The following is a 114,550-nucleotide window of genomic DNA, read 5'->3' on the forward strand; positions in this document are numbered from 1 at the left end:
TTTGTTTATAATACCCAGTTTATATTGTCCGGCCCGGATTGGTCGGCCGTGTGGGGCTGGTTCATCCCCCTGTCCGTTTGGCCGCTCCACAAATGCGCCGGCGGCCCGCCCAACCCGGGGCCCCCCTGCTCCTGACAACCAGGCGCCGATCAATAGGCGCTGATCCCGGTGCCCTTGTAGACCTTGTCGAACTCGGCCTTGACCTTCTCGTTCTGGTAGGACGCGACCAGCGTCTTTACCCAGCCCTCGTTCTCGTTGCCGGATTTGACGGCGATGAAGTTGCGGTAGGGGTTGTCGGCCACCGGCTCCTGGGCGATGCGGTTATCCGGGCCGAGACCGCTCTTCAGCGCCCAGTCGGTGTTGACGACGGCCGCATCGAGATCCTCGACCGAACGCCCGACAATGCCGGCGTCCAGTTCCTTGATGACGACCTTCTTAGGGTTCTCGGCAATGTCGGCGGTGGTCGCCAGGATGCCGGTGCCGTCCTTCAGCTTGATCACGCCTTCGTTCTGCAGAACGCGCAACGCGCGACCCTCATTCGAGGGGTCGTTGGGCAGGCCGATGACGGCGCCTTCGGGCAGGTCGGCAACCTTGGTGTATTTCTTGGAGTAGAGGCCGATCGGCCAGACGCCGGTGTAGCCGACGCGCACGATGTGGTACCCTTGGGTCTTGATCTGGTTGTCGAGATAGGGCTGGTGCTGGAAGGCGTTGGCGTCGATCTCGCCGCGCTCGAGCGCCTCGTTGGGCTGGGTGTAGTCGTTGAACACCACGGTCTCGACGGTCAGGCCTTTTTCGGCGGCCTGGGCGACGACGACGCGCCAGACATCCTCATCCTCGCCGCTGATGATGCCGACCTTGATAGACTTCTTGTCCTCGGCGAAGGACGGCGTCGGCTGAGCCAGACCGACAAGCGTGACGGCCGAGGTAAAAAGTGCCGCAAGGGCAGCTCGCCGGCTGATGGCTGAAAAAAGAAGAGAGCTGGAAACGTTTCCACGTTCGGACATTGTCGATCCCTCGTAACCCTGAAGTCATTGCGGCGAGGTGGAATACCAAGCCTTGACGACATCATCGGCAATGCTGCTTGCCGGATCAAAGAACCGCATTTCTTCTCGAACACGAAGCCGGGAATATTCTCTCAAAGATTTCGCGATTGCGAGAACGCTCACGCCGGACCGGTCAGAATGTCTCGACAAAGGGCCGCAGCTCGACCTCGAAGCTCCAGGCGCTGCGATGCTGGCGATGGGTCGCGAGATAGGTCTGCGCGATCGCATCGGGCGACAGCTGGCTGTCCGGTCGCTCGGGCTTCGTCCCGACCGGCTCGATCTGGCCGTCGATAATGAAATGGGCGACATGGATGTTCTTCGGGAAGAGTTCGCGCGCCATCGACTGAGCCAGACCGCGCAGGCCGAATTTCGGCATGGCAAAGCCGGCGGAGTTGGGAAAGCCCTTGATGCTGGCGGAGGCGCCGGTGAAAAGAATCGAACCGGAGCCGCGCGCAAGCAGCCGCCGCGCCGCTTGCTGGCCGACCAGGAAGCCGCCATAGGCGCCGACAAGCAAGGCTTGTTTGACCGCATCGGGATCGACCTCGGCGATCGGGCCGCGCGTGCGGCCGCTGGCATTGAAGACGGCAAGGGCCAGCGGGCCTTGCTTGTCGGCGGCGTCAAACAGGCCGGCGACGGAGGCCGGATCGGCGACGTCGGTTTCGACGGCCAGCGCGCCGGTTTCCCCGACCAGCGCCGCGAGCTTGGCCGTGTTGCGGGCGGCCAGCACCACGCGGAAGCCTTCCTTGGTGAGAAGACGGGCCAGCGAGCCGCTCAGGCCTGCGCCCGCGCCCGCGATCACTGCGACTTCGGATGCCATGCCGTTTGTCCCTGGCGATTGATGTGCTTGTTCCATAGCTGGCGTCTTGAACGGCAAGAGGCAAGAACGGCGTTGCTCGATTTTCGCTGTTCGGTGAAAAACTCTGCCGGCAGGTTCGGAGCAATCGACCGCGGCCAGGGTCTTGCCTGGCGAGACAATTCGTCCGACAGGTGATTGCGTTGGAATCGCAAACGGTGTCGCAAGGGAGTCGACCGTGGAACCAATCTGGGCCGTCGGCCTGATGACCGGCACCGTGCTTGACGGCAATATCGACGTGGCGCTGATCAAGACCGATGGCGAGCGGATCGCCGATTTCGGCACCTATACGCTGGCCCCCTACCCCGCAGCGATCCGTGCCTTGCTGGAGGAGACGCTGCGTCAGGCCCGGGTGTGGAATTTCGACGGGCCGGAGCCGGCGATCTTTGCCGAAGCCGAGGAGGCGCTGACGCGGGCGCAGTCGGCGGCGGTGAAGGACCTTGTCGAAAGCTACGGCCTGACCATGGCCGATATCGGCGTGGTCGGTTTCCACGGCCAGACCGTACTGCATCGCGCCCCGCAACCCGGACGCCTCGGCGCCACGCGCCAGCTTGGCGACGGCGCGCTGATGCATTCGATCCTGGGCGCCAAGGTCGCCTATGATTTCCGCTCGGACGATGTGCGCGCCGGCGGCCAGGGCGCACCACTGGCGGCTGCCTACCACGCGGCGCTTTTGAGGGAAGCCGACGCCAGCGGGGACACCGCTGTGCTCAATCTCGGCGGTGTCGGCAACGTCACTTGGTGGGACGGCAAGGACAACATCGTCGCCTTCGACACTGGCCCGGCCAACGCGCCGCTCAACGATTTCATCAAGGCAAACGGCCTCGGCGAGATGGACCGCGACGGCGCACTGGGCGCGGCCGGCACCGTCGATGAAGTGCGGCTGGCCAAATTGCTCCAGCATCCGTATCTGACCAAGCCCTATCCGAAATCGCTCGACCGTTTCGACTTCGGCGCCGCCATGGCCGACGGCCTCGGCGCAGAGGATGGGGCGGCGACGCTGACGGCCTTCACCGTCTCGGCCGTCGGCAAGGCGCTCGATTTGTTGCCGCGCCGGCCGAAGCGGCTGGCGGTCAGTGGCGGCGGCCGCCGCAACCCGACGATGATGGCGATGCTGGCGAGGCGCGCCAACGTCGAGGTGGTGCAGGCCGAGACACTGGGCTGGAAAGGCGATGCGGTGGAGGCCGAATGCTTTGCCTTCCTTGCCGTGCGCGTGCTGCGCGGCCTGCCGATCAGCTTTCCCAGCACCACCGGCGTGCCGCGGCCGATGCAAGGCGGGCGGCTGGCAGGTTAGAGCTTCTTCTGCAGGAAGATGCGGCTGCGGCCGATGGGAAAATCCAGCAGTGTGCCGAAGCGCCGGTATCCCTGACGCTCGTAGACCTTTGCTGCAACGGGATTGAACGTGTCGATCCAGGCGTTTTGGCAGCCGCGCTTGACCGCTTCCTCCTCGGCAGCGTCCAGCATGTCGCCGGCCATATGCCGGCCGCGCAGGCGTTCGTCGACCCACAGCCATTGCACATAGAGCCAGCCCCAGGCGGTGTATCCCGAAATGCCGGCGACGACAGCGCCGTGCTCGTCACGAACGAAGACCGCGATCGGCTTGCGGCCGGAGGGGCCGACATCGCCGTCATTGAACGCCGTCAGCCGCTCGGCCAGGAAGGCGAGGTCGTCTGACGAGGGGTCGGCAGTGGTTTCAAGCGTCGTCTTCATCCGGGCGGGGCTCGCATGGCAAGCCAAGCTCTAGCGAAGGACGGGATGAGGACGCAAGCTTTACGGCTTGATGGGCGGAGGCGACCGCCATGACCCCGCTGCTGCCGCAACCAGCATCAGCACGGCGGCGACGATCGCGCAGATGGCAAAGCCGAACGATGAATAAAGCGGCCCGAAGCTGGTGGTGCCGATGAAGACGGCGAGGTAGGTGACCGAACTGTTCAGGCCCATGATGGTGCCACGGCGCGACGGATCGAGCGCGGTAAGGCGCATCACCAGCACGTTCAGGCCGAAATGATTGGCAAGGCCCCAGATGGCGATCATAGCCAGGATCAGCACGAAATTGCTGCTTGCGAGCGCGATCGCGACATAGACGACGGCGACCAGCAGATAGGCGAAAGGCATGACGCGCCGTGCGCCGATGCGGTCGATGACGCCGTCGAGGAAGGCCGCGGCGCCGAAGCCGGCGCCGTAGGCGAGTGCGGCCAGCGCATTGGCGCTGACGGGCTCGCCCAGATCCTGGTGCAGATGATCGCCGAGATAGCCGTAGACGCCGTAAAAAGCGGTCATGAAGGCGGTGCAGGCGATGAGCAGCGGCACGATGCCCGGAATGGCCAGCGCAACGAACGGCGACGGCGCCGGGCCGCTCTTCCTGACGTCGCTGAGCGAGGTCATCGACAAGGCAGCAAGCGCAATGGCGGAAAGCACCGCGACGGCGGCGAAGACGGCGCGCCAGTGCACGAGATCGGCAAGCACGGCCGACAGCGACACGCCGGCCACCATGGAGACCGTCCAGCCGGTCAGCACGACGCCGATCGTGCCGCTTTCGCGGCCGGGCGGCGCAATTGCCGCTGCACTGGCATAGATGGCCGGCATGGCGACGCCGGCGGCGATGCCGGCGACGGCCTGGGCCGCGACCAGCATGATCACCGTCGGCGCCAGCGCGCTGGCGAGAAGCCCGACCGCCAGCAACAGCAGAGCGCCCTGCAGCATGCGGCGGGCGCCGACGCCGTCGATATAGCGGGCGAGGAACAAAGCGCTGGCGGAAGTGCCGAGACCGAAGGCAGCCGACGCGGCCATCACCGCCGGCACGCTGGTGCCGAAGGATGCGGCGACTGCCGGAGCAATTGGACCCAGGACCAGCGAGTTCGAGCCGATGACGGCGATGCAGCCGGTCAGGAGGTAGGCCAGCGCCGGGATCGGCTGATGGAGCGTTGCAGCTTGATGCGCGTTCGTCATCGGGTCATAATGGCCGAACTGGATTCCGCGACAACAAGGAATTTCGATATGGACGAAGAAACAGATGGGGTTCTGCAGAACAAGGTAGCTCCCCGCGAGCTCGACGCAATCGACCGAAAAATATTAGGCGTGCTGGTCGAGGATGCGACGATCAGCTACGCCGAACTTGGCGAACGCGTCTGCCTTTCGCCGCCGGCGGCGCATGAGCGGGTCAAGCGCCTGCGGCGCAGCGGCGCCATCCGCGGCACGGCTGTGATCATCGACCCGAAGGCGGTGAAGAAGCCGCTGCTCACCTTCGTGCATATCGATACCAAGGGCTGGGGCAAGACGCCGGAGCTGATGGCCGTTTCGCAATATCCTGAGGTCGAGGAAATCCATTCGGTGGCCGGCGACACCTGCCTGCTGCTCAAGGTCCGCACCGAGGACACCAGGGCGCTCGAAGGCCTGCTGGCGCGTCTCTACGAAACGCCCGGCGTCACCTCGACGCGAAGCTATGTCGTGCTGTCGACCTATCTCGAGCGCCCGGTGCAGCCCGAGATCACGGCGCAATGGCCGACGCCCCGGCATATGGCCACGCCGTTGTACTGATCTGCGCTATCTTCGTCTTGCCGGGGCCACAACAATCCTTCACAAACGTCACCCTATATTGATGCCAGGCATTGATTTGGGGTGACGAGAGGCGCGGCTTGGAATTCGAACTGAAAACCATCGAGGCGCTGGCCCCCGATCAGGCGTCGCTAAGCGCCGCCTCGAAGCTCACCAAGCGCTCGAACTGGCCGCGGCTGGAGAAGAACGAGCAGCAGGCGCTGATCTGGGGCGAATGCCAGGGCTCGGGATCCAACCCGTATCGCACCGTCGTCGACACCGGCGACCACGGCTACAAATGCACCTGCCCGTCGCGAAAATTTCCCTGCAAGCACACGCTGGCGCTGATGTGGATCGCCGCCACGGCGCCGGCCAGCTTCACATCAGCCGAAACAACGCCGGAATGGGTCAATGACTGGCTTGGCCGGCGCAGGAAGAGTGCGCCCCCGCCGGTCGACGCAAAGTCTGGCAGGGGCGCGTCTGGCAAGAGCATTGGCGAGGCCTCGCAGGCAGAGGAAAGCACCGTCGATGACGCCGCCGCGACGGAGCGCCGCGAGACGGCGCAGCGCAAGCGGGCGGAAGATACGCGCACCGCGGTGGCAGGCGCGCTGGACGAACTCGACCAGTGGATTGCCGACCAGCTGCGGCTCGGCCTTTCCGCCTTTGCCGACGCCAGCAGCGAGCGCTGCCGCCGCATTGCCGCCAGGCTGGTCGACATGAAAGCAACGGCGCTTGCGGGACGCATCGACGAAATCCCGGCCCGGCTAATGGCGCTGCGCAGCGAGGAACGGCCGGACGCGGCGATCCGCGAACTCGGCAAGCTGGTTTTGCTGGCCAAGGCCTGGCGCTCGGCGCCAGACGATCCCGAATTGAAGCGGCTGGTGTCGGCATCCGAAACCCGCGACCAGGTGCTGGCCAATCCCGATGCAAGACAGGTCGACAGCCAGTGGGAAGTCATCGGCGAGAAGATCGAGACCCGCCGCGACGGCCTTGTCAGCCATTCTACCTGGCTGCTCGACCTGAAAAGCCCGACGCCGCAATTTGCGCTGCTACTCGATTTCTTTCCGGCCTCGGCCGGCCGCCGCTCTGCCGCGTTCACGCCCGGTGACCGGTTCCACGCCCGCCTGGTATTCTACCCGTCGCGCCAGCCACTGCGGGCCTTGGTGGCGGAGCGCAAGGGCGATGTCGTGTCGGGCGCCTGGCCGGATTTCGGCCTCGGCATTGTCAAGGATCCGCTGGCGGCGCATGCGGCGCACCAGGAAGCAGCACCCTGGTCGACCGATAGCCCGCTGATGCTGCCTGCCGGCGCGATCCTGCTCGATGAGCGCGGCACCGCCTGGTGGCAAGCGGCGCACGACCCGCAAGGGATCGCCCTGCCTGTCGCCGGAACCGTCGATCAAACCGTGCTCGGTCTCGACCTTTCGGCAACGGCAGCCCTGTGGAACGGCGCGCGGCTCGATCTGCTCGCCGCGCAAAGCGGCTTCGGGAGGCTCGATCTGTCATGAACGAGCTCGAGCAAACCGGCCTGGCGACGATGCGCGACTGCTGGATCACCGGCGGAACTGCGTTCGATCTGGCGCCAGCCGCGTGGAAGGAAATCGCCGGCGGCGCAAGCCCGGACGAACGGGAGCGGCTGTTGCTGGCCATCGCCGCGCAGGCGCTCGATGTGGGCTTAAGGCCAGCCGCGCCGAAGTCGCTGAAGCGGCGCCCGCCGCTGCCGAGGCTTGGCCTGCCGCTGCTGCCGGAGCGGTTGCGGCCGCTGTTGCGGGCTGCCTTGAAGAACACCGTCGATGCGCGGCGCAAAGCGCGCGTGGCGACGCTCGTCGCCAGCCGCGGCTACGTGCTGCATCCGATGGACTGGATGCCGTCGGCATCAGACCAGAACAGCCCTGACATCTATGCGCCGTGGATCGACTGGCAGGCCAGCGTCGAGGGGCTGAAGATTGCCCCGCAGGAGCAGCTGACGGCGCAGAACTGGGATGACTTTTACCCCGCCGCGCGCCGTATCGCGTTGGCCGAGATGCGCCGTCGCGATCCGGCCACGGCCCGCAGCCTGATGGAAGCCAAGGCGACGGGCGAGCCGGCTGAAGTCCGGCTGGCGCTCATCGAACTCATGCATTTCAACCTGACGCCCACGGACGCGCCATTCCTGAAAAGCCTGGCCACCGACCGCTCCGGCAAGGTGCGGGAGCTGGCGGGCCGGCTGCTGGCAAGGCTGGGCGAGCATGGCCGGCCGGGCAACGACGGAGCCGACGACCCCGTTGCCGAACTCGCCGCCTTCATCACAGAAGGCAAATCCGGCTTCATCCGCCGCCGCACCACCTACACGCCGGCAAAGCTCAAATCGCCGGCGCAGGAAAAGCGCCGCGCCGAATTGTTCGAGACCTGCAACCTGGTCGACCTCGCTTCCCGATTTGGGGTCAGCGAACCCGATTTCATTGCAGCCTGGCAATTCGGTGCCGACAAAAATGCGGACATCCAGATCTCACGAATGGTCGCAGCGTCGGGCAGCGACGCTGCCGTAACGCAGATGGCCGACACACTAGTCGCCGGGGGAGGCAAGCCGGCACTATTCGTGCTGCACCTGACACCGCGCCTGGATAGCCGCAGGAAGCGTGTCCTGGTCAGACTGATCCTGAAAGATACGCCGCAGTATATTGGCGCGCCCACCCTTGCCGAGGGCTTCGAAGCCAACTGGCTGGAATGGCCCGACCTGACGAACGGCCAGGGCTTGGCGGCATTGCGTTCGGCTGTCGCCCGCGATGATGACGCTATGAAGCGAACCGCCGACGACCTGCTGGAAACGATGGGCTTTCTGGCCACTGCGGCGACAGCGGAAAAATTGATCGAGCATGTCGTTGCGGCTGGCATGCCGCCGGCGGCAGCCTCGCTCGCTTTCCTGCGCCTCAACGCGGCCCTGACGGGAACCAACACATGACAATCCGGAGAACAGCACCATGAACGCAGCCATCCGCCTCCCTGTCGAGCAGGCCTATGCCGCTGAACTGCAGGCGCTGGCGCGCAATGACGAACGCCAGAAGCCGGCCGGATGGAGCCTGTCGCCGAAGGCCGTGCTGACCTATCTGCTCGGCGGCAAGGCAAGCGACGGCACCGTGATATCGCCGAAATATGTTGGCCGCCGCCGGCTGATGGAAACCGCGGTGGCGACACTCGCTACCGACCGCGCGCTGCTGTTGCTCGGCGTTCCCGGCACCGCCAAGTCCTGGGTGTCGGAACATCTCGCCGCCGCCATCATGGGCAACTCGACGCTGATCGTGCAGTGCACGGCCGGCACCGACGAGAACCAGATCCGCTACGGCTGGAACTATGCGCAGCTTTTGGCCAAAGGGCCGAGCCAGGAGGCGCTGGTGCCGACGCCGCTCTACCGCGCCATGGAGAGCGGCAAGCTATGCCGCCTGGAAGAGTTGACGCGCATGGGCTCCGATGTTCAGGATACGCTGATCACCGTGCTGTCGGAAAAGATGATGCCGATCCCGGAACTCAACACGTCGCTCTATGCCCAGCGCGGCTTCAACATCATCGCCACCGCAAACAACCGCGACAAGGGCGTCAACGAGCTGTCCTCGGCGCTGAAACGCCGCTTCAATGTGGTGGTGCTGCCGCTGCCGGAGGACATGGCGGAAGAGGTGGCGATCGTCTCCAAGCGGGTCGACGAGATGGCCGGCGGGCTCGACCTGCCGGTGCCGAAAAATGTCGGCGAGGAGATCGCTCGCGTGTTGACCATTTTCCGCGAGCTGCGCTCGGGCGCAACCGCCGACGGCAAGGTGACGCTGAAGACGCCTTCGGGTTCGCTCTCGACCGCCGAGGCGATCGCCACCATGGTCGGCGGCCTCAGCCAGGCGGCGTGGTTCGACAGCGGCAAGCTCGGCGCCGAAGGCCTCGCCGCCAGCCTTGTCGGCGCCATCGTCAAGGACCCGGTGCAGGACAAGGTGGTGCTGGAGGAATATCTCGAAACGGTGCTCAAGAAGCGGCCGGACTATGCCGGCTATTACGCGGCGCTGAACGCAGCGATCTGAGGTCATGAGCGACGTCGCCTATTTCGGCATCCGCCATCACGGGCCGGGCTCCGCCGACAGCCTGGTGCAGGCGCTGCGGGACTTGCAGCCGGTCGCGGTGCTGATCGAAGGGCCGAGCGACGCGTCCGCCCTGCTGCCATTGCTGGCGCGCCCGCAGATGCAGCCGCCGGTGGCGCTGCTCTGCTACCCCGAGGACGATCCGGCCGCGACAAGTTTCTGGCCGTTCGCCGAGTTCTCGCCGGAATACCAGGCGGCGGTGTGGGCGGTGGAGAACAAGGCGGCATTGCGGTTCATCGACCTGCCGTCATCGGCACGGTTCGCGGCACCGGCAACCGACGACACCGACAAAACGGCTGACGCCGACAAGCCCGAACCCAAGGACGAAACCGGTGAGGATGGCGAGCCCGCATCGCATCGCGACCCGATCGGCACGCTGGCTGCGGCCGCCGGCTATGAAGATGGCGAAAGCTGGTGGGCCGACATTATCGAGCAGAATCCGCAGCCGGGTCCAATCTTCGCTGCCATCACCGATGCGATGACGACGCTGCGCGACGGCGAAGGTGCGATCGCGCCGTTCGAGGCCAAGCGTGAAGCGCATATGCGATTGGAAATCGCCGCCGCGCGCAAGGAATTCGCCGGACCGATCGCCGTCGTCTGCGGCGCATGGCATGTGCCGGCCCTGCAGGCCGCGCACACGCAGAAGAACGACCAGGCGCTGATCAAGGGAATTGCCCGGCGCAAAAGCATCATGACATGGGCGCCATGGACCGGGCCGCGTCTTGCGCTGGGCTATGGTTATGGCGCTGGCGTCGTCGCGCCCGGCTGGTGCAAGCATCTGTGGCGCACACGAGGGCGGCGCGACGCCGCGACGCTGTGGCTGGCGACGATCGCGGCGGTGCTGCGGGCGAAGGGCCATCTGGTGTCGACCGGGTCGCTGATCGAGGCCGAGCGGCTTGTGCGCACACTGGCTGCCATTCGCGAGCGGCCGAAGCCCGGCTTCGAGGAATTGCGCGATGCCGCGATCGCGGCGCTGTTCAACGGCGAAGCGGTGCTGTGGGCGCTGGTCGAGGCCGAGCTGCTTTTGGGCGCGGATGTCGGCGAGATTCCGCCCGACACGCCGCTGGCGCCGCTGATCGAGGACCTGCAGCGCAACCAGAAGGCGGCGCGGCTGAAGCCGGAGGCGCTGGAACGCGAGCTGTCGGTCGATCTGCGCAGCGAAAGCGGACTGTTTCGTTCGACATTGCTGCACCGGCTGAACGTGCTTGGCGTGCAATGGGGCAGGCTGGCCGACGCCGGCCGCAGCCGCGGCACCTTTCGCGAAAAATGGACGCTGGCCTGGGAGCCGGAATATGCCGTGCGCCTGGTCGAGAACCTGATCTACGGCCCGACTATCGAAAAGGCCGCCAATGGCCGCCTGATCCAGATGCTCGGTGCGGCCGCGAGCCTCGACACGCTTGCCGCCCTTGTCCAGAGCGCCATTACGGCGGATCTGTCGGAGGCCGCGAGCGCCGGCCTTGTAGCGTTGGAGGCGCGCGCAGCGCACAGCAGCGAATGCCTGGAGATGCTGGCCTCGGTGCCGCCGCTTGCCGACATCATCCGTTACGGCGAGGCGCGCAAGACCGAAACCAACCGGCTGTCCGGTTTGTTGGAACGGTTGATCGTCGAAGGCGCGATCGCGCTGCCCTATGCGGTGCGCGACCTGGACGAGCAGGCCGCCACCACGCTGGTCGGTGCTGTGCGCAAGGCCGACGCGGCGATCCGGCTGGTCGAGCCCGGCGAAGACGTGCTCGATGCATGGCGCAACGGCCTAACCGGCGTGCTGCAAGGTCCGCGCTCGACGGCGCTGCTCGCCGGCTGCGCCGCGCATCTGCTCTATGAAGCCGGCCAACTCTCGGCCGAGGACGCCGCCGGGCTGCTCGGACGCAGGCTGTCGCCGGGGACGCCGGTCGCCCAGGCAGCAGGGTTCTTCGAAGGTTTTTTCAGCACTGCCGGCCAGAGGCTGATCTATGACGAGGGTCTGCGCGGCGCCGTCGATGCGTGGCTGAAATCCCTCGACGAAGACGCCTTCATCGCGCATCTGCCGTTGCTGCGCCGTGTCTTCTCCAATCTGGACTCGATGGAGCGGCGGCGGTTGATCGAGGCCGTGCTCGGCCGCACCGCAAGGTTGCCGGCCGGCCTGACGCCGGCGCCTGATGGCGGCGAGGGCTGGCGCAGGCACCTGGAGCGAGTTGGGCCATTGCTGGCGGGCGGAGTGTGACAATGGATGACGAAGCCGAAGTGCCCGAACCCGGCCCAGCATCCTCCGATAGCGGGCGCGAGCGCCGCTGGCGGCTGGCGATCGGCGCCGATGACGAGGCTTCCTCCGCCCTTTCCAGTGATGACAAAAAACTGTCTTCGGCGCTCGATGCGCTTTACGGCGACGGCGCCAATGCCGATGCCGACCCGCGCAAGCGGCGCGGCGGGCTCGGCCGCTCGGCGCCACGCGTGGCGCAATGGATGGGCGATATCCGCTCCTTCTTTCCCGCCCAGGTGGTCCAGATCGTCCAGAAGGATGCCTTTGAGCGGCTGAACCTGAAGCAGATGCTGATGGAGCCGGAATTCCTCAAGGCGATCGAGGCCGACGTCAACCTCGTTGCCGACCTGATCTCGCTGCGTTCGGTGATGCCGGCCAAGACCAAGGACATCGCCCGCACCATCATCGCCGACATCGTTGCCAAGCTGATGCAGCGGCTGGAGCAGAAGACCGCCGAGGCGATCCGTGGCGCGCTCGACAAGTCGCGACGCACCAACCGGCCGCGCCAACGCGACATCGACTGGCCGCGCACCATCTCGGCCAATCTTCGCCACTACCAGCCTGAGCACAAAACCGTCGTGCCGGAAAAACTGGTCGGCTTCATGCGCAAGCAACGCCGGCTGGTCGATCTCGACGAAGTGGTGCTGTGCGTCGACCAGTCCGGCTCGATGGCGAGCTCGGTGATCTACGCCTCGATTTTCGCGGCGGTGATGGCGTCGCTGCCGGTCGTGCGCACCAAGCTGGTCTGTTTCGACACGGCCATCGTCGACCTGACCGAAGAGCTCAGCGACCCGGTCGAGGTGCTGTTTGGCGTGCAGCTCGGCGGCGGCACCGACATCAACCAGGCGGTCGCCTATTGCGCCGACCGCATCGAGCGGCCGACCAAATCCCACTTCGTGCTGATCACCGACCTCTATGAGGGCGGCAACGGCCAGGACTTGCTGCGGCGGTTTGCGGCGCTGGTCCGGTCCGGCGTCAATGTCATCGTGCTGCTGGCGCTGACCGATCAGGGCCGGCCGGGCTATGATCCGGCGATGTCGGCTTCGGTCGCGGCACTTGGCATACCGGTCTTCGCCTGCACGCCGGACCTGTTTCCCGACATGATGGCGGCGGCGTTGCGGCGCGAGGATATCGGCGCCTGGGCAGCCGGCGCCGACATCAAGCTGATCCGCGCCGAGACGGAGCCGAGCAGTCAGGCCTGACTATTCGAACGAATAGGCAAACCCGTCAGTGGAAGCGCTGACGGTCACCTTGGTCATCTTCTCGCCGTCGAGCGACCGGTTCAGCACGCCGCGGCTGAGTTCCGGCAACAGCGTGTTGGTGAGGATGGCGTCGATCATGCGGCCACCGGACTCGATTTCGGTGCAGCGCGCCTTGACCAGCGCCATGACGCCGTCGCCGATCACCAGTTCGGCGTCGTGGCTGGCGCGCAGCCGCCGCGCGATCTTGCCGAACTGATGGCGGGTGATGGCCTCGATCATCGAATCCGAGAGCGGATAGTAAGGGATGGTCACGACGCGGCCGAGGAAGGCCGCTGGAAACACCTTCAGCAGTGGGGCGCGCAGGGCAGCATCGAGGCCGTCGAGCCCTGCCCTCACCGTGCCGTTTTGCGTCCGCTCCATGATGACTTCGGAGCCGACATTGGACGTCAGCAGGATCAGCGTGTTCTTGAAGTCGATGCGCCTTCCCTCGCTGTCATCCATCATGCCCTTGTCGAAGACCTGGAAAAAGATCTCGTGGACATCGGGATGCGCCTTCTCGACCTCGTCGAGCAGGATCACCGAATAGGGTTTTCTGCGCACGGCCTCGGTGAGAATGCCGCCCTTGCCGTAGCCGACATAGCCGGGCGGTGCGCCCTTGAGCGTCGAGACGGTGTGCGCCTCCTGGAATTCGGACATGTTGATCGAGATCAGATTCTGCTCGCCGCCATAGAGCGTCTCGGCCAGCGCCAGGGCCGTCTCGGTCTTGCCGACACCGGAGGGGCCGCAGAGCAGGAACACGCCGACCGGCTTTTCCGGCGCTCCGAGCCCGGCGCGGCTGGTCTGCACGCGCTTGGCAATCATCTCCATGGCGTGATCCTGGCCGACGACACGTTCGGACAGCGTGGTGGCCAGCTTGAGCGCCTTTTCGGTCTGGCTGGACAGCATCCTGCCCGTCGGGATGCCGGTCCAGTCCTGGACCACGGCAGCTATCGCATTGCGGTCGACCGACGGCAGGATCAGCGGCGTCTCGCCTTGCGCGGTGGCAAGCTCGGCCATGAGTTCACGCAGCCGCGCCAGATCGGCGACAGGATCTGACGGCGCAGCTTCGGCCGCCGGCGCTTCGGTCTCGGACGTTTCGGCCTTGGGCGTCTCGGCCTTGGGCACCTTGGTCTTTTCTTCGTCCGGCGCTGCCGGTTCGGCATCGGCCTCAGCTGTCGCCACCGCATCGAGCGGGACGCCGTCGCCGCGCAGCCGCGCGCGCAGTTCGAGGATCTCGGCAACCAGCGCCTTTTCGCGCTCCCAGCGCTCCTCGGCGGCGGCGAGCATGGCCCCGGTCTCAGTGAGCCCGGCCTCGACCCGCGCCTGCCGGTCGGTTACTTCGATGCCGATCGCTGCCTCGCGGCCGATGATGCCGCTTTCGACCTCGAGCGCCTGGCGGCGCCGCAAAATGTCCTCGACCTCGGCCGGCGTCGCATGCTGCGAGATCGCGACCCTGGCGCAAGCGGTGTCGAGCAGGCTGACCGCCTTGTCGGGCAATTGCCGCGCCGGGATGTAGCGATGCGACAGGCCGACCGCCGCCTCGATCGCCTCGTCGAGGATCTGCACCTCGTGATGCTGTTCGAGCACGCCGGCGACACCGCGCAGCATGAGCACGGCGACCGCTTCCGACGGCTCGTCGATCTTGACCACCTGGAAACGGCGGGTCAGCGCCGGGTCCTTTTCGATGTGCTGCTTGTATTCGGCCCAGGTGGTTGCGGCGATGGTGCGCAATTCGCCGCGCGCCAGCGCCGGCTTCAAGAGATTGGCGGCGTCGCCGGTTCCCGCGGCACCACCGGCGCCGATCAGCGTGTGCGCCTCGTCGATGAACAGGATAACCGGCGTCTCGGAGGATTGGACCTCGTCGATGACCGCCTTCAGGCGCTTCTCGAACTCGCCCTTGACGCTGGCGCCGGCCTGCATCAGGCCGACGTCGAGCATGCGCACGCTGATGCCTTGCAGCGGCGGCGGCACGTCGCCCTGGGCGATGCGCAGGGCAAAGCCCTCGACCACCGCGGTCTTGCCGACACCGGCCTCGCCGGTCAGGATCGGGTTGTTCTGCCGGCGGCGCATCAGGATATCGATGATCTGCCGGATCTCCGGGTCGCGGCCGACGACCGGGTCGATCTTGCCGTCATGGGCGCGCTGGGTGAGGTCGGTGGCGTATTTGGCCAGCGCGGAGTCCCCGCCCGGAGCGCGCCGCGGCGCCTCGGCGGTGGGAGCCACTGCTGCCGTGACGCCGGCTTCGAGCGAACCGTCCACCACCTCGGCAAAGCGGGCGATGACCCCGTCGGCGTCGATCTTGTCGAATTCGCCGCTGATCTTCGCCACCAGGCCTTCCAGCACCGGCGTCTTCAGGCAGGCGAGCACGATATGGGCGCTGCGGACCTCCTCCATGCCGAATTCCAGCGTCGCCAGATTCCAGGCTTCCTGGATGGCGTGGAAAATGTGGTCGGAAAATTCCTCGATCGAGGTGGCGCCGTAGGGCAGCTTGTCGACGGCGCGGGTCATGTCGCTGGTAAGCCGGCTGGCATCGACGCCGGCATCGGCAATGATCATCTGCACATCCGAACGCTCGGACAGCACCAGTTGTTCTATGAAATGGACGAGTTCGACGTAAGGATTGCCGCGCAGCTTGGCGCTGTCGGCGGCGGCCTTGAAGGCGCGCAGGCAGACCGGATTGAGCTTGCCAACTAGTTCCTTGCGTTTGAACCCCTGCGACGACCGGCGCTGTTCCATCGAACGTGCTCCTGCAATCTGCCCGTCGACAGCCTGCCACATAAGCAGCCGCTTGACAAAGCGCTTGATGCAGCCGGCCTTTTCCCTTTGTGGAGAGTCCCGCGCCGCCAAATGCAGACAACCACGATTTTTTCTAATCCTATGCGATGCGCTTCACATACGAGGTTGGGCAGGCACGCCATGAATTGCGCCATTCGAGACGCAGTTGCACCGACATTCATTAGCGCTCGTTAACTTTTGAGCGGATGGCGAATTGTGGGAATATGCAACCGTGTGCTAACGTTGGGTCACGTACGGTTTTAGAGCCGGTCGCCGGGGGTATCTGTGATCGATCTCGCACTCTGGCTTGCTCCGCTGGACGGTGAAAATCCGTCAGGCGAAGACTTGCGCAACGATCCGGCTTTTCATGAGCTGGAGCGGCTCACGGAGCCGCAGGTCAAGGTCGTCCATGACGGGCGCAACAAGCCAGCCGCGCAATCGACCATTCCGGTCGACTGGCCTGCCGTGCTCGGCAAGGCCGAGGAGTTGCGTTCGCATGGCCGCGACCTGCGCCTGCTTGTCATTGTCGCACGGGCGCTGGCCAATGAAGAGGGGCTGGCCGGACTGGCACAGGGCCTGACCCTGATTTCAAGGACCTTCGAGACGCATTGGGAGACGATGCATCCGGCGCTGCGGGCCAGCCCCCAACCACGCGAGGCCGCCTTGCGCCGCCTCAACGCGCTGGCCGACCTGCAGAACGGCCAGGAAGGCCTGCTGGCGAACCTCAGGCAGATGGTCTTCTTCGCTCCTCGTCCCATCGGGCCGATCAGCGGACGCGATCTCGAACAGGGTGCGCTCGACGATCGCGTCATGCTTCAGGAAGCGGCGTCGGGATTGAATGCCACGGAGAAGGCAGCGCTGGTCAGCGCGCACGGACAGCTCCTGAACCGGGTGGGCAGCGGTTGTGCCGCCCATCAGGACCAGGCCGGTGAACAGATGACAGCGCTCATCGCCGGGGCGCACGCAGCGATCGAGGCGCTCGACGCGGTCGATACGGCCCTGAATGCCCGTCTTGACAGCAACGGGGCTGCCGTCCCGGACCTGAAACGATTTTTGCAGCGCGTGCTGACGACGCTGGAACGCAACACGGCGGTCGAGACCACGGAAGAGGCAGCGACGAAGGGAGCCGCCAGCCCGGCTGCTGCCGCGGCAAGCCCGGCCGCGCCGGTCAGAAACGGTCATGGAGCCGAGACGATGGCAAGCTACGCGGAGACCGGTGCGGGGCTCCCGGACAGGATTTCCTCGCGCGACGATGTGGTGAAGTGCCTCGACCTTGTGGTCGCGTTCTACGACCGCACTGAGCCGTCGAGTCCGATCCCGCATCTCGCCCGCCGGGTGCGCAGGATGGTGCACATGGATTTCGTTGAACTGATGGAAGACCTCGCCCCGTCGGGGCTCAAGGAATTCCGGCTGCTCGCCGGCGTTCCCGACGCCAAGAAGACTGCCCAGAAGGATGAAAGGTAGCAACACATGCCAGCCGAAAGCAAAGCGAAGGTCATCGAGCGAAATCGCGCCCCGCGCGTGCAGATCGCCTACGATGTCGAAACCTACGGCAGCCCGACGACGATCGAACTGCCGTTCGTCATGGGCGTGATGGCCGACCTGTCGGGCGCATCGCAGACCAGGGAAGCGTCCAAGACGGTGCTCGACCGTTCCTTTGTCGAGACCGATGCCAACCGCTTCCCCAAATTCATGGAAGCGCTGGGACCCAGGGTCAAGGCGCGGGTGAAGAACACGCTGCCGCAGGCCGAGGGACAGGAGCGCGACGAAGAACTGGCGCTCGACCTGACCTTCACCAAGATGGGCGATTTCGCCCCCGACAAGATCGCCGAACAGGTCCCGCAACTGGCCGAAATCCTCAAGATGCGGCGCCAGCTCGAGGAGCTGCTCGGCTTCATGGACGGCCGCGTCGATGCCGAAAAGCGCATCGCCCAATTGCTGAACAACCAGCCGCTGCTTGGCCAGATCGCCGCCCAGGCGCTGTCCGACGACAAGGGTGAGGAATAGATCATGGCCGAACAGCAAAAGACCGCAGCATCCGTCGCCGAGGCCGAGGCCGTCGATCTCGGTGAATTCAGCCAGCTCTTGGAGAAGGACTTCAAGGTCAAGAAGGACGACAGCGAGAAGCTGCAGCAGCTGGTGCGCAACTTGGCTCTGGCGGCGCAGTCGCGCTCCGAGACGACGACGATCTCGTCCAACTCGATCAAGTCGATCAAGTCGTTGATCGCCGGCATCGACAAGATGCTGACGACCCAGGTCAACGAAATCCTGCACGCGCCGGAAGTGCGGCAGATGGAAGGCACCTGGCGCGGCCTCTGGTATCTCATCAATAACACCGAGACGGATCAGAAGCTGAAGATCCGGGTGATGAACATTTCCAAGGAGCAGCTGGCCGATACGCTCGAAGACTATGAAGGCCAGATGTGGGACCAGAGCCCGATCTTCAAGAAGGTCTACACCGACGAGTATTCGATGCTCGGCGGCGAACCGATCGGCTGCGTCATCGGCGCCTACGAGTTCTCCAACCACCCGCGCGACGTCGGCCTGTTGCGCAACATCTCCGGCATCTGCGCCTCGGCGCACACGCCGTTCATCGCCGCCGCCTCGCCACGGCTGTTCCGCATGGACAGCTGGCAGGAACTGCCCAACCCGCAGGACCTGCAGCAGATCGTCTCCAACCCGGCCTACGCCTCGTGGCAATCGCTGCGCGAGAGCGAGGATGCGCGCTATATCGGGCTGACCATGCCGCGCGTGCTGGCGCGGCTGCCCTACGGCTCGGAGACAGTCCCGGTCAAGGGCTTCTCCTTCGAGGAGGAAGTGCAGGGCGATCACAACAAATATGTCTGGATGAACGCTGCCTTCCCGATGGGCGTCAACATCAACCGCAGCCACAAGCTCTATGGCTGGGGCACCCAGATCCGCGGCGTCGAAAATGGCGGCACTGTGCTTAACCTGCCGGTGCACTCCTTCCCGACCGATGACGGCTCGATCGCGATGAAATGCCCGACGGAAGTCGCCATCGACGACCGGCGCGAGGCGGAACTGGCCAAGCTCGGGCTGATGCCGATCCTGCACCGCAAGAACACCGATCTCGCGGCCTTCATCGGCGCCCATTCGCTGCAGGACGACGAGACGCGGGCGGGCCGCCTGGTCGACCCCGACGCCCAGTCCAACGAGCGGCTCTCCGCCAACCTGCCCTACCTGTTCCCGGTCTCGCGCTTCGCCCACTACCTCAAGGCGATTGCGCGCGACAAGGTCGGATCGTTCAAGGAACGCACCGACATGCAGATCTGGTTGACCGAATGGATCAACCGGTACGTGCTGGCCAACCCGGCCTTCGCCGACGACAAGGCGCGCGCCAAGCGTCCGCTTGCCGCCGCCGAGGTGCAGGTCGACAGCGTGGAGGGCCGGCCGGGCTACTACAACGCCCGCTTCTATCTGCGCCCGCACTACCAGCTGGAGGGCATCAACGCCTCGCTCAGGCTGGTGTCGGAATTGCCGTCCGTGAAGACCTGATTGCAGCAACCAAACCTTTGTTTGAAAGCGGTGGAGAACGAAAATGCCCACAATGAAGATCGACGGTTTTCTGAAAGTTCCGGATATCAAGGGGCCTAGCACACGCGACGGCCATGACGACGAGATCGAAATCCATGGCGTCGATTACAAGATGGTCGCGCCCTACGACCCCAATTCCCTCTCGCGCCGAGGCCGCGTGTCGATGGGCATGATCAAGTTCACCAAGCACTATGACAAGGCCTCACCCTATCTGGCCAAGGCCCTGTTCGAAAACAAGGCGCTGGACGAGGTCAAATTCTCCGCGCGGCGGACCATCGACGGCGAGAGCAAGGACTATCTGGTCGTTACCCTGACCGACGCCTCGATCATGGAATACGACATGTCGCAGGCCGATGATGAAGCCGACCTGATCCAGGAGGAAGTCTCCTTCGCCTACAAGAAGATCAAGTTCGTCTATGACGACAATGACGAAGCCGAAATGGATGTCTATGTCGGCAAGTGAGGGGCGAGCAAAGCGCCCTGCCGCCGACAAGGTACAGGCGGGCGGTTCACGGGCCAAGCGCGAGGCGGTACAGCCTTCGCTGTGGGACCGCCTCGTCAACGATCTGCCGGGCCTGAGCTCGGAGATAGACGGGCTCAGGCAGGCTCTGCAGGAGGAGCTTGGCGCAGAGCGCCTGGACGAGCTGCTGGCAGACGGACCGAGGCGCATCGACGCCGATGACGCATTGAACCCCGATCAGAAGCGCCGGCTGCACCGGCTGGCGTTTCAGAACCGGCACCGTGGCGAGCTTGAAAGCCGAGGCATCGTGGTGTCGCCCGATGTGCTGCGCGAGGCCGTGCGGCGCGACATCGAGGCGCTGTTCAACACCGAGCGTTTCGAATCCGCGCCGCTGCTATCCGATCTCGAGGCCGAGCAGATGACCGACAGTCCGACATCGCTGGCCGACTTTCCGGAGGTGCGCCGCAGCGTTGTCAATTATGGCGTGCCGTCCTTCTCCGGCCGGTCGTCGCGCGACTTCGATCGCGATGTTCTGGCACGCGAGATCCGCGCCGTGCTCGCCGCATTCGAGCCGCGGCTGAAGGAGAGCGCGACGAAAGTCACGGTCAACCTCGGCGACAAGACCGGCCTGAAGATCGAGATCGACGCCGTGCTGATCATGACGCCGACGCCCGAGCGCATGCGCCTGCGCACGACGATCAATCTCGACAACGGACTGGCGCGCACCGAGTCCAGGGAAGCCTGAGAGATGGACCGGGTCTTCGTAGAATATTACGAGGAGGAACTGTCCCACATACGCGGGCTGGCGGCGGAGTTCGCCGACATGCATCCGGCGGTTGCCCGCAATTTGTCGCTGGATACGGTGCCGTGTCCCGACCCCTATGTCGAGCGGCTGCTCGACGGCGTCGCCTTCCTCGCCGCGCGCACGCGCCTGAAGGTGGATGCCGAGCGCTCGCGGTTTTCGCGCAGCATCCTCGACGTGCTTTATCCCGATCTCGTCACGCCGGTGCCGGCAACCGCCATGGTGGTGCTGAAGCCCGGCCAGCAGGTGCAGACAATGCTTGCCGGCCACGTCGTCAAGCGCGGCACGCGGCTGGTCTCCAGCCTGCAGGCCGGCCTGTCGACACGCTGCACCTTCACCACCGCGCAGGACATGACGCTGTTTCCGATCGCGATCAGTTCGGTCGGCTATTTCCAGGACCGCAGCGCGCTTGCCGCCGCCGGCATCGGCCCGATCGCCGGCAAGGCCGGCGAAGCGGCACTTCGCATCACGCTGGCGCGGACCGGCAAAGGCAAGCTCGACGAACTGGCGCTCGACCGGCTCGACTTCTATTTCGCCAACCGCACCAAGGCGCCGCTAATCTTCGACGCCATCTTCGGAGTCTGCTCTGGTGTCGGCGCTCGACCGGAAGGCAAGACCAATCCATTGTCGCCGCTACCGCCGCCGGAGATGGTCGGCATTGCCGATGCCGAGGCGCTGATGCCGCGCACGCGGCCGACCTTCGAAGGCTACCGCCTGCTGCGCGAATATTTCATGATGCCCGAGCGCTTCCATTATGGGCGCGTCACCGGCTTGCTGCCGGTCGTGCGCAAATGCCAGGCCGGGCTCGAAATCATCTTCCTGTTCCGGCGTCCGGTGCCCGAACTCGCCGATCTGACGCCGGCGGATTTCGATCTCTTCGCCACCCCGATCATCAATCTCTTCGAGCGCGAGTGCAACATCGTCGAGCTCGACCAGCGCAAGACACGCCAGGTGCTGCATGCCGACCGCACGCGGGCGCGCGACTTTGAAATCTACCGCGTCATCCGCGTCGAAGACGCCGATGCCGAGGGACCCGACGCGGAGATACCGGAACTCTTCAGCCTTGGGCAAAATCGCGGCAGCGGCTGGGTCTATTCGACGGAGCGGCGGCCGCGCCGGCCGACCGAGGACGAGCGGCGCCAGGGCGTGACGCGGACCTCCTATGCCGGCGACGACGTCTTCCTGGCGGTGTCGCGCCCAGTCAACAGTCAGGCCAACCGGCCGCTCAAGCGCGTCGACGTCGTGGCACTGTGCACAAACCGCGATCTTGCCATCCTCGACGACACGCCAACGCTGACGCTGGAAGCGGGCGACCCGGTGGAATCGGTCAGGCTGCTCGGCGCGCTGCGTTCGCCGCAGCCGGCCATCCCGGCAGCGCTGCCGACCGGCGCCGACAGCGAGTCGCGCGCCGACGACCTGGCCTGGCGGCTGGTGTCGCAGCTGGCGCTGAACTTCCTCAGCCTGGCCATGGAAGGGCGCGGCGTCGATCCGCTGCATGCGCTGCTCGATCTCTATGCCGAACGCGGCGATCCCGGGCTTGCCCGCAATGTACGCTCGATCGTGCGCATCGATTCGCGCGCGGTGATCGAAAGGCTGGCGATCGAAGGGCCGATGTGCTTCGGCCGCGGCACGGAGGTGACGCTGCATGTCGACCAGTCGGTGCTGGCTGGGCAGAGCACCTTGCTGATGTCGGGGCTGCTGTCGCGGCTGTTTGCCCGTCATGCCGGAATAAACGGGTTCGTGCGCACGCGCACGCGATTGCTCCAGAAACAGGAGGATGTGCCATGGCCGATGACGCCCGGCAATCGCTACCTGATCTAGAGCGAGCCGCAACCCTGTCCGAGAGTTTCGACTTCTTCGAACTGCTGCGCCGGCTCGAGCGGCAAGGCGGCCTGTTCGGCCATTCCGGCCGGCCGGACCGCGAGCCAGCAAGGCTCGGCCAGAATGTGCGGCTGTCCTTCGCGGTGCAGGACGTTGTGGATTTCCGCGAGCCGACCGACAATTCGCCGGCGCGGGTGACGGTCAACAATCTCGGCCTGCTCGGGCCTGAAGGGCCGATGCCGCTGCATCTGACGCGCTGGGTGCTCGATCGGCTTTCGCAGCGCTGGTATGCGGGCGCCGAGGCGCGGCAGACGAGCGACACGACCTTCGTCGATTTCGTCAACATCCTGCAGCACCGGATGATCGCGCTTTATTATCGCGCCTGGGCGGATGCGCATCCGGCCGTGCAGGTCGAACGCGGTGTCGGCGGCCGCGTCCGTTCGATGCTGGAAGCCATGGCCGGCATTGGGCTGCCGGGCACGCAGGACGCCGAACTCGATGCGGTAAAGCTTCGCCAGGCCGCCTCGCTCGCCAGCCAGGTCGACGGTCCCGAACGGCTGACCCTGTTCCTGGCCGAAGCCTTCAAGGTTCCGGTGGTGCTGAAGGAATTCGTCGGCGCCTGGATGACCATTCCCAAGGCGCTGCAGAGCCGGCTGGCCGGCAGCTATGCCACACTCGGCCGCAGCGCCACCATCGGCCCGCGCAGCTTCAGCCGGCAAAGCCGAATCGAACTGCGCATCGGTGCGCTCAGCTATATCGACTACAAGGCGTTCCTGCCCGGCGGCGAGCGGCTGAAGCTGTTGAAGCAGGCGGTGCGCGACCTGATCGGCGAGACCATCGATGTCGATCTCAGGATCGTGCTTGCGGCAAAGGCAGTGCCGCCGGCGAAGCTTGGAACCGTCCAGCTTGCCCGCACCACCTGGCTGGCGCGCAACCCTGCGCGAGGCGATGCCGAAGACATGCGGCTGCGCACCATCGTCGGCTGGCGGGAAGAGGTTGCCTGATGAGCCTGCTGCTGACGCTCGAACAGGGACCCCGCGCGCAAGTCACGCGGCAGGCGCGGCTGGACGAGGGTGAGCTGGTGATCGGCCGCAGCGCCGACGCCGACTGGCAGATCATCGATCCCGACATGTTCGTCTCGCGCGCCCACTGCAAGATCACCAGCAAGCAGGGCGGCTATTTCGTCACCGATACCTCCAGCAGCGGGTTGTTCATCGACGATGCCGCCAGCCCGCTCGGCGCGGGAAATACCGCGCGCCTGCAAAGCGGCATGCGACTGCGACTGGGCGACTATGTGGTGTGGGTCGATTTGCAGACGGCGAAGACCGAGGCGCCGGCCTCCAGGCCTTCAGCGCCTGCCAGTAAGCCGGCGGCGTCGCGGGCGCCGGTCAGCCTCGGCGGCGACGATTTCTTTTCGTCCACCACGGAAGAAGAGCCGGGACGGCCACGCCCTGCCAACCTGCCCGATCCATTCGAAAAGCCGGTGCCCGGCGCATTCGCGCGTGCGCGGTCCGATGAACGCAGCTCGCAGGCGTTCGACGATCCGTTCAGCCTCGACCCTGTGGCAACGCCGGTGGCCGAGCCCACTGACAGAAACGGCGCCAAGCCATCGTTCGACGATCCCTTCGGCCTCGACTCCGCGCCGCTGTCGAGAGAGCCGAGCAGATCCAATCCTGAGAAGCCGCCGGGCTACGATGACGGGTTTGGTTTTGGCCCGGCCGAGTCCACCAGTCTCGACGCAGGCGCGACGGATGGCGGCGCAATCGATGCGGCCTCGCCTGCTCCCTCCGCGGCGCCGTGGGAGCTGCCGGCTCGCGCGGCCGAGCCATCGCCCAAGCCAACCCCGCAACCACCGCCCCGCCCTCCTGTCCGGCAAGCTGCAGCACGGCCTTCGACCGGACAGCCGGACGCGGACCTTCGCGCTGCTTTCCTGCGCGGCATGGGTATGGACGAGGCCGGCTTTCCCGGCCGCAATCCGGTTGCCGACATGGAGAAATTCGGCCGCGAGTACCGGCTGATGATGGATGGGCTGATGCAGCTTTTGCGCAAGCGCGCCGAAGAGAAGGGCAACGCTCGCGTCGCGCAGACCGTGGTTGGCGCGTCCGAGGTCAACCCGCTTAAATTCCTGCCCTCGGTCGACGATGCGCTGGTAACCATTCTGGCCGAGCGCAGCCCCGGTTTCCTCGGCGCCGAAGCGGCGATCAAGGACGCGGTGCGCGATCTGGCGCAGCACCACGTTCGTGCCTGGCGCGGCGTGCAAGGCGCGCTCAAGCGCATGATCGACCGCTTCGATCCGGCGGCGATCGAGCAGGAACTGAAGTCAAGTTCGGCGATCGGCAATCTGCTGACCGGCGGGCGCGGCGCCAAGCTCTGGGAATTGTACCAGAAACGCCACCGTGAAATCGCTCACAGCGCCGACACGCGTTTTCTGGGCGAGATCGGCGCTGATTTTCGTGATGCATATGAGGAGGACTGAGACATGATCGACAGACGCGAATTTATTTTTGCCATCGGAGCGACGGGACTGCTGACGGCTTGCCAGAGCGGCCCGCCGAAACCATCCGTCATCACCGTAAACCTCGCCGGCGGCGCCGGCATGAACCCCGGACCGGGCGGCGGCGACAGACCGGTGACTGTAATGATCCTGCGCCTGAAGAGCACCGGCGCTTTCAATTCGGCCGACTACTTCGCCCTGCAGGGCGGCGCCGGCGCGGCACTTGGCGGCGATCTCATCGGCTCCGATACGATTTCCGTCGGACCCGGCAAGACCGCATCGAAGACCATCACGGTCGAGCCGGAAGTGGCAGCACTCGGCTTCGTCGCGCTGATCAGGGAACCCACCGGACGCAACTGGCGTACCACCAAATCGGTTTCGTCGGGATCGAAATTCACCGTCAATGTGAAGCTCGGCAGCGGCGGCATTTCCGCCTAGCGGCGGCGGGTCCGCAAAGCCGCGCCAAGGTGATGAGCAGGAAGCAGAGAGTGCCGGCATGAGCGATGCAAACAGGGTGCTGTGGTCGGAGGGGCTTTTCCTTCGCACCCAGCATTTCCAGCAACAGGACCGCTTCTTCGAAGCGACGGTGCGCGGCGCCTTGCAGGCCGGGCATCTGCATACGTTCGGCTTTCGAACGTTGACGCTCGATCAGGCACAGCTCGATGCCGGCCAGATCTCGGTGCTTTCGGCGCGCGGCATCTTTCCCGACGGGACGCCGTTCGCGATCCCTGAGACGATGGATGCGCCGCGGCCGCTGGCGGTGACGCCGGAGATGGGCGCGGGGCCAGTGCTGATCGCACTGCCGCTCGAACCGCCCGGCGGCGTCGGCTTCGACCCGGCTCACGCCGAGCCGTCAGGCGCACGCTATCGCGGGCGGATCGTCTCGGTGCGCGACGCCGTGCATGGCGGCTCCGACCCCGAGGAAATCGAGATTGCGCGGCCGCAGGCGCTGTTGCTGGCGCCGGGCACGGCCGTCGGCGGTTACACCGCGCTGCCGGTGGCCGAGCTCAAGGGCGTGCGCGCCGATGGCGGCGTGGCGCTCGACGACACCTTCCTGCCGCCGACCTTGGTCATCGGCGCGGCCTCCTGGTACAGCCGCCTGCTGCAGGAAGTGGTCACCGGCCTCGACCAGATCGCCGAGGCGCATGGCAAGATGGTGCTGGGCGGCCCCGGGCGCAGCGTCGAAGACCTTCTGATCCTGAACCTGGTCAACGCCGCGCGGCCGCGGCTGGCGCACATGCTGGCGCAGGACGTTTTCCATCCGGCTGAGGTCTACATGGAACTTGCCGGCCTTGCCGGCTCGATGGCGACCTACGGTTCGAGCGCAAGGCGGCTCGGCGAACTGCCTGTCTACGACCACATGGCGCCAGGCCCGGCCTATTCGGCGCTGGCCGACGCGCTGCGTTCGCTGATCCTCAGCCTGCGCTACATTGAGCCGAAATCGCGCGCCCTGCCGGTCATGCGCCATGCCACCAATGTGTGGAAGATCCGCATCGACAACCCGAAACTTCTGGTGGCGAGCCGCATCGTGGTGCGGATCGGCTCCGAACTGTCGGAGGATGCCTTGCGCAAGATTTTCGTCAACCAGGCGACGGTCGGCTCGGCCAGCGAATTCGAAGGGCTGTGGAAATCACGCCTGCCCGGCATTCCGCTGAAGCCCCTTCATTCGCAGCCGCGCGAAATTCCCTATGACGGCGACCGGCTGTGTCTCGAACTGGACCAGAAAAGCGAGCACTGGGCCTCGCTGCTCGAAGCGCCGGGTTTTGTGATCGGTGTTTCGGGCGTGCTGCCCAGCGAACCGCAGGTCGACTGCTACTCGGTCAACAGGTGAGATGATGAGCAGGGACGATCCGTTCGGACTGTCCGAGGATCGGGAGCGGACGCGCATCCGCCTGAGCGGAGCGCCGACGCCGCGCGCCATGCCGCTGCCGGCGTCGGGCGTCACCGCGAAGCGCTCCGCGCGCGCGCATTCGAACGTGCTCGTCAACGCGTTCTCGCCGCTGCTGGAATTTGCACCAGAACTCGAAAACGCGCAGCCGCCGGAGAACCCGGAAGCCCTGCGCACCAGGCTGCTCGACGAACTTGTGCGCTGCCGCGACACCACCATGGCGCAGGGCTCCTCGCTCGAGCGCGCCGACCAGGCCGCGTGGCTGGTGGCGGCCCTGCTCGACGATCTGGCGCTGAACACGCCGTGGGGCGGCGCCAGCGCATGGCCGCGCCAGCCGCTGGTGGTGATGCTGCGCGGCGACGTCGACGCCGGCGCGCAGTTCTTCGCCCGGCTCGAAGAGCTTGAACGCCATCCCAATCGCGACCGCGAAATGCTGGAGTTGCAATATCATTGCATGGCGCTCGGCTTCCGCGGCAAATATCGCGTTCCGGGCCGCTCCGGCGACCGTTCGCTCAATGCGGTGCGTGTGGCCGCGGCGCGTTTCCTGCGCGACAGCGACGCCGAAGGCGCACAGCTTTCGCCCAACTGGAAGGGCGTGATCGCCTCCGACGAGCCGCAGCGCTTCATCGTGCCGATCTGGGTGATGGTTGCGGCAGCGGCGGTGATCGCCACCGCCATTCATATCGGGCTGTCGATGAGCCTGAGCAGCCAGGCGGTCGAGCTTTCGGCGCTGGTTCGCGCCTTGCCGCCGCCGACGCGTACGGATGTCACCCGCGCTTCGCCGAAGGTCGACGCGCCGCCGCCGGTGGCGGTGGATTTCGCGCTGCTGCCGGAATTCCAGGCCGCGGCGCCGGACGAGCTCAAGAGAGCGCTGAGCGGCACGGAGAGCGTGTCGCTGGCGCGGCTGGTCATCCAGGCCTCCAATCCCGAACTCTTCCAGTCGTCGCGCGCGCAGCTGACAGACGGCTTCGATCCGCTCATCGCCTCGGTCGCCAAGGTGATCCTCGAGAACCAGGATCTGATCGGCGATATCACCGTGGTCGGCCACACCGACGGCGTTCCCTTGCAAAAGACCAACCCACTGTCCACCAACCAGCGGCTGTCGGAAGCCCGCGCCGCGGAAATTGCCGATATCCTGATTCAGAACGGCGTGCCGAAGGAGCGCGTGCGCTCCGAAGGCCGGGCCGCCACCGATCCGGTGGCCGACGACGGCACACGCGAAGGCCGGGCCTTGAACCGCCGCGTCGAAGTGCTGGTCGAAAAGAGGCTGTGACATGTTCATCCTGCGCTTCCTCTGGGCGGTCCTGACTTCGAGTTTCCTGTGGACGCTGATCGGCCTGGCGCTGCTGTCGCTGATCATCTGGGTATTCGGCCCGATCGTACGGGTCGGCGACTATGTGCCGATGGCGTCGGAGACGGTGCGCATCGTCATCATCGCGCTTTTGGTGATCTTCTGGCTGATCTGGCTGATCGTCGCGCAGCGCCGCGCGATCCGCGCCAACCGCATGTTCGTCGCCGAGATTTCCGCCCCGGTCGAGGAAAAGCGGCTCAGCCCGGGCGAGGAAAACGTCGCCGCGGTCGGCGCCAAGTTCCAGGACGTCATGGTCGAGTTGAAGCGCCGCAAGCTCGGCGGCCGCAAGTTCCTGCGCGAGATGCCGTGGTATGTGATCGTCGGCCCCCCGGCGACCGGCAAGACGACGGCCTTGCGCCAATCCGGCCTCAACTTTCCGATCGACCTCACCGACGATCTGCAGGGCATCGGCGGTACCCGCAACTGCGACTGGTTCTTCTCCGAAAACGCAGTGATGATCGACACCGCCGGGCGCTATGTCCAGCAGGAAAGCCAGCCCGATGTCGACGCCGTGGAATGGCTGGGTTTCCTCGATCTGTTGAAGAAGCATCGTGGCCGTCGTGCGCTCAACGGCGTCATCGTTGCGCTTGGGATCGACGCGCTGTCCGAGGGCGACGAAGCCGTCAAGGCGCATGGCCGCAAGATCCGCAGGCGCTTGGCCGAGCTCGAGGAGCGGCTGGAAATCCGCTTGCCGGTCTATCTCATGCTGACCAAGGCCGATCTGATCAGAGGCTTCGAGGCCTTCTTCAGCGGCCTGTCGACACAGGCGCGCGAACAGGTATGGGGGACGACCTTCCCGCTCGATGCACGCGTCGACGCCAAGACGATCGCGGGCGAAATCACGACGCTGTCGAGGGAGCTGGAAAAGCGGTTGGTGCCGCGGCTGGAAGACGAGGACAAGCTGGCCGAACGGGCCGAGATCTTCCGCTTTCCCGCACAGCTGCAAAGCCTGTCCGAGCCGATCCAGGTGCTGGTCGAGGCGATGTTCGGCGAGAGCCGCTACGAGGAGGCGGCCTGGCTGCGCGGCCTCTATCTGACCTCGGCGACCCAGGAAGGCGCGCCGATCGACCGGCTGACCGCGGCGCTCGCCTCCTCCTTCGGCCTGCCGGCACGACGCACGATGCCGGCGCAGCGCTTCGAGAAGCGCAGCTTCTTCCTCAAGAACCTTTTGACCGAGGTGATCTTCAAGGAGGCCGGACTCGGCACTTTCGATCCGCTGGCGCAGCGCCGCCGCAGCTGGATCTGGCGCGGTGCCGCCGCTGCCAGCGCGGCTGCGGCCATACTCGCCGGCGGCCTGTTCACCTGGTCCTACTACGACAATCGCAACGCCATCGCCGCGCAAGCCGGCCAGTTCGAAGCGCTGCAGGCGCCGCTGACGTCGACCGCGGCGACGCCCGCCTCGGTGCTGCAGCCGGCGATGGACGTTGCCCTGACCGCCATGGACGAAGTCGTCAATGCCAGGACTGCGCCTCCGAACAAGGCACAGGACCTGCTCGGACCATCGGCTTCGGCCGAGATGATGCGGGCGCAGACCGACACCTATGACCACGCTCTGCGCAACGTGCTGGAGCCGCGGATGGTGGCGCTGCTCGAAGCGACCATGTGGCGGCAGATCCGCGATCCGGACTTCATGCTGGGCGCACTCAAGACCTACCGCATGATGACCGGCCTGTCTCAGATGGACTCCGACTTCGTCGAGAATTGGTGGGTGAACGACCTGCCCGAATTCGCGCCGGCCGCGCCCTTCCCGACCGCCGATGCGGAAGAACACCAGTTGGCCGCGATCCGGCGCATGGCGGTTGACGACAGCTACATCGCGCCCGACCAGGCGCTGGTCGCCGAAGCGCTGAAAACGGTCTGCACGATCTCGCTGCCGGCGCGGGCCTACAAGCAATTGCTGGCCGATCCGGCGGTGGCCGGATTGAAGGAATGGATCCCCGCCAATTTCGCCGGGCCGAACGGCGCCAAGGTGTTTTCGCGACGCTCCGACAAGACGCTGCGCGTCGGCATATCAGGCGCCTTCACCTATGACGGCTTCCACGACGCGATCCTCGACCGGGTCGAGGATGTGGCCGCCCAGGCGGCACTCGACCGCGCGGTGTTTGCCGGCGGTTGCTCGGAAAATTCCGAGACCTCGGTGTCGGCGCTATCGGAAGATATCCTGAAGCTCTACTATGACGATTACATCGCGCAGTGGGACAGTTTTTTGCGCGACATGCGGCTGGCTCCGCTCAGCGACCTCAACATTGCCAGCGAGAATCTGAAAGACCTTTCCAGCGCCGATTCCGCGCTGAAGCGGCTGCTGACGGCGGTGGTCCAGGAGGTCGACCTCACCCGCTCGGACGAGGCGCCGACCGACGACAAGGCGGCGGCGAAGGGCGGCTCGAAACTGCTGGGCAAACTCGGCAAACTGGGCAAGATCGTCAAGACTGGCGCCAAGCTGCTGCCGCGCGCAGGATCGGCCAGCGAAGTCGACCTGACCGGCACGCTGGTGGCCGAACACTTCAAGCCGCTCAAGAGCACGATTGCCGAGGTCGACGGCCAGCCGCCGGCGCTCGATGCCGCGGTCGTTGCGCTGACGGCGCTGTCCAACGTGCTGCAGACGGTGACCGCCAATCCCGACCCGCAGGACGCGATCAAGAAACAGGGCGGGCTTGCCGAACTGACCGGCGCCGTCGCCCGCCAGGCGCAAATCCTGCCCGACCCGGTCAACACCTGGCTGAGCGGCATTGCCGGCGACACCAGCGGGTTGACGCAGAAGGCCGTGGCCTCCGAGCTCAACGCCATCTGGCGCGCCGACATCCTGCCCTTCTGCCAGGCCGCGCTCAACGACCGCTATCCGTTCAGCCCCGACAGTGCCGTCGACGTCAACGTGCGCGACTTCGCCCGCCTGTTCGGACCGGCAGGGATGATCGACGGCTTCATCAACGACCATCTGATCGGCTATGTCGACACCTCGGCGCAGCCTTGGAAATGGCGTGCCGATTTCGGCCTCGACCCATCGGCGCTCGCCGCCTTCGAGCAGGCGCGGCGCATCCGCGACGATCTCTTTCCCGGCGGTCAGGGCCCGGTGATGGCCTTCACGCTCGAGCCGACCGACCTGTCGCCCAACGTGACCCGCGTCACCCTCAACCTCGATGGCCAGAACCTGGTCTATTTCAACAATGCGACGCGGCCTCAGCCGATGACGTGGCCCGGCAAGGACGGCACCGGCGTCATCTCGCTCGCTTTCCAGCCGATCGACGGCTCGCCCGAAATCATGCTCAACGAGACCGGCAGCTGGGCATGGCTGAGGATGCTGCGAGGCGGCCGCTTCACCGGGACGTCGCTGTCCGATGTCTACAGCCTGCGGCTGGGGACGAAAGGCATGTACGCCGATTTCAAGCTCAAGGCGGCGAGTGTCGAAAATCCCTACAACCTCCAGATGTTCAAGAAATTCTCATGTCCGCCGCAGATCTGAACACCGGCTTCTTCGGCAAGATTCCGGCGACCGGAGATTTCGTTGCCGTAAACCTGCCGCGGACCTTCATCGACCGCTGGGACCGCTGGATGTCGATGGAGTTGCGCGAGAGGCCAGACGAGGGGGAATTGGATTCGCGTGTTTGGCGCTTCATCGTCAAGAGCGGCATTTTCGGCGACCGGCCCTGTGCCGGCGCATGGCGCATGAGCGAGGACCGCGTGGGACGCCGCTATCCGTTCGCGATCATCGGGATTGGGGCTACACCGGCACCTGACGATGCATGGTTCGACGGCGTTGCGTCAATCGTTGATGAAGCGGTCGAATTGCAGAGGACGCAGTCCTGGATAGCCGAAGGCTTGGCCAACCTTGCCGCGCCCAGCAACAGCCATGGCGATCCGAACCGGATTGGCTTCTGGCTCGACGACTGGTCGGTGCATGAGTTCGCGTTCTCGGATATTCACGACCTGGCGGCCAACGCCCTGCCGAAAATGCGCGCCCCGCGCCCTGAGACGGAATAGCTCTGATGGGCAGCACAGTCTTTGCTGAAGGCATGGGCTTCTTCCACAAAGGAAGCGGCGGCAAGGGCGTGGCGCCGGGAGATGTGTGCTTGAGCCCGCCTTCCCCGCCGGCAGGCCCGGTTCCGGTTCCATACGTCAACATGCTGTCTTCCAGCGATCTCACCAAAGGCAGTAAGAGCGTCAAGATCGAAGGCAATCCGACCGCGCTCGAAAGCTCGTCGGAGGTTGCGACCAGCACCGGCAACGAGCCGGCCACCCAAGGCCTCGGCGCGGGGGTCATAACGCACAAGATCAAGGGCAAGGGAGTGTTCAAGCTCTGGTCGTTCGTCGTCAAGGTGGAGGGTAAGGGTGTCTGCCGCCATGGCGACACCATGGAGCAGAACACGGCAAGTCCACTCCCGAACACCATCGATACCGCCGCCTTGGTCAACTTCCGCAATGCTCTTCTGGTGAAAGAGAAGAAGAAATGCACGACCGATTATTGCTACGACGATCATTACACCCAGCCAACAGGCCCGCAGAAAGCCAAGGTTCAGAACCGGCCATGCTGGGAATGCAAACGTAACCTTGACAGGTTGAAGAAACGCACGACCGGCAAGAACAAGACCGCGATCAAGCGACTGGAGGCCAAGGTCAACCGGCAAATTTCGGGGAAGGAAGCCCCGCTGATCGCCGATCACCAGCCGACGCAGAAGGCAGCGTGGTACGCGGGTGGATGCAATATAGAGATCGTCCCACAAGGCTTCAAGGATGCGATGAAAGCGCTTTACGTCAGGCCGCATTGCTCCAGCCACAGCAACAGCCAGCCGGGCCGGCAGTCGAAGGTGGACAACAAGGCGATTAGGAAGTTCATGAACGCTCGGGGGATCTAGGCGATGAGTGCAACGGGTTTTGCCGATCTCGACGCTGACTATACGGCGATAATCGATGCGTGGACCGCAGAGCTCCACGCCGTCATGCCGGCGATCGAGGAATGGTGGGGCGCACTGCAGCAGCGCCTGAACGCCTCCGGTGAGAACATAGCCAATCTGCATTGGCCCGCCGGGCTGGTGGCCCATCCACGGATTCTGGCGATCTACCGCAAGCACTACTTCAAGGTTCACGGCCTGAACCTTGAACGGTACGCCCGACAGACCGATGATGACGACGAGGACGATGAATCGAACTGGGGTGAGGATGGCGACGAAGCGGACGCCAGCGGTCCCGTGCCGCCCAATCTGCTGCTGGTCGAAATGATGTCCGAATACGACACGGAACTATTCAAGTACTTCAAGTACTTCGTCTATGTCCCGATCGGCGAGGATCCATCTCTCGAAATGTGCTGAGGCTAGAAGAAGATGGCAATGCGGATTGATCATAGTGTCGAACTCGGCCTGAACCGGCTTCTCAACGCACCCCAGGACGTTGTCGGTCCCGATCATGGAATCCGCCTTTCGCGCCGCGAGGCCTCTGCTGCCTATAGGTCCCTGTTCAAGGCCTACCTCGCTGACTTGCAGGAGACGTTCGAGGTGGCTTCCGAGATCTGGGAAGCTGGCCTCGACGAACTGGTCGATGGCGGCCTGACCGTCAATCAAGCGATCACGGCCCAGCTGGATGATGCAGCGGCCGGCCCGGCGAATCATCCGGCGGTGGTGTGGCTCGTGCGGGAATACTGGCTGCGATGCGTTGCGGTGGGGGAAACGCTGCCCGCGGCCGACCGCCTCGCGCCTGAGGTGTTCCTGCTGCAATGGGTCGTCGATGAAGGCAACAAGGAATATGTAGAACTGCTGACGGCCATGCCCTATTGGCCGATCGGGCTTGATGAAAACGGCCGGTGGTGCTGAACGATGGCCTTCGATGTCTGGCTGGAAAACAGGACACCCTTCGCCGCCGCGACGCACGTCCAATTGAATGCTGACGGCCAAGAAACTCTGATTGTCATGCTATCGGCAAGTTTCACGGCGACGGATGAAGGAAAGGAATTCCAGCCAGCGGCCGAACAGGTGCCGGTGATCTTTGGCGATGAGCCTTTTGGCGATCCGGCCCTTTCATCGACCCGCTACGAAGCGGACATCGCGCCCGTCAAGCCTGGCGCCGAGGTGATCGTGAATGGCGTCGCGCACGCGCCGGATGGAAGGCCGGTACGCGAGATGCAGGTTGGCCTGCGTGTCGGTAACTCGATCCGCAAGGTATTGCAGGTCGTCGGGGACCGGATCTACGACTCCGGCGGCTACAGCGCACCGGCGCCTTTCCGGACCATGCCGATCGTCTATGAACGCACCTATGGCGGCACTTTGGAAGACTTGCGCACGGACCAGCGCAATCCAGTCGGCGTGGGGTACCATAACGCCCGGTCTGCAGATCCTGCGGTCAGAACCGAGGCGCCCAACGTCATGTATCCGGGCGAAGCGCAAGCCCGACCTGGGGAATCCCTGAGGCCGGCGGGATTCGGGACGATTGGCCGGGGCTGGCAACCGCGCCTGGCTTTCGCCGGAACCTACGACAAGGCTTGGCTCGAATCCCAATGGCCGCTCGCTCCCAAAGACTTCGACACGCGGCATTATATGTGCGCCCCAGCCGATCAGCAGATGGCCGGCATCGGCAACGGCGAGGATATCACGGTGATCGGCATGACGGCTTCGGGCAGATGGGATTTCCGCCTGCCGCGCATCACGGCCCCGCTTCGGCTCATTTATGACGATCGTGTAGAAGAAAACGCGTTCAAGCCTGACACCGTGCTCATCGAGCCTGACTTGAAGCGCGTGACCCTTAAGGCTCGTTTGGCAGTGGTAATCCGGCGCAACGTGCCGGCGCTGCGGGAAATCGCCTTCGGCCACATTTCTCCTGTTTGGATCAATGCGCGCCGCAAGCGAAAACTCTATCTCAATCTTCTCGGCGGCGACGGGGCCCTGCGCGATCGCTCGGCGTGGCAGCCGTGAAGCGGCCGCTCTACATCTCGGTTGGTGGCGCCGTCACGCCTGCTGGATTGAACGCGCGCCAGACCATCTCAGCCATTCGCGCCAACCTGTCAGCATTTCAGGAGGTGCCTCTTTCAGAGCCGTTTCCCACCACACAGATCGTGGCACGCATTCCAGCCAAGGCGGGCCTGCGACGCAATGACGGGGTATGGCTCGCCAGCATGGGCGCCCGCGCTCTCAAGGAGGCGATGCTCGACAACAAGGCAACGCCGGACCACACCGCTGTTCTGCTCGCGCTGCCGGAGAGTTTCCGCGACCATCCGGCGTATGAAGAGGTCGAGCGGGGGCGCCTTTTGAATGCCATTTTCGAGCGATGCGGCCTGCGCTTCAATGCCGGCTCGCGCGTATTTGACGGCGGTGCCGCAGCCAGCGCCGGACTGCTCGACTATGCCGGCGACATGCTAGAATCCGGGACCGTCGCGCAGGTGCTGCTGGGTGGTGTGGACAGCCTCGTCAACGGGACCGACATTGCGCGCTTGATGCGAGCCAATCGTCTGAAATCCGAAAACAATGCTCAAGGGGCAGTCCCTGGCGAGGGCGCTGTCTTCGTGCGCTTGACGCGAGCGCCGGGGAGCGGGCCGGCTGCAATGATTTGCGGGGCGGGCCTGGCTCAAGAGATCGACAGCGTTCTTTCCGAACGCCAGAGTCAAGGCCGTGCGATGGTGGCTTCGCTGCTTGCTGCCTTCAGCGGGTCCGGACCCAAGGAACCCGATATCGAGTTCCTTGTCAGCAATGGAAACGGGGAACGGTACAGCGGGCTCGAACAACTGGTCGGTCGCTCGCGATTCTACCGCACGCACCGCGAGATATTCCCGACAGCCTACCCTGCGATGACGGTCGGTGACATTGGAGCCGCTAGTGCGGCACTTGTTCTGATGCTGGCGGCCGACAGTTTTATAAGCGGTTACGCGCCGGGCCGCGTCGCAGCCTGCGAGCTTGCATCCGAGGGTGGCAACCGGTCGGCGATCGCGCTTACCGACCTCCGCCAACGCTGAACGGAGGGACAAGCCTTCCCTCGGCGAAAGCGATCACATCCACGCCGGGAACTTGCGTGTCCTGCGCCAGTCTGCCAGCGGCGCCTCGGGCGTGGCGATTGCCGCGCGCAACGCATCCACCCTGAGCCTGCGCATCGAACGGAACAGACGATGGTTGCGCCCGCCGCGCCCTTCGTCCCACCATGCTTCGACGCGATCGGCGGCCGGCAGCGAGCTGTCGTCGAGTTGGGCAAAGCCCTCGCCAAGAACAGCTGGATCGGCAACGAAAAGGTCGGTGTCGCCGAAGTCCACCTCGAACAGATCGCGAAGTGCTGCACCCGCTGCGGATGCCAGTTCCGGCTCGCGCATCTTCTCGATCAGCCACGGCACCACCGCTTGGTCGCCGAGCAGCCCGATCGATGCCGTGGCCGCGATGCGCAAGACAGGCTGTCCGAGACGTGATTGCAGCCAGGCCTTGCCGGCCTTCGGCGGCGTCGTCAGCAGGCGCAACTCGATCGCCGCCTGCGCATGGTCCGTCTCCGTCAGCACGATCTTGTCGATCACCGAGTGCGCGGACCGAGCCTCGCCAAGCAGGCAAGCAGCGAAGGCGGCCGCAAGACGTTCTTTCGTTGTCTCGCCGTCAAGCCCAGCCAGGACTTCCGGAAGCAGGTCGCGCCGCCTGAGCACGCCGGCGAGCCGGACGGCGCGCCAACGCACGTTCGCATTGGAATGGCTGGCCAGATCATGCAGGCGCTGTCCCGGATCGACGCGATGATGCCAGAGCGCAGATAGCCCAAGACAGCGCAGCCGCGCGTCGCGCGTGTCCAGCCACTGCGCCACGAACGGGCGCAGGTTTTCGCCCGGCGTGCGCGCGATCGCGGCAGACAGGCTCGATATGCCGGCGTCACCTAGGCTTGCGCCCGCGTCGATTGCAGAGGTCACCAATTTGGCATCGCTCCAACGCATTGCCAGAGTGCCAAGCACGAAAATCTCGCCCGGTTCGGCGTAGTCGGCGAAGCGCGCTTGAGCAGCTTCCCAACCGGCCTTGCCGGCTGCCATGAGCCCTTCGAGATTGGCTTCGAGACGCTGGTCGATGCGGCCGATATCGGTCTCGTCGAGGATTGGACCGTCGATCTCCAGACGACGTCGAAGCCACAGGAACGCCGCGTCCTCGGCGTGTTGGTCCACGATCGCCGCAATGGTCGCGATGCTGTGCATCGGCAATGCCTCAGTTAAGATGCACGGCCCCGCCGCGGATGCGGTTGGTGCCACTGGCCTGGCTGGTCAACTGGGTGCCACGAATGGTCACGCGTCCATTCTTCTCCAGAATGATCGATGCCAGGCCGCAGCGCAGTTCAATGCGCTCATCGCCGTTGATGACGACACGTTCGCCGTCGCGGACGACTTCGAGGCTCCTGCCGCGGGGCGCAGGATCGACGATGCGCCCGACCACCAGCGGCCGCGCCGGGTCGCCGCCCTCGAAGAGCAAAGCCAGTTCGGATCCGACGGCCGAAACGTCCAGCTCCGTCAGGCTGCGCGCCGCTATCGCGGTCTCGCGCGGATTGCCGACGAAGACAACCAGCGGCGCCCCGCCTTGGAAGCCGATCAGCAGGCCGATCACGACGCCGTCGATACGCTCCAGCACTTCCATGATGATGCCCTCAATTGTTGTTGATCGTGCTGCCCTTGACGATCACCTCGCCGTCGGCCTTGACGGTGATCTTGCCGCTGCCCTTGAGGGTAATATCCTTCCCATCAGCGACAATGGTGCCATCCTTTTTCATCGTGATCGAGGCCGAACCGCATTTGAGCGTGATCGAGTCGGCCGCCTCGATCATCAGATTCTTGCCGACCTTGATCACACTGTCTTCGGCTATCTGGATTCCGCTGCCTTTGCCGACCTTGAGCGCGTGCCCGCCGCCGACATCGGTTGCGTCGTCCGCAGCGATTTTTGCCGACCTGCCCTTGCCGATCTGCGACGACTGTGCCCCGCCGATGGTGAAACTCTGATCGGCGCCAACATTGACGCTTTGCGCCGCCGCGATGTTCCAGCTATCAGCCGCGCCGATATCGTGGCTCTGCGCAGCACCTACGGTGACCGACCGCGTCGCACCGATCGTGTTCGTCTGCGGACCGCCCACAGTTCGGGTCTCGGATGCTCCGACCGAATCGACCCGGGCCGCGCCAACGGTCACTGTCTGGACGATTGCAACCGTCTGGGTGTGGTTGGCACCTATGGTCTCCGTGGAGTTCGAGCCGATGTTGATCGTCTCATCGACCCCCACCGTCAGTGAGCGGTTCTTGCCCACCGTCTCGGTGTCGTTCGACCCGATATTGGTGGTCTGGTCGACACCGACCTTGACCGTCTTGTTGTTGCCGACGTCCTCGTCGAGGTTGTGGCCGACGGAGTGCTTGGCGTCGTGGTCGATGCGGTCGGACTGGTCGTGCTGCACCGTCTTGTTGCGGTCGTGCTTGATCAGAAGGTGGTGGTCCTTCTGCGCCTGGAAGTTGACCAGTTCGGAGCCGGCCTTGTCCTCGAACATCAGCTCGTTGTAGCCGCCACCGCCCTTGGACGAGTTCGACTTCCAGCCCGACTGCGTGGCGTTGCCGGGCAGTCCGTAGGGCGGCATCTGCGAGGCGTTGTAGACCCTGCCGGTGATGATCGGCAGGTCCGGGTTGCCTTCGATGAAATCGACGATCACTTCCTGGCCGATGCGCGGGATCTGGATGAAGCCCCAGCCGCTGCCGGCCCAGGTCTGCGACACCCGCACGAAGCAGGAGCTCTTCTGGTCCTTCTTGCCGAGGCGGTCCCAGTGGAACTGCACCTTCACCCTGGCATATTTGTCGGTGAAGATCTCCTCGCCGGACGGACCGACCACGGTCGCCGTCTGCGGGCCGCGCATGATCGGCCTTGGTGTGATGCGCGGCGGCCGATAAGCAACTGAGGTCGGCGCCACACCGAGCACCACCTTGAAATTCTCGCCATCGGTGTCGACGCCGGCGCGATAGCCCGGATCGAACAGCCGGTACTCGGCGCTGAGCACCAGATAGTCCTTGTTCTGGTCGTCGCGCGGAAAGCCGTCGAGCTTGAAGGTGCAGCCGGAAAACAGGCCGCGCACCGTGCCGACGGCGGCAATGCGCATATGCGGCGCCTGGATTTCTTCGCGCCTGATCGCCGCCAGGCTGTCGCCGCGCCCGACTTCCAGATGCGCGCCGGGGTGGCGATAGTTCTCGCCCGCGGCCTGCTTGTGGCCGAAGGGCTGCGCCGACTTCGCCATCAAATCGGCGGCGGGTTTTTCGAAGTCATAATCGGTGTGGGCATAGGCGCCGGGGCGCACCGCGCTGCCTGGAATCCAGTCGGTGATGTATTCGACGTCGCGGCGCGAGCCCTGCCCTTCGAACTGATATAGCACCGTCTCATAGCCCGGCGCCGGCTTGAGCTTGCTCATGGCGTCGGCCAGGATCAGTGTGTGCTCACCCTCGGCATGCTCGAAGAAGTACATTATGCCTTCATGCTCGAGCAGCCGCTGCACGAAATCGAGGTCGCTCTCGTCGTACTGCACGCAATATTCGCGCGGCGGATAGGAGCCTTGCAAGCGCTTCTCGAACTTGGCGATGCCGCCATATTTGGAGAAGATCTCCTCCACGATCTCGACGGCAGTCTTGTCCTGGAAAATGCGGCAGTCGGTGGTATTGCCGAGGAACCACAGCCACGGCCTGACAACCGCCTCGTAGTGAGCCAGCCGATCTTCGATGCGGGTAAGGCGAAACTCGGCGATGAGGCCGCTGAACCAGCGCTTGGGGTCGGCCTCGCCTTCGATCGAAACGGCGCCGCCCAGCATCTTCAGCGGGTCGATATCGGCATTGGTCGAAACAAATCCAACGGTGTAGGCAAGGCAGCGGCTGATCTCGTCGCGGCCGACGAGATGCGTAAAGGTCAACAGCTCGGCGCCGACCGGCGTCTGCACAAGCGCGGCGCGTTGTTCACTCGGCATGGGTCGTGCCCCTCCTGAGCGCTAGTGTGGCAGGTTCGAAGCCCTTCTTGTGTTAACGACCTCACGTTCAGGGATATTTCGCAACTTGCCACCCAAGCCATGTTGAGCCTACCACATGTTCTATGGCAGACCAAAGAGGACAAGCGGCAGGCCGTTGCTGTTTGCGCCGCTTTCGCCAGTGTGAAACGCCGCTCTCCCGCTGTGCCCGCAAGCTGCTAGACTGTGGCACATCGGATCAATGGAAACGGCAGCGGTCGACGGTCCATAGCGCATGTTCATCAGTCTGCAGATCAGCAATGTCGATGTCCTGCCTGCCGGGCTGCCGCCCGGCTACGCATCGCGCGACCGCGGCTTCGAGATCGGGCGGGAGAACTGCGCCTGGACCTTGCCCGATCCGGACAAGTTCATCTCCGGCCGACATTGCGAAATCCGCTACGAAGGCGGCGCCTTTTTTCTCCACGACGTCTCGCGCAACGGCACATTCGTCAACGGGTCGAGCCAGCGCCTGACCGGCCCGCATCGGTTGGCGCAAGGTGACCGGCTCCGGATCGGCCGCTATATCGTCTCGGTGTCGATCGATGACGGGAACCCAGCCTTCGGTGGCCATGGTTCGACGCAACGGCAGATGCCCGTTGCCGGATCCTTTCCAGACCATGTCGCATCGCCACGGTCACCGACCGCGCCACCCGCTTCGGTCTCCAGCCGGCCGCAGCAAGCCGACGAGATCCTGCGCGCGATTGCCGCCGGCGCCGGCATTCCGCCAGAGGTGCTTTTGCTGCGCCAACCGCAGGAGGTGGCCGGCGAGATCGGCGCGGTGCTGCGCATCGTCGTCGACGAGCTGGTGTTGCTGTTGAAGGCGCGCGCCGCTGCAAAAGTCCTGGCCAAGACCAGCGACCGGACCATGATCAATTCCGCCGACAACAATCCGCTAAAGTTCGTGCCCGGGACAGACGAAATCCTCGACATCATGTTCGCGCGGCGCAGGGCCGGCTATCTCGATGCCAGGCACAGCATCGAGGACGCCTTTCACGACCTCAAGACGCATGAATTCGCCACCTTCGCCGCCATGCAGGCGGCGCTGTCGCGGCTACTCGACGACCTGTCGCCCGAGGCGATCGCGAAAAAACTGCCGCCATCCTCCTTTGCCTCGAAGAAGACGCGCGCCTGGGACGCGCTGGTCGCGACCTGGCGGGCCAAGGAGGAAGCGCACGAGAACGGCATGCTGGACATATTCCTCACCTATTTCAGCGAAGCCTATGCCAAGGCCGCCAAACAGAAGACCGGCAAGGGCTGAGCCCGCTTGTCGTACCGGCGCGCGCTTCTGAAGACGCCGTGAAGGCCGATCCGGGCCTCGGCTGGCGACCAAAATTGCGCCGGGTTTCCATCGCAACCTTCTGAGACTACGATCACATACGACAATTGAGCACGCGGGTACGGTTGGTCGACCTCGGGGTCTGCGGCACATGTCATGTCACGGCGAGATAGCGTCCTGCGGTCCACGTTCGCGCGGACATGGCGCTGTGCGTCGCGCGGTCGCGCGCGCGTTGGGGCACGATCGACGATGAGCTCCGACGACGACGATCCGACCGGCAAAACCGTCATCCGCCCCAGCCGCCCCAATCCCGGCCGCCCTAATCCCGGCCGCAAGCAAAAGACGGTTCTCGCCCGCGATGCGCCGGCGCCCGACAGTACGGTGATCGCCCCTGCCGCTCTCCGGGAGGCGACCATTTTCGATCCCAACGCCGGCCGCCAGCCGCCACCCGACGTCACGGGGACGGTGATCTACCAGGGTACGCCTTTCACTGAGGCGCCGGCCGATCCGTCAGTTCACGGTTCAGCCGGGACGGCAGGGAAAACGCCGCTGGACGCGCTGCTCGGCGCCAGCGACGGCGTCGACTATGGCGCGGCCAACCCGATCGTTGCTGCCGCGGCGCCCTTGCTGATGCTGCTTGGGCATCTGCGGCTGGTGGCTGTCGAAAGACAGGCCGAGCCGCTGGCGCGGCATGTCGCCGGCCTGATCGAGGATTTCGACCGCAAGATCGCCAGGACCGATACCTCGGAAGAGGATGCGCGCATCGCCAGCTATGTGCTTTGCGAAACCGCGGACGATATCATCGCCAATTTGCCCGGCTCCGGCCGGGATGTGTGGGCGCAGCACGCCATGCTGCAGCGCTTCTTCCAGGTCAAACCCACCGGCGCCGGTTTCTTCCAGGCGCTGAACACGGTGCTGGCGACGCCCGAGCCGCACCGCAATCTCATCGAGCTGATGCATGTCTGCCTGTCGCTTGGCTTCGAAGGCCAGTATCGCGGCCAGCCGCGCGAGGGTCTCGAGCGTGTCCGCCGCGACGTCTACGAGACATCAGCCTATTTCCGCGTCCCCGGTGACGACGACATCTCGCCGCGCTGGCAAGGCCTGTCGCTGACATCAGCGCAAGGCTCCAGGCGGGTTCCGCTCTGGGCCATCGCTTCAGCGATGGCGGCGGTTTTGACCGCGGCCTTTTTCACGTTGCGCGTGCTCATCACCAATGATGGCGAGGCTGTTGCCGGCGAGTTGCTGGCGCTCAATCCGGCGACGCCGGTCACCATCGAGCGCACCGGTTTCGTGCCGCTGACCGAGGAGGTGAAAGTCGTCGCAGCGCCAACGACGATTGCGCAGGTCGATCGCATCCGCACTGCCTTGGCCAAGGAGATCGAAGCCGGCGGCGTCAGCGTCGGCACCAAGGGTGATTTCATCATCGTGGAAATCAGCAACGCCCTGCTGTTCCAGTCGGGACGAGCCGAGGTCAAACCGGAGTTCGAGCCGGTGGCCGCCAGCATCGCGGCGGCTCTCGATGCGGAGCGCGGGCCGATCCGGATCGTCGGCCACACCGACAACGTCAAACCGAAGAAGACCAGCGCCTTCAAATCGAATTTCGACCTCTCCGTCGCACGTGCCCAGTCGGTGGAAAAGATGATCGCAGCGCATTTCAGCGATCCGTCGCGGACAAAGGTCGAGGGCAAGGGCGAGGACGAGCCCATCGCCGACAATGCAACGCCGGAGGGCCGCGCCAAAAACCGCCGTGTCGATGTAATGATCCCGCGGGAGGAGATGCTGTGACCGGCTGGCTGCTGCGCATCTTCAGCGCGCTCGCGCTCGCCGGCTTTGCAGCCGCGGTCTGGTACGCCGGCCCGTTAATCCGCTTTGCCGGCGCCCGGCCGTTGGATCCCATCTTGCTGCGGGCAGCGATCATCGGCATCGTCGTCGGAACGGTGGCGATCATCTATGCAATCCGGTTCTGGCGCAGGCGCAAGGCGCAGAAGGCGCTGGAGGCCGCCATGGCCAGCGCCGAGGATGACGGCAGCGATGCAAAGGTGCTGGAAGCTCGCATGAACGAAGCGGTCGCGACGCTCAGGCAATCGAGCGGCAAGCGCAACTTCCTCTACGACGTGCCCTGGTACATCGTCATCGGCCCGCCGGGCGCCGGCAAGACCACCGCGCTGGTCAATTCCGGCCTAAACTTTCCGCTTGCCGGGTCGGGCCAGGCGCAGCCGGTGGCAGGCGTCGGCGGCACGCGCAATTGCGACTGGTGGTTCACCGACGAGGCGGTGCTGATCGACACGGCCGGGCGCTACACGACGCAGGATTCCCATGCAGGGACCGACAGCAAAAGCTGGCTGGCGTTCCTGTCGCTGCTCAAGCGGCACCGGACGCGCCAGCCGATCAATGGCGTCATCCTGGCGATCAGCCTTGCCGATCTGATGGCGGACAGCGAGCAGGCGGCCCGTGTCGCCGAGATCCGCAGCCGCCTGCAGGAAATCCACGAGGTCCTGAAGGTCCGCTTTCCCGTCTACGTGCTGTTCACCAAGGCCGACCTGGTCTCCGGATTCATGGAATATTTCGGCGGTTTCGACGAAGCACGCCGGCGCAAGGTGTGGGGCGCGACCTTCCAGACCGCCGAGCGCGGCCTGAACATGGTCGCGGAAGCGCCAGCCGAATTCGACGCGCTGGTGAAGCGCCTGACCGAAGAGATGAGCGAGCGGCTGCAGGCGGAGGCCGATCCGGTCGCGCGCATCGCCATTTTCGGCTTCGCCGCGCAGCTCGGTGCGCTGAAAGGCCGGATCGTGAATTTCCTCGAGGGCGTTTTCGAGCCGACGCGCAAGCAGCTGAACGCCCCCCTGCGCGGCCTGTATTTTTCTTCCGGCACGCAGGAAGGCACGCCGATCGACCAGTTGCTGGGCAGCATAGGCCGCAGTTTCGGCAGGAATGCCCAGGCGCATCTTTCCGGCACCGGCAAAAGCTTCTTCCTGCACGATCTGTTGAGCCGCGTCATTTTCGCCGAGTCCGGCTGGGTGTCCTATGACAGGGCGGCCGACAGGCGCGTTGCGATCGCCCGCTACGCCGGCCTGACAGCGATCGCGGCCATAGCGATCGCCGCGCTTGGCGTTCTCGGCCTGAGCTTTACGACCAACAAATCGCTGGTCGCCGCGACCGGCCAGGCGGCAGGCCAATACCGCGCGACAGCCGCGCCGCTGCTGGCCAGCACGACGGTGTCGGATGCCGACCTCGAAACCGTCATCGGTGCGCTAGATGCGCTGCGCGGCCTGCCGGCCGGCTACGATACGAGAGACCAGCCCACCCCGGCCACGGCGACGTTCGGCCTCAGCCAGCGTGAGCGTATCCTTTCGGCCTCCGAGACCGCCTACCGGCAGGGGCTGGAGCGGATGTTCCGCTCGCGCCTGCTGTTCCAGCTCGAACGCACGATCGAGGCCAGGATGGCCGATCCGATGGCGCTGTACGAGCCGTTGAAGATTTACCTGATGCTGGGCGGCAAGGCGCCGAAAGTGGATGACGAGCTGGTCGTCACCTGGCTGAAGCGGGACTGGGAACAGAACCGCTATCCCGGCGCCCACAATCGCGACGGCCGGGCGCAACTGGAGAAGCATTTGCGCGCCATGCTGGCGCTCGACGATGACCAGGATCCCTCGTTCGAACTCAACCGCGCGCTGGTCGAATCCGCCCAGCGCTCGCTCGGCCGCATGAGCCTTGCCGATCGCGCCACCGCTCTCATCCAGTCGGCCACCTATGCGGCGGCGCTGGACGATTTTTCGGTGGCCTCGCAAGCCGGCCCGGAAGCGCCGATGCTGTTCGAGCGCAATGACGGAAACGATCTCGCCGGCCTTCGCGTCCCCGGTCTCTACACCCATGCCGGCTTCGACTTCTATCTGGCGCAACTTGCCAGGAGCGCGCAGGCGCTGGTCGACGATCAATGGGTGATCGGCTCGAGCGGCGAGCAAGGCGGTTTCGACCAGGAATTGCTCAAGCTCGGCCCGGAGCTGCTCGATCGCTATGGCAAGGGCTTTGCGGCGGCGTGGAACGAGGTGCTCGACAGGTTGAAGTTCAAGGCAATGGCCGCCGACAAACCGCAATATCTGGCGCTGTCCGCAGCGGGATCACCGAGTTCGCCGCTGATGCAGCTGTTCGAGGCGATCGCGCGCGAAACAGCTTTGACGCAAGAGCGCAATCCGGCTGCGCCGTCTCAAGACAGCGGCCAGGAAACCGCCGCGCGCGCCAAGGGCCTCGCCCGCATCGGCATCGAGATTGCGGCGCGCAAATCGCAGAGCAGGGCCGGGACCGCCTTTGTCAGCACCCAGAACCAGGATCCCGGCGCCAACATCGAAGCCCAGTTCCGGTCTTTCCAGGCTTTGGTGGCCGGGGCGCCGGGGCAGCGGCCGCTCGACGCCCTGACCCAGAATTTCCGCGAAATCTATCAGAGCGTGCGGCTGGCCGCCGATGTCCCCGCCCAGACGGACCAGGCCAACGCCAATCTGCAGCTGCAGATATCGACTCTACGCGCCAACGCCTCGCGGCTGCCGAAGGCGCTGGCCAGGATGGTGAGCGCGGCGGCGGACGATTTCGAGGGCACCGTCGCCGAAACATCGACCACGCATCTCAACGAGATGCTGGAGGAGACCGTCGGCCGTCCGTGCGAAGAGGTGATTGCCGGGCGCTTTCCATTCGCCCCCGCCGGTACCGACGATGTCGCCATGGCGGATTTTGCCAGATTGTTTTCTCCAGGCGGGGTTCTCGACCGGTTCTTCGCGCAGAACCTGGCGTCGCTGGTCGACATGAGCGGCCAGGACTGGGACTGGAAGCAGGACACCAGGTTCGGCCGCAATCTGGCGAAGTCGACGCTGAAGAACTTTCAGCTCGCGGCACAAATCCGCGCGGCTTTCTTTCCGCTCGGCGGGCCGGTGCCGTCGATCAACATCACCTTCACGCCGCTGTCGCTGCATGGCGATGCCGACATGGCGCTGCTCAATATCGACGGCCAGGTGCTGCAGGCCACCCAAGCCGGCAACACGCCGGGCCTGATTCCGTGGCCGGGCAAGACCGGTTCGGCCAGTCTCAGCCTGACGCCGGAGCTGCCCGGCCGCGAGTCCGCAATCAAGTTCGACGGTCCCTGGGCGTTGAAACGATTGCTGGACAAGGGGCAGGTCACCGCCAATGGCGACAGTCTCGAAGCGCATTTCCTCATCGGCGGGCGCGATGTCGCCTACACGATCAAGACCGGGGAGGACGGTAATCCGTTCACGCTGCCGGCGCTCTCCGCGTTCAGCTGTCCGAAGGCTTTCTGATGGGGAATTGCATGGCAGGACCAGCGATTGCAGGACGCAGAGACAGCGGCGGCACCACACCGTCCGTCATCAGCGGCTTAGATTTCGATACTCTAATGAATGGGGCTGTGGCAGACTGGCCAGGCACGTCAGCCAAGGCGTTGCGGAGCGTAGGCAAGTGAACGATGCCGCCTTTGAGAGCTACGGCGTGAGCCACAAGGGCTGCGTGCGCGACCACAATGAGGACAGCTTTCTGGTCGAGCCGCGGATCGGCCTCTGGGTGGTGGCCGACGGCATGGGCGGGCACGAGGCCGGAGAAGTCGCTTCGGCAAGCATTGTCGAGCATCTGGCGACGATCGGCATCGCCAGTTCGGCGCCGGATCTGCGCGCCCGCTTTGAGGATCGGCTGAACCGGGCGCATGCCGAGATCCGCCGGATTTCGCGCTCACGCGGCGTGACCATCGGCTCCACCGTTGCCGCACTGCTGGCCATGGACGGCAGGTTCGCCTGCCTGTGGTCGGGCGACAGCCGCGTCTATCTCGTGCGCAACGCCGCGATCTCGCAGATTTCGCGCGACCACACCGAGGTCCAGGAACTGCTCGACAGCGGCGCGATCAGCGCGGCCGAAGCGGAGAACTGGCCGCGCCGCAACGTCATCACCCGCGCCATCGGCGTCAACGACGAAATCGCCATCGACTTCCAGCAGGGAGAGACCCTTGCCGGCGACATTTTCATCCTCAGCACGGACGGCCTGACGGCGCATGTCAGTGACGCGGAGATTGCGGCTGCAGTGCTCTCGGCAGCGCCGCAGGCTGCCTGCGAAAAGCTGCTTTCCATGGTGCTTGAGCGCGGCGGCACGGACAACGTCACCATCGTTCTGGTCAAGATCAGAGACAAAGGCAATGGCCTGTCCCGAGCAGAAGGCCGTGACCGATGAGCTCCGACGACAAGACCCGGCTATTGCCCAACATGGCGGATACCAGCGTCGGCACGCAGCTCAGCGGCATCTACGAGCTCGACGAACGCATCGCGTCGGGCGGCATGGGCGAAGTCTATCGCGGCCACAACATCCAGACCGGCGATCATGTCGCGATCAAGATCGTGCTGCCGGAATTCGCCCGCGATCAGACGATCCTGTCGCTGTTTCGCAAGGAAGCCTCGATCCTCAACCATCTGTCGCATGACGCGGTCGTGCGCTACCACGTCTTCACCATAGATCCCGGCATCGGGCGGCCCTATCTGGCGATGGAATTCGTCGACGGCCAGTCGCTGTACGACGTCATGCGCGGCGGGGCGATGGCGACTCCGGATGTGCGCAAACTGTGCCACCGGCTGGCCTCGGGCCTGAGCGCCGTGCACCAGGCCGGCGCCATCCACCGCGATCTGTCGCCCGACAACATCATCCTGCCGGGCGGCCGGGTCGAGCGGGCAAAGATCATCGATTTCGGCATTGCGCGATCGGCCGCGGTCGGTGGCGAGACGCTGATCGGCGGCAAGTTTGCCGGAAAATACAATTACGTCTCCCCCGAGCAGCTCGGGCTCTATGGCGGCGAGGTCAGCGAACAGTCCGACATCTACAGCCTGGGGCTGGTGCTGGCGGCGGCGCTGCGCGGCAAGCCGATCGATATGGGCGGCTCGCAATACGAGATCGTCGAAAAACGGCGGACCGTCCCTGATCTCTCCGGCATCGATGCCGATTTCAGGGACATTGTCGAAGCGATGCTGCAGCCTGACCCGGATGATCGACCGGCCAGCATGGCCGAAATCGCCCGGTTGACGCGCGACGACAGCGACGCAACCTTGCCGCCGGCATCGCTCGCGCCCCGGCCCGGTCTGCCGCGAACCGGGCAGACCGCAGGGCCTGTCTCGAAGGTCGGGGACTCGCCGGCCCAAGGCTTCGGTTCGGCCCCGCCAAGCGGCACGGCGGAGCCGTCTTTCGTGCCGCACGTGCGCCCGGCGCACCTGTCGCAGCCGAAACCGGCTGCTGAAACTCCCAGACGAGCAAGCACACCGCCGAAGCGTGCTACTACAGGCAGAAATCTGACGATCGCGGTGCTGTCGGCGGTGGCCGTGGTATCGCTTGGAGGGCTCTATGCATCGGGTATCGTGGGATTCGGAGACCGGCCTCGCGTCACCGACACCGGCAAGCCGCTCCAACCCGAACTGACAAAGCCGATCGTCGCTGACAAGCCCGTTCCGGACACTGCGCCGGTCGAGAAGACGGTGCCAAAGCCGCAACCAGCGGAGACTGCGGCTGAAGATCAGGCCAAAGCGCCGGTCGAGCCGCAGCCGACGCCACCAGTCGCGTCGAGCGCTACGGCCCCGCTGCCGGCCGCACCAATCGACAAGACCGTCGCGCTGCAACCGCCATCCGGCCCGTCACAGTCCGATGCCGCGAAGAACCCCGAGCCTGTCAGTCCGCCGGTAGAGCCCAAGGCGACAGCGCCGGCCACGCAAACACCTGAACCAACGGCCGAGGCACCCACGCCCACAGCACCGGCGCCGCAACCCACCGCTCAACCGCCCGAGCCCAAGGCGCAGGCGCCTGAACCGACCGCGCAGGCGCCCAAGCCGGACACGCTGGCCCCCAAGCCGGACACGCAGGCGCCTGAAACGACCGCAGAGCCCAACCCAAGCCGGCCCAACATCGCCAGCGGCGAGCAGGCCGACAAGTCCGCAGAGCCCGACATTGCCATGAACGTGCCCAAGCCGGAGGTGCCGCCACCGGCCGATGCGGCCGCGGAGCGGGTCACCTGGGTACGCGCCTTCAATGGTGGTGATTGTTTTTTTGCGACGGTGACGTCGGCCGCCGACAAGGGCGTCGCGATCGAGGGCTTCGGCACGTCGGTGCCACCCTTCGAACAGTTGCTTGGGGAATTCCAGGCGAAGTTCCATGTCGAGCCGGATATCAGCGTCCGCCTTATCCAGCCCCCGCAATGCGGGATCACCGGCTTCCTGCGTTTCATGGGCGCGAGCACGGCCGACAGGCCGCAGCTTGTCCTCGACCAGACATCGGTGCCGGACGGCTCGCCGATCGACGGCACGCTGATGACGCATGGCGGGCTGGTGTCGAGCGTGTTCCTGATCGACCACAGGGGCATCGCCTTCAACCTCGACGATCATGTTGTCGTACAAGCCGACAAGGCGACCTTCTCGATCCCGATCGGGCTCGGCGCCGCCGACAAGGCGGCAGGCAAGGCGTTGCCGCAGATCATCATGGTGATCACCGGGCCGCAGGACATTAAGGCGGCGGACTTCACAACGCCGACGCCGGCCTCGGTGCTGTTGCCCAGGATACTCGACGAGATCGGCGCCAGGAGTTCGGCATTTTCGGCGACCGCCAAATATTTCCGCCTCGGCGGCTAGCACCGACGCCGATGCAACGTCGTCGCCGAGATCCCGTCCTGCTTGCCCGGAACGTGCGGGTGAAGCTCGCCGCGAGCGCGGTCGCGACGCTGTTGCTGGCGCTTCTTTCCACCGGGCAAGCGCGCGCCGAATTCACCGTCTGCAACCAGACGCTCGATGTCGTCAATCTTGCCGTCGGCCAAAAGGTCGACGATGCCGACCAGACCGATGGCTGGTGGACCATCGGCGCCAATCAATGCGTCAACGTCATCCGCGAGGAGCTGACCAACCGCTACATCTACATCTACGCGACGGATGTGTTCGGCCACGCCATTCTGGCAGGCTCCACCGACATGTGCATCGAGCGGCGGCGGTTCTCGATCCGCGGCATCGATGAATGCTGGCAGCGCGGCCATATCGCGGCGAAGTTTCTCGAAGTCGACACCCAGGAACAGGTGCGCTGGACCTTCTTCCTGACCGGAAGCGCGCCGTGACGCACAGCATCGACACCAGCTTCAAAGCAAAGAAGCAGGCGCGCGCCGCGCTGCGCAGGCGCAGGATCTGGCTCGGGCTGGCGGCTGGCCTGGCGACAATCGTCCTCGCCGCGATTGCCACCGGCTTCTATCTTACCGCCGACTACTGGTCGTTCGGCGACGAGGACGAGGAACTGCATGCCGTCGAAGGCTCGGACGACGTGCCGGCCGACGCATCGGTCTACGTGCCGGCCATCATCGACCTTGCCGGCGACCCGATGTGGATCACACTGGCGCCGGAGGCCGGCGCCGCGAAGAGCAGCGGGATGCCGCGCCCGGCGGAGCTCGACCAGGCCGGTATCTCCCCTCAGATCATGGTTCTCTCCGACGTGATGCTGAGCGCCAGCGAAAAATTCATGACGACGATCCCCTCGACGCAAGAGGATTTCGCTTTCTTTCAGGCGCAGCGGAAGACCGCGGTCGCGCCACCCGCCGAACCCAGCGATCCGCAGAATGACCTGCAGAACGATCTTCAACCATCGCCCGGCGCGGACGGGGCTCCGGCGGCCTCCGGCCCAGCTCCTGACCCGCAAGCCGCTCCGGGTGCATCGGCGGCGGCCGATGACCCCGAGGCCGGCTGGGGCGAGACCATCGATGAGGGCGAAGCAGCACTCCCCGCCTTTCAGAAGACACCGGTCGAAAACAACACCAGCGTTGCCACCGTCAGCTCGGAATACCAGCGCTTCGAGGCGACCCAGGACATTTTCGTGAAAATCCTCAACGACCGCAGCCTGGACAGCGTGGCGCTCGATGCGCATTTTTCCGCCGACGACGCAAAGCTTGCCGGCGAGGCGCTGAAGGCGCTGTTCGACAAGGACGGCCTGCAGCCTGGTTATGTCGTGGCGATGCGCGGCTTCAGGCCGACGCGCGAGACCACGACGATGTCGCTGATGCAGGTCTCGATCTATGCCAGGAACGTCTTTGTCGGCACGCTGACACGCAACGCGGCCGGTGCCTTCGTGTCGGGCGTCGACCCGTGGGTGCGCGAGGACCTGTTCAATTATTCGGGCGCCGAGACCGAAGGCACGCAGAAACGGCAATACCGCCTGCTCGACGCGATCTATTCGACGGCGGCCCGCAACAATGTGCCGAGCGGCATCATCGGCGAAGCCATCATGTATCTGTCGCGGGGACAGGATCTGGATGCTTTCGCCAGCGAGGACCAGCGTCTTGTGCTGATCTATTCGCAGACGCCGCGCGGCAAGAACGAGACCGACGGACGGGTGCTCTATGTCGGTATCCAAGGCACGCAAAAGAGCTTGGATTGTTTCGTTTTCCAGCAGAGCGACGGCCAGTTTTCCTGCGTCTCGGGCGATGACCAGGTGCGCTCGCTGACGGTGGCCAACGGCATGGTGACGCCGGTCAACGGTGTCATGACGTCGACCTTCGGGCCGCGCAAGCATCCGATCCTGGGCGTTGTTCGCATCCACAAGGGCGTCGACTGGGCAGCACCCGTGGGGACCCCGATCGCAGCAGCCTTCGACGGCGAGATCATCTTCCAGGGCGACGGCGGCGGCTACGGCAATGTGGTCAAGATCGCCCATGGCGGCGGCCGCGAGACGCGCTACGCGCATATGTCGAAATTCGCCATTGCCAGCGGTGTCGGCACCAAGGTGAAGGCCGGCGACATTATCGGCTATATCGGCACCACCGGCCTGTCGACCGGGCCACATTTGCATTTCGAACTCTATCAGAGCGGTCAGGCGATCGATCCGCTCGGAACAGTGACCGCTGCAATCGCCGTCACTTCCAGCGATCCCGCCGTCGAAACGCTGACCGACCGTATCGTCCACGTCGAATCGGGCGGTAGCGCGCGGGCCAAGAACCCGCTGTCTTCGGCGACAGGCGCCGGCCAGTTCATATCCAAGACCTGGATCCGGATGATGAACACCTATCGTCCCGAACTGGCGCGCTCGCTGTCGACCGCAGACCTGCTCGCTTTGCGCTACGACGCCACCATCTCGCGTGAGATGGTGCGCAATCTGGCGCGCGAGGGCGAAGCCTATCTCAAGGCGCGTGGCCACCAGATCACCGCCGGCCGGCTCTATCTCTGCCATTTCCTCGGTATGGAAGGCGCCCATCAGGTGCTGGCGTCGCCGGGATCGGCGCAGTTGAGCGCCGTGCTCGGCTCGTCCGTTATCCAGGCCAACCCGTTTCTTGCCGGCAAGACCGCCAGCTACGTCGTCGACTGGGCGGAACGGAAGATGGGCCGCAAATTGCCGACGCCCGCCACCACCGATGCGGGCCAGCAGACGACGACGGAAGTCCGCCAGACATCGCCGGAGTTCGAAAAATACAAGCAGGCGATAACGGCACTGGTCGGCTCGATCCAAAATACTCTTGAGCCGGGCTAGAGCTGGCAGTTCGCCCCGGCTTTCGCCAAGCCGATTGGTTCTGAGGCCGGCGAATGGTATGTTTGCGGATATTTGGGAAGGTTTTTGGGTCCTTGTGAACCAAAACTGTGGCTGGGATCACATACGCCCAACAGCCATTTTGGCAGAAGCGATACAGTCGCTGATGAAATTTAGCATGCACAGCCATCAATAACGCGCCCCATTGGGGCGGAAGGCCGATCCCATGAAAGCGTTTGCCGTCCTTTTGAGCGGATTTTTTCTTTTAATGCTGACCGCGCTTGGCACCGTCCAGGCGGCGGCGCCGGATGCCGGTGGCGTCAAACGCGTCGCGCTGGTCATCGGCAACAGCAAATACGTCCATGCCGTCGAATTGCCCAATCCGGCCAATGACGCGCATCTCATCGCATCGACGCTGCGCAATGCCGGCTTCGAGGTGATCGAGGGCGTCGACCAGGACAATGCCGGCATGCACAGCCTGATCAGCAAATTCACCGAGCAGTCCTACGATGCCGACCTCGCCGTCATCTTCTATGCCGGCCACGGCATGCAAGTCGACGGCAAGAACTTTTTGATCCCGGTCGACGCCGAACTGACGTCACCTGCCTATCTCAAGACCCGCACCGTCCAGGTCGACGACTTCATGGCCGCACTGCCGCCCGACCCGGCGGTCGGCGTCATCATCCTTGATGCCTGCCGCGACAATCCGCTGGCACGGACACTGGCGGCCTCGATGCCGAAGACCCGCTCCACCACGCTGGGCACCGGCCTGGCGCCGATCGACCCTAAATCAGAGGGCGTCGGCACCGGCGGCATCCTGATTGCCTATGCCACCGACCCGGGCGCCATCGCCTTTGACGGCAACGGCGTCGACAGCCCCTACTCGACCGCGCTCGCCAGGCACCTGACCGAACCCGGCGTCGAGATCCAGAGCGCGCTGACGCGGGTGCGCGGCGAAGTGGCCGAGACCACGCAAGGCCGCCAGCGGCCATGGCACAACGCATCGCTGGGCCGCGAGGTCTTCCTTGGCAAACCGGCCGCCGAAGCCGCACCGATGGTAAAACCGGCCGCCGATGACGCGAACGCCGTGGCAGCGCCCGCTCCTGCTCTCGTCACCAGCGAACCGCCTTCGTGGGAAGTCGAGCAGCGGCTTTGGGACGAGGCCTCGAAGCGCAACACCGCGCCATTCTACGAAGCCTATCTCGAACAGTTCCCGAATGGCCGCTTCGCCACGGTGGCGCAGCTCAACATCGATGCGCTGAACGATCCGAAAGCCCAGGAACGGCAGGTGGCAGCGCTCGATGCCGACGAAGCGAACTCGGGTTCTGCCGTGCGCACCTCGGTCGGCATTTCGGACGACATGAAGAAGGTGCTGGGCACCGAGGCGACGGAGAACGCGATCGGTCTCGATCGCCAGGGCCGCATCGACCTGCAATTGCGCGTCGAGGCGCTGGGCAACGAGCTTGGCCGCGTCGACGGCAATATTGGCGCCAAGACCCGGCAAGCGATCGGCGACTGGCAAGAGGGGAACGGGCTGCCTCCGACCACCTTCCTGACGCGCGAGCAACTGGCGTTCCTGGTTATCCAGACGGACCCGATGATGGAGGCCGTTCGTGCCAAGCACGAGGCCGACCAGGCCGGAGTGGACAAGCAGAAGAAACAGGTGGTGCAGAAGGCCCGCACGCTGAAGCCGGTGGCGGAAAAGCCACGCAAGAAGCAGTACGCCCAGAAGCCGCGCCGACAACAGCAGTTCGTGCAGAAAAGGCGCAACCGAGAGGTCGTGCGCGAGGATGAACCGCCACCGCGGGACAACAATGATTTCCTGACCAAGGCGCTGATCTTCGGCACCGGCGTAGCAGTCGGCGGCGTGCTCAAGAACTGATCGATCACATCGAACGACAAAAACGCCGCGTGTCCGTTGGACGCGCGGCGTTGATGGCCGGAAGACGCAGCCGGCGAAGCTACTGCGCCTTAATCCGCATCTCGACCCGGCGATTGACAGGATCGTAGGGGTCGGGGTTGCGTGGATTGGCCTCGCCGAGACCGACCGCCTTGATGCGGTTGGATTCGATGCCGTTGGATTCGAGGAAGGCCGTCACCGACTGCGCCCTGCGCTGCGACAGCCCCTCATTGTAGGTCGCCGAGCCGGATGCGTCGGTATAGCCTTCGACGACGAAGGACAGCTTGCTCAGCCGATCGTCCTTCAGCGCCTTGGCGAATTCGTCGAGTTCGCTGCGCGCCTTGGCGTCGAGCTCGGACGAATCCAGGCTGAAATTGATCAGCATATCGAGGCCGGTCTTCTCCGGAGGCTTTTCTTTCTGGCTGGTCTTGCTCTTGCACTCGTCCTCGGTGCCGACACAAATCCCGCGTGCCGCGCCGTGATCGATAGCGCCGGCAAAGAACTTCACAATGTCTTCCGATTTCTGAAGTGGGTCGGCATAGACGTGCGTCGAGAAAAGCACGGTCGCCAATGCCAAGACTGAAATGTGCCGCTGCATAACGGTTACTCCCGTTTCGAGCATCCGATTTTCACTCAGGCCCGATCCATGGATCCGGGCCAACTCTTCCTGTTCGACAATGATCTGTCGAGATCACGGTCGGCTGTGGAATATACCAAACCGTGAGGCGTTTGTCTGTGAACAACGTCATGGACATGTGGTGGTCGACAGACTTGACCCGCGCCTCGCAGGCGGGTTGAGTGAGGGCTGGGGGAGGATAACAGCAGCGATGGTCAACGGGCTTCGATTCCAGACCGCACGCGATCTCTTCGCCGCGAACACGGCTGTCGCCCGGGACATGACGGCCGTTCCGACCGACCAGCCCTCGCTCGAGTTCTGCCGCCGGCTGATGGCCGGGCGCATCCCCGAGGAAGCGATTACCTTTTGCGCCTATCTCCTGCCTGACCGGGCCGCAATCTGGTGGGGGCATGAGTGCCTTGGGCATCTGACCGAGCTGCTCGAAGAGCAGGATCTCGCAACGCTGGCCCTGATCCAGGACTGGGTCGGCGACCCCAACAATGCAAGCCGCCGGGAGGCTGTCGCCGGGGCGGCGATGACGCAGCAGCACACGCCTGCCGGCTGGATCGCGCTAGCGGCGCAACGGCACATCAATGGCCTGACGCCGCAGACCAACGGGTCGAGGCTGCGGCCGCTGCCGGCTGCGCATGCCGTCAATGCCGGCATACTGGCCGGACTGGCGCGGGTTGCGGTGGCGGACCGTTTCTCCGTGCTCACCGCCTTTGTCGAGATGGGCATCCAGCTGGCCGAAACCGAGGCGCTGCGCCGAGCCTGATTGCTCTGGATCGTGATGAGATTTCATTGAAATCTGATCCAACCCATTGTTGGCGGTCTCATTTGCAGCCGTTTTGCGCCCATTTGCCGAGTGCCACCTTGAAGCGCGTGCCCAGCGGGTGTTGCAGGCGCAACACGGAGACATCATTGGTGACGTAGGTCTTGGCCTGGTCGCACAGCCGCTCCTCGGTCCATTGATGACAGTTGCTGCACTGGTTGTCCCAGACGGACTTTTCCAGGCCCTCGACCGGACTGAAGTGCGGCTTGCCCTGGATGAGTTGGGCGATGCTCTTGCCGTCGATCGCCGGGTCGCCGAAATTGACCGGAACGTCGAAAAGGACTGGCGCGTCCGAGCCCAGCTTCGGAATTTCCTCACGCAGCTGTTCCAGCGCCTGCTCGCCGGCGTCCGTACCCGGCGGATTGGCGGCCGCGCCGGTGCGCGCCTGCGTATCGCCTTCGGGCGCAGCCGCGCCGGAATCGCCGACGATCAGCGGCGCCTTGAGATCGACCTTGTGAAGCACGACATCGGTGGTCAGCGAAACGTTGATCCAGGGCCGCTGGCGTCCGGCTGTGGCCTTGAACACATCCGACGTAACCCGGTTCATCGCTTCGGTGATCGAGACGTTGACCTCGCCGATATGGGCAAGCAGCGCCGCCGAAAATGGCGAGTGCTCGCCCGGTCCGTCATAGGCGAGCTGGTTGGGACTGGCAGCGAAGGCGACCAGCGTGCCGGCGCCGCCATTCTCGATCGGTATTTCGGCAAGGCCGCTGCTTGCCGTGCTGTCGCCGCCAGTCTCCTTGGCAAGCACATCGGCGAGCGGGTTGTCGCGGCAGGCGTCGAGGAACACCAGCCTGATGCTGGTCTCGCGCGACATCTGCCGCAGGATGAAGTCCACCTGCACGGCTTCGAAGTCGAGCGAGGTCTCGTCCTCCAGCGCCGCATCGACAGGCAGCAGGTAATTCCTGCCCGAGACCTGCAGGCCATGACCGGCATAGAAGAACAGCGCGATATCGGCGCCACGCACCTGCCGCGCGAATTGCGCGATCTTTTCCTGCGTCTGCGCCTTGGTGAGATCGAGGCCGGAGACGATTTCGAAGCCCAGCCCCTTCAGGCGATCGGACATTGCCTGCGCATCGTTCACCGGATTGGGCAGCACCGGCGCGTTCCGGTAATGGGAATTGCCGAGCACCAGGGCGATGCGGCGTTCGGCACTGGCCGCGGTCATGGTAATGGTCATGGTCAACGCAAGCGCCAGCACGGCGAGGCCGACGCCGCGCATGAAGTTGCCGCAACTTGCAATCATGTCCAAACGCACCGGATTCCTTTTCGGTTGACGGGCCTTCTCAGTTAAGGACCGGCTCAGTTGGCGAGCGGCGTGGCGGAGAACTCGATCCGCCGGTTCAGCGCCTTGTTCTTCGGCGTATCGTTCGGCGCCACCGGCTTTTCCTCGCCATAGCCGGAAGCCGTGATCTGCGCCGATGGAATGCCCGCAGCGATGATCGCGTCGGCGACCGCCTTGGCGCGCCGTTCCGACAGGTTCTTGTTGGCCGTCGGCGAGCCGTCGGAATCGGTATGGCCCGAAACCTCGACCTTCAGTTTCGGACATTTGCCGACGACGCCGACCACCTCGGCCAGCAGCGGGCGGCTCTTTTCATCGAGCCGAGCGCTGGCTGGGCGAAAATAGACGGCGCCGGTGCGCGACAGCACCTCGAACCTGTTCAGGCATTCATCGTCGCTGAAGGACGTCTTGCCTGCATCTGTGGCGACCGGCCCGGCATCGGCTGGGGCTGCGGCCGCGACGGCAGGCGTGGCCGCAGGCTTGGCGCCATCAGCGGCGAAGACGAAGTCGAACGACACCGAAGCCGTCGGGACGATGCTGCTGACATTGGCCGCCTGCTGGAGTTTTTCGATGTTGGGCAACAGGCCGAAATCCTCGACATGCACGGCGACCGGCGCCTCCGAGGCGATCGACACCATGCTGTCGGTGATCATGGTGACCACGACATTGGCCTCAAGGTCCTTGTCGACGCCGTGCAGGCTCAGGCGAAACGGGATATGCGCGCTCATGCGCCGTTTGGTGGCGAGATCGGCAAAAGCGGCGGGATCGACTTTCGCCGTCACTTCCGCCGTCGGGAATTTGAAGGTTTCGAAGAACAGGAAGCGCATGCGGACATTGCGAAGGTCGATACCGGTGTCGACCGAGTTGAGGTCGAACGTGACCTTGGCGGCGCCATCCGATGTCAGCGTGCCCGAGAGGTTCCTGATCTTGTTGGTTTCGACAATGGTGTTCTTCTTCACCGATTGATAGGTGAGTGTCGAATTCGCCGGATCGAGCGTCCAGTTCAGCTGCGCGTTGGCCGCCTGCGGCGCAAGCAGCAACAGACCGAACACCACGACCACCAGAGCGGGCGGACGCCAGCGCTGCGACGACTTTCCATGCCTTACTAATCCGACGACCCCGAACATGCATGTCCCCCGTGACAACACATTTCAGTTGCGATGACGGCGGTCGAACGCCGTGACCTCAGCCAGCATAGAGCGTTAGCCGCGGCTTAGCGAGTAGCGGAGGCGTGATATCGCCGTTGCTTGCTCGGACAGGCCCCGGTTACCGGCTGGCCCACAGCACCCCACGCTCGAAGATGGTGCGCATTTGCGGGACGGAAAACTCATCCGCGGTGTGGCCGAGCGCGCTGAAGAAGACGCGGCCCTTGCCGTAGCGGCGCTTCCAGACCACGGGCATGACGACGCCGTCGATGAAGTCGAGATGCTCACCGCTGAACGTCGTCGTCGCCAGCACCTCGTTGCTCGGGTCGACATGCATGTAATACTGCTCGGAATGGTAGGCGAAACCCTCGATACCCCTGACGATCGGATCGTCGCTGATGATGTCGACACGGTAGTCGATGATGTCGCCGGGGTGCGCGACCCATTGGCCGCCGGTCATGAACTGATAGGCCGGCTCGTTGCGAAAACTGTCGCCCATTGTGCCGTGGAAGCCGGCAAGGCCGGTTCCGCCGCTGACGGCGGCGGTGAGGTTTTGCAGCTCCGGTTTCTCGATCGTCGACATGGTGATCACCGGCACGACCAGATCGATGACCGGGAGCTGCGGATCGGCGAGCGCGGATGTGCCCTCTTCTATCCGCACCTCGAAGCCATGCCCGGTCAATATCTCGCTGACGACAGCGGCGCTGCGGGCCGGCGTGTGACCCTCCCATCCGCCCCAGAAAATCAGTGCCGTCTTGCTCATGCTCGTCTCTCCTTTGGTCGGCAATATTGATAGGCAAGCGGAACGCTTTTGTCTTCCCTTCCATGATGGGCATTCTGGGACGGGCATTTCTGGTCGGAAATCACGACCCGGCGATGAATTCCGTGGATGAGGACCGATTGGCCGCGCTGGCGTCTTGTTTCAATGCCGGGCTGCACTCAAATCAGCTGTCTTCGCGTTTGCGCAGACATCGGTCCGATCCGCCGCAACCAGCCGGAGCCTTCCGGGGAGACCGCTCTATGAGTTTCGACCAGACGACTGTCGCCGCCTATCTGGAAGTCATCACCATCAACCTTGTGCTGTCTGGCGACAATGTCGTGGTGATCGGCATGGCGGCCGCAGGCCTCGCCAAGGCGTTGCGGCAGAAGGCGATCATCGCCGGCATTGCCGCGGCGGCGGTGATCCGCATCGTCTTTGCGGTGATCGCGGTGCAGCTGCTGGAAATTCCTGGGATCATGCTGGTCGGCGGCATGCTTTTGTTCTGGGTGTGCTGGAACATGTTCCAGGAGTTGCGCTCGGCCGGCGACGGCGAGGACGTCGACACTGAAGCCGCAGCACTTGCGACGGCGCGGCCGGCCAAGGCGCTGCGCACCGCGATCCTGCAGATCGTCGTCGCCGATGTCTCGATGTCGCTGGACAATGTGCTGGCCGTGGCGGGCGCCGCCGCCCACGACATGAATGCGCTGGTGTTCGGTCTCATCCTGTCGGTGGTTCTGATGGCGGTCGCCTCGACGCTGGTGGCGGCGCTGCTTGCCAGGTATCGCTGGATCGGCTGGCTCGGTCTGGCGATCATCGTCTATGTCGCGGGAAATATGACTCTGGACGGCGTCGAGCAGATGAGAACGGTCGACTTCCACGCGCTGCTCTCGCCAGTTGCAAGCTAGATCCTCCTGGCGATCAAATGATATCGAAAATCCGCCCTGGGTTGAGAATGTTGTGCGGATCGAACGCCACCTTCAGCCGGCGCATGGCTGATAGTTCGGCGTCGCTGCGCACGAGGTTCAGCCATTTCTTCTTGTCGAGGCCGATGCCGTGCTCGGCCGAGACGGCGCCACCGCATGCCGCCACGCCGCGATAGATGATCTCATAGGCGGCCGCCGGTTCCGTGGTGTCGACCTGATAGTGCAGATTGCCGTCGCCGAGATGGCCGAAGACGTAGATCTCGGCGCTGCTGTCGACGGCGTGGATCGCGGCTTCGGCGTTGCGCAGGAAATCCGCCATGGCCGCCAACGGGATGCTAATGTCGACGCCGAGCATTCCCTCGATCGCAAACAGGAATCGGTTGGCCTCTTCGCGCACATCCCATAGCGCACGGAATTCGCGTGGCGACTGCGAGACGACCACGTCGTCGACGATGCCGTCCTCGACCGCCTGCATCAGCACCGAAGCGAAACGCTCGCCGTCCAGCTCGGCCTGGTTGCCCTGGATCTCGGCCAAAACATAAACCGGCGCGCCGGCAGGCAGCGGCGCCGGCGCCGCCATGCCGGCAATCATGGCGCCGTAGAGCGGCGAGAAGTTTACCTCATAGGCCGAAAGCAAGGGCCCGAGCCGCTGCTTGAGCAACCCCAGCAACGCAATCGCCGCCTCCAGCGAGCCAAGGGCGCAAAAGGCGGCAACCTCAGTGGCGGGCTTGGGATGCAGCCGCAGGCAGGCGCGAGTAACCACGCCTAGCGTGCCTTCGCTGCCAATGAAAAGCTGGTTGAGATCGTATCCCGAATTGTCCTTGGCCAGGCCACGCAACGAAGTCAGGATCGAGCCGTCGGCAAGCACGGCCTCCAGCCCCAGCACCTGGGCGCGATACATGCCGTAGCGCAGCACGCGAAGGCCGCCAGCATTGGTGGCGATGTTGCCGCCGACCGTCGCCGTGCCGCGCGCGCCGATATCGACGCCGAACATCAGGCCGGACGCATCGGCCGCTTCCTGCACCATTTGCAGCGGCGCGCCGGCTTCCGCGATGATGGTTGCCGCGGCGCGGTCGGGCGCTTCGACCGCGGTCATGCGCTCCAGCGACAGCACCGCTTCGCCCGGCTGCACGCGCGCGCCGCCGGCCAGCCCGGTGCGGCCGCCATGGACGACCAGCTTCTGGCCGATACCACTGCATAGGCGCAGGATTTCGGCGACGTCGGCGGCGTTGCGCGGACGCAAGACCAGTTCGGGCTGGCCGCCGCCCTTGCCGGAGAGGTCGTCGCCATAGCGCGGATCGATAGCATCGCCGATCACAATCGCGGCGGCATCCAGCCGACGATATAGCTGGGAAAGAAGCCGATCGATCTGTTGTGTCATGGTGCCTGGACTTTTCAGCGCTCTTTGTGACCGAGACTTTGATGCGCGACAATTTTCGCGTCAATTGAACAAATTTACGCACGGTATAATCTGTCATTGCGCGTTGAACCCACTGACGTTTCCTGTAAATTTCGTCTGCCGTTGCGTGGCGGACGCGCCGGCTGCAGGACCGTGGGCAGCGTCAAGGGATGACCGAGGTTCTGGCGCGTGCCAGACGAGGATTGAATGCCAATGACGCACAAGACGATGGAGGATTTCGCCCGCTCCTGCGGCGTCTCCAGGCCGACGCTGTCGAAATATTTCGACGATCCGACCAGCGTCAAGCCGGCAACGCGCAAGCGCATCGAAGAGGCGTTGCGGTCGTCCGACTACCAGCCCAATCTGTTTGCCCGCAACCTCAACCGCAAGCGCACCCGCGCCATCGGCATTGTCGTACCGACGGTCACCGATCCCTTCTATTCCGAAATGGTCAGCCGCATCGAGCTCAGGCTGCGCGACGAGGGCTACTGGCCGATCGTCATCTCCTCGCATGGCTCAACCGAGCTCGAAATGGAGGCGACACGTACCATCCTGTCGCTGAAAGTTTCGGGCGCGCTGATCGCGCCGCTCGGCTTGCGCTCGGACCGGCGCACGCTGGAGAAGCTGACCCAGACAATGCCGGTCGTCTATTTCGATACCTATCTCGAAGGCGGCACGCCCTTTGTCGGCAACAACAATGCCCAGAGTGTCTCGACCATCGTCGACTATCTCTGCCGCTCCGGCGACGCCCCGGTCTATTTCGATATCCCGCATGTCAATCACAATTCGCCGGAGCGCCTGAACAGTTACATCGCCGCGATGCATCAGCTTGGCCAGGACCCGGTGGTTATCGGCAACACCCGAGACTACACATGGGATTTCGAGCGCATCGGCTACGAGCAGATGGAACAGATGCTCGGGGCCAGCGGCCTGCCGGGCAAGACCATACTGTGTGCGAATGACCGCCTGGCTTTCGGCGTGATGGCGGCAGCCTTCGCGAAAGGGCTGAAGATCGGCCGCAAGGCCGATTGCGACCTGCGTATCGCCGCCCATGACGACCATCCGCTGAGCCGCTACACCTGCCCCGCACTGACCACCATCGCGCAGGATTTTGCCGCCATGGCGGGGCGCAGCGTCGAGACATTGCTCGCTTTGCTCAACGAGGATAGGGCGAACGTCGCGCCGAAGGTCAGCCTTGACGCCGCCCTGGTCATGCGTCAGTCCGCTTGAAATTTCCAAAGGCGGGATCGAAGCTGAGCCACGCGGCAATGGCGGCGGCAACCGCCTGTCTCGCTGCCGGGCCGTGACGGCCCATAGAGACGAAGCCGTGGATCTGACCGGGCCAGTGTTCCAGCACGACCGGCACGCCGGCCTCGTGCAGACGCCTGGCATAGGCCTCGCCCTCGTCGGCGAGGATGTCGTGACCGGCGATGGCGATGAAGGCGGGCGGCGCGCCGGCGAGGCTATCCGCCTTCAGCGGTGAGATGCGCCAGTCGACGATGTCGGCGGCGTCGCGGATGTAGTGATCTCGGAACCAGGCCATGGTCGAGGCGGTCAGGCCAAAGCCTGCGGCGAAGCGGCGATAGCTGTCGGCCGTCTGCCCGGCATCGGTGTTGGGATAAAACAGAAGCTGCGCTGCCGGCGGATTTTTGTCCCCCCGCGTGAGCAGGCCGAGCACCGTGGCGAGATTGCCGCCGGCGCTGTCGCCGGCAACCGCGATGCGGGCAGCGTCGATGCCGAGTTCGTCCGCGGCGCTTTGCATGAAGGCAAGTGCCGCTCGGCAATCCTCTATTGCCGCCGGGAATTTGTGTTCCGGCGCCAGCCGGTAGTCGACGGAAACGACGACAGCGCCTGCCTCGTTGGCGAACCAGCGGCAGATCTCGTCATGCGAGTCGAGATTGCCGATCACCCAGCCGCCGCCATGGAGATAGAGCAGCGCCGGAGCGCCTGCCGAAGGCGCGCCCTGCCCGCGATAGATCCTGAGCCTAAGTGGTCCGCCGGGTTCGGCGACGATGCGCTCGCTGAGTGCTGCGACCGGCTCACGCTCGCCTTGCAGGTTTGGGAAGCCCTCATTGTAGGCAAGGCGCGCCTGTTCTGGCGTTCCCGTTTCGAACGGCGGCGCACCGGCTTGGCTGCCGAGCTCGAGCACATGCCGGGCCTCCGGATCGAGTGTCGGCAGGGACGGTGGCGATGTCACGGACGAACCTCCCGTCAGGCAAGCAGGGTTGCCGCTTCCTCTTCGCCAAGCAGCGGCGGCTGGTCGACCGTGCCGTTGATGGCAACCGAGCCACGGCTTTCGCCCGAAGCCAGGATCGCCTCCATGATCTCAAGCACATGCAGCGCCAGCTCACCGGAGGCGCGCGGCTTTCTGCCCGTGGCCAGCGCGCCCGCCAGATCGGCGACGCCGAGCATGCGGTAATTGGCGCGGTCGGGCGCGGAATAGGGCCAGTTGCGGTCGCCATAGAGTTCGCTCTCGCTGGCGAAATCGGCCCAGTCGGCGCCACGCTCCGACAGCGAAACGGTGCCGCCGAACGTGTCGGGGTCGGGCAGCCTGAGCGAGCCTTCGGTGCCGTGCAGTTCGATCGGATGGTTGGAGTGTTTGAACACGTCCCAGGAGGCGCCGAAGGTGACGGTGGCGCCGGAACGGAATTCGAGCAGCGACACTATGTTGGTCGGCGTGCCGACCTTGAATGTCGTGTTCTTGAACGGCCCGTCGGCCGTGATCAGCCTCTCCTCCTGGCCGTGCGTCGCCATCGCCATGACGCGCTCGACCGGTCCGAGCAGGTTGACCAGCATGGTCAGGTAGTAGGGACCCATGTCGAACACCGGACCGCCGCCGGGCTGATAATAGAATTGCGGATTGGGATGCCAGTGCTCCATGCCCCGTCCCATCATGAAGGCGGTGCCGGTCACCGGCTTGCCGATCGCGCCGTCATCCATCAGCCGGCGCGCGCGGCGGCCGGCTGCACCCAGGAATGTGTCCGGCGCCGAGCCGATCAGCAGGCCGCGCTTCGCGGCCTCGGCGACAAGGCGGCGGCCGTCGGCGGCGGAGGTTGCCAGCGGCTTTTCGGTGAAGACATGCTTGCCCGCCGAGAGCGCTGACAACGAAATGTCGAAATGCGCCGCCGGGATGGTCAGGTTCAGCACGAGGTCGATGTCGGGGTCGGCGAGCAGCGTGTCGACGCCAATCGCTCGGATGCCGTATTCGCTGGCGCGCAGCTCGGCCATGTCAGCGGAAATGTCGGCGCAGGCGCGTAGCTCGACACCACCGAAGAGCGCTGCATTGCGCAGATAGGTCATCGAGATGTTGCCGCAGCCGATGACACCGATGCCGAGCTTTGTCTCTGACTTTCCGTGCATTTCCAGCTTTCCTCCGAAGCCAAGGGCATGCTGCACGAACCGTTGCAGTTCCCACGCCCCCCCGCAATCCGCTATACAGGATTATAAATGTTGACGCGCGTAAAATTTTTATAGAGCTTATGAGAATTCTGGCGCGCATTGGGAGGCCGCCAGCGCGAGGAGGAGAACATGACCGGCATGAAAAACGGCCGACGGCCGCTGCGAAGCCCGTGGGTCATGCGCGTCTTCCGTCGCGCATCAGAGACCGGGACGGCTTCAGGCATAGATCACCTTGGCCCCGACCCTATCAAGCTCACCGCGTATTGGACCGGGCAGGCCATCGTCGGTGATCACCACATCGACGGCCGACAGCGAAAATGCCTTGGACGTCCCGCTGACGCCCCATTTGCTCGAATCGGCGAGCAAGACAACGCGCCGGGCCATGCGAACGAGGTTCCGCTTCGTTCGCGCCATGTCTTCGTTCACGTCGACCACATCCAGTGACGAGTCTATCGCATGCGCTCCAACAAATACCTGATGCGCTACCAGGCCGCCGAGAGCCGTATCGGCATCGGTGATCAGCGTGCTCACCGTGTCGGGATAGACCCGGCCGCCGATCATATGAACGTCGAGCCCGGGACGATGCATAAGATGCTGCACGATATTCATGGCCGTGGCCGCGACCACGACATTGCTGAGCGGCGGTAACTGCATGGCAAGCTGCATCAAGGTCGAGCCGCCGTCGAAGATGACCGATTGGTTGTCCTCGAACAGGTCCAGCGCCGCCCGGGCGATGCGCTTCTTTGCGTCGAGGTTCGTTTGCATCCGCCGCGCGAACGCGGCCGTCGTCGAATCGGTGGTCCGGGTCACCGCCCCTCCACGGGTCTTGGTCAGCAGTCCCTTGCGGTCCAGTATTTCGAGGTCGGAGCGCACCGTGACCTCCGACACGCCAAACCCGTCCGACAGGTCCTTGATGCGAACCTGTCCGCTGCGTTGCACCTCGCCCAGGATCGATTGGCGTCTCCGCTCCGACAACATTGCCCGGCCCTTGCCTGCCTGCGCCGAGCAATCGCGCCGGCCTCGGCTCACCTTACCGGAAATATGCAGATTCGAAAGCTTTCGAAAGATTGTTTTTCCTTTTTCTTTCGGAACCACTGGATTGAGCTTTTTTAAATCAACCGATCAGGGAATTTTGGACTCATGAGCCTAGGAACCAAGGTGCGTCTCGCGCGCCTCTTTTCGCATCCATCGGGGAACCTTTTTGGCGGCGCGGTCGACCACTTCGTCGGCTATGGCGACGTGCGCAAAGGCGGCCTTGCCGACCTGCCGGGTGCGCTCGCACGCGTCATGGCGGGCAAACCCGACTACGTCAGCATCCAGCCTGGCACCGCGCGCCATCTGTGGCCGCAATATGCGGGCAAAGCTTCCCTGGTGATTCAGGCGGGCTGCTTCACTGCGGACGATCGCATCAGCGAGTTGATCGCGACGCCCGAGGATGCGGTGCGCGCGGGGGCCGATGCGTTGGCCGTGGCCATTCCGGTGCGCGGCGCGACGGAGGGCAAATACATACGCTGGCTGACCGATTCGGTGAATGCAGCAGCCCGCTACGGCATGCCTGTGGTGGCGCATATCTACCCTCGCGATTTCACCGACGGAGCAAAGATCGTCTTTACCCCCGACGAGATCGCCTATGCGGCGCGCATCGGTTACGAGTCCGGCGTCGACGTGATCAAAATCGGCTACACCGGCGATTTCGAGTCGTTCCGGGAGACCGTCCGGACCTGCCCGGTGCCGGTTGTCATCGCGGGCGGTCCAAAGACCGATACGCTGCTCGGCGCGCTTCAGCAGACGGCGGATGCCATCCGTGCCGGCGCGCGCGGCGCCGTGGTCGGCCGCAATCTCTGGGGGCACGGCGATCCGGAGAAGGCAGCGCTTGCCTTTCGCGGCGTCATCCATGACGGCCTTTCGGCGCAAGACGCCCTGGCGAAGGCGGGTGCCTGAACGATGCCCACCGTCCCCGCCACCCTCGGCTTCGGCGCTATTGCGATAGACGACATCGTCTACGTCGATCAGCCATTGTCGGCGGGCAAGGGTAAGGTTCTGCAAAGTACCCGCGCCTTCGGGGGAAATGTCGCGACGGCGCTTGCCGCCGTCGCGCGGCTCGGCGGAACCGCCGGGTTCGTCGGATGGCTGGCCAGTGCCGCGGACGACGCCGTTCTGCTCGATCTCGTGGCGAGCGGTATCGAAACCGCATTCGCGCCGCGCCATCCCGACGCGCGCCCGGTGCACTCGCGGATCACCGTCGGCTCGGACGGGGAAAGGTTCATCGCGTATGACGACGATGCGATGCTGGGCACCGCTCCGGACTTTCCGGACGATATCCTCAGCCGCGCAACCGTCCTGATCGTCGATAGCTATGCGACCGGGTCGCTGGATGTCGTGGCTCGGGCTCGCGATCTCGGCCTTGCGATCCTCGGCGATATCGAATGGAGCAGCGGCCCCGCCACGGAGCGGCTGATCGCGCTCTGCGACCATCTCATTCTTCCACTTAGCTTTGCACGGACTGCCACGGGGCGCCGATCGCCTGCCGAGATGCTCGATGCCTTGTGGTTGCCATCGCGATCCGCCGTGGTTCTGACCGATGGAGGCAGGGGTGTGTACTATCGCGGCCGTGAAGAGACAGGTCTCTGGCACCTGCCCCCGCACCGGGTTGCGGTCGTCGACTCCACAGGCGCGGGTGACTGCTTTCATGGCGCCTATGCCCATGCGTTGACGCGCGGAGCCGACACTGCGGGCCGGATCGCATTCGCGGCCGCGGCGGCGGCCGTTTCGATAACGGGGCGTGGCGGGCGCGAGGCGCTTCCGACCGAGGACCAGGTCACGCAACTCCTGGCATCGGCGAACGCGCCGTCAGCAGTCGACCTGAAAAATGCGCATGTGGATGCTGGAGCATGACCTGAAGCGATCCGACGAACGTTTCGCAGGCGAACACAGGCCCAGGAGAATCATAAAAATCAGGGCTTATACTTGTGGAGGGAGGAATATGGCAGAAGTCATTCTTGAGAAGATCTGCAAAACCTACGGGAACAGTTTTCGCGCAATCGACCAGTTGAACCTGTCGGTCAAGGACGGCGAGTTCTTGATCCTCGTCGGGCCTTCCGGCTGCGGCAAATCCACGGCGTTGCGAATGATCGCGGGGTTGGAAGACATCACCAGCGGCAGCCTTCGGATCGGCGGGGTCGACGTCGTCGACATGCCGCCCAAGGACCGCGACATCGCGATGGTGTTTCAGAGCTACGCGCTCTACCCGCATATGACGGTATCCGAAAACATCGCCTTTTCGATGCGGCTGGCAGGCAAGCCGAAGGCCGAGCGCAAGAAGCGCGTGGACGAGATCGCCAAAACTCTTCAGCTGACGTCTTTGCTGGACAGCAAACCCGCGAACCTGTCAGGCGGGCAGCGTCAACGGGTTGCCATGGGCCGCGCCATGGTGCGCGAGCCGGCCGCCTTTCTCATGGACGAGCCGCTTTCCAATCTGGATGCGAAACTGCGTGTGCAAATGCGCGCCGAAATCACCAGCCTGCAAAAGCAGCTCGGCGTCACGACCATTTACGTGACCCACGATCAGATCGAAGCGATGACGATGGGCGACAGGGTCGCGGTGCTGAAAGGCGGTGTGCTGCAGCAGGTCGACACCCCCAAGAGGCTCTATGAATCGCCGGTTAACGCCTTCGTTGCCGGCTTCATCGGCTCTCCTTCGATGAACCTTTTCGAGGCGACCCTGAAGGGCGGCGAGCTCGCTTTTCGCGACTTCGCCGTCCGGCTGCAGGATGCAGCCCTCGTGCGCAGGCCGGCCTTGAGGTCGTATGCGGGGCGCAAGGTCGTGTTCGGGATCAGACCGGAGGATCTTTATGACAGCAGCCTTGAATCCGGTCGCAAGTATCAGACGATACCGGCCAGGGTGACCTCGATCGAGGAACTCGGCTCCGAACAGATCGTCCACATGAACATCGACGCGGTCCGGGTGGACTCCGGCGATCCGGATGCGGTGGATGATTTCGGCCTGGCGTCGAACGCGGTGGCGAGGTTCGAGCCGATCAGCGCCGTCCGCTCCGGCTCGGAAATCCGGTTGGCCGTGGATGATGCCAAGTTCCATTTCTTCGATCCCGAAACGCATCTGGCGATCTGAAGATCTGCGGAAGACCGCGGGCGGGAGCGAGGTGCCTGCGGAAGATACAAGAAGGCTTCTGAATGAACAGACGATCGTCCGCATTGTGCGGCCGATCTTGAAGAAGGAGGAGAAAATGATGTTTCGGATACGACCCGAGATGCTGAAAATAGCCGCGGCCGCATGGTTGCTTGGTGCAACCGGCGCCATGGCGGACACGACGCTGGAATTCACCCAATGGTGGGAGCCCGAATTGCCGGCGGGATCGCTCAGGGCAATCATGAACGACTTCGAGGCTGCAAACCCCGGCATCAAGGTGACGCTGGTCAGCGGTCCCTATGCGACCACGCGAGACCAGATCTCGGTCGGCGCCGCAACCGGAACGCTCAGCGACGTCGTCGGTCTCGACGGCGCCTGGGTGAACAATCTGAACGCGCAGGGTGCGCTAGCCGACATGAACCCGATGATGGATGCGAGCGGGTTCGACAAGACCCAGGTCGCGGATATCATCAAGGTGGACGGCAAGGCGGTGATGTTTCCCGTGGCTTCGTTCGTCTATCCGGTCTTCGTCAATCTGGACCTCGCCGCCCAGGCAGGCGTCACCAAGCTGCCGTCGACCCGCGCGGAGTTTCTCGAAGCCGCCAAGAAGATGACCCATGCCGACAAGAACCAGTATGGCTGGGTGCTGCCGCTGTCGCTGCAAACGCCGTCCGGTGTCCAGAACGACCTGATGTCGTGGGTCTGGGCCTCGGGTCAATCGATGATGGTTGAAGGCAAGCCGGCTCTCGAGGGCAAGCCGGTCGTCGATATGCTCACCTTCGTCAAATCGCTGAACGACGCCGGCGTCATCTCGCCCGGCATTGCCACCAAGACCGAGCAGGAAAAGGTCGAGGAATTCGTCAACGATCGGGTCGGAATGATGATCGACTCGCTCGCGCATGTGAATCTCATCCGCAAACGCAATCCCAAGCTGAACTTCGACCTCATCCCGGTCCCAGTCGTGGCGGACTACAACGGCAAGCGCGGCCTTCCCTATGCCTCCTGGGGCATCGGCATCTCTGCCGCCTCGAAACATCAGGATGAAGCCTGGAAGCTCGTCCAATATCTGATGAGTGAAAAGGTGAATGCCAAGCTCGTGTCGCTTGCAAACGCCTTCCCGGGGAACGTCAACGCCAAGCCCGATTTCGTGACCTCGGACAAGGCTTTCGCCAAGGCTTTCGAAATCTTCAAGACCGGCTATCTCGCCAACGAGTTCACGGGCCTGCCGGTGGCTGAAGACCTGATGACCCAGTTCGACGTGGAGGCTCAGAAGATGCTTGCCGGCGAGCAGTCTCCGGAACAAGCCGCAACCAACGCTCAAAAGGGCTGGATGGCGAAATTCTGAGCGGCCCATTGCCCGTTTGCTATCTTCCACCGGGTGGCCCGGCCTCGGCCAGGCCACCCGTCAACAACGGATCGCAATTTGAGATGGACCTGTTTTTGAAGCGCACCTTCCTCCTGAAGGCACATCCCAGGGGTCGCACATGACCGGGCAGAAGCGCTCCCACCATCGACTGAAACGAGCGGTCGCACCCTATCTCTATCTGTCACCATCGCTCCTCATAATCGGCCTTCTGATGCTGCTGCCGATGGTGACGGTGATTGGCTATTCGTTCCAGAACAGCGCGGTGCTGCGTCGCGACCCGTCCTTTGCCGGACTGAAACACTACCAGGCGATCTTTGCCGATCCGGTGTTCTGGGCCTCGCTGTGGCACACGCTCTACTTCACCTGCATGAGTGTCGTCTTCCATATGACCATCGGCATGCTCTTCGCACTCATGCTGAACAGCGACCGCATCAATCCGACGCTGCGCAACATTCTGCGCGTGCTGTACATACTGCCCTGGCTGTTCACCGCGGTAATTATCGCGGTGATCTGGCGCCTTCTGCTTGAGCCGAATGGTGTCGTGAACAGTGTTCTCATGCAGATGGGCATCATCGGTTCCAAGGTCGAGTGGTTTTCCTCGCCCGCGACCGCGCTGCACGCCGTCACCTTCGCCAATATCTGGGCGGGCTACCCGCTTTTCATGGTCAGCCTGCTCGCAGGCTTGCAGGGCATTCCCAAGGATTTCTACGAGGCCGCCGATATCGACGGCGCGAAGGCCTACCAGAAGTTGATCTTCATCACCATTCCGCAGCTGATGCCGATCATCATCAGCATCTCGCTGCTCGACTTCATCTGGACCATGCAGGTCTTTCCATTGATCTGGATAACGACGGGTGGCGGTCCGATCTACTCGACCGAGGTCCTCAGCACCTACACATACAAGCTGGCGTTTTCGAGCTACAACCTGTCGCAGGCCTCGGCGAGCGCCGTGGTCATCCTGCTGATCTCTCTCGGCCTGACGCTGTTCTACATCCGCTATCAAAAGGCTCGGTAGTCACATGAGGAAAATGCACACGCCCAAAGACAGGCTGATCACCGCCGCGCTCCATGTCGCGCTTGCCGCAGGGCTCTTTTTCGCGGCCTTCCCGATCTACTGGATGCTGAGCAGCTCGTTCAAGTCGAATACCGAAATCTTCGCCCTGCCACCAACCGTCCTGCCGAAGGCCTTCACGCTGGAAGCGTATGCGGCCATCCTGGGCGACCCGGTAAAGCTGCGCTTCTTCTTCAACAGCTACTTCGTGGCCGGAGCGGTGACCGTGCTGACGGTGCTGATCGCCTTGCTGGCGGCCTATGGGTTCAGCCGTTTCAATTTCCGCGGCAAGGGCAGCCTCAACACTCTCATCATCAGCACGCAGACGATCCCGCCGATCACGCTTTTGATCCCCTTTTTCGGGCTTGTCGTCTCGTATGGCATCTTCGACACCTATGTCGCGCTGATCCTGACCTATCTGGTGTTTACGCTGCCCTATGCGATCCTGCTGATGACGGGATATCTGAACACCTTGCCCCGCGACCTCGATGAAGCGGTGGCTGTCGACGGCGGCACCAGTTGGACCGCGCTGTGGCGGGTGATCGTGCCGATTTCACTGCCCGGTATCGTGGCGACGTCGGTCTACACCTTCCTGTTGTGCTGGAACGAATTTCTCTTTGCGCTGACGCTGACGAAGTCAACGTCCATGCGCACCGTCCCGATCGGCATCCAGCTGTTGATGGGACAACACGCCTTCGAATGGAACCAGATGATGGCGATGAGCGTGCTCGGCTCGCTGCCGCTCCTGGTCATCTACCTCGTTGCCCAGAGGTTCTTCCTCGCCGGCATGACCGCAGGGTCGGTCAAATAGGATGTCCCTCCAACGGAGAGTGGAATCAAGAAACGAAAGGATGACCGTGAAAGACCTGAAAGTCGGTTGCCAGACCTTTACCTGGGAAATGCTCGGCGACCGTTTTGCCGGCAGCCCGGACGATCTGCTCAAGGCGATCGCCGATGGCGGCTATGCCGGCATCGAGATCACCGACACGATGATCGGCCGCTATGCCGGCAAGCCAACGGAGTTCGCCGCCGCGCTGAAGTCATCCGGGCTGACGCTCGTCTCCTTCGCCTTCGGCTCCAAGAGCGGTTTCACGCTTAGGGATGAGATCGGCGCCGATCTGGAGACCGCCAAACGCTGGATCGACTTCGCCGCCGCCTTTCCCGGCGCGCTGGTGTCGATGGGCTCGGCCACGATCGTTTCCGACGGGCCGCGCGACGACAAGTTTGCCATCGCCGCCGAGGTCTACAACAAAGCCGGCGAGCTCGGGCGCGAGGCCGGCGTCCAGGTCGCGGTGCATCCAAGCTCGCATCACAACACGCTGCTGTTCGACCGCGCCGACTATGATCGCATCTTCGGGCTGGTCGACGCCTCGCTGGTCGGCTGGGTGCCGGACACCGGCCACATCTTGCGCGGCGGCCAGGACATGGCGGATACGCTCACCACTTATCGCGACCGCATCCGCTATGTGCATCTGAAGGATGTCGACGCGAATGGAACCTGGGCGATGCTCGGCAAGGGCGTCTGTGACACGGCGAAGGTGATCGAGATCGCTGGTGCTGCACCCAATTTCAACGGCTGGCTGGTGCTGGAGGAAGAGTCCGAAACGGCCGCCGCCGACCCTGCCGGCGCCGTCAAAACCAACCGCCAGACAATGCGCGGCTACGGAGCCTGAGACGATGACGACGAACAAGCCCCTGTCCGGCCCCGCCGCAATTGCCGCCCTGCCGCGCAACCGGCTTATCGGCGAGTTTTCGCTGTGGTCGGCCGACCTCGCCAATATGGAGCGCGATTTGAAGCGCATCGAGACCCATGCCGATGTCCATCATATCGACGTCGCCGATGCCCGCTTCACCCCTGGCTTCCTGTTCTTCCCGGACCTGGTGGCGCACATCGCCAAGCTCACCGCAAAGCCTATCCATGTCCATTTGATGGTCGAAGCCGAGATCGTCGAGGAACAGACGCGCCAGTTCATCGAGGCCGGCGCCGACCTGATCAGTGTGCACGCCGAAAACGGCGAGACCGGTCTGCGCGCCGTGAAACTGGCGCGTGAACTCGGGGCCGAGGCCGGCGTGGTGCTGCGGCTGGAAACACCGGTCGCGGCCGTCACGCCCTTCCTGCCGGAAGTGGCGTTCGTGACGCTGCTCGGCACTTCCATCGGCGTCAAGGGCCAGAGCCTGTCCGATCAAGCGTGTCCGCGCCTGATCGAGGCGCGCGCGCTGATGCGCAAAGCCGGCCGCGAGGCCGACATCGTGCTCGCCGCCGATGGCGGCATCCGCCATGAGACAGTGCCTTTGCTGCGCGCCGCAGGTGCGCAGACCGTGGTGCTGGGCTCGCTGGCCTTCGGCGATCCCGACCTTGCCCGGCGCATGGCCTGGCTGCACGGACTGGAGGTCGCCGCCTGATGAACAAGATTGCGCTCGCCTTCGATCTCGGCGGCACGGCGCTGCGCGGTGCGCTGGTCGAAAGCGATGGCAATATCGTCGCCCATGCTTCAGCGCCGACGCTTGCCGGTGCGGGATCGGAGGCGGTGATCGGCCAGATCGTCGCTCTGGCAGGCACGCTGCTTAGGGAACACCCGCAGGCAAAGGTCGCCGGCATCGGCGTCGGAGCACCGGGACCGCTCGACCCCAAGGCGGGGATCGTGATTGCGCCGCCGACGCTGGCCGGCTGGCACGACGTGCCGCTGATCGACATTCTGGGGCAGCATTTCGGCTTGCCGGTGCGGCTGGAGAATGACGCCAATGCGGCGGCGCTCGGCGAATGGCGTTTTGGCGCCGGACGTGGCAGCGGATCGCTGGTGTTCGTGACCGTATCGACCGGCATTGGCGGCGGCGTCGTCGCCGATGGCCACATCTATCACGGCAGGCGCGGACTGGCGGCCGAGATCGGCCACATGACCATCACCGGTGAAGGCGACCGCTGCTTTTGCGGCGCCATCGGCTGCTTCGAGGCCGTTGCCTCCGGAACCGCGCTCGGCCGCCGCGCCACGCGACTGGCCGCGCCGGGCGACGGCTCGCTCTTACGACGGCTGTCAAATGACGGCGACGTCTCGGCCAGGCATGTCGTAGAGGCTGCCAAGGCCGGCGACGCCAACGCTCTCGACCTGATCGAGGCGGAAGCACAATGGCTGGGCATCGGCTTCACCAACCTGCTTCATCTCTATTCGCCCGATCTGATTGTCATGGGAGGCGGCCTTTCCAACGGGTTCGACCTTCTGGCACCGTCGATCAGAGCGGTCATCCAGCAGCGGGCGATGCCGGCCTATCGCGACGTGCCGATCGTGCAGGCTGAACTCGGCGACCGGGCCGGGCTGATCGGCGCCGCCAGCCTGATCCTGTGGGAAGGCGAACCGGGTGCGCCGCTGGCGATGGCGCAGGACGACAAGGACAGAGGCGCGACAGCCGATGCCACGGAGGCACGCCATGGCTGAACTCGAGCTGCGCGGCGCGCGCGAAGATGGTGAATGGTCCAGTTTGAATGCAGCGCCAAGGTCCCCGAAGAGGACCCCTACCCTTCGCGATTCCAGCTGGCGTATTTTCGGATCGTTTGCCGCTTGTCTTCCGACAAGCCAACAAGGAGATTCTCCTCGAGATAGCCTTGCCGGATGAGATTGGCGAAGACCTGTATTAGCTGTGAATAGCGATAGTCGAACATCTGGTTGATCTTCCGTCGCTGCTGCCGCAGAAAGTCTTCGACATCCCATATTTCGGAAGGCGTTGCCGCAACGTGGGCCCTGCTCTTGAGTTCAGCCAACGTCTTGTCGAGCGCCACCTTCAGCGCTGCGTCATAGGCAGTGCGGGCGACTTTCTTTTCGGACGGAGACCATTTCTCACCAGCGGTCATCGACTGTCTCTATCGTGTTCGCGGCGGCCGTCATCCGGTAACCCTGGGACGCAGGACCCCGCCTTTGGGACCAATCTACTTTCCGCAATGGTGATCGTTGACCTTGTTCAGCGCATTCGCGTCCGGCCCGACCCGGTCGTAAGAGCACGGGCCGGCCGCCGTGGTGATCAGCATTTTGTCATAGTAGCGCGGGCCGCCGAACAGGGCGTAGATGAGGTCGCGATGGGCGGGGACGTAGCGTTCGGGTTCTGGCTGACGATGGCGATGCTTGTCTTTGGCGACAGCCGCTGTGGACAGGCTGCAGCCGACAGCGAGAGCGAGCATGCAGGTCGCAAAGATCTTGGTGGTCATCGGCAGTACCCCTTCTGACGGTTCGGAATCGCAGCATATCCAAAAGCGCCTGCCGAACAAAGGTTCCCTCGCCGGCATTGCCGGCCGGTGCCGAAATCAGCCCGCACTGCGCGCGCGCCGCCGTTCGGCTGCAACCAGGAGGTCGACGAAAGCGCGCACCTTGGCCGGCCTGAAGCGCGCCGGCGGGAAGACGGCATGGATGCCACCGGACGGCAAGGTCCAGTCCGCGAACACCCGCACCAGCCGGCCGCGCGCAATGTCGTCGGCGACACTGTAATCCGGAAAGATGCCGAGGCCGATGCCGGCCAGCACGCAGGACAGCACGCCTGGTGTCTTGTCGCAGCTGACGACGGGGTTGAGTTCGGCCAGCACCGTTTCCGTGCCCCTCGAGAACAGCCATTGGCCGACCCCGCGCAACTGGGCGTTGCCGACCCAGGGCAGCGACTTCGCCTGCCTGGGGCTGGCTTCCCCAGGCAGCCTGGCGGCCAGTTCCGGGCTGGCGACGACGAATTGCTGCAGGCTGCCCAGCCGCCGCGCCAGATTGCTGGAATCGGCAAGCCAGCCGACGCGGATGCCAAGATCGATCTGCTCGTCGACCAGGTTGCTGACCGCATCGTCGAAGATCGTCTCGACCCGCATTTTCGGGTATTTTCTGATGTAGGCGGCGATGGTCGGCGCCACGACCTTCTCGCCATAATCGAGCGGCGCCGTCAGCCGCAGCGTCCCCGTCGGCTGCGCCGCTCGCTGCGAAATGTCGCCATAGGCTGCCTCCGCCTCGCGCAGGATGATCGCGGTCCGGTCATAGAACAGACGACCCTCTTCGGTCGCCGTCACGCGCCGGGTCGTGCGCCGCAACAGCGTGGCGCCAAGCTCTTCTTCGAGCTTGCCGACCTGATGGCTGACCACAGCCTTGGCAACATCGAGACGGTCGGCAGCGGCCGTGAACGAGCCGGTCTCCACCACGGTGGCGAAGTAGACGAGCCGATTGAGATTGAGGAGTTCGGTCACAGGCCACTCATTGTCTGATTTTATCAGACAGTTTGTATGATTGATCGCTATTTTTCGCAAGCGGTCCAGCTGTCATCTATCGGGCAACAGAATGAGGCCGCCATGACCAATGCAACCCTAACCTATCTTTTCGACCCGCTCTGCGGTTGGTGCTATGGCGCCACGCCGATGCTTGATCGACTGGCCGCCGGCGGGACCGCGCTCCAACTGCTGCCGGTGGGGCTTTTCTCCGGTGCCGGCGCGCGGCCGCTGGATACAGGTTTTGCCGCCCACGCCTGGGACAATGACCAGCGCATCGCGCGGCTGAGCGGACAGCGCTTCAGCCAGGCCTATCTCGACAATGTGCTCAATGTCAGCGGCACCTTGCTCGATTCTTCCGCTGCCACCATGGGCATCAACGCCGCCGGGCTGGACGACTGGCGCCAGGAACTTGCGGCACTGAAGGCGATCCAGCATGCGCGCTATGTCGACGGCCGCGATATTGTGACGGTTGACGGCGTCGCCGCGGTACTGACCGACGCCGGCATGAGCGACGCGGCAAAGCTCTTGAAAGCGCCGACGCAGCCGTTTCTGGCGAAGCATCACGACCTGGTCAGCCGCGGGCGGATGTTGTTCCAACGGCTGCATGCCAATGGCGTTCCCGCGCTGGCGGTGATCGGCCAAACGGCGCCGCGCCTGATCGGCGCCAACGCGCTGTTCGGCAGCTACGACAATCTCGTCGCTCACATCGAGGCGGCGTAATCCCAGAAATTCTCCCCAGATGAAATTCTCCCCAGACGAAAGGAAAATCCCCATGAAAATCGCACTTATCGGCGCGTCCGGCCAGGTCGGCTCCCGCCTGCTTAAGGAACTCTCCGATCGCGGGCACAGCATCACCGCCATTGCCCGGCATCCAGACAAGATCGCGGCACTTCCGGGCGTGACTGCCAAGAAGGGCGACGTCTTCGACAAGGATGGCCTTGCCGCCCTGATCAAGGGTCATGACGCGGTGATCTCCTCGGTTCATTTCCTCGACAGCGATCCCGATACGCTCATCGCAGCCGTGCGTGCTTCCGGCGTCAAACGCTACCTCGTCGTCGGCGGCGCCGGCAGCCTTGAGGTTGCGCCCGGCAAGCGCCTGGTCGACACGCCGACCTTCCCTGATATCTACAAGGCCGAGGCGCAGAAGGGCGCCGACTTCCTCGACACGCTGCGGACGGTCGACGATCTCGACTGGACCTTGCTGTCGCCTTCGGCGCTGTTCGTCGCCGGCGAGCGGACCGGCAAATACCGCATCGGCAAGGACACGCTGCTGACGTCCGACAAGGGCAGCAGCATTTCCTTCGAGGACTACGCCATCGTCATGGCCGACGAGATCGAAAAGCCGGCGCATATCAAGCAGCGCTTTACCGTCGGCTACTGAGCGCACTTCATTGACAGGCGGGCCACTCGACGGAGTGGCCGGCGCCGGTTCCTATCGACGATAGTGCCATCGGAGCCTCCGATGGCACTATCGCTTTCTTCCGTTTCCACTCCTGCCGCCGGTCTGCGAACTCTCGCCCGGAGCGGTTCAGGACAGGAACGGAAACATGGCAGACATCGCAAAATCGAAAATCATTATCGTTGGCGGCAGCTCCGGAATGGGGCTGGCGTTGGCAAGGCGGTGCCTGGTCTCAGGCGCCGAAGTCATCATCGTCGGCCGCAGTGAAGCCAGGCTCAAGCGTGCCGGCGAGGCGCTGCAGAACCCTTCCGCTTTGAGCGCCGTCGCGGCCGATATCGCCAGGGAGGAACAGGTCGCTGACCTGTTCAAGCGAATTGGCCGGCTCGACCATATCGTCAGCACCGCCGCCGACATCGAAGGCGCCTATGAGCTATTGCCTTCAGTCGACCTGAAGGCGGCGCAGCGGGTCGTCGAAAGCAAATTCTACGGGCCGCTGCTGCTCGCCAAGCATGGCGCGCCGCAGCTTTCGGCCAACGGCTCCATCACCTTCACCTCAGGCATTGCCGCCTACCGGCCGGCGGCGCGCGGCTCGGTCGTTGCCGCCGTCAACGCTGCGCTGGAAGGGTTGGTGCGGGCGCTGGCGGTCGAGCTGGCGCCGGTCCGTGTCAACGCCGTCTCGCCGGGCTGGGTCGACACGCCGATCTGGAGTTTTGTGGCCGGCGACAAGAAGCACGAGACGCTCGATGCAATGGCCAGGCGCCTGCCGGTCGGCCGCGTCGGACAGCCGGACGACATTGCCGATGCCATCGCCTTTCTGATGGGCAACGGTTTTACGACAGGGACGGTTCTGCATGTCGAGGGCGGTCACCGGCTGATCTGAGCGCAGCGAAATTCCTGGCCGCGGCCGCCAGCAGCAGTTTCAGCGCCGGCGGCTGGACGCGCCGGCGGCGCCAGATCATGACCAGCGACGCCGTGCGGGCCGGACCCGGCCATGGCAATTCGACGATCTCGCCGCGATCGAGCGCGTCGGCAACGGCCAGCCGCGGCACCAGGCTCACGCCGACACCAGTCGCCACCAGGCCCCCAATGGCGCCGATGCTGCCGACTTCGGCGGCAAGTTCTGGCGCTGCAATCTCGGCAAAGGCAGTGTCGAACAGATGCCGGTAGACGCATCCGGTTTCCGTCACCACGAAACTCATCGCGGCGAGCGCGGTTAGGTCGTTCTGTCGCGATGCGGCCGCATGCTCAGCTGATGCGACAAGGACCAGCGGCTCGGCCGATATCGTGCGCCGGGCCAGACGTTCGTCCAGACCGCCCTTGTCGAAACAGAAGGCGACGTCGATCTCGCTCTCTTCGAGCTGCCGCAGCAGGGCATCGCTGCCGGCGATTTTCAGCCGCAGACCGATCTCCGGGTGGTCGCCTCGAAAGGCCGCCAGCCATTGCGGAAGTCTGACGGTCGCAATCGTCTCCAGCGCGCCGACCGTAACCGTTCCGGCGGTCATTCCCGTCGTTGACTCGACGGCAATACGCGCCTCCTCCGCCAGTTGCAGAATCTCTTCCGCATAGGGTTTCAGCGCGTCGCCGGCCGTTGTCAGGTCGAGGCCGTGGCGCGAGCGGATGAAGAGGACGACACCAAGTTCGCTTTCCAGCGACTGGATCTGGTCGCTGACGCTCGACTGCGCCAGATGAACCTCCCGCGCTGCGCGGGTGATGTTGCGGTGCCGCGCCACGGCGAGGAAGGTCTTGAGCAATCGTGGGTGCATGCCGTTTCCGGATCTGTCTCTGTTCGACATTTCGGGCTTGGCTGGTCCATTTGCAACCCCGGTCCATTTGCAACCCCGGTCCATTTGCAACCCATTGACGCCGGCGTCATCTGGTTGCGGCAGACCGAAGGGCCAGAATTTCGCGGCAATGACCCGCAAGTTTTCCCACGGCCGGCGCGGTGGCCCAAGAGATCGCCTCTGGCAGATCGCATCGTACGTATGCTCTATGCCAAGCTGATTTCCAGCACCGATGGAAGGACCGACATGCCCCGCCCGCAAGGAACCATCGCCCCGATCCTGACGCCGTTCGAGAACGATGGCCGCATTGCCCGTGACCTTTGGATCTCACACGCCAAATGGGCGCTGGGCCAGGGCGCGCATTTCCTGTCGCCGTTCGGCACCACGGGCGAGGCGCTGTCGCTCTCGCTCGACGAGCGCATGCAGGCGCTGGAATGGCTGGTTGCATCAGGCATTTCGCCGGGGCGCATGATGCCCGGCACCGGCGTCACCGCACTGCCCGAAACCGTCGAACTGTCGAAGCACGCGGTCGGCCTCGGCTGCGCCGCCGTGATGGTGCTGCCATCGTTCTTCTACACGGCCGCCGGGGACGATGGCCAGGCGCGCTACTACAGCGAGCTGATCGAAAGGGTGGCCAACCCGGCGCTGAAGATGATCCTCTACCACATCCCGCAGAACTCCGGCGTGCCGGTAAGCCCTGCCCTGACCGCCCGGTTGAGCGCGGCGTTTCCAGAGACGGTCGTCGCCTACAAGGATAGCGCCGGCGACTGGAACAACACGGCGGCGGTGATTGCCGCCGCACCCGACGTCGCGGTGTTCCCCAGCTCGGAGGCGCAACTGACCAAGGGGCTCGCCAGTGGTGCTGCGGGCTGTATCTCCGCGACCGTCAATCTCAACGCTGCGGCCATCCGCGCCCTCTACGACGCGACGATCGCTGGCCAAGACGTCACGGAAGCGGACGCCGCGATCAGGGCGTTCCGCAAGGTGATCCAGGATGCAGGCCTGATCCCGGCAATGAAGGCCGTGCTGGCGGTGCGCTCCGGCGACAAACGCTGGCTCAACCTGCGCGCGCCGCATGAGAATGCGACGCTGGAAAGCGGCAAGGCGCTGCTCACTGCGCTCGGTCCCGCAGCCGATCACATTGGCCGAGGTCACGCATGATGGCGGTTGGCGCAACCCACATGCTCGCATCTTTTCAATCGGCCTAAAGTGACGAGCCTGCCGCCTCTAACGCCGACACGGGCTTAAGCGGTCGCGGACGATCAGCCCCTTTCAGGCACAGTGCGATACCGCCATTGGCCCTTGAACGGTCAAAATCGAGGCGTACCATCGCGGTATCTGAAACTGAGTCTGTTTTCATTCGTCTGGGCTAATGTCCGGATCGGATTGGGTATTTTCCTTGGCAATGGATGCAACCCGCGGCGCAGCGATGCGCGGCAAATCGTTTGCCCATGTGGCGGAGGCGTCCTGGGGCAAGGGCCTCAGCACGCTGCTGCGCATCGTGCGCATGACGCTGCGCCATCCTTGGCAAGTTGCGATCACCATCGCCTCGACCTTCATTGCCGCGACGCTGCAGCTGTTCATCCCGCGCCTGCTCGGCCACGCCATCGACCAGGCGCAAGGCGTGATGGCTGGAGGCGGCGGCGCGGCGGCTGAGCAGGCGCTGTGGACGACGGCGATCACCTTGCTCGTCGTCAGCATTCTGCGCGGCCTCTTCACCATGGCGCAGAATTATTATGGCGAGGCCGTTGGCCACCGCACCGGCTATGAGCTGCGCCTGGCCTTCTACGAGAAGATCCAGCGGCTGAGCTTCTCCTTCCATGACCGGGTGCATACCGGCGACCTGATTACGCTTGGCCTGCTCGACCTCGACGGCGTGCGCATGTTCTTTTCCACCGGCATATTGCGCGTGGTGCTGCTCGGCGTGCTGATCGGCGTCGGCTCCTATCTCCTGATCAGCACCGATCTCGAGCTCGGGCTGCTCAGTCTGAGTTTCGTGCCGTTCGTCGCCTGGCGCTCCTCGGTCACACAGCTCAGGCTGCGCAGCACCTGGCTGACGCTGCAGGAGCGGCTGTCAGTGCTGAGCCGGGTGATGGACGAGAACCTCGGCGGAATCCGCGTCGTGCGCGCCTTTGCGGCGCAGCGGCATGAGCTGGAAAAATTCGACCGCGCCAAGAAGTCGGCGCTGGAGCTTGCCGACCAGCGCGTCGACATCCGCGTCTCTAACACCAGCGCCATGAATTTTTCCTTCCTGGCGGCCATGGGCCTGGTGCTGTGGTTCGGTGGCCAGAAGGTGATCGCGGGCCAGATCAGCGTAGGCACGCTGGCGCAGTTCCTCACCTTCATGACCATCCTGCAGATGCCGGTGCGCCAGCTCGGGCTGATGGTCAACTCGTTCGCCCGCGCCTCGACCTGCGGCACAAGGCTGTTCGAACTGCTTGACGCCGAACTTGACATCGAGGATGCGCCTGATGCCAAGGATCTCGTGGTCACCGAAGGCTTGCTGCGCTTCGACAATGTCGGCTTCCGCTACGCGGGCGCCGGCGGCCGGCCGGCGCTGTCGGGCATTTCCTTCGAGGCCAGGTCCGGCGAGACCGTCGGCATTGTCGGCCCGCCTGGCAGCGGCAAGTCGACCATCGCGCATCTGATCCCGCGCTTCTACGATGTGACGTCAGGCGCGATCACCATCGACGGGCAGGATATACGCGAGGTCACGCTGCAATCGTTGCGCAAGGCGGTCGGCGTCGTGCAGCAGGACGCCTTCCTGTTCACCACCTCGATCGAAAACAACATCGCCTATGGAAATCCCTGGGCGCGCGAGACCCGCATCGGGCAGGCGGCTGAATACGCCCAGTTGCACAATTACATCATCGGGCTTCCGGCCGGCTACACCACGGTCGTGGGCGAGCGCGGCTCATCGCTTTCCGGCGGCCAGCGGCAGCGCCTGACCATCGCCCGCACCCTGATGCTGCGGCCTTCGGTGCTGGTCTTCGACGATTCCACCGCGGCTGTCGACGCCGGCACCGAGCAGCGAATCCGCACCGCGATGAAGCGCTTCGCCAAGGACCGCGTGACGCTGATCATCTCGCACCGGCTGAGCTCGCTGATGCATGCCGACCAGATCCTGTTCGTCGAGAATGGCCGCATCTCCGAGCGCGGCACGCACCAGGAATTGTTGGCGCTGGGTGGACGCTACCGCGCGCTTTACGACCTGCAGCTGCGGCCGGACGACGATTTGCCGGTGGCGGTGGGAGCCGCATGATGTCGACACAGAACGACGACCAGAAGGAAGACACCAGCCGGCGGCCCACAAGGGCCGTCGTCGGTTCGCACCGCGACGAGGAAGAGGTCTTCGGCAAGGTCTACGATCCGCGCATCGTGCGCCGCATCTGGAGCTTCGTGAGACCGTATCAGGGCCGGATCTTCATCTCGGTCGCCGCCGTTTTGGTGTTCACTCTGACGCAATTGGCGATCCCGCTGGTCATCCGTTACGCCATCGACCACGGCATGGCGGCGGGCAAGGCCGACAGCTCCGTCATGAACTGGGCGATCGGTGCCTTCGCCCTGATCATCCTGATCAACTATGCCGCCAGCTATATCCAGGAAAGCGTCGTCGGCAAGGTGGCCGAGAATGTGCTGTCGGATTTGCGCCGCGCCATGTTCAGCCATCTGCAGCGCGTCTCGCTGAGCTTCATGGACAAGACCGAGGTGGGCCGGCTGATGTCGCGCCTGCAGGGCGACGTCAATTCGATGCAGGAATTCCTCGAGACATCGGTCATGTCGGTGGGCGACATCGTGCTTCTTTTCGGCATTGTCAGCGTGCTTTTGTGGCTCGATTTTCGTCTCGGCCTGTTGACGCTGTCGACCATGCCGGCGCTGTTCATCGTGCGCCTGTTCTGGCTGCCGCGCGCCAAGGTCGCCTTCATGGCCGCGCACGAAACCAATTCGATTGCCAATGGGGCGCTGGCGGAAGGCATCCATGGCGTGCGCACTGTGCAGAGTCTCGAACGCCAGCACGTCAATTTCGACCTCTATGACGAGAAGGTGCTGGCCAATCTCAGGGCTCACCTGACCTCGGCCAAATATGCGCAGGTGATGGTGCCGATCGTCGACACGCTGACCGGCATTGCGATGGCGACGGTCATCGTCGTCGGCGGTTCGATGGTGCTGTCGCACAGCCTCGACATCGGCGTCATGGTGGCGTTCCTGTTCTACATCCAGCGCTTCTTCGACCCGATCCGCTCGCTCACCATGCAGTACAGTGTCATGCAGCGCGCCATGGCGTCGGGCCAACGCATCTCCGAAGTGCTGGACGTGCCGGTCGACGTTAGCGACAAACAAGGCGCGGTGGCGCTGACGCGCGACATGGACGGTTCGGTCGAGTTCAGGAACGTCACCTTCGGCTACCGGCAGAACCAGCCGGTGCTGAAAAACATCTCCTTCCGCGTCAATCCGGGCGAGACGGTTGCGCTTGTCGGCCCGACCGGTTCGGGCAAGTCGAGCTGCATGGCGCTGGTGCACCGCTTCTATGATGTCTGGTCGGGCGAGGTGCGGGTCGGCGGCCACGACGTGCGCGACGTGACGCAGGATTCGCTCGGCGACCAGGTGGCGATGGTGTTGCAGGAGCCATTCCTGTTTTCCGGCACGGTGCTGGAGAACATCCGCTACCACAAGACATCGGCTACCCGCGAGGAGGTGGTGCGCGCGGCGCAGGCCGTCGGCGCGCACGACTTCATCGAGCATCTGCCCGATGGCTACGACACCGAGCTCGAACAGCGCGGCGGCAATCTCTCGCTCGGCCAGCGTCAGCTGATCAGTTTTGCACGCGCACTGGTCGCCGATGCGAAAATCCTGGTGCTCGACGAGGCCACGGCGAGCATCGATTCCTACACCGAGATGCTGATCCAGAAAGCGCTGGTCACGCTGCTGGAAGGCCGCACCGGGCTGGTCATCGCGCACCGGCTGGCGACCATACGCGGCGCCGATCGCATCATCGTTCTACAGAACGGCGAGATCGTCGAAAGCGGCAACCACGAGCAGCTGATGGCGGCCAAGGGCCTCTATGCCAGGCTCTACAACATGAACTACGCATCGTTCGACGATATTGCCGAGGAAGACATAGGCGCGCCGGCCGGCAAGGCGACGTGAGCTGCTGCCGGTTCGGCTCGACTGGAAATGGTGCGGGGCCAAAACTCGTCGTCGACCAATTCGGCTTTCAGATGCCGACACGTTTCATCTCGCCTTCCAGCGTAAGCCCGGCGTCACGCCTGCCGGCGCGTTCGGGTGGACGAGCCGCCGGTCGCCTTGAGGGCGATCCCGCCTAAATTCTGAATTCTACGCGCCGCCCAGCGCGCGCGATGGCACGCGCAGCTTGCGCCTGAACCTCAGCAAACGCCGTCATGATGGCTTTCGTTCCTTAGCCGTCGGATGAAAATCGCCGGGGAACAGGAAGGCTTGCTGGGAGTTTAGTTCTTCGAGCCGCGCCGTGAACGGCGCGGCAGCGAAGGAGACGGCATATGGGCCTGGGTACCATTCTTATTATCATCCTGATCATCGCGTTGCTCGGCGGCTTCAGCGGCCTCGGCGGCGGCCCGTTCTACGGCACTGGTTACTATGGCGGCGGTGGCCTCGGGCTGGTGCTGATCATCGTGATCATTCTGGTTGTTCTCGGGCGAATATAGCGTCGCCATTGGCGGCCGCCGAGTTTCTACGGCGGCCGCGTTTTCGCCTGACATCGAGGTTTGAAGACATGGCAGCTGAAGACATTGCTGGTCCGGACTGGGCCGGCGTCGGCGCGAGCGAGAGCGAACGCGACGAGCTGGGATATCCTAATGGTGGCACTATCCGAAGGCGGCGGGCGTAAGCTGCAGACCCCGACACCCGCCTGGCGGCCGTGGCGTTCATCGAGGCGGATCGGACGCTTCGAGAAACCCAGGACGGCGACGAGGCGGGTCCGGCCTTTCTCGCTATTGTCGACAAGGGCAGCATCGGCCTGAAGGCCGCAATGGCAGGCACGCCTTACGCCTGAACGCGGTCAACCCGCCGTAACTCCGCCAGCAGAAACACCACCAGCACGCAGCACAGCAGGCCAAGCGACAATGGCAGTCCCTGATGTCCGGTCAGTTGCATCGCCAGCCCGGCCACGGGTGAGCCGACGATGCCGCCTACCCCCCATACGAACGCGAAGGCGGCATTGCCGGCGATCAAGGCTTGACCGGTGAAACGCTCGCCGAGCTGGATCAGCGACAGCGTGTAGATCCCGAACGAGACCCCGCCCCAGACGAAGAAGAGCGGCCAGACAAGCCATGTAGCGAAGAGCAACGGCAACAGCAAACAACCGGCCAGGCAAGCCAGGACACAGAACAGCATCATCGGCTTCGAGCCAAACCGTTCGGCGGCGCGCCCAAGCACGACCTGCAGCACGGCATTGCCGGCGATGAAACAGGTGATGAGCGAAGCGATGCGCTGCTCAGTGCTGCCGAGCGCGGCACCATAGACCGCGAACAGCGAAAGCAGGACTTGCTCGAAGGCGGCAGCCGTGAAGACTGCGAACAAGAGCAGCGGCGCCAGCGCGAAGAAGCCGCCGACCGACACCGCTTCGCCCTCACGCGGCATGTCGGGCAGGCGTGGCGCGACGGCAAGCACGATCAGGCCGCAGACAAGGAAGGCCGCGCTGCCGATGATGAAGGGTGGCCATCCTTGCGTGCCGACCAAGCCTAGCGACAGCGGGCCGAGGCCAAAGCCGGCGGAAACGATGGAGGAGTATAGGCCCATGATGCGGCCTCGGCGTGCGGCGGGTGTGATCGAGACCAGCCAGGTTTCACTGATCACGTAAAGCGGATTGGCAAAGAAGCCGAGCAGGAAGCGCAACGGCATCCAGGCCCATACATCCTGCGTCCAGGCAATCGCGATCAGGACGGTTGCTGCCAGGATCGAACACACAACCGCAAAGCGCGCCGCGCCCACCCGCCGGACCAGCGCCGGCGTGAAGAGCGACGATATAATGAAACCCAGAGGCGTCATCGCGGCCGAGAGGCCGATGAGGCCCGGTGTCGTCCCTTGCCGTTCCAGGATGAAGCTGAGCAGCGGATACGTCAGCCCCTGTGCTATGGCGAACACCGTAACTGTCGCGATGATGCCGGCCATCGCGGCCCATGCGATGTGGTTCTCCGGCGGTGACGTCGCGTCTTCGGCGCTCATGCCGACTTCGAAGCAGGATCGGCACGTTCCGGCAAGTGCAAATGCCGGCAAAACGCCGCGGTACGCCCAAACAGGCGGGCGGGTCTTATCCGCGACATCAGCTCACACTTGCCAGAAGCGTTTGACGATTTCGGCCTCGAGCTGGCGTCTGGTCAGACCGATATCGTCGATCAGGTGCGGATTGGCCTCCGCCATCTGCTTGAGGTCCCAGCGAAAGCGTATCCGCTCGCGCCAGGCCGCGATCATGCCCCGCGGGCCCGTCGGACGCCGGCCCGATGACACCGCCTTTTCCGGCAAGGCTGCACGAGCAGAAGCAAGGGTATCGTTCATGGCAACCTCCATTCGGTTTGAGGAGCGACAGCCCTCGGCTTGCAAGAGGTTGAACTCTGCCGCATGCGGACGGCGCCGTAATTAAGCCCGGCCAAATAGTTCTCAAAAGTTCCAAACCGGCTAGAGCACCTCGCCGTTTCATGGAAACGGCGAGGTGCTCAACTCTTTGTTTTGACGCCATACGTCCGTGAAGCGCTCCGCCGCGCTTTCCCGTGGGAAAACCGCCTTCACACCTTTCCTGGAATTGCTCTATAGATGCGCGTTATGCAGGGATCGCGCTTTGCCTTTGGTCCGTTCGTGCTTGATCCGGGTGCGGGAACGCTCCTTCGGGACCAAGTTCCCGTAGCCGCCGGCCACCGCGGACTGCAGCTGCTGGCGGCGCTCGTCGCCCGGCCCGGCGAGATCGTGGCCAAGGCCGAGTTGATGGATGCGGCATGGCCAGGCACCGCCGTTGAGGAAGGCAACCTCACCGTCCAGATTGCGCAATTGCGCAAGCTGCTGGGTCCGGCCACGAACGGCGGAGAATGGATATCGACCGTTCCGCGCGTCGGCTATCGCTTCACCGGCGCCATCGAACAGCTCGGCGACGAGAAGCGACAGGCTTTGCCGCTGCCTGCCAAACCGTCGATAGCCGTGCTGCCCTTTGCCAATTTCAGCAACGACCCCGAGCAGGAAGCCTTCGCCGACGGGTTGACCGAAGACCTGATCACCGACCTGTCGAGGATCGGCGGCCTGTTCGTCATCGCGCGCAACTCGACCTTTGCCTACAAGGGCAAGGCGGTGGATGTGCGCGAGGTCGCCAGGGAACTTGGCGTGCGCTATCTCTTGGAGGGCAGCGCCAGACGCGCCGCCGGGCGCGTGCGCATCAACGCCCAGCTGGTCGACGCGCTGAGCGGCGAGCATTTATGGGCAGACCGCTTCGATCGCGGCCTGGAAGATATCTTTGCCGTTCAGGACGAGGTGACGGCCAAGATCGTCGAGGCGCTGCTTGGCCGGCTGCGCGCGCCGCTGCCGCGCAATCGGCCCCGAAATCTCGAGGCCTACGATCTGTGCGTGCGGGCCCGCAACCTGATCGACGTCTCGCCGGAGACGGCGCGCGAAGCGCATCTGTTGCTGACGCGCGCGCTTGCGCTCGATCCGGACTATGCCGAAGCCTATCGCTGGCTTGCCATGAACCACTGGATGGGATGGGTGCATTGGGGAGAGCCCATTGAGCCTGCCCGCGGCCTTGCCCTGGAACTGGCGCGCAAGGCTGTGGCGATCGATCCCAACGATGCCGGCTGCCACTGGGTGCTTGCCAACCTGCTTGCCTATGAGCGCAGATTCGACGAAGCGGATGTGGGATTTGCCAAGGCGTTCGAGCTCGACCCGAACGAGGCCGATGCCTGGGCGACATTGTCCGACATCGCGGTCCTGGCCGGGCGCGTCGAGGAGGGCCTCGACTATATCAGCAAGGCGTTCCGGCTGAACCCGTTTCCGGCAAGCTGGTACTATCTGACGCTCGGCCAGGCGCAATATGCGGCGCGCGACTATGAAGCCGCCGTCGAGACGACGCGCCGGGACGAGACGTATCGGACAAGCTCGCGCCGTTTCCTTGCGGCAAGCCTTGCGCAACTCGGCCGGATCGACGAGGCGCGCGCCGAGGTCGACCTGTTCCTCGTCGCGAACCCACATTTCACCACCCGTCACTGGGTCGAGACGGAGCCGTTCCGCGACACTGCCACGCTCGACCATTTCGTCGATGGCTTCCGAAAGGCCGGCCTTCCGGAGTGACGGACCGGCGTGCTCGATCGATGCCAGGCACCGTCGGTTGCGGATCAATCCTGCCAATGTTTGCACGTCGCGAGGCCGCTCGACCGATCTTGCTTCCGCGAGCAGTCATCCAACAGCGATTGCAGCGAAGCGGCGCGCGAAACCTCTGTCACGGTGAAGCCGGCTGGAACGGCCACGATCGATCCGGCCACGGGTGAGCGCTGGGTGGCGGCTGGCGACTGCCTGTTGCGCTCTCGTCTGCAATGCCGGCATCACGGTCGCCGTGGGCAATGATCGGCTTGCCTCATTGAGCTTTTAGCGACGCGCTCCGACAACTCGCGATGATTTTTCTAGATGCCATTTGTCGAAGCACAATCTTTTCCGAAAGCCGGTTTCCACTTTTCGGGACCATGCTCTAGCGGCTGTCTGTTTCTTGTTGCTGGCGCGATCGGAAGTCACCCGCACAACCTGGTTATCTGAGCGCCCTTTAGCTTTCCTTGTTTGAGGTCGGCGGCGGGAGTAATAGTCGCCAAGGAATTGCGAGGAGGAAGAGATGACGCTGAACTTCGACCCGAAGGCGAAGGCCACGGCGTTGTACCATGGCGAATTCCGACCGATGTTCATTGGCGGCAAGTGGGTCGCCGCGCAGTCCGGCCAGGGCATGCAGGCACTCAATCCGGCAACAGGCGAGGTGCTGGCGACAGTGCCGCGCGGCGGGGCTGCCGATATCGACTCGGCGGTGGCCGCCGCGCGCGCGGCCTTCGAAGGCCCATGGTCCAAATTCTCGCCCTACGAGCGGCAGTGCGTGCTGCTCAGGATCGCCGATCTGTTCGAGACGCATTGGGAAGAGCTCAGCGTTTCCGACACGCTCGATATGGGACTGCCGATCACGCGCACGCTCTCCAACCGGCGCCGCGTCATCGGCATGCTGCGCTTCTATGCCGGCATGGCGACGGCGCTGCATGGCGAGGCGATCGACAATTCGATTCCCGGCGAGATCGTCACCTTCACCCGGCGCGAGCCGGTGGGCGTCGTTGGTGCGATCATTCCCTGGAACGCGCCGACCGCCGCCTCGATCTGGAAGATCGCGCCGGCGCTGGCGACAGGCTGCACCATCGTGCTGAAACCGTCCGAGGATGCGTCGCTGACGCCGCTGCTGATCGCGCAACTGATGCAGGAAGCCGGCGTGCCCGACGGCGTCGTCAACGTCGTCACCGGCACCGGGGCCGAAGCCGGTGCGCGGCTCGCCGAACATCCAGACGTCAACAAGATCGTTTTCACCGGATCGACGCTGACCGGCCAGGCCATCGCGCGGGCAGCCGTGGCCAACCTCAAACGCGTTTCACTGGAGCTCGGCGGCAAGTCGCCGATCATCGTCTGCCGCGACGCCGACATCGACAAGGCTGTTCCGATCGCGGCGATGGCGGTGTTCGTGCATTCGGGCCAGATCTGCATTGCCGGCTCGCGGCTGTTCGTGGCGCGCGAAATCCATGACGAGTTCGTCCGCCGGCTCGCCGATTTCGCCGGCAGACTGCGGATCGGCCATGGCATCGAGGCAGAGACGGAAATCGGACCGCTCATCAATGCCAGGCAGGCAGCCAAGGTGGAGGGCTATATCAGGGCCGGCAGCGACGAAGGCGCCGAACTGGTCGCCGGTGGCTCGCGGCTGACCGGCGAGCTCTACGATGGCGGCAACTTCATTGCGCCGACGGTCTTCGGCGCCGTGTCGGACCAGATGACCATCGCGCGCGAGGAGATTTTCGGCCCGGTCATTTCGGCGATGCCCTTCGACACGCTCGACGAAGCGGTGGCGCGTGCCAATGCGACGCCCTATGGCCTGGCCGCCGGCATCTTCACCACGCATCTGGGCACCGCCCACAAGCTTGCGCGCCGCGTCAAGGCCGGCTCTGTCTGGGTCAACATGTACCATGCCATCGACCCGGCGGTGCCGTTCGGCGGCATGAAGATGTCCGGCTATGGCCGCGAGGGCGGCATCGAGCATCTGCACGAGTATCTGGAGACCAAGTCGGTCTGGATCCAGACCGACTGATATTCGCGCGGCGTTCTATGCGAAATCACGATGAAACCAAAACGGCCAGGACGGCCGCGCAGTCACCGGCTTTGACCAGGCCGGGGAAATGCCGCGCAGCCAGCATGCCGGACATTTTTGCCTTGATCTCCTGCGGGGCGATGCCAGTGCGGCCGGTGGAATGGATGCGCGCCAGCACCGCGCCTTCTTTCACAGGCTCGCCGAGATCGACCATGGTCTCGATCATGCCGTCGTCCTCGGCGAAGGAGAAACAATCGCCTGACGGCATGTCGAGCCACTGAGTTCTGCCCTTCTCGACCGCACCATCAAGGATACCGGCATGGCGCAGCACATTGTTGATGCCGCGCCGCGCGATCCGCACGGTCTGGGCACGCGAGGTGCCGCCGCCGCCAAGCTCGGTGCTGACGAAGACCTTGCCCAATTCCTCGGCCGCCGTGTCATACATGCCGACGGAGTCAATCTCGATCATGCGCATCGAGAACGGGGCCGAGAACGCGGCGACCGCGTCGAAGGCTTTCTGCTCCAGCGCCTTGTCGGGCACCGTGTGGGCGGCACAGAAGGGCACGAAATCCAGCGTCATGCCGCCGGAGTGGAAATCGAAGACGAGGTCGGCGCGCGGCAGCAGTTCGCGTTGAAAGTAGTCGGCGATCTTCTCGGTCACCGTGCCGTCGGGACGGCCGGGAAAGCTGCGGTTCATGTTGCCCTTGTCGATCGGCGACGTCCGGGTGCCGGCGCGAAAGGCCGGATAGTTCATCGCCGGCACGATGATCACCGTGCCGCTGACCTGTTTGGGATCGAGCGTGCGGGCGAGATCGTAGAGCGCCAGCGGCCCCTCATACTCGTCGCCATGGTTGCCGCCGGTGAGCAGCGCGGCCGGCCCCTTGCCGTTGCGGATGACGCAGATCGGGATCATCACCGAACCCCAGGCCGAGTCGTCGCGGCTGTAGGGCAGGCGCAGGAAACCATGTTGCACGCCGTCCTTGTCGAAATCGACGGTCGGGGCGATCGGGGAAGGGCGGAGGCTAGGCATCGGGCTCAATTCTTCACCACCAGTTTGCGCGGTACATTGGCGAGGCACTCTACACCGGTTTCGGTGATCAGGATGGATTCGGTGATTTCCAGTCCCATGGTCTCCAGCCAGAGACCGGTCATGAAATGGAAGGTCATGCCAGGCTTGAGTTCGGTGCGGTCGCCGGGGCGCAGGCTCATGGTGCGTTCGCCCCAATCCGGCGGATAGGAGAGACCGATAGAATAGCCGGTGCGGTTGTCCTTGACGATGCCATATTTCTTCAACACGGCGAAAAAGGCGTTGGCGATGTCCTCACAGGCATTGCCGGGCTTTGCCGCCGCCAGCCCCGCCTCCATGCCTTCCAGTGTCGCCTTCTCGGCATCGAGGAATTCCTGTGTCGGCTTGCCGAGAAAGACGGTGCGCGACAGCGGGCAATGGTAGCGGTTGTAGCAGCCGGCGATCTCGAAGAAGGTGCCCTCGCCCGACTTCATCGGCTGGTCGTCCCAGGTGAGATGCGGCGCCGAGGCGTCGGCGCCCGACGGCAGCAGCGGCACGATCGCCGGATAGTCGCCGCCGATGCCGTCGACGCCGCGCGTGCCGGCATCGTAGATCTCGGCGACCAGATCGCATTTGCGCATGCCGACCTGGATCTTGTCGACGATGCGCTGGTGCATGGCTTCGACGATGCGGGCCGCCTTGCGCATATAGTCGATCTCGGTTGAACTCTTCACGGCGCGCTGCCAGTTGACCAGCGCTGTCGCGTCGACGAAGCGAGCGTTGGGCAAATGCTTCTGCAACGCGGCGAAGGCGGCAGCCGAGAACCAGTAATTGTCCATCTCGACGCCGATGGTCAGCTTGCCCCAGCCGCGATCACTGAGCACTCTGGCCAAAAAATCCATCGGGTGGCGCTCGGTCGACTGCACGTAGTGGTCGGCATAGCCGACGATGTTGTCATGCGCGAGATAGGCGGTGCGCTTGGCGCCATTGGCATCCTGGCCGCGACCGTACCAGACCGGCTCGCCCGATGGTGGCACGATCACCGCCTGATGCACATAGAACGACCAGCCATCATAGCCGGTCAGCCAGGCCATGTTGGATGGGTCGCTGACAACAAGCAGATCGACGCCTTTCCCCTCCATGGCTTTTCGCGTCTTGGCGAGGCGATCCGCAAATTCGCCACGCGAGAATTTTAGGTTCGGCTGCATTGTTCTGTGTCCTCGTTTGTTGGGCCTGGAGCCTGTTTCAACTTTGTTGGAAACAGGCTCGTCGTTCTTGTTTGAACGTGATCTCTGGGAAAAACCGGGTTGCACTTCCGGATCACGCTTTGGCCAGCATCAGCTTTCAAAAATGGTTCCGGCATTGGCGGCCCGCGCCCGGTTGCGAGCGAGCGTGGCGATCGCCGTATCCTGCACGCCGGTGCCGGTGAGGTCGGCGATGGTGATGTCGCTGGGTGAGCGCCTTCCGTGCCGTTCGCCGGCGATGATCTGGCCGAGTTCGGTGACCGCGGCATCGGCTCCCATCACGCCCGATGCGATGGCGTGATGCAGTTCTCCCAGACGCCGTGTCTGCTTGGCGCTGTCGGCGACATAGAGATCGGCCATGCGCAGGATCGCCGGCGCGATCTCGTTCTTGTGTTCGGCATCCGAGCCCATGGCGGTGATGTGCTGCCCGGCAACGACAAAGCCGGCCTTGATCAGCGGCTCGGTCGACGGCGTGGTGGTGACGATGATGTCGGCGCCGATGGTTGCTTTGGCTGCATCCGGCTCGGCGCGCACGAGAATGCCGAGCTTTTCGCGCAGCGCGCCTGCGGCCGTCTCCGCCTTGACCGCATCGCGCGCCCAGATACGTGCCTCGGCGATCGGCCGCACCAACATGAGCGCTTCGAGTTGCAGCCCGGCTTGCACGCCGGCGCCGAAGATTGCGGCGACGGACGAATCCGGCCGCGACAGATGCTTCGCCGCGACGGCGCCGGCAGCAGCGGTGCGGACATCTGTGAGATAGCCATTGTCCAGCAGCAGCGCCTCGACCACACCGGTTCTTGCCGAGAGCAACACCATGATGCCGCCCCCGCTGGGCAGACCGAGCTTCGGATTGTCGAAGAAGCCGGAGCTTATCTTAACGGCGAAACCGTCTATTCCAGGCACATAGGCCGACTTCACATCGACCTCGCCGCGCTGCTCGTGAATGTCCAACCGCAGGATCGGCGGCATCGCCACCGGCAATGTGGCGAGCGCGCGGAAAGCGTTTTCGACGCAGGCGACCGCGTCGAGATCGAGCGGCACGATTGTGCGCAGTTCCTTCTCGGTGAGGATCGTCATCCGGCTCATGTGTCGCGCTCCGTACTAGCGCGCACCACGAAGGATAGTGTTCCGTCACACCCCCCTCTGGCCTGCCGGCCATCTCCCCCGCAAGGGGGGAGATTGGACTGCACTCCTGCCTTCGCCAATCTCCAGCGCAGCAAGAACAGCGACCGCATCGAAGCTGCCGATCTCCCCCATTGCGGGGGAGATGTCCGGCAGGACAGAGGGGGGTGGGCGGGAATTCGGCGTGGGAGAGTTTTCATGCCGCGCGCTCCGCGATTGCGTCACCGCAGACGATCTTGCGATGCGTGTTCATGTCGATATTGCGGCCCGAGAGAAGAACGACCACCGGCCCGGTCGCCTTGACCTTCCCGGCAAGCAGCGCGGCGATGCCGACCGCGCCGGCGCCTTCGACGATCTCGCGCTCCTGTTCATAGGCATGCCGGATGCCGGCGGCGATCTCGTCCTGGCTGAGCAGGATGACGTCGTCGAGCAGATCGCGGCACATGGCGAAGGTCAGCCGGTTGCCGAGACCGATGCCGCCGCCGAGCGAATCCGCCAGCGTCGGCAGTTCTTCCACCTCGACCGGGCGACCGGCATCCAGGCTCGCCTTCATCGCAGCACCACGCGCCATCGAAACGCCGATGATTTTTGTCCCGGGGCTGACGCCCTTGACGGCGGCGGCGATGCCCGAGGCGAGTCCACCACCGGAGAGTTGCACCAGGACGAGAGCGGCATCCGGGACCTGCTCGATCATCTCCAGTCCGAGCGTGCCTTGCCCGGCGATGATGGCCGGGTGGTCGAAGGGCGGCAGCATCACCAGTCCCTCCTGCGCCACCAGCCGTTCGACCTCCTGCTGCGCCTCGTCCTGACTGTTGCCGATGATGCGGACATCCGCGCCAAGCCGACGGATTTCGTCGAGCTTGTTGCCCGGCACCAGTCGCGACATGCAGATCACCGCACGCATGCCTTCGAGCTTCGCGGCATGGGCCAGCGCACGGCCATGATTGCCGGTCGACGCCGCGACCACGCCGCGCGCCTTCTCCTCGGCGCTCAGCGAAGCAATGGCATTCGAGGCGCCGCGCAGCTTGAAGCTGCCGGTGGTCTGGCGGTGTTCAAGCTTGAGGTGGACGGGGATGCCCAGTCGTTCGGAAAGGCTGTGAGATAACCCTGTCGGCGTGCGTTCGATTTTGCCGGCAATTCGCTCCCGGGCGGCACGAATATCGTTAAGGGTGACTGTCGTCATGATCGTCAATCGCGCGGCAAAGGCAGCGTCATCAGACGGCCAAATTCGGGATGCGGCGTCCCGTCGCCACACAACCGCAAACAATTCCAGGCGCTGGCCTGATTGCTGGTGACGACCGGGCGGTCGATCGCCTGTTCCATCCCGGGAACCGCGAGCGCTCCGCGCAATGCGGTGCAGGACACGAACAGTGCATCGGCCTGCGCATTCGTCGCCTCACGAGCCAGGTCGGCGATCGCTGCCGGCGCAATGCGCGCCATCTCGCGATCGTCCTCGAAGCCGAGGCAGGTGAAGCTGACGATCTCAAAGCCGCGCTCGGCGAAATACGTCGCCATCGGTCTGGAGGTTTCTACGGTGTAAGGGGTGAGGATGCTGATCTTCTTGGCACCCAGCGCCTTCAGCCCGCGCACGCCTGCCATGGGCGGCGTGACCACAGGAACACCCGGCTTGGCAGACTGGATCGCCGCCTCGATCTCGGCGTCGCCAATCACCACCGAGGCCGAGGTGCAGGAGTAGCAGATCGCGTCGAGCGGCTCGTCTGGCAGGATCAGCGCGGCGCCCGCCGCCAGCTCCGGCTGCATCTTGCGAAGGTTTTCCGGCGTCGTCGGATTCTTGTAGGGAATGCGCGCGACATAGACGCCGATGCGCTCGCTCGCCACCATGCGGCGGAAATCCGGTTCGCTGGTGTGGTCGGTGGCAAGGATGATCAGGCCGACGCGCTTTTCCTGCGGGCGCGCATCGAGCGCCGGCCTTGTCGGCATCAGCCTGATTTCGGGCAGCGGTTTCATCTTGAGAATTACCTTTCGATCTTGCCGTAGCGATGTTCCAGCCAGCGCAGCAGCACGACCGAGAAGAGGTTGATGACGAGGAAGAAAGCGCCGACCAGCGTGATCGGCTCAATGTAGCGATAGTAGGTGTTGGCGACGCTCTTTGCCTGGTTCATCAGCTCCAGCACGGTGATTGCCGATAGCAGCGGTGTCTCCTTGAACATCGCGATGAAATAATTGGCCAGCGCCGGGATCATCGGTGGGATCGCTTGCGGAATGATGATGTTGGTCCAGGTCTGCGTGGCGCTCAGATTGCAGGCCTTGGCCGCCTCCCACTGGCCGCGCGGCACGTTGTCGATGCCGGCGCGATAGACTTCCGCCGTGTAGGTGCCGTAGTGCAGGCCGAGCCCGATAACGCCGGCGACCAGCGGCGGCAACAGGATGCCGAAATCCGGCAGCACGTAGAAGATGAAATAGAGCTGCACCAGAAGCGGCGTGCCGCGGATGAATTCGGCCGCCCAACCAACGGTGCGCGACAGCGCCTTGTTGGGCGAGCGTCGTGCTAGCGCGATGCCCAGACCCACGACAGCGGCCAGCACGGAGCCGAGCAGCGTTGCCAGGATGGTGATCTTCACGCCCTGGATCAGCGTCGGCAGGATCTCCCAGACGAAGTTCCAGTCCCAATCCATCAGACGCGCACCCCGTCGAGGCCGCGCGCCATGCGGCGTTCCAATGAACGCACGCCCCAGGAGATGATCAGCGCCAGGGCGAAATAGATGATCAGGATGGTGGTGAACGGCGCCAGCGTGTTACCGGTCTGCGAGCGCACGACCTGCGCCTGAAAGGTGAGATCGGCGAGCGAGATCAGCGACACCACGGAGGTCGCCTTGAGCAGTTCGATGGCATTGTTGCCGAAGGTCGGCAGCATGATCAGCAGCGCCTGCGGCAGGATGACATGGCGCATGCCTTGCCAGCGGCCGAGGTTGAGCGCGATGCAGGCCTCATATTGTTCGCGGCCGACCGACTGGATGGCGCCGCGTACCACCTCGGCCGCATAGGCGCCGACATTGAGGCCCAGCGCCAGCACACCCGCCTGCAGCGGGGTCAGTTCGAGGCCGATCAACGGCAACACGAAATAGGCAAAGAACAGCTGCACGAAGATCGAGGTGCCGCGGAAGAATTCTATATAGACGGTTGCCAGCCAGCGCAGAGCAAAGAAGCGCGACACGCGGCCCATGCCGGCGAGGAAGGCCATGATCAGGGCGAGCACCGACCCCATCAGCGTCAGCTCGATGGTGACAAGCGCTCCCTGCAATATCAGGCCGAGGTAGCCGGACCACTGGGTCATTCGGGTTCCAACGTTGGCGGTTAGCTTCCTTCTCCCCGTTCACGGAGAGAAGATGCCAGTCCACCCTCCGAAGCTGCAGCGCAGCTGCTGCGGAGGACGGGCAGGCAGATGAGGGGCAGCGCTAAATTCTCAGAACCTGGCGCCGCCCCTCATCCGGCCCTTCGGGCCACCTTCTCCCCGTGAACAGGGAGAAGGCAAAACGGCGCTATTTCGCCGCGCAGAGCTTGTCCCGCGTGGTCGACATCGCGGCTGCGGCCGAGAAGCCGTAGGGCTCGATGATCTTGGCGAACTCGCCGGATTTCTTCAGCTTGGCGAGCTCGACATCGAAGGCGTCGCGCAGGGCCTCATCGCCTTTCTTGAAGGCGGCGCCGTCGCAATAGACCGGCGCGCCGACCACCGGGGCGATGACTTCGAGGTTCGGATCGTTGGCTTTCTTGACGAGGTCGTTGATCGACAGGACGGGCAGCGAATAGGCGTCGATGCGGCCGTCCTGCAGCATCTTCAGGCCGCTCTGGCCGTCCGGCACGACGATGACGCGCTCGCGCGGCACGCCGGCGTTGAGCGCCAGCTTCTCCTCGGTGCCGCCACCGGGCGCGCCGATGGTGGCTGACGTGTCCTTGGCGACGTCCTCGTAGCTCTTGAAGCCCTTCGGATTGCCCTTCTTCACCAGCATCGCCTCGGCGTCGCACAGCACCGGCTCGGAATAGACGACCGCCGCGCAACGCTCCGGCTTCATGAACAGGCCGGCGGTGACGACGTCGAAGCGGCCGGCCTGCAGGCCGGGGATCATCGCGCCATATTCGGAGATCGAAGCGACGATGTCGGCAACACCGAGACGCTTGAAGACCTCGCGCGCCACGTCGGGCGCCGCACCCGAAACTTTGCCGTCGGCGGCGACCGCCGTATAGGGCGGCTCGTTGGCGATCGCGACGCGGGCAAAGCCCTGCGCCTTCAATTGCTCGAGCTTGCTGTCATCGGCCGAACCGGTGCTCGACGCGGCGAGCACCGCCGTCAGTGCGAGACCGGCGACGCCGGCCAGAATGCCAAGTTTCTTCATTGTTCCCAACTCCTTGTTGTCTTCTTGGTTTTGTCTGGGGCGGTCTTCCGCCCCGCAAAGCGGTCAGACACGATGTCCGGCTGCGATGATCTTCTTCAGGAAGCCTTGCGTGCGCTCCTGCTTTGGATGGCGGAAAATCTCGTCTGGTTTGCCCTCTTCGACGATCTTGCCGCGGTCGAAGAACAGCACGCGGTCGGCGAAGTCGTGGGCAAAGCCCATCTCGTGGGTGACCAGCAGCATGGTCATGTCGGTCTCTGCGGCGAGCTTGCGCATGACATTCATCACCTCCTCGACCAGCTCCGGATCGAGGGCCGACGTCACCTCGTCGAACAGCATGATCTTCGGCGACAATGCCAGCGCACGGGCAATCGCCACGCGCTGCTTCTGGCCGCCGGACAGCTGCGCCGGCATCGACTTCGCCTTGTCGGCCATGCCGACCATGTCGAGCAGTTCCATGGCCCGCTTTTCAGCGGCGGCGCGAGGCGTGCCCTTGGTCAGCATCGGCGCCAGCGTGACGTTATCCATGACGCATTTGTGCGGAAACAGATTGAACAGCTGGAAGACCATGCCGATCTTCTGCCGCATCTTGGTCAGGTGCCGCTCGTCGGCGGGCAGCAGCTGGCCGTTGCGCTCCATGTGATAGAGCTGCTCGCCATCGATCTGGATATGGCCGCCGTCGATCTTCTCCAGCGTCATCAGGATGCGCAGGATCGTCGTCTTGCCCGAGCCGGACGGGCCGATCAGCGCCAGCTTCTCGCCGGGCATGACCTGCATCGACAGGCCGTCCAGTACCTTGAACGAGCCGAAGCTCTTCGAAATGGCGTCGACCTTGATGATGGGTGAGGACAAATGAATTTCCCCTGCTGGAGAAGCCTGTGCCCTTAACGATGCGGAACGCGCCAAATCATGTCAATTGGGAAAATAAAATCATGACAATATTTCCGGCACTGCATGATTCCAGAGCAATTCCCGCTTAGATTGCGAGCAGCAGATGCTCCGGATCGCCAAGCAGCAACTTGGTGACAACGCCGAGGCCGGCGCGCAGTTCCCCCTCGGTGGTCGAGCCGAGCGAGATGCGCACCGCCGGATGCCAGGGCGCATCCGAGATGCGGAAGGAGGTGCCGGGCGCGATCGCCACGCCTTGCAGGCGGGCCTGGGCGACGAAGCTTTCCTCGGCACGGTCCGCGGGCAGTTGCAACCAGACATGCAGCCCGTCGCGCCTGGCGCGATAACCAACCCCGCCCAGCACCTCGGCTGCGATGTCCTGGCGGCGGCGCAATGCCGCCCGCTGCCAGCGAACGAGTTCCATCGCCGTGCCGTCGGTCACCCATTTGGTGGCGATCTCGGCCACCAGCGGCGTCGCCATCCAGTTCGACACCAGATGCCGGTTGGCAACGGCGGCGACATAGCGGTCGGGCGCCGCGAGATAGCCGATGCGCAGGCCAGGTACGGTGATCTTGGTGAAGGAAGTGACGTAGAGCGTGCGCTCCGGCGCAAAGGCGGCGACCGGCGGCGGCCGGTCCTCGATCAGCGGACCCAGCACATCGTTCTCGATGATGGCGATGTCGTGCTTGCGCGCGACCGCGGCGATCTCTTCGCGCCGCCGAGCGTCCATCAGCGTCGCCGTCGGGTTGATCACCGACGGTTGCACGAATACCGCGCGAATGTCGGTGAGCCGGCAGACCTCGTCCAACGCCTCCGGGATCAGGCCATTGCCGTCGATCGGCAGGCCTTCCAGGTTGAAGCCGAGATAGCGCGCCAGCGGCACCAGCGTGTGGTGGCCGATGGCCTCGGTGGCGACAGTCGATCCCGGCGGCGCAACGCTCATCAGCGCCACGGTCATCCCGGCGGTCGCGCCATTGGTCAGGCTGATATTCTGTGCGGAGGTGTCGAGCCCACACAGTTTCAGCCATTCGACAGCCACCGCGCGGTGACGCGGGAACACCATGTTGGGCCGGAACGACAACGCCGAACTGGATGGCAGGTTTTCGGCCAGCCAGCCCAGCGCCTGCTTCAGCCGCTCCAAATGCATCGGCTCGCAGACCGGCTTCAGGATTGACAGATCGATGACCTCGCCGAGGCGCTCCGGCAGATAGGGCGGCTCCGGGTCGCGGCGCTGCGTCTGGACAAAGCTGCCACGGCCGATCTCGCCCGAAATCAGGCCGCGCCGGATCAGTTCTTCGTAGGCGCGGCTGACCGTCTGCACCGACAGTTTTAAATCGTCTGCCAGCCTTCGATGCGTTGGAAGCCGCGCGCCCTTGGCCAGCCGCCCGTCATGAATGGCGCGGGCGAACTGGTCGGCCAGCGTTTGATAGGCTGGCCGGCGGATGAGCGCAGGGTCGGGTTGCCATAATGTCATGACTTAATAGAGATCGAAATCAGTGCAATTGACAATCGAAATAATGCGCCGTCATGGTGATGCCGACAAAAAGCGGACGCCGATGACATCAAAACTCGACGCGGTCGACCTCAGGATACTCGACGCCATCCAGCGCGACGGGCGCATCACCAAGCTGGCGCTGGCCGAACAGGTCGGGCTGTCGCCGACGCCGTGCTGGATGCGGCTGCGCAAGCTGGAGAAGGCAGGCATCGTCTCGGGCTACCACGCCAGGATCGCCATGCGCGTGGTGGCGCCGGTCGCCACCGTGTTGATGGAGGTGACGCTGGCCAGCCATCGCCAGGCCGATTTCGACCGCTTCGAACGCGTCATCCGCGACATCCCCGAAATCGTCGCCTGCTGGTCGGTGGGCGGCGGCGTCGACTATGTGGTCAAGGTGATGACGCGCGACATCGACGCCTATCAGCGGCTGGTCGACGGCCTGCTGCAGCGCGAGATCGGCATCGACCGCTACTTCACCTACATCGTCACCAAGACGGTGAAGGACGAAATCGTGCTACCGATAGCCGACCTGTTGCCGGCGTCGGCATAAGCCCGGAGAGAATGTCTGTCGGGGCGGCACAATAGAGAGACTCTCTCTCCTTCAGGGCGTCGAAACAGTCTCTCTGTCTGCATGTGACGGATAGTCTTCCCGCATCGTCCGATCCGGGAGGCCTCGACCATGTCCGCGCATTTTGCCCGCTCGCATCGCCATGAGGCACTCGACCGCCTCTCCGACCGCCGGCTGCTGCGCGAGCTTGCCTATGTCGATGGGCATTGGACCGCGAGCGAAGCGGCCGAAAGCTTTGAAGTCACCGATCCGGCCACAGGCGCGACGGTCGCGTTTGTCGCCGCGCTCGATGCGCAGCAAACGACAAGGGCAATCGGTGCCGCCGCGCGTGCCTTCCCGGCTTGGCGGTCACTGCTGCCGCAGGAGCGGTCGAGAATTCTGCGAAAATGGTTCGAGCTGATCATCGCGGCGAAAGACGACCTTGCCCTGCTGATGACTTTGGAACAGGGCAAGCCGCTGCAGGAATCGCTCGGCGAAATCGACTATGCCGCCTCTTTCGTCGAATGGTATGCCGAAGAGGCAAAGCGCCTCAATGCCGAGAGCGTCACCAGCCATCTGCCGAATGCCGAGATGATGGTGAGGCGCGAGCCGCTCGGTGTCGTCGGCGTCGTCACGCCTTGGAATTTTCCGGCGGCGATGCTGACCCGCAAGGCGGCGGCCGCCCTTGCCGCCGGCTGCACCATCGTCGCGCATCCTTCATCCGAGACGCCGCTGTCGGCGCTGGCGCTGGCGGAACTTGGCGAGCGCGCCGGCATCCCCGCCGGTGTCTTCAACGTCATCACCGGAAGGGCTGCAACCATCGTCGGCCGCATGTGCGAAGACCCGCGCGTCCGCGCCATGAGCTTTACCGGCTCGACGGAGATCGGCCGGTTGATCGCGGCACAGAGCGCGCCGACGATGAAGCGGCTGGTGATGGAGCTTGGCGGCCACGCGCCGCTGATCGTCTTTGCCGATACCGATCTGGACAAGGCGGTGTGCATCGCCATCGATGCCAAATTCGCCACCTCCGGCCAGGACTGCCTCGCCGCCAACCGCATCTACGTCCAGCGCCCCATCTACGATCGCTTCTGCGCCGCCTTCGCCAGGCGTATCGAGGCGCTGCGCACCGGCAACGGCCTTACCAACAAGATCGACATCGGGCCGCTGATGCATGAGCGTGCCGTCGCAAAGGTCGAAGAGCAGGTCGCCGATGCCATCGCTCGTGGCGCGCGCTGTCTCACCGGCGGCAAGCGGCATCAGGCCGGGCCGCTGTTCTACCAGCCGACGCTGCTGGCCGACGTCAGCGACGAAGCGCTGATCATGCGCGAGGAGACCTTTGGGCCGGTCGCCGCCGTCACGCCGTTCGACAGTGAGGACGAAGTGATCGCCCGTGCCAACGCCACAGAATATGGCCTGGTCGCCTATGTCGTTACCGAGAACGGCGCCCGCCAGCAGCGCCTGGGCCGCGCGCTCGACTACGGCATGCTCGCTATCAATCGCGTCAAGATCACCGGCGCGCCGATCCCATTCGGCGGCGTCAAGCAATCCGGCATCGGTCGCGAAGGCTCGCGCCATGGGCTCGAAGCTTTCACCGATCTGAAGTACCTCTGCCTGGACGTCGCATAGTCCGTCCGGCCATCCCTCAAGGAGTCAAAAATGCTCAACCAGTCCAACGAACTCAACGCCTGGGATCGCGACCATTTCTTCCATCCTTCGACCCATATGGGCACGCATGCGCGAGGCGAGAGCCCGACCCGCATCATGGCCGGCGGTGAAGGCGTCACCGTCTGGGACAACAATGGCAAGAAGAGCATCGATGCCTTTGCCGGTCTCTATTGCGTCAATGTCGGCTATGGCCGCCAAAAGATCGCGGATGCCATCGCCACCCAGGCGAAAAACCTCGCCTACTATCATGCCTATGTCGGCCACGGCACCGAGGCCTCGATCACGCTGGCCAAGATGATCATCGACCGCGCGCCGAAGGGCATGAGCAGGGTCTATTTCGGGCTCTCCGGTTCGGACGCCAACGAGACCAACATCAAGCTGATCTGGTACTACAACAATGTGCTGGGACGGCCGGAGAAGAAGAAGATCATCTCGCGCTGGCGCGGCTATCACGGCTCGGGCGTGATGACGGGATCACTGACCGGGCTCGACCTGTTCCACAACGCTTTCGACCTGCCGCGCGCGCCGGTCCTGCACACGGAGGCGCCCTATTATTTCCGCCGCGCCGACCGCTCGATGAGCGAGGAGCAGTTCTCGCAGCATTGCGCCGACAAGCTTGAAGAGATGATCCTGGCCGAAGGTCCCGAAACCGTCGCCGCCTTCATCGGCGAGCCGATCCTCGGTACTGGCGGCATCGTGCCGCCGCCGGCCGGCTACTGGGAGAAGATCCAGGCGGTGCTGAAGAAGTATGACGTGCTGCTGGTCGCCGACGAGGTGGTGACGGGCTTCGGCCGTCTGGGCACCATGTTCGGCTCCGACCATTACGGCATCAAGCCGGACCTCATCACCATCGCAAAGGGGCTGACCTCGGCCTATGCGCCGCTGTCGGGTGTCATCGTTGCCGACAAGATGTGGCAGGTGCTGGTGCAGGGCTCCGACAAGCTCGGTTCGCTCGGCCATGGCTGGACCTATGCCGCGCATCCGATCTGCGTCGCCGCAGGTGTCGCCAATCTCGAACTGATCGACGAACTGGACCTGGTAACGAACGCCGGTGAGACCGGCGCTTATTTCCGCGCCGAACTGACCAAGGCTGTCGGCGGGCACAGACACGTCGGCGACGTGCGCGGCGATGGCATGCTGGCGGCGGTCGAATTTGTCGCCGACAAGGACGACCGGGTGTTCTTCGACGCCTCGCTCAAGATCGGGCCGCAAGTGGCGACAGCACTTGCCGCCAGCGGCGTCATCGGCCGCGCCATGCCGCAGGGCGACATACTAGGCTTCGCGCCGCCGCTCTGCCTGACGCGTGAGGAAGCCGACATCGTCGTTTCGAAAACCGCCGATGCCGTCAACAGCGTGTTTTCCAATCTCTGAGATCGACCATGAATGCCATGACCAAGACCCTCCCCGCCACCATGGCCGCCGTGCTGCTCACCGGGCATGGCGGACCGGAAAAGCTCGTCTATCGCAGCGATGTGAAAGTGCCTGTGCCTGCCGCCGGCGAGGTGCTGGTTAAGGTCAGCGCTTGCGGTATGAACAACACCGATGTCTGGGTACGCCAGGGCGCCTATGGCACGGAGGAGGACGCTGCCGCCGTGTCGACGTGGCGGCGGCAAGGCAACACGCTTACCTTCCCGCGCATCCAGGGCACCGACACGGTCGGCACCATCGCTGCCGTCGGCGAAGGCGTTTCCCCGGGCCGTATCGGCGAACGGGTAATGGTCGATTTTTCGATCTACAACCGCGACGACGATTCCCTCGCCGACATTGACTATATGGGCCACGGTCGCGACGGCGGGTACGCCGAGTACCAGACGGTGCCGGGCGAGAATGCGCATTTCGTCGATACTGACATGAGCGACGTCGAACTCGCCACCTTCTGCTGCGCCTACCTCACCGGCGAACAGATGCTGGAGCGCGCCGGGCTGAAAGCCGGCGAACGCGTGCTGGTCACCGGCGCCTCAGGCGGCGTCGGTTCCGGCATCGTGCAGCTGGCGCGGGCGCGCGGCGCCATTCCCTATGCGGTCGTCGGCAAGGGCAAGGAGCAGGCGGTGCGCGACATCGGCGCCGAAGCGGTCATTACCCGTGGGGTTGCCGATCTTCCCGCCGCCGTGAATGAAGCCACTGGCGACCAGCCGATCGATGTGGTCGCTGATCTCGTCGGCGGCGCGATCTTCAACGACCTGCTGCGCATCCTGCGACCTGAAGGCCGCTACACCACCGCCGGCGCCATCGCCGGCCCGGTCGTGCAGCTCGATCTCAGGACCATGTATCTCAAGCAGCTGCAACTGCACGGATCGAGCCAGGGCACGCGCGCCGACTTCCGCCGCATCATTGGATACATCGAAGCGAAGAAAATCCGGCCGCTGGTCGGCGGCGTCTACAGGCTCTCCGATTTTCACAAGGCGCAGGCAGACTTTGTTGCCAAGGACTTCGTCGGCAAGCTGGTGGTTGTGCCGGACGCCATGTGGAACATCCGCGCATAACGGCTCCCAACGTCAGAGCGCGTCGTAAACGGCATCAATCAACACCTTGCGGCGTGGATCGACGTCGTCGAAACCCAGCATGCGGTTGGTGACGTAGCCGAATCCGACACCGGCGCCGGGATCGGCAAAATCGAGGGCGCCGCCCCCAGCCGCCATGGCCGAGGGATTGCGGCGACGCGCGGCTGGCATAGGCGGCGTCCTCGAGCTGAAAGCCGGCGGCGAATTGCCGGCGCTTGAGACATAGCGCGCATGAGGCGAACCGGAATCATCGCAACGAATGCAAGCCACAGGCGGCAACCAGACCCTGCATCTTGACAGACGAGGCGAAAGCCAAAAGAGTGAAACCGGTTTCACTGGGGACCGCCGGTGCATTTCGATCTGTCCATTCTGCTCCCGCATCTGGGTTTTCTGGCGCGCGGCGCCGAACTTACGGCGGCGGCTTGCGCGCTGTCGCTGGTGGGAAGCGTCGTCATGGGCGCGTTGGTGGCGATCGCACGCACCTCCGCCTCGGCACTGCTTCGACGGATCGCCTTCGTCTACGTCGATCTCTTCCGCAATGTGCCGTTCATCGTCCAGCTGTTCTTCTTCTATTACGGCCTGCCCGAGCTCGGCATTTACATCGACGCCTTCACCACCGGCGTCGTGGCGCTTTCCATTGCCGGCGGCGCCTATGCCTCCGACATCATTCGAGCCGGCATCCTCGCCATCGACCAGGGCATCATCGACGCCGCTGAAGTGAGCGGCCTGTCCAGGCGCAAGGTCTTTACCCGCATCGTGCTGCCGATTGCGCTGCGCACCTCCGTGCGACCGCTCGGATCCGTGCTCATCAACATGATCCTTACGTCCTCGATCCTCTCGACCATCACGCTCAACGAGCTCACCGGCTCAGCCCAGATCGTCGTCTCGCAGACCTATCGGCCCTTCGAGGTCTATGTGGTGCTGCTCTGTGCCTATGCGGCCCTGACCTATCTGGTCTCGCTGGGCGTCACCCTGCTCCACCGCCATCTCAATCGGGACATGATGGAGGCGGTCGGCTGATGCGGTTCAGCGACTTCACCTCCTACGACCTGATCCTGCTGGCGCAAGGTCTCGGCACCAACATCGCGCTGTTTCTCGTCACCTCTCTGATCGGACTGCTGATTGGCCTGAGCTGGGCACTGGTGCGGTTCTACCGTGTGCCGGTTCTGGCCCAGGTCGTCACCTTCCTGTCGGAGCTGTTGAAGAACTCGCCGGTGTTGGTGCAGCTGTTCCTGGTGTTCTTCGGCCTGCCGGCCCTGCTGCATATAAGGGTGACGCCGGTCACCGCAGCGACCATCACTCTGTCGGCGAACACCGCGGCCTTCGTCTATGTCATCGCGGTCTCGGCGATCGAGTCGATCGAACGCGAGCAGGTCGAGGCCGCGCGTGTCTTCGGCCTGACCCGGTGGCAGGTCCTGCGCCATATCGTTTCGCCCCAGGCTGCCGCCTTCGCGGTCGGCCCGCTCGTCGCGCTGCTGGTCAACCAGCTTCAGGTGACGTCGCTGATTTCTGTCATCGGCGTCGTCGACCTGACCAAGATCGGCCACATCCTCAACATGCGCACCTTGAAGCCGTTCGTGGTCTGGACCGTCGTCGGGCTGCTCTACTATGGCGCGGCAAAGCTGGTCGCCCTGCTTGGCGAGCGTCTTGAAAACCGCCTGCGGGCGCACAGCGCCTGGCGGGGGCTTTAACATGCTCAAGATCGAAAACGTGCACAAAGCGTTCGGCGAGGTCACTGTGCTGGACGGCGTCGACCTGACGATCGCGCCCGGCGAAGTGGTCTCGATCCTCGGGTCGTCGGGGTCCGGCAAGTCGACACTGATCCGTTGCCTCAACGGCCTCGAAAAGCTGAAGTCGGGCCGCATCACGGTCGACGATTTCGATGTCAGCAAGCCGAAGGAGCTGGCCGAGGCGCGCAAGCGCTCAGGCACCGTCTTCCAGCTGTTCAACCTCTATCCGCATATGAGCGCGCTTCAGAACATTACGCTCGCCCCGATCGAGGTGCTGAAGATGCCGCGCCCTGAGGCCGAGGCGCTGGCGCGCAAGCTGCTCGAGTCCGTCGGCCTCGCCGATCGGGCCAACGCCTACCCGGCGCAGTTGTCGGGCGGGCAGCGCCAGCGTGTCGGCATCTGCCGGGCGCTCGCCATGCAGCCGCGCTATCTGCTGCTCGATGAAGTCACCAGCGCGCTCGACCCGGAAATGACTTCCGAGGTGCTGGCCATCCTGGCAAAGCTCGCCGCGCAAGGCACGACGATGCTGTTCGTCACCCACGAGATCGAATTCGCGCGCGAGATTTCCAACCGCATCGTCTTCCTCGACAAGGGCAGGCTGGTGGTCGATCTGCCGACGGATCGTTTCTTCGCCGCGGACGGCGGCCGGGCGCAGCCGCGGGTTGCGCAGTTTCTCTCCAGGATGCGCAAGGACTAGGAATGCTGCTGTTAGCCAACAACGAAGCATGGCCGGGATTCGAGACCTCGGTGCAAATGCTGCGCGATGGCGCCGTCAGCCTGGACGCGATGGTTGCCGGCATCGGCATGGTGGAGAAAGAGGTCAAGGTTCGAAGCGTCGGCTATGGCGGCTGGCCGAACATGCTGGGCGAGATGGAGTTCGACGCCGGCGTCATGGATGGCAATACACGAGAGGTCGGTTCAGTCGGCGCCGTGCCAAGGACCTTGGCGGTCGCTGCCCTGGCGCACCAGGTGATGAAGCGCCTGCCGCATGTGATGCTGACCGGCGAAGGGGCGCGGCGCTTTGCCAGCGAAATCGGTTTTGCCGAAGACGAAGTCTTGTTCGAGGACTCTAAGCGCGTCTGGTGGGAGCGGCTGCAACAGGAACTCACACCGCAACAGCTGGCGAAATTCCCCGATATCGATCTGGCGCCGCTCAGCCGTACTATCACCGATCCCGAGCGCGTCCGCGACACCACCGTCTTCCTGTCGGCGGATGCGCGGCGCGGCATCCATGCCGCGAGTTCGACCTCGGGCTGGGCGTGGAAATATCCGGGCCGGCTCGGCGATTCTCCCATTCCCGGCGCAGGCTTTTACGCCGACAGCCGCTATGGCGCGGCGGCGTGCACCCATACCGGCGAGATGACGATGCGCTGCGCCACCGCACGGACCGTCGTGCTGGCCATGAAGCTTGGCCGATCCCTGTCGGATGCGGTCGCGCTGGCGGTCGAGGAACTGGCTGAACTCGACACCGGCTTCCTGGCCGGAGTGGTCATCCACGCCGTCGACGCCGAGCAGAACCACGAGGTGGTGAATTTCAGATGCGAGGGCGAGGTCCGCTACTGGCTCTGGAAGGATTCCATGCCCGCACCCGAATTGCGGGCAGCAAAACGCGTCACTAGAAAATAAGGAGAGGAACCATGAAAACCGTAGTGCGTGCCTTCGCCGCGCTGGCCATCGTGGCCGGTTCGGCATTTCCAGCCCTTGCCGGCATGATTGACGACATCCGCTCACGCGGCACCATTCGCATCGGCGTATCGCTCGGCGGCGAGCCGATCGGCTTTCGGGATGCACAAAACAACCCTGTCGGCTACGATGTCGATGTCGCGACGCTGCTGGCGCAAAAGCTCGGCGTGCCGGTCGAGTTCGTCGACGTCTCGGGCGATGCGCGTATTTCCATGCTGGTGTCGGGACAGATCGATGTCGCGGTCGCAAACACCTCGGCAACGCTCGAGCGGGCCAAGACCGTCAACTTCACCATCCCCTACAACCGGGCCGGGCTGCGCGTCATCGTCCAGAAGGATGCCGGGATAACCGACCTCAAGGGGCTCGCCGGCAAGAAGGTTGTCGTCGGCCGCGGCACCACGGGCGAAACCTTCCTCAAGGCAGCCGTGCCGGACGCAGAGCTCGTTTATGTCGACCAGTTCGCGCCCGACGGGGTTCTGCAGCTGCAACAGAAGCGCGTCGATGCGGCGATCGAGGATTCCTCACTGCTCGATTACCTCGCAACCAAGACACCGAGCCTGGTGACGCTGCCTGGCCTCTATTCCAACGATCCGATCGGCATCGCGGTCGCCAAGGGCGATCCCGAATTCGTCCGCTGGCTCGACATGTTCGTGTCCGACTTCATCCAGTCGGGCACCTATGAGACGACCTACAAGAAGTGGTGGGGGCCGGACTCCAACCCGCCGGCGCTCAACCCGCTGTGGTGACACCCACTACCGGTAACCGATCGGCGCACACTCGAGGCGCCGTCGCAACGATCGCCGATGTCGCGCGGCTGGCAGGCGTGTCGCGTGCCGCGGCCAGCCGTGCGCTGTCGAGCGGACCGCGACCGGTCTCGGCGGACAAACGCGAACGTGTCGTGCAGGCCGCCGCGCAGCTCGGCTACAAACCCAATCTCCTGGCGCAAAGCCTGACCACCAAGACCGTCAATCTGGTTGCCGTCGTGGTCAACCACATTCACGACCTTTCAGATCTCGACCTGTTCGACCGGCTGCTCGACGCGATCCAGTCGATCGGCAAGCAGGTCATCCTCATCCGCATCGGCTCGGCGGAAGGGGTCGAGGATTTTCTGCGCAACGGCGTTGCCTATCATGTCGATGCCGCCGTGGTGTTCTCCGACTTTGCCGATGCAGCGACGGTGCGGCGCATGTTTCGCTCGGACCTGGTCATCATGCTGAACGGACTGCATGACGATCAGTCACCCACCGTCATTCCCGATGAAGGCGTCGGCATCGCCGAGGCCGTGGCGGATGCGGCGGCCAAGCGCGCGCGCACGGCCAGCCTGCTGACCGGCCGTTCGTCCTCGCGAGTCGAACAGCTGCGCATCGGCCACTACCTCGGAGCGTTCCGGCATCATGGAATTGAACTGCTGCAGACGGTCCAGGGAGACTATTCCTACGAGTCGGGCTATGCGGCAGCCGCCGGCCTGACGGGACGCGGCTGTCCAGATGCGGTCTTTTGTACGTCCGACGCGATGGCCATGGGTGTTCTGGATGTCTGCCGGGCGGATTTCCCCGACAACCGGCCCAGCCGCTTCCGCCTCTATGGCTTCGACAATGTGTCCCTGACCAATTTCGACGCCTACCCGATATCGTCAATCGGCTACGACAAATCAGACTATGTGGGTCATATCGTTGGCGCCCTCTCCAATCCGCAGGTCTTCATGCCCGGCCAGCCGCCTGTCGTTATATTGACCCGGCTGATTTCGCGCTTGACCGCGTAACTAGCGCCGATGTTGGACTGCTTGTCCGGCGTCGATCTCCCAGAGATCGAACGGAGATCGCGCCGGACAATGTACCGGCGCCTACTGCAATTTCGCCTGCAGCGCGTTGACGTCGTCGGTTGTCATTTCACCGTCGGTCGTCACCTTGCCGTCGACGATCTTCCACAGCCGGAACGGACCGGTGATGTCGCCATATTTGTCGAAGCTGACCGGACCGATGACGCCTTCATAGCGGATCGGCTTGCCGTCCTTGATCAGGCCGAGCGCCTTGGCGAACTCGTCCTTGCCGGCATAGATCGGTGTGCCGGCAGGATCGACCGCCTTGTACATGGCATCCTTGATCTTGGCTGGATCCTCGGAGCCGGCAATGGCAATGGCGAGACCGACAATGGCGCCGGCATCATAGGAACGGTCGGCTGCCGGGTTCGACGGTTCGATGCCCGAAAACTCCTTGTAGTTTTTCAGGAAATAGTCGGTGGATGCCGTCGGGCTGGTGCCGGAAGAGGTACCATAGGCATCCTTCAGATAATCGGCGCCGACGGATTCGATGAAGTCCGGGCTGTTCATGCCGTCATTGAGCAGGAATTTCTGCACGCCGCCCTGCGATATCCAGGTGCGGGCGACCGTTGCGCCGTCGACCGGCGTGCTGACGAGGTAGAGTCCGTCCGGCTCGCCTCCCATCGCCGCCGTCACTTCCGAGGCATAGCTCGACTGCTTTTCATTATAGGGCGTGTCGGAGACGATGGTGCCGCCGAGCGCTTTGTAGGCACGCGAGAATTCGGCCACCATGTTGACGCCGAAGTCGTTGTTGACATGGATGATCGACAGTTTCTTGAAGCCCTTGTCGATGGCGTATTTGGCGGCGGCCACGCCTTGCAGCGCATCCGACGTGATGGTGCGGAAGAAGATGCCGTTGGTCTTGCCGTCGCGGCCAAGGGCGGTCAGCGTCGGCGAGGACGAAGCCGGCGACACCTGCACGATCTTGGCCGGCCCGGTGACCGAGGTCAGGATCGGGATCGACACCGAGGAGATGATGCCGCCGATGATCACCGGCACCTTCTTGACCTGTACCAGCTGGGTCGCGGCATCGACCGCGATATTGCCCTGGCTCTGGCTGTCGCGCGTGTCGGTTGCGAGATCGCAGCCGCGTACGCCACCGGCTTCATTGATGTCGCGGAAGGCCATTTCGACGGACTTCGCGCCGGCCTGGCCGTATTCGCCGGCCGGACCGGTGAGCTCCATGACCAGGCCGACGGTGATCTTGCAGTCCGCTGCGTGTGCGGCGCCGGCCATCGTCACGAGAGCCAGTGCTGTGGTGATTTGAAGTATCGTCTTCTTCATTGCCGTTCCCCTTTTCTTGTTTGAACTTTTGCCTGTTCAGCCTTCCGGCGCCTGCAGCCAGGTCTCATGCAGATGCCGCCATTCGACGCCGTTTGGTGCCGATGAACTGGTGGTGAAGACCGCACTGGACTGCCGGCGACTGTGTTTGCCGGCGCGCAGTTGCGCCTCGATGTAGAAGATGACGATCGTGTCCGCGTCCTGCCAACCCGGCCTGATGTCCTCGATCGATATGGCAAAACCGTCGTCGCAAGTGGCGCGGCTTGTCCGGACATGATCTACGACCGCGTCGCGATCGAGGATCTGGCCATTCGGCGCCACCATGGTGAGGCTTTCGCCCATGACAGCCTCGAAGCGGCCGAACTCCACAGCGTCGGCTCGCGCGGCGACAAACCAGTCGACGAAGAAGCGATGCAGGTCGATGATTTCAGCGCTGGCACGCGAAAAAAGGGAAGGCTCTCCGCTCATTTCTTCCCCGCATTGAGGTTGTAATGCATGATCGAGCCGTGGCGGCCATGACGGTCGCGCTCCAGCGCGTAGACATCGCCCGCGAGGCCGGTGCCTTGTGCGATGGCGGCAGCAATCCGCGCGCGATCGTCGGCGTCGAGCGCGACGTCCATGATTTTCGTATTGGCCAGCGCATGTGCCTGGTTGCGCGCACCCACAATGACGGCCGCGACCTGCGGCTGCTCGAGCACCCATGCCGAGGCGATGGTGGCGATGTCGACGCCGTGGCGATCGCCGACCGCTTTCAGCGCCTTGAGCAGGGACTGGAACAGCTCCCAGCCGCCGAAGTCGTCGATGATCAGCTTGTATTTGACCAGCGAGCGGTTTTCGAGCGGCGTGGAGGGTTCGGCCACGCCAAGCCATTTGTCGCTGAGGAAGCCGCCCGCCACCGAGCCGTAGCAGAGGAAGCGGACACCGTTCTTAGCGGCAAGGTCCGCAAGGCTGTTTGCCGGCCGCTGGTCGAGCACTGAATATTGCAGTTGCTGGCTGACCAGCGGGATGCCCGCGGAGAGGATTTCGGCTAGCCTCGGCGTATCGAAATTGGTGGTGCCGAGATTGCGCACCTTGCCTTCCAGCCGAAGCTCGTCGAGCCAACCCATCGCCTCGACGTAACGAGGCTGGTCATAATCCCACCAGTGAAACTGCACAAGATCGATCCGCTCCGTCTTCAGCCTGCGAAGCGACTGATTGACGATGCCCCTGATGTAGTCGCGGCTGATGCTTGCCAGTCGTTCGAGGTCCGGCACCAGCTTGGTGTGCACCTTCATCCTGGCCGCAACATCGAGACCGCGCTCGCCGGCCAGCCGCAGGCGCGCGGCGCCGATCAGTTCCTCGACGCCGGTGTAGATGTCGGCGCAATCATAGGTCCAGATGCCGGCATCGAAGGTGGCGATGAGGTCGGTCACGGCCTGACTGCGGTCGATAGCGCCATGGCCGCCGGCCAGCTGCCAGCCGCCGCGGATGACGCGCGAGATCGTATAGCCGGGGCTGAGTTCGACGGTCCTGGCGCTCATCTTTTGTCGGTCTCCTTCGGCAGCGGCACAGCCGTGGTTTGGGCATGGCTGAACCGCCGCTTGGCCAGCCTGACGATCCGCAGCCGGCTGGCGCAATTGGGATCGGGACAGGCGATCTCGGCATCCGAGGTCATCCAGTCATTTGCATGCGTCGGGCGCTGCTTTGCCGCCAGGAGCGGCAACACGGCGGAGATCGAGTAAATCGAAAAACCCTGCCCCGCCGGCAGCGACAGCATTTCGCCCTTGAGTTCGAAATAGTCGCCGGCCCTG

Annotated in this window: 102 protein-coding genes (1 of these 102 cut by a window edge); 65 read left to right on the forward strand and 37 right to left on the reverse strand. The window is 64.3% G+C overall.

The window, feature by feature from the left end; all coding sequences use genetic code 11:
* Positions 1 to 149 precede the first annotated feature (149 nt).
* Together NKI31_RS24240 and NKI31_RS24245 are read right to left on the reverse strand one after the other, a co-directional pair.
* On the reverse strand, positions 150 to 1,004 hold the full coding sequence (locus NKI31_RS24240) for a MetQ/NlpA family lipoprotein (RefSeq protein ID WP_352652752.1): 855 nt from the start codon (positions 1,002 to 1,004) through the stop codon (positions 150 to 152).
* 172 nt (positions 1,005 to 1,176) lie between these two features.
* Positions 1,177 to 1,860: an SDR family NAD(P)-dependent oxidoreductase gene (locus tag NKI31_RS24245; RefSeq protein ID WP_352652753.1), complete on the reverse strand. Its 684-nt coding sequence runs from the start codon at positions 1,858 to 1,860 to the stop codon at positions 1,177 to 1,179.
* Positions 1,861 to 2,074: 214 nt separating this feature from the next.
* Here NKI31_RS24245 and NKI31_RS24250 point away from each other — a divergent pair, with 214 nt between their 5' ends.
* Positions 2,075 to 3,190, forward strand: coding sequence for an anhydro-N-acetylmuramic acid kinase (locus tag NKI31_RS24250; RefSeq protein ID WP_352652754.1), 1,116 nt, complete (start codon positions 2,075 to 2,077; stop codon positions 3,188 to 3,190).
* Here the strand turns inward: NKI31_RS24250 and NKI31_RS24255 are convergent.
* Positions 3,187 to 3,606, reverse strand: coding sequence for a GNAT family N-acetyltransferase (locus NKI31_RS24255; protein WP_352625575.1), 420 nt, complete (start codon positions 3,604 to 3,606; stop codon positions 3,187 to 3,189). The two genes, NKI31_RS24250 and NKI31_RS24255, sit on opposite strands and share 4 nt — an antisense overlap.
* 60 nt (positions 3,607 to 3,666) lie before the next feature.
* Positions 3,667 to 4,845, reverse strand: a complete 1,179-nt coding sequence (locus NKI31_RS24260) for an MFS transporter (protein WP_023726345.1) — start codon at positions 4,843 to 4,845, stop codon at positions 3,667 to 3,669.
* 48 nt (positions 4,846 to 4,893) lie between these two features.
* Between NKI31_RS24260 and NKI31_RS24265 the strand changes: the two genes are divergently transcribed.
* The 6 genes from NKI31_RS24265 (at position 4,894) to NKI31_RS24290 (ending at position 12,962) form a co-directional block, all read left to right on the forward strand.
* A complete protein-coding gene (locus NKI31_RS24265) occupies positions 4,894 to 5,433 on the forward strand; it encodes an Lrp/AsnC family transcriptional regulator (protein WP_023724276.1) in 540 nt (179 codons plus the stop codon).
* 98 nt (positions 5,434 to 5,531) lie between these two features.
* Positions 5,532 to 6,935, forward strand: coding sequence for an SWIM zinc finger family protein (locus NKI31_RS24270; RefSeq protein WP_352652755.1), 1,404 nt, complete (start codon positions 5,532 to 5,534; stop codon positions 6,933 to 6,935).
* Positions 6,932 to 8,368, forward strand: coding sequence for a DUF5691 domain-containing protein (locus NKI31_RS24275; RefSeq protein WP_352652756.1), 1,437 nt, complete (start codon positions 6,932 to 6,934; stop codon positions 8,366 to 8,368). Before NKI31_RS24270 ends, NKI31_RS24275 begins: the two co-directional genes overlap by 4 nt.
* A 19-nt stretch (positions 8,369 to 8,387) precedes the next feature.
* The gene (locus tag NKI31_RS24280) at positions 8,388 to 9,467 is read left to right on the forward strand and encodes an ATP-binding protein (protein WP_023701533.1); all 1,080 of its coding nucleotides are present in this window, start codon (positions 8,388 to 8,390) and stop codon (positions 9,465 to 9,467) included.
* 4 nt (positions 9,468 to 9,471) lie between these two features.
* Positions 9,472 to 11,724, forward strand: a complete 2,253-nt coding sequence (locus NKI31_RS24285) for a DUF5682 family protein (protein ID WP_352652757.1) — start codon at positions 9,472 to 9,474, stop codon at positions 11,722 to 11,724.
* A gap of 2 nt (positions 11,725 to 11,726) precedes the next feature.
* The gene (locus NKI31_RS24290) at positions 11,727 to 12,962 is read left to right on the forward strand and encodes a VWA domain-containing protein (RefSeq protein ID WP_352652758.1); all 1,236 of its coding nucleotides are present in this window, start codon (positions 11,727 to 11,729) and stop codon (positions 12,960 to 12,962) included.
* Here the strand turns inward: NKI31_RS24290 and tssH are convergent, their stop codons facing one another.
* On the reverse strand, positions 12,963 to 15,737 hold the full coding sequence (tssH, locus tag NKI31_RS24295) for a type VI secretion system ATPase TssH (RefSeq protein ID WP_352652760.1): 2,775 nt from the start codon (positions 15,735 to 15,737) through the stop codon (positions 12,963 to 12,965). It lies immediately after the preceding gene.
* Between the two features lie 324 nt (positions 15,738 to 16,061).
* On the opposite strand from tssH, the gene tssA reads away from it, so the two are divergent.
* From tssA to NKI31_RS24385, 18 genes are read left to right on the forward strand one after another with little or no spacing between them, the layout of a single operon-like run.
* Positions 16,062 to 17,240, forward strand: a complete 1,179-nt coding sequence (tssA, locus tag NKI31_RS24300; protein ID WP_023708140.1) for a type VI secretion system protein TssA — start codon at positions 16,062 to 16,064, stop codon at positions 17,238 to 17,240.
* 6 nt (positions 17,241 to 17,246) lie between these two features.
* Complete coding sequence (gene tssB, locus NKI31_RS24305; protein WP_023673718.1) at positions 17,247 to 17,783, forward strand: type VI secretion system contractile sheath small subunit; 537 nt, start codon at positions 17,247 to 17,249, stop codon at positions 17,781 to 17,783.
* A 3-nt stretch (positions 17,784 to 17,786) separates the two neighbouring features.
* Entirely contained in the window at positions 17,787 to 19,292 is a 1,506-nt protein-coding gene (gene tssC, locus NKI31_RS24310) for a type VI secretion system contractile sheath large subunit (RefSeq protein ID WP_023682611.1), read from the forward strand.
* Between the two features lie 52 nt (positions 19,293 to 19,344).
* Positions 19,345 to 19,794 carry an Hcp family type VI secretion system effector gene (locus tag NKI31_RS24315; protein ID WP_023673716.1) on the forward strand — a complete coding sequence of 150 codons (450 nt, stop codon included), beginning with the start codon at positions 19,345 to 19,347 and terminating at the stop codon, positions 19,792 to 19,794.
* A complete protein-coding gene (tssE, locus tag NKI31_RS24320; protein WP_352652793.1) occupies positions 19,781 to 20,536 on the forward strand; it encodes a type VI secretion system baseplate subunit TssE in 756 nt (251 codons plus the stop codon). Before NKI31_RS24315 ends, tssE begins: the two co-directional genes overlap by 14 nt.
* A gap of 3 nt (positions 20,537 to 20,539) precedes the next feature.
* Complete coding sequence (tssF, locus tag NKI31_RS24325; RefSeq protein ID WP_352652761.1) at positions 20,540 to 22,414, forward strand: type VI secretion system baseplate subunit TssF; 1,875 nt, start codon at positions 20,540 to 20,542, stop codon at positions 22,412 to 22,414.
* Complete coding sequence (tssG, locus tag NKI31_RS24330) at positions 22,378 to 23,418, forward strand: type VI secretion system baseplate subunit TssG (RefSeq protein WP_352652762.1); 1,041 nt, start codon at positions 22,378 to 22,380, stop codon at positions 23,416 to 23,418. Before tssF ends, tssG begins: the two co-directional genes overlap by 37 nt.
* Positions 23,418 to 24,890, forward strand: coding sequence for a type VI secretion system-associated FHA domain protein TagH (gene tagH / locus NKI31_RS24335; RefSeq protein WP_352652763.1), 1,473 nt, complete (start codon positions 23,418 to 23,420; stop codon positions 24,888 to 24,890). Before tssG ends, tagH (NKI31_RS24335) begins: the two co-directional genes overlap by 1 nt.
* Positions 24,891 to 24,893: 3 nt before the next feature.
* Positions 24,894 to 25,346 carry a type VI secretion system lipoprotein TssJ gene (gene tssJ / locus NKI31_RS24340; protein ID WP_023804375.1) on the forward strand — a complete coding sequence of 151 codons (453 nt, stop codon included), beginning with the start codon at positions 24,894 to 24,896 and terminating at the stop codon, positions 25,344 to 25,346.
* A 58-nt stretch (positions 25,347 to 25,404) separates the two neighbouring features.
* Positions 25,405 to 26,739 carry a type VI secretion system baseplate subunit TssK gene (tssK, locus tag NKI31_RS24345; protein ID WP_023709959.1) on the forward strand — a complete coding sequence of 445 codons (1,335 nt, stop codon included), beginning with the start codon at positions 25,405 to 25,407 and terminating at the stop codon, positions 26,737 to 26,739.
* Positions 26,740 to 26,743: 4 nt separating this feature from the next.
* Entirely contained in the window at positions 26,744 to 28,069 is a 1,326-nt protein-coding gene (gene icmH / locus NKI31_RS24350) for a type IVB secretion system protein IcmH/DotU (protein WP_352652764.1), read from the forward strand.
* A 1-nt stretch (position 28,070) separates the two neighbouring features.
* Positions 28,071 to 31,607: a type VI secretion system membrane subunit TssM gene (gene tssM, locus NKI31_RS24355; protein ID WP_352652765.1), complete on the forward strand. Its 3,537-nt coding sequence runs from the start codon at positions 28,071 to 28,073 to the stop codon at positions 31,605 to 31,607.
* On the forward strand, positions 31,589 to 32,125 hold the full coding sequence (gene tagF, locus NKI31_RS24360) for a type VI secretion system-associated protein TagF (RefSeq protein WP_023704809.1): 537 nt from the start codon (positions 31,589 to 31,591) through the stop codon (positions 32,123 to 32,125). The genes tssM (NKI31_RS24355) and tagF overlap by 19 nt, the downstream gene beginning before the upstream one ends.
* 32 nt (positions 32,126 to 32,157) lie before the next feature.
* The gene (locus NKI31_RS24365) at positions 32,158 to 32,997 is read left to right on the forward strand and encodes a DUF4150 domain-containing protein (protein ID WP_023708137.1); all 840 of its coding nucleotides are present in this window, start codon (positions 32,158 to 32,160) and stop codon (positions 32,995 to 32,997) included.
* Between the two features lie 3 nt (positions 32,998 to 33,000).
* The gene (locus tag NKI31_RS24370; protein WP_023682620.1) at positions 33,001 to 33,450 is read left to right on the forward strand and encodes a hypothetical protein; all 450 of its coding nucleotides are present in this window, start codon (positions 33,001 to 33,003) and stop codon (positions 33,448 to 33,450) included.
* An 18-nt stretch (positions 33,451 to 33,468) separates the two neighbouring features.
* On the forward strand, positions 33,469 to 33,948 hold the full coding sequence (locus tag NKI31_RS24375) for a hypothetical protein (RefSeq protein WP_023682621.1): 480 nt from the start codon (positions 33,469 to 33,471) through the stop codon (positions 33,946 to 33,948).
* A 3-nt stretch (positions 33,949 to 33,951) separates the two neighbouring features.
* Positions 33,952 to 35,043, forward strand: a complete 1,092-nt coding sequence (locus NKI31_RS24380; RefSeq protein ID WP_023682622.1) for a DUF2169 family type VI secretion system accessory protein — start codon at positions 33,952 to 33,954, stop codon at positions 35,041 to 35,043.
* Positions 35,031 to 36,077: a hypothetical protein gene (locus tag NKI31_RS24385; RefSeq protein ID WP_023815183.1), complete on the forward strand. Its 1,047-nt coding sequence runs from the start codon at positions 35,031 to 35,033 to the stop codon at positions 36,075 to 36,077. The genes NKI31_RS24380 and NKI31_RS24385 overlap by 13 nt, the downstream gene beginning before the upstream one ends.
* A gap of 33 nt (positions 36,078 to 36,110) precedes the next feature.
* On the opposite strand, the gene NKI31_RS24390 is transcribed toward NKI31_RS24385, so the two are convergent.
* From NKI31_RS24390 to NKI31_RS24400, 3 genes are read right to left on the reverse strand one after another with little or no spacing between them, the layout of a single operon-like run.
* Positions 36,111 to 37,274: a hypothetical protein gene (locus NKI31_RS24390; protein WP_023704807.1), complete on the reverse strand. Its 1,164-nt coding sequence runs from the start codon at positions 37,272 to 37,274 to the stop codon at positions 36,111 to 36,113.
* A gap of 10 nt (positions 37,275 to 37,284) precedes the next feature.
* Positions 37,285 to 37,710: a DUF6484 domain-containing protein gene (locus NKI31_RS24395; protein WP_023682625.1), complete on the reverse strand. Its 426-nt coding sequence runs from the start codon at positions 37,708 to 37,710 to the stop codon at positions 37,285 to 37,287.
* A 7-nt stretch (positions 37,711 to 37,717) separates the two neighbouring features.
* The gene (locus NKI31_RS24400) at positions 37,718 to 40,051 is read right to left on the reverse strand and encodes a type VI secretion system Vgr family protein (protein ID WP_352652766.1); all 2,334 of its coding nucleotides are present in this window, start codon (positions 40,049 to 40,051) and stop codon (positions 37,718 to 37,720) included.
* 271 nt (positions 40,052 to 40,322) lie between these two features.
* Here NKI31_RS24400 and tagH (NKI31_RS24405) point away from each other — a divergent pair, with 271 nt between their 5' ends.
* The 8 genes from tagH (NKI31_RS24405) (at position 40,323) to NKI31_RS24440 (ending at position 54,756) form a co-directional block, all read left to right on the forward strand.
* Positions 40,323 to 41,345 carry a type VI secretion system-associated FHA domain protein TagH gene (tagH, locus tag NKI31_RS24405; RefSeq protein ID WP_023692193.1) on the forward strand — a complete coding sequence of 341 codons (1,023 nt, stop codon included), beginning with the start codon at positions 40,323 to 40,325 and terminating at the stop codon, positions 41,343 to 41,345.
* 267 nt (positions 41,346 to 41,612) lie between these two features.
* Positions 41,613 to 43,148 (forward strand): type VI secretion system protein TssL, long form, encoded by a 1,536-nt coding sequence (gene tssL, locus NKI31_RS24410; RefSeq protein WP_352652767.1) that lies wholly within the window; start codon positions 41,613 to 41,615, stop codon positions 43,146 to 43,148.
* Positions 43,145 to 46,666 carry a type VI secretion system membrane subunit TssM gene (gene tssM, locus NKI31_RS24415; RefSeq protein ID WP_352652768.1) on the forward strand — a complete coding sequence of 1,174 codons (3,522 nt, stop codon included), beginning with the start codon at positions 43,145 to 43,147 and terminating at the stop codon, positions 46,664 to 46,666. Before tssL ends, tssM (NKI31_RS24415) begins: the two co-directional genes overlap by 4 nt.
* Positions 46,667 to 46,823: 157 nt before the next feature.
* A complete protein-coding gene (locus NKI31_RS24420; RefSeq protein WP_023692196.1) occupies positions 46,824 to 47,582 on the forward strand; it encodes a PP2C family protein-serine/threonine phosphatase in 759 nt (252 codons plus the stop codon).
* Complete coding sequence (locus NKI31_RS24425) at positions 47,579 to 50,011, forward strand: serine/threonine-protein kinase (protein ID WP_352652769.1); 2,433 nt, start codon at positions 47,579 to 47,581, stop codon at positions 50,009 to 50,011. The genes NKI31_RS24420 and NKI31_RS24425 overlap by 4 nt, the downstream gene beginning before the upstream one ends.
* Positions 50,012 to 50,022: 11 nt before the next feature.
* The gene (locus NKI31_RS24430; RefSeq protein ID WP_023667922.1) at positions 50,023 to 50,484 is read left to right on the forward strand and encodes a DUF1036 domain-containing protein; all 462 of its coding nucleotides are present in this window, start codon (positions 50,023 to 50,025) and stop codon (positions 50,482 to 50,484) included.
* On the forward strand, positions 50,481 to 52,877 hold the full coding sequence (locus NKI31_RS24435; protein WP_023704801.1) for a M23 family metallopeptidase: 2,397 nt from the start codon (positions 50,481 to 50,483) through the stop codon (positions 52,875 to 52,877). The genes NKI31_RS24430 and NKI31_RS24435 overlap by 4 nt, the downstream gene beginning before the upstream one ends.
* Before the next feature lie 265 nt (positions 52,878 to 53,142).
* Entirely contained in the window at positions 53,143 to 54,756 is a 1,614-nt protein-coding gene (locus tag NKI31_RS24440) for a caspase family protein (RefSeq protein ID WP_352652770.1), read from the forward strand.
* A 79-nt stretch (positions 54,757 to 54,835) separates the two neighbouring features.
* Here NKI31_RS24440 and NKI31_RS24445 read toward each other — a convergent pair whose 3' ends face one another.
* Positions 54,836 to 55,372 carry an OmpA family protein gene (locus NKI31_RS24445; protein WP_023704799.1) on the reverse strand — a complete coding sequence of 179 codons (537 nt, stop codon included), beginning with the start codon at positions 55,370 to 55,372 and terminating at the stop codon, positions 54,836 to 54,838.
* A 160-nt stretch (positions 55,373 to 55,532) separates the two neighbouring features.
* On the opposite strand from NKI31_RS24445, the gene NKI31_RS24450 reads away from it, so the two are divergent.
* Entirely contained in the window at positions 55,533 to 56,165 is a 633-nt protein-coding gene (locus NKI31_RS24450) for a DUF6931 family protein (protein WP_245266011.1), read from the forward strand.
* Positions 56,166 to 56,223: 58 nt separating this feature from the next.
* On the opposite strand, the gene NKI31_RS24455 is transcribed toward NKI31_RS24450, so the two are convergent.
* The 3 genes from NKI31_RS24455 to NKI31_RS24465 form a co-directional block, all read right to left on the reverse strand.
* Positions 56,224 to 57,468 (reverse strand): caspase family protein, encoded by a 1,245-nt coding sequence (locus tag NKI31_RS24455; RefSeq protein ID WP_023708134.1) that lies wholly within the window; start codon positions 57,466 to 57,468, stop codon positions 56,224 to 56,226.
* A 56-nt stretch (positions 57,469 to 57,524) separates the two neighbouring features.
* Positions 57,525 to 58,631 (reverse strand): OmpA family protein, encoded by a 1,107-nt coding sequence (locus NKI31_RS24460; protein ID WP_352537144.1) that lies wholly within the window; start codon positions 58,629 to 58,631, stop codon positions 57,525 to 57,527.
* A gap of 139 nt (positions 58,632 to 58,770) precedes the next feature.
* Positions 58,771 to 59,412: a ThuA domain-containing protein gene (locus tag NKI31_RS24465; protein ID WP_352537143.1), complete on the reverse strand. Its 642-nt coding sequence runs from the start codon at positions 59,410 to 59,412 to the stop codon at positions 58,771 to 58,773.
* A 257-nt stretch (positions 59,413 to 59,669) separates the two neighbouring features.
* Here NKI31_RS24465 and NKI31_RS24470 point away from each other — a divergent pair, with 257 nt between their 5' ends.
* The gene (locus NKI31_RS24470; RefSeq protein WP_352535444.1) at positions 59,670 to 60,314 is read left to right on the forward strand and encodes a YjbE family putative metal transport protein; all 645 of its coding nucleotides are present in this window, start codon (positions 59,670 to 59,672) and stop codon (positions 60,312 to 60,314) included.
* 13 nt (positions 60,315 to 60,327) lie between these two features.
* Here the strand turns inward: NKI31_RS24470 and NKI31_RS24475 are convergent, their stop codons facing one another.
* Positions 60,328 to 61,713 carry an FAD-binding oxidoreductase gene (locus tag NKI31_RS24475; protein ID WP_352652771.1) on the reverse strand — a complete coding sequence of 462 codons (1,386 nt, stop codon included), beginning with the start codon at positions 61,711 to 61,713 and terminating at the stop codon, positions 60,328 to 60,330.
* Positions 61,714 to 61,938: 225 nt separating this feature from the next.
* On the opposite strand from NKI31_RS24475, the gene NKI31_RS24480 reads away from it, so the two are divergent.
* A complete protein-coding gene (locus NKI31_RS24480; RefSeq protein WP_352537141.1) occupies positions 61,939 to 62,961 on the forward strand; it encodes a LacI family DNA-binding transcriptional regulator in 1,023 nt (340 codons plus the stop codon).
* Here NKI31_RS24480 and NKI31_RS24485 read toward each other — a convergent pair.
* The 3 genes from NKI31_RS24485 to NKI31_RS24495 form a co-directional block, all read right to left on the reverse strand.
* The gene (locus NKI31_RS24485; protein ID WP_352537140.1) at positions 62,942 to 63,928 is read right to left on the reverse strand and encodes an alpha/beta hydrolase; all 987 of its coding nucleotides are present in this window, start codon (positions 63,926 to 63,928) and stop codon (positions 62,942 to 62,944) included. The two genes, NKI31_RS24480 and NKI31_RS24485, sit on opposite strands and share 20 nt — an antisense overlap.
* 14 nt (positions 63,929 to 63,942) lie before the next feature.
* Positions 63,943 to 65,091, reverse strand: coding sequence for a Gfo/Idh/MocA family protein (locus tag NKI31_RS24490; protein WP_352652772.1), 1,149 nt, complete (start codon positions 65,089 to 65,091; stop codon positions 63,943 to 63,945).
* Between the two features lie 255 nt (positions 65,092 to 65,346).
* Positions 65,347 to 66,108: a DeoR/GlpR family DNA-binding transcription regulator gene (locus NKI31_RS24495; RefSeq protein WP_352652794.1), complete on the reverse strand. Its 762-nt coding sequence runs from the start codon at positions 66,106 to 66,108 to the stop codon at positions 65,347 to 65,349.
* A 162-nt stretch (positions 66,109 to 66,270) separates the two neighbouring features.
* Between NKI31_RS24495 and NKI31_RS24500 the strand changes: the two genes are divergently transcribed.
* From NKI31_RS24500 to NKI31_RS24540, 9 genes are all read left to right on the forward strand, one after another.
* Positions 66,271 to 67,071, forward strand: coding sequence for a beta/alpha barrel domain-containing protein (locus NKI31_RS24500; RefSeq protein WP_023692211.1), 801 nt, complete (start codon positions 66,271 to 66,273; stop codon positions 67,069 to 67,071).
* A gap of 3 nt (positions 67,072 to 67,074) precedes the next feature.
* Complete coding sequence (locus tag NKI31_RS24505) at positions 67,075 to 68,025, forward strand: PfkB family carbohydrate kinase (protein ID WP_352652773.1); 951 nt, start codon at positions 67,075 to 67,077, stop codon at positions 68,023 to 68,025.
* 88 nt (positions 68,026 to 68,113) lie between these two features.
* The gene (locus tag NKI31_RS24510; protein WP_023682644.1) at positions 68,114 to 69,259 is read left to right on the forward strand and encodes an ABC transporter ATP-binding protein; all 1,146 of its coding nucleotides are present in this window, start codon (positions 68,114 to 68,116) and stop codon (positions 69,257 to 69,259) included.
* Positions 69,260 to 69,374: 115 nt separating this feature from the next.
* Positions 69,375 to 70,622: an ABC transporter substrate-binding protein gene (locus NKI31_RS24515; protein ID WP_023709986.1), complete on the forward strand. Its 1,248-nt coding sequence runs from the start codon at positions 69,375 to 69,377 to the stop codon at positions 70,620 to 70,622.
* A 139-nt stretch (positions 70,623 to 70,761) separates the two neighbouring features.
* A complete protein-coding gene (locus NKI31_RS24520) occupies positions 70,762 to 71,658 on the forward strand; it encodes a carbohydrate ABC transporter permease (protein WP_023682645.1) in 897 nt (298 codons plus the stop codon).
* Positions 71,659 to 71,662: 4 nt separating this feature from the next.
* Positions 71,663 to 72,505: a carbohydrate ABC transporter permease gene (locus NKI31_RS24525; RefSeq protein WP_023686993.1), complete on the forward strand. Its 843-nt coding sequence runs from the start codon at positions 71,663 to 71,665 to the stop codon at positions 72,503 to 72,505.
* A 40-nt stretch (positions 72,506 to 72,545) separates the two neighbouring features.
* The gene (locus NKI31_RS24530) at positions 72,546 to 73,367 is read left to right on the forward strand and encodes a sugar phosphate isomerase/epimerase family protein (RefSeq protein WP_027050140.1); all 822 of its coding nucleotides are present in this window, start codon (positions 72,546 to 72,548) and stop codon (positions 73,365 to 73,367) included.
* A gap of 4 nt (positions 73,368 to 73,371) precedes the next feature.
* Positions 73,372 to 74,097, forward strand: a complete 726-nt coding sequence (locus tag NKI31_RS24535; protein ID WP_027050141.1) for a ribulose-phosphate 3-epimerase — start codon at positions 73,372 to 73,374, stop codon at positions 74,095 to 74,097.
* Positions 74,097 to 75,125 (forward strand): ROK family protein, encoded by a 1,029-nt coding sequence (locus tag NKI31_RS24540; protein WP_352543956.1) that lies wholly within the window; start codon positions 74,097 to 74,099, stop codon positions 75,123 to 75,125. Before NKI31_RS24535 ends, NKI31_RS24540 begins: the two co-directional genes overlap by 1 nt.
* A 77-nt stretch (positions 75,126 to 75,202) precedes the next feature.
* Here the strand turns inward: NKI31_RS24540 and frp are convergent, their stop codons facing one another.
* From frp to NKI31_RS24555, 3 genes are all read right to left on the reverse strand, one after another.
* Positions 75,203 to 75,538, reverse strand: coding sequence for a fluorescence recovery protein (frp, locus tag NKI31_RS24545; protein WP_023692218.1), 336 nt, complete (start codon positions 75,536 to 75,538; stop codon positions 75,203 to 75,205).
* 75 nt (positions 75,539 to 75,613) lie between these two features.
* Positions 75,614 to 75,889: a hypothetical protein gene (locus NKI31_RS24550; RefSeq protein WP_023729215.1), complete on the reverse strand. Its 276-nt coding sequence runs from the start codon at positions 75,887 to 75,889 to the stop codon at positions 75,614 to 75,616.
* 96 nt (positions 75,890 to 75,985) lie between these two features.
* Positions 75,986 to 76,897, reverse strand: coding sequence for a LysR substrate-binding domain-containing protein (locus tag NKI31_RS24555; protein WP_023699792.1), 912 nt, complete (start codon positions 76,895 to 76,897; stop codon positions 75,986 to 75,988).
* A 102-nt stretch (positions 76,898 to 76,999) separates the two neighbouring features.
* On the opposite strand from NKI31_RS24555, the gene NKI31_RS24560 reads away from it, so the two are divergent.
* From NKI31_RS24560 to NKI31_RS24570, 3 genes are all read left to right on the forward strand, one after another.
* Complete coding sequence (locus tag NKI31_RS24560) at positions 77,000 to 77,638, forward strand: DsbA family protein (protein WP_023740596.1); 639 nt, start codon at positions 77,000 to 77,002, stop codon at positions 77,636 to 77,638.
* A gap of 52 nt (positions 77,639 to 77,690) precedes the next feature.
* A complete protein-coding gene (locus tag NKI31_RS24565; protein ID WP_023667893.1) occupies positions 77,691 to 78,299 on the forward strand; it encodes an NAD(P)-dependent oxidoreductase in 609 nt (202 codons plus the stop codon).
* A 166-nt stretch (positions 78,300 to 78,465) separates the two neighbouring features.
* Positions 78,466 to 79,197 (forward strand): SDR family oxidoreductase, encoded by a 732-nt coding sequence (locus tag NKI31_RS24570; protein ID WP_352652774.1) that lies wholly within the window; start codon positions 78,466 to 78,468, stop codon positions 79,195 to 79,197.
* Here NKI31_RS24570 and NKI31_RS24575 read toward each other — a convergent pair.
* Positions 79,148 to 80,080 (reverse strand): LysR family transcriptional regulator, encoded by a 933-nt coding sequence (locus NKI31_RS24575; RefSeq protein ID WP_023738385.1) that lies wholly within the window; start codon positions 80,078 to 80,080, stop codon positions 79,148 to 79,150. The genes NKI31_RS24570 and NKI31_RS24575 overlap by 50 nt on opposite strands.
* A 264-nt stretch (positions 80,081 to 80,344) precedes the next feature.
* Between NKI31_RS24575 and NKI31_RS24580 the strand changes: the two genes are divergently transcribed.
* From NKI31_RS24580 to NKI31_RS24600, 5 genes are all read left to right on the forward strand, one after another.
* Complete coding sequence (locus NKI31_RS24580; RefSeq protein ID WP_023738384.1) at positions 80,345 to 81,259, forward strand: dihydrodipicolinate synthase family protein; 915 nt, start codon at positions 80,345 to 80,347, stop codon at positions 81,257 to 81,259.
* Positions 81,260 to 81,527: 268 nt separating this feature from the next.
* Positions 81,528 to 83,360, forward strand: coding sequence for an ABC transporter ATP-binding protein (locus NKI31_RS24585; RefSeq protein WP_245260393.1), 1,833 nt, complete (start codon positions 81,528 to 81,530; stop codon positions 83,358 to 83,360).
* Positions 83,360 to 85,246 carry an ABC transporter ATP-binding protein gene (locus NKI31_RS24590; protein ID WP_023726296.1) on the forward strand — a complete coding sequence of 629 codons (1,887 nt, stop codon included), beginning with the start codon at positions 83,360 to 83,362 and terminating at the stop codon, positions 85,244 to 85,246. The genes NKI31_RS24585 and NKI31_RS24590 overlap by 1 nt, the downstream gene beginning before the upstream one ends.
* A gap of 368 nt (positions 85,247 to 85,614) precedes the next feature.
* Positions 85,615 to 85,779 carry a DUF3309 family protein gene (locus tag NKI31_RS24595; RefSeq protein ID WP_023667887.1) on the forward strand — a complete coding sequence of 55 codons (165 nt, stop codon included), beginning with the start codon at positions 85,615 to 85,617 and terminating at the stop codon, positions 85,777 to 85,779.
* A gap of 212 nt (positions 85,780 to 85,991) precedes the next feature.
* A complete protein-coding gene (locus NKI31_RS24600) occupies positions 85,992 to 86,126 on the forward strand; it encodes a hypothetical protein (RefSeq protein ID WP_023682661.1) in 135 nt (44 codons plus the stop codon).
* Here the strand turns inward: NKI31_RS24600 and NKI31_RS24605 are convergent.
* Both NKI31_RS24605 and NKI31_RS24610 read right to left on the reverse strand, forming a co-directional pair.
* Entirely contained in the window at positions 86,117 to 87,298 is a 1,182-nt protein-coding gene (locus NKI31_RS24605; RefSeq protein WP_023704772.1) for an MFS transporter, read from the reverse strand. The genes NKI31_RS24600 and NKI31_RS24605 overlap by 10 nt on opposite strands.
* Positions 87,299 to 87,400: 102 nt before the next feature.
* Positions 87,401 to 87,628, reverse strand: coding sequence for a DUF1127 domain-containing protein (locus NKI31_RS24610; protein WP_023735668.1), 228 nt, complete (start codon positions 87,626 to 87,628; stop codon positions 87,401 to 87,403).
* Positions 87,629 to 87,883: 255 nt separating this feature from the next.
* On the opposite strand from NKI31_RS24610, the gene NKI31_RS24615 reads away from it, so the two are divergent.
* Positions 87,884 to 89,401, forward strand: coding sequence for a winged helix-turn-helix domain-containing tetratricopeptide repeat protein (locus NKI31_RS24615; RefSeq protein WP_023704770.1), 1,518 nt, complete (start codon positions 87,884 to 87,886; stop codon positions 89,399 to 89,401).
* 532 nt (positions 89,402 to 89,933) lie between these two features.
* Entirely contained in the window at positions 89,934 to 91,430 is a 1,497-nt protein-coding gene (locus NKI31_RS24620) for an aldehyde dehydrogenase family protein (RefSeq protein ID WP_352652775.1), read from the forward strand.
* Between the two features lie 25 nt (positions 91,431 to 91,455).
* On the opposite strand, the gene doeB is transcribed toward NKI31_RS24620, so the two are convergent.
* The 10 genes from doeB to ehuR all read right to left on the reverse strand — a co-directional run bounded on the left by doeB (position 91,456) and on the right by ehuR (position 101,513).
* Positions 91,456 to 92,460 carry a N(2)-acetyl-L-2,4-diaminobutanoate deacetylase DoeB gene (doeB, locus tag NKI31_RS24625; protein WP_352652776.1) on the reverse strand — a complete coding sequence of 335 codons (1,005 nt, stop codon included), beginning with the start codon at positions 92,458 to 92,460 and terminating at the stop codon, positions 91,456 to 91,458.
* A 5-nt stretch (positions 92,461 to 92,465) separates the two neighbouring features.
* Positions 92,466 to 93,644 carry an ectoine hydrolase DoeA gene (doeA, locus tag NKI31_RS24630; RefSeq protein WP_352652777.1) on the reverse strand — a complete coding sequence of 393 codons (1,179 nt, stop codon included), beginning with the start codon at positions 93,642 to 93,644 and terminating at the stop codon, positions 92,466 to 92,468.
* 129 nt (positions 93,645 to 93,773) lie between these two features.
* The gene (locus NKI31_RS24635) at positions 93,774 to 94,766 is read right to left on the reverse strand and encodes a cyclodeaminase (RefSeq protein ID WP_352652778.1); all 993 of its coding nucleotides are present in this window, start codon (positions 94,764 to 94,766) and stop codon (positions 93,774 to 93,776) included.
* A 232-nt stretch (positions 94,767 to 94,998) separates the two neighbouring features.
* Positions 94,999 to 95,985, reverse strand: coding sequence for a hydroxyectoine utilization dehydratase EutB (gene eutB / locus NKI31_RS24640; protein ID WP_352652779.1), 987 nt, complete (start codon positions 95,983 to 95,985; stop codon positions 94,999 to 95,001).
* A gap of 5 nt (positions 95,986 to 95,990) precedes the next feature.
* Positions 95,991 to 96,770, reverse strand: a complete 780-nt coding sequence (gene eutA, locus NKI31_RS24645) for an ectoine utilization protein EutA (protein ID WP_352652780.1) — start codon at positions 96,768 to 96,770, stop codon at positions 95,991 to 95,993.
* Positions 96,771 to 96,778: 8 nt separating this feature from the next.
* On the reverse strand, positions 96,779 to 97,438 hold the full coding sequence (gene ehuD, locus NKI31_RS24650; RefSeq protein WP_352652781.1) for an ectoine/hydroxyectoine ABC transporter permease subunit EhuD: 660 nt from the start codon (positions 97,436 to 97,438) through the stop codon (positions 96,779 to 96,781).
* Positions 97,438 to 98,097: an ectoine/hydroxyectoine ABC transporter permease subunit EhuC gene (gene ehuC, locus NKI31_RS24655; RefSeq protein ID WP_023682673.1), complete on the reverse strand. Its 660-nt coding sequence runs from the start codon at positions 98,095 to 98,097 to the stop codon at positions 97,438 to 97,440. The genes ehuD and ehuC overlap by 1 nt, the downstream gene beginning before the upstream one ends.
* A gap of 205 nt (positions 98,098 to 98,302) precedes the next feature.
* On the reverse strand, positions 98,303 to 99,154 hold the full coding sequence (ehuB, locus tag NKI31_RS24660; RefSeq protein ID WP_023682674.1) for an ectoine/hydroxyectoine ABC transporter substrate-binding protein EhuB: 852 nt from the start codon (positions 99,152 to 99,154) through the stop codon (positions 98,303 to 98,305).
* Positions 99,155 to 99,217: 63 nt separating this feature from the next.
* A complete protein-coding gene (ehuA, locus tag NKI31_RS24665; RefSeq protein ID WP_023682675.1) occupies positions 99,218 to 100,003 on the reverse strand; it encodes an ectoine/hydroxyectoine ABC transporter ATP-binding protein EhuA in 786 nt (261 codons plus the stop codon).
* A gap of 124 nt (positions 100,004 to 100,127) precedes the next feature.
* Entirely contained in the window at positions 100,128 to 101,513 is a 1,386-nt protein-coding gene (gene ehuR, locus NKI31_RS24670) for a MocR-like ectoine utilization transcription factor EhuR (protein ID WP_023823550.1), read from the reverse strand.
* 82 nt (positions 101,514 to 101,595) lie between these two features.
* On the opposite strand from ehuR, the gene NKI31_RS24675 reads away from it, so the two are divergent.
* The 4 genes from NKI31_RS24675 (at position 101,596) to NKI31_RS24690 (ending at position 106,229) form a co-directional block, all read left to right on the forward strand.
* Complete coding sequence (locus tag NKI31_RS24675; protein WP_352446747.1) at positions 101,596 to 102,084, forward strand: Lrp/AsnC family transcriptional regulator; 489 nt, start codon at positions 101,596 to 101,598, stop codon at positions 102,082 to 102,084.
* A gap of 129 nt (positions 102,085 to 102,213) precedes the next feature.
* The gene (locus tag NKI31_RS24680; protein WP_352652782.1) at positions 102,214 to 103,707 is read left to right on the forward strand and encodes an NAD-dependent succinate-semialdehyde dehydrogenase; all 1,494 of its coding nucleotides are present in this window, start codon (positions 102,214 to 102,216) and stop codon (positions 103,705 to 103,707) included.
* A 30-nt stretch (positions 103,708 to 103,737) separates the two neighbouring features.
* Entirely contained in the window at positions 103,738 to 105,117 is a 1,380-nt protein-coding gene (locus tag NKI31_RS24685) for an aspartate aminotransferase family protein (protein WP_352652783.1), read from the forward strand.
* Between the two features lie 8 nt (positions 105,118 to 105,125).
* A complete protein-coding gene (locus tag NKI31_RS24690; protein WP_023726286.1) occupies positions 105,126 to 106,229 on the forward strand; it encodes an alcohol dehydrogenase family protein in 1,104 nt (367 codons plus the stop codon).
* 12 nt (positions 106,230 to 106,241) lie between these two features.
* On the opposite strand, the gene NKI31_RS24695 is transcribed toward NKI31_RS24690, so the two are convergent.
* A complete protein-coding gene (locus NKI31_RS24695; protein ID WP_023692240.1) occupies positions 106,242 to 106,418 on the reverse strand; it encodes a hypothetical protein in 177 nt (58 codons plus the stop codon).
* 177 nt (positions 106,419 to 106,595) lie between these two features.
* Here NKI31_RS24695 and NKI31_RS24700 point away from each other — a divergent pair, with 177 nt between their 5' ends.
* The 6 genes from NKI31_RS24700 to NKI31_RS24725 are packed head-to-tail and all read left to right on the forward strand — an operon-like array spanning position 106,596 to position 111,422.
* Positions 106,596 to 107,267 carry an amino acid ABC transporter permease gene (locus tag NKI31_RS24700; RefSeq protein ID WP_023807549.1) on the forward strand — a complete coding sequence of 224 codons (672 nt, stop codon included), beginning with the start codon at positions 106,596 to 106,598 and terminating at the stop codon, positions 107,265 to 107,267.
* Entirely contained in the window at positions 107,267 to 107,938 is a 672-nt protein-coding gene (locus NKI31_RS24705; protein ID WP_023667866.1) for an amino acid ABC transporter permease, read from the forward strand. Before NKI31_RS24700 ends, NKI31_RS24705 begins: the two co-directional genes overlap by 1 nt.
* A gap of 1 nt (position 107,939) precedes the next feature.
* Positions 107,940 to 108,674 carry an amino acid ABC transporter ATP-binding protein gene (locus NKI31_RS24710; protein WP_352652785.1) on the forward strand — a complete coding sequence of 245 codons (735 nt, stop codon included), beginning with the start codon at positions 107,940 to 107,942 and terminating at the stop codon, positions 108,672 to 108,674.
* 2 nt (positions 108,675 to 108,676) lie between these two features.
* Positions 108,677 to 109,603, forward strand: a complete 927-nt coding sequence (locus NKI31_RS24715) for an isoaspartyl peptidase/L-asparaginase (RefSeq protein ID WP_352652786.1) — start codon at positions 108,677 to 108,679, stop codon at positions 109,601 to 109,603.
* A gap of 11 nt (positions 109,604 to 109,614) precedes the next feature.
* Positions 109,615 to 110,406 carry a transporter substrate-binding domain-containing protein gene (locus NKI31_RS24720; RefSeq protein WP_352652787.1) on the forward strand — a complete coding sequence of 264 codons (792 nt, stop codon included), beginning with the start codon at positions 109,615 to 109,617 and terminating at the stop codon, positions 110,404 to 110,406.
* A complete protein-coding gene (locus tag NKI31_RS24725; protein ID WP_023804426.1) occupies positions 110,400 to 111,422 on the forward strand; it encodes a LacI family DNA-binding transcriptional regulator in 1,023 nt (340 codons plus the stop codon). The genes NKI31_RS24720 and NKI31_RS24725 overlap by 7 nt, the downstream gene beginning before the upstream one ends.
* Before the next feature lie 81 nt (positions 111,423 to 111,503).
* On the opposite strand, the gene NKI31_RS24730 is transcribed toward NKI31_RS24725, so the two are convergent.
* The 4 genes in view from NKI31_RS24730 to NKI31_RS24745 are tightly spaced (at most 36 nt apart) and all read right to left on the reverse strand, a layout consistent with a single transcriptional unit that may run on beyond the window.
* Positions 111,504 to 112,763 carry an ABC transporter substrate-binding protein gene (locus NKI31_RS24730; protein WP_023692246.1) on the reverse strand — a complete coding sequence of 420 codons (1,260 nt, stop codon included), beginning with the start codon at positions 112,761 to 112,763 and terminating at the stop codon, positions 111,504 to 111,506.
* Positions 112,764 to 112,799: 36 nt separating this feature from the next.
* Positions 112,800 to 113,228: a DUF4440 domain-containing protein gene (locus tag NKI31_RS24735; protein WP_023818578.1), complete on the reverse strand. Its 429-nt coding sequence runs from the start codon at positions 113,226 to 113,228 to the stop codon at positions 112,800 to 112,802.
* Positions 113,225 to 114,280, reverse strand: a complete 1,056-nt coding sequence (locus NKI31_RS24740) for an aldo/keto reductase (protein ID WP_352652788.1) — start codon at positions 114,278 to 114,280, stop codon at positions 113,225 to 113,227. Before NKI31_RS24740 ends, NKI31_RS24735 begins: the two co-directional genes overlap by 4 nt.
* On the reverse strand, positions 114,277 to 114,550 hold the 3' portion of the coding sequence (locus NKI31_RS24745) for a TIGR04076 family protein (protein ID WP_023682686.1). The gene runs 80 nt beyond the window's last position; the window shows 274 of its 354 coding nt (coding positions 81–354); its start codon lies off the right edge, out of view; it ends in the stop codon at positions 114,277 to 114,279. Before NKI31_RS24745 ends, NKI31_RS24740 begins: the two co-directional genes overlap by 4 nt.

The organism is Mesorhizobium sp. M0659 (assembly GCF_040320605.1).
GTDB lineage: Bacteria > Pseudomonadota > Alphaproteobacteria > Rhizobiales > Rhizobiaceae > Mesorhizobium.

Excerpts from the sequence above, each read along its gene's own strand:
- tssH (WP_352652760.1), bottom strand. The coding sequence starts at position 15,737 with ATGGAACAGCGCCGGTCGTCGCAGGGGTTCAAACGCAAGGAACTAGTT.
- NKI31_RS24455 (WP_023708134.1), bottom strand. The coding sequence starts at position 57,468 with ATGATTGCAAGTTGCGGCAACTTCATGCGCGGCGTCGGCCTCGCCGTG.
- NKI31_RS24560 (WP_023740596.1), top strand. The coding sequence starts at position 77,000 with ATGACCAATGCAACCCTAACCTATCTTTTCGACCCGCTCTGCGGTTGG.
- NKI31_RS24495 (WP_352652794.1), bottom strand. The coding sequence starts at position 66,108 with ATGTTGTCGGAGCGGAGACGCCAATCGATCCTGGGCGAGGTGCAACGC.
- tssG (WP_352652762.1), top strand. The coding sequence starts at position 22,378 with ATGGCCGATGACGCCCGGCAATCGCTACCTGATCTAGAGCGAGCCGCA.
- NKI31_RS24635 (WP_352652778.1), bottom strand. The coding sequence starts at position 94,766 with ATGAGCCGGATGACGATCCTCACCGAGAAGGAACTGCGCACAATCGTG.
- NKI31_RS24445 (WP_023704799.1), bottom strand. The coding sequence starts at position 55,372 with ATGCAGCGGCACATTTCAGTCTTGGCATTGGCGACCGTGCTTTTCTCG.
- NKI31_RS24680 (WP_352652782.1), top strand. The coding sequence starts at position 102,214 with ATGTCCGCGCATTTTGCCCGCTCGCATCGCCATGAGGCACTCGACCGC.
- NKI31_RS24260 (WP_023726345.1), bottom strand. The coding sequence starts at position 4,845 with ATGACGAACGCGCATCAAGCTGCAACGCTCCATCAGCCGATCCCGGCG.
- NKI31_RS24565 (WP_023667893.1), top strand. The coding sequence starts at position 77,691 with ATGAAAATCGCACTTATCGGCGCGTCCGGCCAGGTCGGCTCCCGCCTG.
- NKI31_RS24615 (WP_023704770.1), top strand. The coding sequence starts at position 87,884 with ATGCGCGTTATGCAGGGATCGCGCTTTGCCTTTGGTCCGTTCGTGCTT.
- NKI31_RS24280 (WP_023701533.1), top strand. The coding sequence starts at position 8,388 with ATGAACGCAGCCATCCGCCTCCCTGTCGAGCAGGCCTATGCCGCTGAA.
- NKI31_RS24690 (WP_023726286.1), top strand. The coding sequence starts at position 105,126 with ATGAATGCCATGACCAAGACCCTCCCCGCCACCATGGCCGCCGTGCTG.
- ehuC (WP_023682673.1), bottom strand. The coding sequence starts at position 98,097 with ATGACCCAGTGGTCCGGCTACCTCGGCCTGATATTGCAGGGAGCGCTT.
- tssM (WP_352652765.1), top strand. The coding sequence starts at position 28,071 with ATGTTCATCCTGCGCTTCCTCTGGGCGGTCCTGACTTCGAGTTTCCTG.
- tssL (WP_352652767.1), top strand. The coding sequence starts at position 41,613 with ATGAGCTCCGACGACGACGATCCGACCGGCAAAACCGTCATCCGCCCC.
- NKI31_RS24500 (WP_023692211.1), top strand. The coding sequence starts at position 66,271 with ATGAGCCTAGGAACCAAGGTGCGTCTCGCGCGCCTCTTTTCGCATCCA.
- NKI31_RS24375 (WP_023682621.1), top strand. The coding sequence starts at position 33,469 with ATGCGGATTGATCATAGTGTCGAACTCGGCCTGAACCGGCTTCTCAAC.
- NKI31_RS24580 (WP_023738384.1), top strand. The coding sequence starts at position 80,345 with ATGCCCCGCCCGCAAGGAACCATCGCCCCGATCCTGACGCCGTTCGAG.
- NKI31_RS24440 (WP_352652770.1), top strand. The coding sequence starts at position 53,143 with ATGCTGACCGCGCTTGGCACCGTCCAGGCGGCGGCGCCGGATGCCGGT.
- NKI31_RS24380 (WP_023682622.1), top strand. The coding sequence starts at position 33,952 with ATGGCCTTCGATGTCTGGCTGGAAAACAGGACACCCTTCGCCGCCGCG.
- NKI31_RS24675 (WP_352446747.1), top strand. The coding sequence starts at position 101,596 with ATGACATCAAAACTCGACGCGGTCGACCTCAGGATACTCGACGCCATC.
- NKI31_RS24465 (WP_352537143.1), bottom strand. The coding sequence starts at position 59,412 with ATGAGCAAGACGGCACTGATTTTCTGGGGCGGATGGGAGGGTCACACG.
- NKI31_RS24740 (WP_352652788.1), bottom strand. The coding sequence starts at position 114,280 with ATGAGCGCCAGGACCGTCGAACTCAGCCCCGGCTATACGATCTCGCGC.
- doeA (WP_352652777.1), bottom strand. The coding sequence starts at position 93,644 with ATGCAGCCGAACCTAAAATTCTCGCGTGGCGAATTTGCGGATCGCCTC.
- ehuB (WP_023682674.1), bottom strand. The coding sequence starts at position 99,154 with ATGAAGAAACTTGGCATTCTGGCCGGCGTCGCCGGTCTCGCACTGACG.
- NKI31_RS24240 (WP_352652752.1), bottom strand. The coding sequence starts at position 1,004 with ATGTCCGAACGTGGAAACGTTTCCAGCTCTCTTCTTTTTTCAGCCATC.
- frp (WP_023692218.1), bottom strand. The coding sequence starts at position 75,538 with ATGACCGCTGGTGAGAAATGGTCTCCGTCCGAAAAGAAAGTCGCCCGC.
- NKI31_RS24570 (WP_352652774.1), top strand. The coding sequence starts at position 78,466 with ATGGCAGACATCGCAAAATCGAAAATCATTATCGTTGGCGGCAGCTCC.
- NKI31_RS24590 (WP_023726296.1), top strand. The coding sequence starts at position 83,360 with ATGTCGACACAGAACGACGACCAGAAGGAAGACACCAGCCGGCGGCCC.
- NKI31_RS24425 (WP_352652769.1), top strand. The coding sequence starts at position 47,579 with ATGAGCTCCGACGACAAGACCCGGCTATTGCCCAACATGGCGGATACC.
- NKI31_RS24525 (WP_023686993.1), top strand. The coding sequence starts at position 71,663 with ATGAGGAAAATGCACACGCCCAAAGACAGGCTGATCACCGCCGCGCTC.
- NKI31_RS24430 (WP_023667922.1), top strand. The coding sequence starts at position 50,023 with ATGCAACGTCGTCGCCGAGATCCCGTCCTGCTTGCCCGGAACGTGCGG.
- tagH (WP_023692193.1), top strand. The coding sequence starts at position 40,323 with ATGTTCATCAGTCTGCAGATCAGCAATGTCGATGTCCTGCCTGCCGGG.
- NKI31_RS24505 (WP_352652773.1), top strand. The coding sequence starts at position 67,075 with ATGCCCACCGTCCCCGCCACCCTCGGCTTCGGCGCTATTGCGATAGAC.
- NKI31_RS24550 (WP_023729215.1), bottom strand. The coding sequence starts at position 75,889 with ATGACCACCAAGATCTTTGCGACCTGCATGCTCGCTCTCGCTGTCGGC.
- NKI31_RS24285 (WP_352652757.1), top strand. The coding sequence starts at position 9,472 with ATGAGCGACGTCGCCTATTTCGGCATCCGCCATCACGGGCCGGGCTCC.
- NKI31_RS24535 (WP_027050141.1), top strand. The coding sequence starts at position 73,372 with ATGACGACGAACAAGCCCCTGTCCGGCCCCGCCGCAATTGCCGCCCTG.
- NKI31_RS24400 (WP_352652766.1), bottom strand. The coding sequence starts at position 40,051 with ATGCCGAGTGAACAACGCGCCGCGCTTGTGCAGACGCCGGTCGGCGCC.
- NKI31_RS24720 (WP_352652787.1), top strand. The coding sequence starts at position 109,615 with ATGAAAACCGTAGTGCGTGCCTTCGCCGCGCTGGCCATCGTGGCCGGT.
- NKI31_RS24620 (WP_352652775.1), top strand. The coding sequence starts at position 89,934 with ATGACGCTGAACTTCGACCCGAAGGCGAAGGCCACGGCGTTGTACCAT.
- NKI31_RS24460 (WP_352537144.1), bottom strand. The coding sequence starts at position 58,631 with ATGTTCGGGGTCGTCGGATTAGTAAGGCATGGAAAGTCGTCGCAGCGC.
- NKI31_RS24315 (WP_023673716.1), top strand. The coding sequence starts at position 19,345 with ATGAAGATCGACGGTTTTCTGAAAGTTCCGGATATCAAGGGGCCTAGC.
- doeB (WP_352652776.1), bottom strand. The coding sequence starts at position 92,460 with ATGCCTAGCCTCCGCCCTTCCCCGATCGCCCCGACCGTCGATTTCGAC.
- NKI31_RS24515 (WP_023709986.1), top strand. The coding sequence starts at position 69,375 with ATGATGTTTCGGATACGACCCGAGATGCTGAAAATAGCCGCGGCCGCA.
- eutA (WP_352652780.1), bottom strand. The coding sequence starts at position 96,770 with ATGAAACCGCTGCCCGAAATCAGGCTGATGCCGACAAGGCCGGCGCTC.
- tagF (WP_023704809.1), top strand. The coding sequence starts at position 31,589 with ATGTCCGCCGCAGATCTGAACACCGGCTTCTTCGGCAAGATTCCGGCG.
- NKI31_RS24540 (WP_352543956.1), top strand. The coding sequence starts at position 74,097 with ATGAACAAGATTGCGCTCGCCTTCGATCTCGGCGGCACGGCGCTGCGC.
- tssE (WP_352652793.1), top strand. The coding sequence starts at position 19,781 with ATGTCGGCAAGTGAGGGGCGAGCAAAGCGCCCTGCCGCCGACAAGGTA.
- NKI31_RS24610 (WP_023735668.1), bottom strand. The coding sequence starts at position 87,628 with ATGAACGATACCCTTGCTTCTGCTCGTGCAGCCTTGCCGGAAAAGGCG.
- NKI31_RS24245 (WP_352652753.1), bottom strand. The coding sequence starts at position 1,860 with ATGGCATCCGAAGTCGCAGTGATCGCGGGCGCGGGCGCAGGCCTGAGC.
- NKI31_RS24705 (WP_023667866.1), top strand. The coding sequence starts at position 107,267 with ATGCGGTTCAGCGACTTCACCTCCTACGACCTGATCCTGCTGGCGCAA.
- NKI31_RS24715 (WP_352652786.1), top strand. The coding sequence starts at position 108,677 with ATGCTGCTGTTAGCCAACAACGAAGCATGGCCGGGATTCGAGACCTCG.
- NKI31_RS24575 (WP_023738385.1), bottom strand. The coding sequence starts at position 80,080 with ATGCACCCACGATTGCTCAAGACCTTCCTCGCCGTGGCGCGGCACCGC.
- NKI31_RS24470 (WP_352535444.1), top strand. The coding sequence starts at position 59,670 with ATGAGTTTCGACCAGACGACTGTCGCCGCCTATCTGGAAGTCATCACC.
- ehuR (WP_023823550.1), bottom strand. The coding sequence starts at position 101,513 with ATGACATTATGGCAACCCGACCCTGCGCTCATCCGCCGGCCAGCCTAT.
- NKI31_RS24685 (WP_352652783.1), top strand. The coding sequence starts at position 103,738 with ATGCTCAACCAGTCCAACGAACTCAACGCCTGGGATCGCGACCATTTC.
- NKI31_RS24520 (WP_023682645.1), top strand. The coding sequence starts at position 70,762 with ATGACCGGGCAGAAGCGCTCCCACCATCGACTGAAACGAGCGGTCGCA.
- NKI31_RS24365 (WP_023708137.1), top strand. The coding sequence starts at position 32,158 with ATGGGCTTCTTCCACAAAGGAAGCGGCGGCAAGGGCGTGGCGCCGGGA.
- tssK (WP_023709959.1), top strand. The coding sequence starts at position 25,405 with ATGAGCGATGCAAACAGGGTGCTGTGGTCGGAGGGGCTTTTCCTTCGC.
- NKI31_RS24265 (WP_023724276.1), top strand. The coding sequence starts at position 4,894 with ATGGACGAAGAAACAGATGGGGTTCTGCAGAACAAGGTAGCTCCCCGC.
- NKI31_RS24735 (WP_023818578.1), bottom strand. The coding sequence starts at position 113,228 with ATGAGCGGAGAGCCTTCCCTTTTTTCGCGTGCCAGCGCTGAAATCATC.
- NKI31_RS24490 (WP_352652772.1), bottom strand. The coding sequence starts at position 65,091 with ATGCACGGAAAGTCAGAGACAAAGCTCGGCATCGGTGTCATCGGCTGC.
- NKI31_RS24585 (WP_245260393.1), top strand. The coding sequence starts at position 81,528 with ATGCGCGGCAAATCGTTTGCCCATGTGGCGGAGGCGTCCTGGGGCAAG.
- NKI31_RS24695 (WP_023692240.1), bottom strand. The coding sequence starts at position 106,418 with ATGCCAGCCGCGCGTCGCCGCAATCCCTCGGCCATGGCGGCTGGGGGC.
- NKI31_RS24605 (WP_023704772.1), bottom strand. The coding sequence starts at position 87,298 with ATGAGCGCCGAAGACGCGACGTCACCGCCGGAGAACCACATCGCATGG.
- tssB (WP_023673718.1), top strand. The coding sequence starts at position 17,247 with ATGCCAGCCGAAAGCAAAGCGAAGGTCATCGAGCGAAATCGCGCCCCG.
- NKI31_RS24275 (WP_352652756.1), top strand. The coding sequence starts at position 6,932 with ATGAACGAGCTCGAGCAAACCGGCCTGGCGACGATGCGCGACTGCTGG.
- NKI31_RS24390 (WP_023704807.1), bottom strand. The coding sequence starts at position 37,274 with ATGCACAGCATCGCGACCATTGCGGCGATCGTGGACCAACACGCCGAG.
- NKI31_RS24510 (WP_023682644.1), top strand. The coding sequence starts at position 68,114 with ATGGCAGAAGTCATTCTTGAGAAGATCTGCAAAACCTACGGGAACAGT.
- NKI31_RS24290 (WP_352652758.1), top strand. The coding sequence starts at position 11,727 with ATGGATGACGAAGCCGAAGTGCCCGAACCCGGCCCAGCATCCTCCGAT.
- NKI31_RS24475 (WP_352652771.1), bottom strand. The coding sequence starts at position 61,713 with ATGACACAACAGATCGATCGGCTTCTTTCCCAGCTATATCGTCGGCTG.
- NKI31_RS24730 (WP_023692246.1), bottom strand. The coding sequence starts at position 112,763 with ATGAAGAAGACGATACTTCAAATCACCACAGCACTGGCTCTCGTGACG.
- NKI31_RS24710 (WP_352652785.1), top strand. The coding sequence starts at position 107,940 with ATGCTCAAGATCGAAAACGTGCACAAAGCGTTCGGCGAGGTCACTGTG.
- NKI31_RS24255 (WP_352625575.1), bottom strand. The coding sequence starts at position 3,606 with ATGAAGACGACGCTTGAAACCACTGCCGACCCCTCGTCAGACGACCTC.
- NKI31_RS24370 (WP_023682620.1), top strand. The coding sequence starts at position 33,001 with ATGAGTGCAACGGGTTTTGCCGATCTCGACGCTGACTATACGGCGATA.
- eutB (WP_352652779.1), bottom strand. The coding sequence starts at position 95,985 with ATGACGACAGTCACCCTTAACGATATTCGTGCCGCCCGGGAGCGAATT.
- NKI31_RS24480 (WP_352537141.1), top strand. The coding sequence starts at position 61,939 with ATGCCAATGACGCACAAGACGATGGAGGATTTCGCCCGCTCCTGCGGC.
- tssF (WP_352652761.1), top strand. The coding sequence starts at position 20,540 with ATGGACCGGGTCTTCGTAGAATATTACGAGGAGGAACTGTCCCACATA.
- icmH (WP_352652764.1), top strand. The coding sequence starts at position 26,744 with ATGAGCAGGGACGATCCGTTCGGACTGTCCGAGGATCGGGAGCGGACG.
- tssC (WP_023682611.1), top strand. The coding sequence starts at position 17,787 with ATGGCCGAACAGCAAAAGACCGCAGCATCCGTCGCCGAGGCCGAGGCC.
- NKI31_RS24530 (WP_027050140.1), top strand. The coding sequence starts at position 72,546 with ATGACCGTGAAAGACCTGAAAGTCGGTTGCCAGACCTTTACCTGGGAA.
- tssJ (WP_023804375.1), top strand. The coding sequence starts at position 24,894 with ATGATCGACAGACGCGAATTTATTTTTGCCATCGGAGCGACGGGACTG.
- ehuD (WP_352652781.1), bottom strand. The coding sequence starts at position 97,438 with ATGGATTGGGACTGGAACTTCGTCTGGGAGATCCTGCCGACGCTGATC.
- NKI31_RS24595 (WP_023667887.1), top strand. The coding sequence starts at position 85,615 with ATGGGCCTGGGTACCATTCTTATTATCATCCTGATCATCGCGTTGCTC.
- tagH (WP_352652763.1), top strand. The coding sequence starts at position 23,418 with ATGAGCCTGCTGCTGACGCTCGAACAGGGACCCCGCGCGCAAGTCACG.